This window comes from Saccharospirillum alexandrii, from assembly GCF_004000275.1.
GTDB lineage: Bacteria > Pseudomonadota > Gammaproteobacteria > Pseudomonadales > Natronospirillaceae > Saccharospirillum > Saccharospirillum alexandrii.
The window spans coordinates 1152645-1267987 of record NZ_RCIP01000002.1 but is presented as its reverse complement, the minus strand read 5'-3'; the positions used below and the strand labels follow the sequence as shown (position 1 = coordinate 1267987).

Annotated in this window: 90 protein-coding genes (2 of these 90 cut by a window edge); 49 read left to right on the top strand and 41 right to left on the bottom strand. The window is 58.0% G+C overall.

The window, feature by feature from the left end; translation table 11 throughout:
• The 4 genes from EP166_RS13400 to EP166_RS13385 form a co-directional block, all read left to right on the top strand.
• Positions 1–2379: the 3' portion of a chitobiase/beta-hexosaminidase C-terminal domain-containing protein gene (locus EP166_RS13400; protein WP_127557764.1), read on the top strand. 69 nt of this gene lie to the left of the window's left edge; the window shows 2379 of its 2448 coding nt (coding positions 70–2448); the start codon falls outside the window, past its left edge; the stop codon is at positions 2377–2379.
• A gap of 296 nt (positions 2380–2675) precedes the next feature.
• Positions 2676–3515 carry a cytochrome c oxidase assembly protein gene (locus EP166_RS13395; RefSeq protein WP_246026292.1) on the top strand — a complete coding sequence of 280 codons (840 nt, stop codon included), beginning with the start codon at positions 2676–2678 and terminating at the stop codon, positions 3513–3515.
• Positions 3516–3538: 23 nt separating this feature from the next.
• Positions 3539–4129, top strand: a complete 591-nt coding sequence (locus EP166_RS13390; protein ID WP_127557995.1) for an SCO family protein — start codon at positions 3539–3541, stop codon at positions 4127–4129.
• Between the two features lie 150 nt (positions 4130–4279).
• Positions 4280–5845, top strand: a complete 1566-nt coding sequence (locus EP166_RS13385) for a GGDEF domain-containing protein (RefSeq protein ID WP_127557762.1) — start codon at positions 4280–4282, stop codon at positions 5843–5845.
• A gap of 135 nt (positions 5846–5980) precedes the next feature.
• Here EP166_RS13385 and EP166_RS13380 read toward each other — a convergent pair whose 3' ends face one another.
• The 3 genes from EP166_RS13380 to EP166_RS13370 all read right to left on the bottom strand — a co-directional run bounded on the left by EP166_RS13380 (position 5981) and on the right by EP166_RS13370 (position 9592).
• Entirely contained in the window at positions 5981–6616 is a 636-nt protein-coding gene (locus EP166_RS13380; RefSeq protein WP_127557760.1) for a hypothetical protein, read from the bottom strand.
• Entirely contained in the window at positions 6613–6882 is a 270-nt protein-coding gene (locus EP166_RS13375) for a zinc ribbon domain-containing protein (RefSeq protein WP_127557758.1), read from the bottom strand. The genes EP166_RS13380 and EP166_RS13375 overlap by 4 nt, the downstream gene beginning before the upstream one ends.
• Before the next feature lie 337 nt (positions 6883–7219).
• Entirely contained in the window at positions 7220–9592 is a 2373-nt protein-coding gene (locus EP166_RS13370; protein WP_127557756.1) for a DUF748 domain-containing protein, read from the bottom strand.
• A gap of 453 nt (positions 9593–10045) precedes the next feature.
• On the opposite strand from EP166_RS13370, the gene EP166_RS13365 reads away from it, so the two are divergent.
• From EP166_RS13365 to EP166_RS13335, 7 genes are all read left to right on the top strand, one after another.
• A complete protein-coding gene (locus tag EP166_RS13365; protein ID WP_127557754.1) occupies positions 10046–13186 on the top strand; it encodes a DUF3427 domain-containing protein in 3141 nt (1046 codons plus the stop codon).
• Positions 13187–13352: 166 nt separating this feature from the next.
• Positions 13353–15854: an HsdM family class I SAM-dependent methyltransferase gene (locus tag EP166_RS13360; protein WP_127557752.1), complete on the top strand. Its 2502-nt coding sequence runs from the start codon at positions 13353–13355 to the stop codon at positions 15852–15854.
• Positions 15847–17127 (top strand): restriction endonuclease subunit S, encoded by a 1281-nt coding sequence (locus EP166_RS13355; protein WP_127557750.1) that lies wholly within the window; start codon positions 15847–15849, stop codon positions 17125–17127. The genes EP166_RS13360 and EP166_RS13355 overlap by 8 nt, the downstream gene beginning before the upstream one ends.
• Positions 17128–17140: 13 nt before the next feature.
• Positions 17141–20461, top strand: coding sequence for a type I restriction endonuclease subunit R (locus EP166_RS13350; RefSeq protein ID WP_127557748.1), 3321 nt, complete (start codon positions 17141–17143; stop codon positions 20459–20461).
• A complete protein-coding gene (locus EP166_RS13345; protein ID WP_127557746.1) occupies positions 20458–21150 on the top strand; it encodes a M48 family metallopeptidase in 693 nt (230 codons plus the stop codon). Before EP166_RS13350 ends, EP166_RS13345 begins: the two co-directional genes overlap by 4 nt.
• 63 nt (positions 21151–21213) lie before the next feature.
• Positions 21214–21543 (top strand): type II toxin-antitoxin system RelE/ParE family toxin, encoded by a 330-nt coding sequence (locus tag EP166_RS13340; RefSeq protein ID WP_127557744.1) that lies wholly within the window; start codon positions 21214–21216, stop codon positions 21541–21543.
• The gene (locus tag EP166_RS13335) at positions 21536–22648 is read left to right on the top strand and encodes a helix-turn-helix domain-containing protein (RefSeq protein WP_127557742.1); all 1113 of its coding nucleotides are present in this window, start codon (positions 21536–21538) and stop codon (positions 22646–22648) included. Before EP166_RS13340 ends, EP166_RS13335 begins: the two co-directional genes overlap by 8 nt.
• 116 nt (positions 22649–22764) lie before the next feature.
• Here EP166_RS13335 and recD read toward each other — a convergent pair whose 3' ends face one another.
• The 4 genes from recD to EP166_RS13315 all read right to left on the bottom strand — a co-directional run bounded on the left by recD (position 22765) and on the right by EP166_RS13315 (position 30016).
• Positions 22765–24660, bottom strand: a complete 1896-nt coding sequence (recD, locus tag EP166_RS13330; protein ID WP_127557741.1) for an exodeoxyribonuclease V subunit alpha — start codon at positions 24658–24660, stop codon at positions 22765–22767.
• Positions 24657–28148, bottom strand: coding sequence for an exodeoxyribonuclease V subunit beta (gene recB / locus EP166_RS13325; protein WP_127557739.1), 3492 nt, complete (start codon positions 28146–28148; stop codon positions 24657–24659). Before recB ends, recD begins: the two co-directional genes overlap by 4 nt.
• 78 nt (positions 28149–28226) lie before the next feature.
• Entirely contained in the window at positions 28227–28868 is a 642-nt protein-coding gene (locus EP166_RS13320; protein ID WP_127557737.1) for a response regulator, read from the bottom strand.
• Positions 28865–30016, bottom strand: coding sequence for a sensor histidine kinase (locus EP166_RS13315; protein ID WP_127557735.1), 1152 nt, complete (start codon positions 30014–30016; stop codon positions 28865–28867). Before EP166_RS13315 ends, EP166_RS13320 begins: the two co-directional genes overlap by 4 nt.
• A 200-nt stretch (positions 30017–30216) precedes the next feature.
• On the opposite strand from EP166_RS13315, the gene EP166_RS13310 reads away from it, so the two are divergent.
• From EP166_RS13310 to EP166_RS13300, 3 genes are read left to right on the top strand one after another with little or no spacing between them, the layout of a single operon-like run.
• A complete protein-coding gene (locus tag EP166_RS13310; protein WP_127557733.1) occupies positions 30217–30981 on the top strand; it encodes a MipA/OmpV family protein in 765 nt (254 codons plus the stop codon).
• A 42-nt stretch (positions 30982–31023) separates the two neighbouring features.
• On the top strand, positions 31024–32148 hold the full coding sequence (locus EP166_RS13305) for a DUF418 domain-containing protein (protein ID WP_127557731.1): 1125 nt from the start codon (positions 31024–31026) through the stop codon (positions 32146–32148).
• 24 nt (positions 32149–32172) lie between these two features.
• Positions 32173–33195 carry an alpha/beta hydrolase family protein gene (locus EP166_RS13300; RefSeq protein ID WP_127557729.1) on the top strand — a complete coding sequence of 341 codons (1023 nt, stop codon included), beginning with the start codon at positions 32173–32175 and terminating at the stop codon, positions 33193–33195.
• Positions 33196–33263: 68 nt separating this feature from the next.
• Here the strand turns inward: EP166_RS13300 and EP166_RS13295 are convergent, their stop codons facing one another.
• The 3 genes from EP166_RS13295 to recC all read right to left on the bottom strand — a co-directional run bounded on the left by EP166_RS13295 (position 33264) and on the right by recC (position 38372).
• The gene (locus tag EP166_RS13295) at positions 33264–34223 is read right to left on the bottom strand and encodes a prenyltransferase/squalene oxidase repeat-containing protein (protein WP_127557727.1); all 960 of its coding nucleotides are present in this window, start codon (positions 34221–34223) and stop codon (positions 33264–33266) included.
• 110 nt (positions 34224–34333) lie between these two features.
• On the bottom strand, positions 34334–34819 hold the full coding sequence (locus EP166_RS13290; RefSeq protein ID WP_127557725.1) for a VOC family protein: 486 nt from the start codon (positions 34817–34819) through the stop codon (positions 34334–34336).
• A 262-nt stretch (positions 34820–35081) separates the two neighbouring features.
• Positions 35082–38372 carry an exodeoxyribonuclease V subunit gamma gene (gene recC / locus EP166_RS13285; protein WP_127557723.1) on the bottom strand — a complete coding sequence of 1097 codons (3291 nt, stop codon included), beginning with the start codon at positions 38370–38372 and terminating at the stop codon, positions 35082–35084.
• A gap of 273 nt (positions 38373–38645) precedes the next feature.
• Between recC and EP166_RS13280 the strand changes: the two genes are divergently transcribed.
• The 3 genes from EP166_RS13280 (at position 38646) to EP166_RS13270 (ending at position 44235) form a co-directional block, all read left to right on the top strand.
• The gene (locus EP166_RS13280; protein WP_127557721.1) at positions 38646–39758 is read left to right on the top strand and encodes an efflux RND transporter periplasmic adaptor subunit; all 1113 of its coding nucleotides are present in this window, start codon (positions 38646–38648) and stop codon (positions 39756–39758) included.
• Between the two features lie 2 nt (positions 39759–39760).
• On the top strand, positions 39761–42886 hold the full coding sequence (locus EP166_RS13275) for an efflux RND transporter permease subunit (protein ID WP_127557719.1): 3126 nt from the start codon (positions 39761–39763) through the stop codon (positions 42884–42886).
• Positions 42887–42954: 68 nt separating this feature from the next.
• Entirely contained in the window at positions 42955–44235 is a 1281-nt protein-coding gene (locus EP166_RS13270; protein ID WP_127557717.1) for an MgtC/SapB family protein, read from the top strand.
• Positions 44236–44285: 50 nt separating this feature from the next.
• Here EP166_RS13270 and EP166_RS13265 read toward each other — a convergent pair whose 3' ends face one another.
• Together EP166_RS13265 and EP166_RS13260 are read right to left on the bottom strand one after the other, a co-directional pair.
• A complete protein-coding gene (locus EP166_RS13265) occupies positions 44286–45689 on the bottom strand; it encodes an MBL fold metallo-hydrolase RNA specificity domain-containing protein (protein WP_127557715.1) in 1404 nt (467 codons plus the stop codon).
• Positions 45690–45713: 24 nt separating this feature from the next.
• The gene (locus tag EP166_RS13260; RefSeq protein WP_127557713.1) at positions 45714–46322 is read right to left on the bottom strand and encodes an HAD family hydrolase; all 609 of its coding nucleotides are present in this window, start codon (positions 46320–46322) and stop codon (positions 45714–45716) included.
• A 165-nt stretch (positions 46323–46487) separates the two neighbouring features.
• On the opposite strand from EP166_RS13260, the gene EP166_RS13255 reads away from it, so the two are divergent.
• Positions 46488–47294 carry a TatD family hydrolase gene (locus tag EP166_RS13255; protein ID WP_127557711.1) on the top strand — a complete coding sequence of 269 codons (807 nt, stop codon included), beginning with the start codon at positions 46488–46490 and terminating at the stop codon, positions 47292–47294.
• A gap of 263 nt (positions 47295–47557) precedes the next feature.
• On the opposite strand, the gene EP166_RS13250 is transcribed toward EP166_RS13255, so the two are convergent.
• The 3 genes from EP166_RS13250 to argC all read right to left on the bottom strand — a co-directional run bounded on the left by EP166_RS13250 (position 47558) and on the right by argC (position 49539).
• The gene (locus tag EP166_RS13250) at positions 47558–47779 is read right to left on the bottom strand and encodes a hypothetical protein (protein ID WP_127557709.1); all 222 of its coding nucleotides are present in this window, start codon (positions 47777–47779) and stop codon (positions 47558–47560) included.
• A 71-nt stretch (positions 47780–47850) separates the two neighbouring features.
• Positions 47851–48579, bottom strand: a complete 729-nt coding sequence (locus EP166_RS13245; protein ID WP_127557707.1) for a 16S rRNA (uracil(1498)-N(3))-methyltransferase — start codon at positions 48577–48579, stop codon at positions 47851–47853.
• A 15-nt stretch (positions 48580–48594) separates the two neighbouring features.
• Positions 48595–49539: an N-acetyl-gamma-glutamyl-phosphate reductase gene (argC, locus tag EP166_RS13240; RefSeq protein WP_127557705.1), complete on the bottom strand. Its 945-nt coding sequence runs from the start codon at positions 49537–49539 to the stop codon at positions 48595–48597.
• Between the two features lie 179 nt (positions 49540–49718).
• Here argC and EP166_RS13235 point away from each other — a divergent pair, with 179 nt between their 5' ends.
• A complete protein-coding gene (locus tag EP166_RS13235) occupies positions 49719–51278 on the top strand; it encodes a flagellar brake protein (RefSeq protein ID WP_127557703.1) in 1560 nt (519 codons plus the stop codon).
• A 7-nt stretch (positions 51279–51285) separates the two neighbouring features.
• Here EP166_RS13235 and metF read toward each other — a convergent pair whose 3' ends face one another.
• From metF to EP166_RS13215, 4 genes are all read right to left on the bottom strand, one after another.
• Positions 51286–52116: a methylenetetrahydrofolate reductase [NAD(P)H] gene (metF, locus tag EP166_RS13230; RefSeq protein WP_127557701.1), complete on the bottom strand. Its 831-nt coding sequence runs from the start codon at positions 52114–52116 to the stop codon at positions 51286–51288.
• 375 nt (positions 52117–52491) lie between these two features.
• Positions 52492–53898, bottom strand: a complete 1407-nt coding sequence (gene ahcY / locus EP166_RS13225; RefSeq protein ID WP_425470037.1) for an adenosylhomocysteinase — start codon at positions 53896–53898, stop codon at positions 52492–52494.
• Between the two features lie 86 nt (positions 53899–53984).
• Positions 53985–55139: a methionine adenosyltransferase gene (gene metK, locus EP166_RS13220; protein ID WP_127557697.1), complete on the bottom strand. Its 1155-nt coding sequence runs from the start codon at positions 55137–55139 to the stop codon at positions 53985–53987.
• 12 nt (positions 55140–55151) lie between these two features.
• Positions 55152–56156, bottom strand: a complete 1005-nt coding sequence (locus tag EP166_RS13215) for a metalloregulator ArsR/SmtB family transcription factor (protein WP_127557695.1) — start codon at positions 56154–56156, stop codon at positions 55152–55154.
• Positions 56157–56350: 194 nt separating this feature from the next.
• Here EP166_RS13215 and tkt point away from each other — a divergent pair, with 194 nt between their 5' ends.
• The 8 genes from tkt (at position 56351) to EP166_RS13175 (ending at position 67110) form a co-directional block, all read left to right on the top strand.
• Positions 56351–58342, top strand: coding sequence for a transketolase (tkt, locus tag EP166_RS13210; RefSeq protein ID WP_127557694.1), 1992 nt, complete (start codon positions 56351–56353; stop codon positions 58340–58342).
• Positions 58343–58572: 230 nt separating this feature from the next.
• Positions 58573–59580, top strand: a complete 1008-nt coding sequence (locus tag EP166_RS13205; RefSeq protein WP_127557692.1) for a BMP family lipoprotein — start codon at positions 58573–58575, stop codon at positions 59578–59580.
• A 233-nt stretch (positions 59581–59813) separates the two neighbouring features.
• Complete coding sequence (locus EP166_RS13200; RefSeq protein ID WP_127557690.1) at positions 59814–60815, top strand: BMP family lipoprotein; 1002 nt, start codon at positions 59814–59816, stop codon at positions 60813–60815.
• Between the two features lie 273 nt (positions 60816–61088).
• Entirely contained in the window at positions 61089–62666 is a 1578-nt protein-coding gene (locus EP166_RS13195; protein WP_127557688.1) for an ABC transporter ATP-binding protein, read from the top strand.
• The gene (locus EP166_RS13190; protein WP_127557686.1) at positions 62663–63793 is read left to right on the top strand and encodes an ABC transporter permease; all 1131 of its coding nucleotides are present in this window, start codon (positions 62663–62665) and stop codon (positions 63791–63793) included. Before EP166_RS13195 ends, EP166_RS13190 begins: the two co-directional genes overlap by 4 nt.
• Before the next feature lie 2 nt (positions 63794–63795).
• Positions 63796–64782, top strand: coding sequence for an ABC transporter permease (locus tag EP166_RS13185; protein ID WP_127557684.1), 987 nt, complete (start codon positions 63796–63798; stop codon positions 64780–64782).
• Positions 64783–64958: 176 nt separating this feature from the next.
• Positions 64959–65888, top strand: coding sequence for an isopenicillin N synthase family dioxygenase (locus EP166_RS13180; RefSeq protein ID WP_127557682.1), 930 nt, complete (start codon positions 64959–64961; stop codon positions 65886–65888).
• A 322-nt stretch (positions 65889–66210) separates the two neighbouring features.
• Positions 66211–67110, top strand: a complete 900-nt coding sequence (locus tag EP166_RS13175; protein ID WP_127557680.1) for an aspartoacylase — start codon at positions 66211–66213, stop codon at positions 67108–67110.
• 267 nt (positions 67111–67377) lie between these two features.
• Here the strand turns inward: EP166_RS13175 and EP166_RS13170 are convergent, their stop codons facing one another.
• Both EP166_RS13170 and EP166_RS13165 read right to left on the bottom strand, forming a co-directional pair.
• Positions 67378–67983 (bottom strand): hypothetical protein, encoded by a 606-nt coding sequence (locus EP166_RS13170; protein ID WP_127557678.1) that lies wholly within the window; start codon positions 67981–67983, stop codon positions 67378–67380.
• A 72-nt stretch (positions 67984–68055) separates the two neighbouring features.
• The gene (locus EP166_RS13165) at positions 68056–68304 is read right to left on the bottom strand and encodes an accessory factor UbiK family protein (RefSeq protein WP_127557677.1); all 249 of its coding nucleotides are present in this window, start codon (positions 68302–68304) and stop codon (positions 68056–68058) included.
• Between the two features lie 294 nt (positions 68305–68598).
• Here EP166_RS13165 and glnK (EP166_RS13160) point away from each other — a divergent pair, with 294 nt between their 5' ends.
• The 3 genes from glnK (EP166_RS13160) (at position 68599) to glnK (EP166_RS13150) (ending at position 70701) form a co-directional block, all read left to right on the top strand.
• A complete protein-coding gene (gene glnK / locus EP166_RS13160) occupies positions 68599–68937 on the top strand; it encodes a P-II family nitrogen regulator (RefSeq protein WP_028670788.1) in 339 nt (112 codons plus the stop codon).
• A gap of 30 nt (positions 68938–68967) precedes the next feature.
• Positions 68968–70182, top strand: a complete 1215-nt coding sequence (locus EP166_RS13155; protein WP_127557675.1) for an ammonium transporter — start codon at positions 68968–68970, stop codon at positions 70180–70182.
• Between the two features lie 180 nt (positions 70183–70362).
• The gene (gene glnK, locus EP166_RS13150; protein ID WP_028670786.1) at positions 70363–70701 is read left to right on the top strand and encodes a P-II family nitrogen regulator; all 339 of its coding nucleotides are present in this window, start codon (positions 70363–70365) and stop codon (positions 70699–70701) included.
• Positions 70702–70749: 48 nt separating this feature from the next.
• On the opposite strand, the gene pspF is transcribed toward glnK (EP166_RS13150), so the two are convergent.
• Positions 70750–71748 carry a phage shock protein operon transcriptional activator gene (gene pspF, locus EP166_RS13145; protein ID WP_127557673.1) on the bottom strand — a complete coding sequence of 333 codons (999 nt, stop codon included), beginning with the start codon at positions 71746–71748 and terminating at the stop codon, positions 70750–70752.
• A gap of 213 nt (positions 71749–71961) precedes the next feature.
• On the opposite strand from pspF, the gene EP166_RS21165 reads away from it, so the two are divergent.
• The 7 genes from EP166_RS21165 (at position 71962) to EP166_RS13115 (ending at position 77865) form a co-directional block, all read left to right on the top strand.
• Complete coding sequence (locus tag EP166_RS21165; protein ID WP_164743932.1) at positions 71962–72123, top strand: hypothetical protein; 162 nt, start codon at positions 71962–71964, stop codon at positions 72121–72123.
• A gap of 65 nt (positions 72124–72188) precedes the next feature.
• Positions 72189–72863 (top strand): phage shock protein PspA, encoded by a 675-nt coding sequence (gene pspA, locus EP166_RS13140; protein WP_127557671.1) that lies wholly within the window; start codon positions 72189–72191, stop codon positions 72861–72863.
• 49 nt (positions 72864–72912) lie between these two features.
• Positions 72913–73146 carry an envelope stress response membrane protein PspB gene (gene pspB, locus EP166_RS13135; RefSeq protein ID WP_127557669.1) on the top strand — a complete coding sequence of 78 codons (234 nt, stop codon included), beginning with the start codon at positions 72913–72915 and terminating at the stop codon, positions 73144–73146.
• A gap of 18 nt (positions 73147–73164) precedes the next feature.
• Positions 73165–73602: an envelope stress response membrane protein PspC gene (gene pspC, locus EP166_RS13130; RefSeq protein ID WP_127557667.1), complete on the top strand. Its 438-nt coding sequence runs from the start codon at positions 73165–73167 to the stop codon at positions 73600–73602.
• A 305-nt stretch (positions 73603–73907) separates the two neighbouring features.
• Positions 73908–76082 (top strand): pectate lyase family protein, encoded by a 2175-nt coding sequence (locus tag EP166_RS13125; protein ID WP_164743931.1) that lies wholly within the window; start codon positions 73908–73910, stop codon positions 76080–76082.
• A 129-nt stretch (positions 76083–76211) separates the two neighbouring features.
• On the top strand, positions 76212–76766 hold the full coding sequence (locus tag EP166_RS13120) for a hypothetical protein (RefSeq protein WP_127557663.1): 555 nt from the start codon (positions 76212–76214) through the stop codon (positions 76764–76766).
• Between the two features lie 88 nt (positions 76767–76854).
• A complete protein-coding gene (locus tag EP166_RS13115; protein ID WP_127557661.1) occupies positions 76855–77865 on the top strand; it encodes a Gfo/Idh/MocA family protein in 1011 nt (336 codons plus the stop codon).
• On the opposite strand, the gene EP166_RS13110 is transcribed toward EP166_RS13115, so the two are convergent.
• Positions 77838–78671 carry a substrate-binding periplasmic protein gene (locus EP166_RS13110; protein WP_127557659.1) on the bottom strand — a complete coding sequence of 278 codons (834 nt, stop codon included), beginning with the start codon at positions 78669–78671 and terminating at the stop codon, positions 77838–77840. The genes EP166_RS13115 and EP166_RS13110 overlap by 28 nt on opposite strands.
• Positions 78672–78865: 194 nt before the next feature.
• Positions 78866–80563, bottom strand: a complete 1698-nt coding sequence (locus tag EP166_RS13105; RefSeq protein ID WP_246026291.1) for a glycoside hydrolase family 13 protein — start codon at positions 80561–80563, stop codon at positions 78866–78868.
• Positions 80564–80766: 203 nt separating this feature from the next.
• Between EP166_RS13105 and EP166_RS13100 the strand changes: the two genes are divergently transcribed.
• The gene (locus EP166_RS13100; protein WP_127557655.1) at positions 80767–81240 is read left to right on the top strand and encodes a lipocalin family protein; all 474 of its coding nucleotides are present in this window, start codon (positions 80767–80769) and stop codon (positions 81238–81240) included.
• Between the two features lie 284 nt (positions 81241–81524).
• Here EP166_RS13100 and EP166_RS13095 read toward each other — a convergent pair whose 3' ends face one another.
• From EP166_RS13095 to EP166_RS13055, 9 genes are all read right to left on the bottom strand, one after another.
• Positions 81525–83216 (bottom strand): acyl-CoA dehydrogenase family protein, encoded by a 1692-nt coding sequence (locus EP166_RS13095; protein ID WP_127557653.1) that lies wholly within the window; start codon positions 83214–83216, stop codon positions 81525–81527.
• A gap of 58 nt (positions 83217–83274) precedes the next feature.
• On the bottom strand, positions 83275–84282 hold the full coding sequence (locus tag EP166_RS13090; RefSeq protein ID WP_127557651.1) for an AAA family ATPase: 1008 nt from the start codon (positions 84280–84282) through the stop codon (positions 83275–83277).
• Positions 84258–84839: a nicotinamide riboside transporter PnuC gene (pnuC, locus tag EP166_RS13085; RefSeq protein WP_127557649.1), complete on the bottom strand. Its 582-nt coding sequence runs from the start codon at positions 84837–84839 to the stop codon at positions 84258–84260. Before pnuC ends, EP166_RS13090 begins: the two co-directional genes overlap by 25 nt.
• Positions 84836–86194 carry a phenylacetate--CoA ligase family protein gene (locus EP166_RS13080; protein WP_127557647.1) on the bottom strand — a complete coding sequence of 453 codons (1359 nt, stop codon included), beginning with the start codon at positions 86192–86194 and terminating at the stop codon, positions 84836–84838. Before EP166_RS13080 ends, pnuC begins: the two co-directional genes overlap by 4 nt.
• A complete protein-coding gene (locus EP166_RS13075) occupies positions 86191–86928 on the bottom strand; it encodes a hypothetical protein (RefSeq protein ID WP_127557645.1) in 738 nt (245 codons plus the stop codon). Before EP166_RS13075 ends, EP166_RS13080 begins: the two co-directional genes overlap by 4 nt.
• Positions 86929–86931: 3 nt before the next feature.
• Positions 86932–88692, bottom strand: coding sequence for a VWA domain-containing protein (locus tag EP166_RS13070; protein WP_127557643.1), 1761 nt, complete (start codon positions 88690–88692; stop codon positions 86932–86934).
• Positions 88689–89621 carry a hypothetical protein gene (locus EP166_RS13065; RefSeq protein WP_127557641.1) on the bottom strand — a complete coding sequence of 311 codons (933 nt, stop codon included), beginning with the start codon at positions 89619–89621 and terminating at the stop codon, positions 88689–88691. The genes EP166_RS13070 and EP166_RS13065 overlap by 4 nt, the downstream gene beginning before the upstream one ends.
• 70 nt (positions 89622–89691) lie before the next feature.
• Positions 89692–91281, bottom strand: coding sequence for an AAA family ATPase (locus tag EP166_RS13060; RefSeq protein ID WP_127557639.1), 1590 nt, complete (start codon positions 91279–91281; stop codon positions 89692–89694).
• Positions 91282–91345: 64 nt separating this feature from the next.
• Entirely contained in the window at positions 91346–91609 is a 264-nt protein-coding gene (locus EP166_RS13055; protein WP_164743930.1) for a tetratricopeptide repeat protein, read from the bottom strand.
• 337 nt (positions 91610–91946) lie between these two features.
• Between EP166_RS13055 and recQ the strand changes: the two genes are divergently transcribed.
• Entirely contained in the window at positions 91947–93755 is a 1809-nt protein-coding gene (gene recQ / locus EP166_RS13050) for a DNA helicase RecQ (RefSeq protein ID WP_127557635.1), read from the top strand.
• Positions 93756–94013: 258 nt separating this feature from the next.
• On the opposite strand, the gene EP166_RS13045 is transcribed toward recQ, so the two are convergent.
• A complete protein-coding gene (locus tag EP166_RS13045) occupies positions 94014–95225 on the bottom strand; it encodes an MFS transporter (RefSeq protein WP_246026290.1) in 1212 nt (403 codons plus the stop codon).
• A gap of 272 nt (positions 95226–95497) precedes the next feature.
• Between EP166_RS13045 and trxC the strand changes: the two genes are divergently transcribed.
• Complete coding sequence (trxC, locus tag EP166_RS13040; RefSeq protein ID WP_127557633.1) at positions 95498–95932, top strand: thioredoxin TrxC; 435 nt, start codon at positions 95498–95500, stop codon at positions 95930–95932.
• A 7-nt stretch (positions 95933–95939) separates the two neighbouring features.
• Here trxC and EP166_RS13035 read toward each other — a convergent pair whose 3' ends face one another.
• Positions 95940–96557 carry a rhomboid family intramembrane serine protease gene (locus tag EP166_RS13035; protein WP_127557631.1) on the bottom strand — a complete coding sequence of 206 codons (618 nt, stop codon included), beginning with the start codon at positions 96555–96557 and terminating at the stop codon, positions 95940–95942.
• Between the two features lie 214 nt (positions 96558–96771).
• Between EP166_RS13035 and EP166_RS13030 the strand changes: the two genes are divergently transcribed.
• A complete protein-coding gene (locus EP166_RS13030; protein ID WP_127557629.1) occupies positions 96772–98118 on the top strand; it encodes a methyltransferase domain-containing protein in 1347 nt (448 codons plus the stop codon).
• A 226-nt stretch (positions 98119–98344) separates the two neighbouring features.
• Here the strand turns inward: EP166_RS13030 and EP166_RS13025 are convergent, their stop codons facing one another.
• Together EP166_RS13025 and EP166_RS13020 are read right to left on the bottom strand one after the other, a co-directional pair.
• Positions 98345–99163, bottom strand: a complete 819-nt coding sequence (locus EP166_RS13025; protein WP_127557627.1) for an ATP-grasp domain-containing protein — start codon at positions 99161–99163, stop codon at positions 98345–98347.
• Positions 99164–99224: 61 nt separating this feature from the next.
• Entirely contained in the window at positions 99225–100865 is a 1641-nt protein-coding gene (locus tag EP166_RS13020; protein WP_127557625.1) for a methyl-accepting chemotaxis protein, read from the bottom strand.
• 259 nt (positions 100866–101124) lie between these two features.
• On the opposite strand from EP166_RS13020, the gene EP166_RS13015 reads away from it, so the two are divergent.
• Positions 101125–101652 carry a hypothetical protein gene (locus EP166_RS13015; RefSeq protein WP_127557623.1) on the top strand — a complete coding sequence of 176 codons (528 nt, stop codon included), beginning with the start codon at positions 101125–101127 and terminating at the stop codon, positions 101650–101652.
• A gap of 255 nt (positions 101653–101907) precedes the next feature.
• On the opposite strand, the gene EP166_RS13010 is transcribed toward EP166_RS13015, so the two are convergent.
• The 3 genes from EP166_RS13010 to EP166_RS13000 all read right to left on the bottom strand — a co-directional run bounded on the left by EP166_RS13010 (position 101908) and on the right by EP166_RS13000 (position 103881).
• Positions 101908–102648, bottom strand: coding sequence for a DnaJ domain-containing protein (locus EP166_RS13010; RefSeq protein ID WP_246026289.1), 741 nt, complete (start codon positions 102646–102648; stop codon positions 101908–101910).
• A 2-nt stretch (positions 102649–102650) separates the two neighbouring features.
• A complete protein-coding gene (locus EP166_RS13005; protein WP_127557621.1) occupies positions 102651–103349 on the bottom strand; it encodes a VWA domain-containing protein in 699 nt (232 codons plus the stop codon).
• Positions 103350–103440: 91 nt separating this feature from the next.
• A complete protein-coding gene (locus tag EP166_RS13000; RefSeq protein WP_127557619.1) occupies positions 103441–103881 on the bottom strand; it encodes a universal stress protein in 441 nt (146 codons plus the stop codon).
• Positions 103882–104202: 321 nt separating this feature from the next.
• Between EP166_RS13000 and EP166_RS12995 the strand changes: the two genes are divergently transcribed.
• The 5 genes from EP166_RS12995 to EP166_RS12975 all read left to right on the top strand — a co-directional run bounded on the left by EP166_RS12995 (position 104203) and on the right by EP166_RS12975 (position 109709).
• Complete coding sequence (locus EP166_RS12995; protein WP_127557617.1) at positions 104203–105222, top strand: pirin family protein; 1020 nt, start codon at positions 104203–104205, stop codon at positions 105220–105222.
• Between the two features lie 51 nt (positions 105223–105273).
• The gene (locus EP166_RS12990) at positions 105274–106242 is read left to right on the top strand and encodes a TAXI family TRAP transporter solute-binding subunit (RefSeq protein ID WP_127557615.1); all 969 of its coding nucleotides are present in this window, start codon (positions 105274–105276) and stop codon (positions 106240–106242) included.
• A 233-nt stretch (positions 106243–106475) separates the two neighbouring features.
• Positions 106476–107399, top strand: a complete 924-nt coding sequence (locus EP166_RS12985; RefSeq protein WP_127557613.1) for an ABC transporter ATP-binding protein — start codon at positions 106476–106478, stop codon at positions 107397–107399.
• Between the two features lie 14 nt (positions 107400–107413).
• A complete protein-coding gene (locus EP166_RS12980; RefSeq protein ID WP_127557611.1) occupies positions 107414–108175 on the top strand; it encodes an ABC transporter permease in 762 nt (253 codons plus the stop codon).
• 193 nt (positions 108176–108368) lie between these two features.
• Entirely contained in the window at positions 108369–109709 is a 1341-nt protein-coding gene (locus EP166_RS12975) for a cytochrome P450 (RefSeq protein ID WP_164743929.1), read from the top strand.
• Between the two features lie 189 nt (positions 109710–109898).
• On the opposite strand, the gene EP166_RS12970 is transcribed toward EP166_RS12975, so the two are convergent.
• A complete protein-coding gene (locus EP166_RS12970) occupies positions 109899–112988 on the bottom strand; it encodes a beta-galactosidase (RefSeq protein ID WP_127557607.1) in 3090 nt (1029 codons plus the stop codon).
• A 489-nt stretch (positions 112989–113477) separates the two neighbouring features.
• Here EP166_RS12970 and EP166_RS21255 point away from each other — a divergent pair, with 489 nt between their 5' ends.
• Positions 113478–114731 (top strand): fibronectin type III domain-containing protein, encoded by a 1254-nt coding sequence (locus EP166_RS21255; protein ID WP_181952721.1) that lies wholly within the window; start codon positions 113478–113480, stop codon positions 114729–114731.
• A 168-nt stretch (positions 114732–114899) separates the two neighbouring features.
• Positions 114900–115343, top strand: partial view of a hypothetical protein gene (locus EP166_RS12960; RefSeq protein ID WP_181952720.1) — the start only. The gene runs 717 nt beyond the window's last position; only the first 444 of its 1161 coding nucleotides appear in the window; the start codon lies at positions 114900–114902; its stop codon lies beyond the right edge, outside the window.

The window sequence follows — 115343 nt, the reverse complement described above, 5'->3', positions numbered from 1 at the left end:
CTTGCACTACCGGCACTCGGCTATAACTACCCACCCATATCGCAGTCGATGTCTAACGGCGGATATAATCTGCCCATCGGGAAAAGTCTCGGGCAGAGTTTCACGGCAACGGCCAGCGGCAACCTGGAGAGTCTGGGCCTGAGCACCAATGGTGCCTATTTGGACGTTGAGCTGTATAGCGGTTCAGGGCGCGATGGCACGCGCTTGTACCGGAGGTCCAATGTTTTTTTTACTAACGTGGCGCCAGGCTCCGTTAATACACACGAGCTTACACAGAATATCCTGGTTGAAGCGGGTGAGGTTTACACCTGGGTCATTAAGAACGTATCGCCTGCAGTATATGAGGCCCGGTTTATTCATTCTAATTATTTTACCGATGGCGGCACCGACATAGATGCCTACCCCGCCGGTGAGCGGTTTGTGTTTGACCCGGCTGGGCCCTACCCGGAATCAGACCTTGTTTTTCAGGTGGTTATTTCGACCGATCTCGATATCGAAGGTCAGGGTGTGTTGATACAGGATGGTGACACGACACCTGCTGTTGCCGATGGTACCGATTTTGGTGCCCAGGAAATTCGGCTCGAAACCGTGACCAAAACCTACGAAATAACCAATGTTTCAGGCAGGACGCTGACCCTTAGCGGAGCATCGATCACCAACCCGGACTATTTCAGTGTCAGCCGCCAGCCGGCAACGACACTGGCCAATAATGCCAGCACGAGCTTTGACATCACCTTTGCACCGGTGACGATTAATAACAACGCAACGGCGCAAGTTACCGTTGCAAGCACTGGCATACCCAACCCCTATACGTTTTCCGTGAAAGGCGTGGGTTTGCGAGACACAACCCGCCCGGCTCCGGTGATTACCGGTCCTGACGCTATTCTAACCGGTCCGTTTTCAGTAGAGATTGATTTTCAAGAGCCAGTTATCGGCTTGGAACCAAGCGACTTTACTGTTTCCCGGGCTCGGGCAAGCGGCATGTCGTCACTGGGTAATGGCCGCTACCGTCTTAACATCATCCCCACCGGTGGCAGCCCAATTAGTGTGTATTTAGCGTCAGAACAAGCCACTGACCTGTCTTTGAATAACAACCTGAGCTCAAATGCCTACTTTAAAACCTATGTGGAGCGGTTTGATTTTGAGGATGAGACGGGTGGCGCATTGACGTCTCCGGTGGTGAACGCGGGCGAGCGTTTTGCGTTTACCCTGGCGCTGGGCAGTGGCGACTTTGATGTCAGCCCCGTGACGAATGAGTATGGTGCTTCCGGCACCGTCAATACCGTCAACAACCGAACCTTTCAATTCGTTCCTGCAACACAAGGCGCCTTTGCAGGTACGTACGAAATTACGCTGACCGACGCGGTGTCGGGCTGGTCGGACACACTGGAAATTCGAGTACCTCTGGCACTCACGTTGTCTCGTACCGAATTGCTGGATCGGGGCGAACGTGCACAGGCGGATGTGACCGTCACAGGCGCGAGCCCAGGCACCGCGATTTCATTGGCACTGGCCAGCGCGGCGACAGAGGCTTTGCCGGTGTTGGCGCAAACGGAACTGACCTCGGCAGATGACAGCCCGGCGGGTCATCCGGCGGCCACTATCTTAACCTCTGTAGCCTTGCCGGATGTCGCCGTCGAATTCGAGATAACCGCATCCGCCTTCGGCTACGTATCGGGCGAAGCAGCGGCGGAGGTGGTGCTAACGGCCGAATATCGCGGCCGTGTGACCGACTATTTGAACGGGCTCGATGAGGTCTCAGTAAGTGTGCTTGCCAGCGAAAACGATGCGGTTCAACTCGACGAGCTTGGCGCCCCTTACCAGGCACAAACAAATGCGCTGGGTGACTTTACTCTGGCCATTCCCGACGCGCTGCGGGCAACGCCGCTGACCTTGCAATTCGTTAAAGACGGTTTGGCTGTGTTAGCGATTGATGCCGGCGACTGTCTGACAGACCCTGATGGTTGTGACGTTGAAATGGTTTATTCACAAGCCGCGATTGCGCCTGCATTCGATCAACCGACGGGCCTATATCAGGACCAGGTCATCGTGGAGCTCACCAGTGCCACCGAGGGGGCTACCATCAGCTACACACTCGACGGCAGCGTACCGACACCAGCCCATGGTCAGTTGGTCAACAGCGGTGATGTCGTCATTCTTCGAGAATCGGCCGTGATCAGTGCACTGGCGTTTGCTGAAGGCCTGGCACCCTCGGCGGTCAGTCAGTCCGGTTATTTGATTCAGAAAACACAGGCCCCTGAAGAGCCGGAAGGCGAAAACAGTGGCAGCAGCAGTGGCGGCAGTATGAGCGCCTGGTTGAGCTTGCTGGCTCTGTTGCTGCTCACCCATACCCGCTATTACCGACGTTATAGAGCCTAGTATCGGTATCGGTCGGGGTAAACTGCGTATCCGGTTTGTAAGATACGCAGTTTACCGCCGGGTTTACGTAATAGTGCAGGATGTTTCTGCACCAGATCTGACCGCTCGATTCACCCATCCAGTCCAACTTGACGGTCGTTAGTCAGAAACGTAGCCTCAGCACACCCGATGTGATGTCAGCGAACGAGCAGATTGCCAGGCACCTCTGCGTGCCATGAGTGCCATCGCCTCATCTCAACACACCTCTCAGGCGCCAACGGTTGCTGGTGCCTTGCCTAGACCAGCCGGGGAGCGTTTTGCTGGATTATCTGTCGTTACTGTTGCCCTACGAGTTCTCCTGGCTCGCTATTCTGTTTTTTGGAACAGCCAGTGTTCTGTACGCGAACGGACAACGCGTGCTGGCGCAATCGGGTGAGCCTGTGGCCCGGTGGCGCAGCGTGCTGTTCTGGCTTGGGCTGGCGCTGGCCTACATTGTGATGCACACCCGGTTCGACTATTACGCCCAGTTCATGTTTTTCATTCATCGCATTCAACACCTGGCGTTGCATCATGTAGCGGCGATACTGTTAATGGGCGCGAACCCCTGGCGTGCGCTGGCGGCCGGTTTTCCGGACGGTAGTGCGAAACGGTGGGTTGCCCGCCTGCTGCAGTCGCCCCTGGTTCAATGGCCTTACCGGTTCATTCAGTTTCCGCCGGTTGCTGTGTTGGTGTTTGCCGGACTTATCTTTTTCTGGCTGACGCCCAGCATTCACTTTACCGCCATGCTTAGCCAGCCGCTTTATCTGCTGATGAACTGGTCGATGTTCATCGATGGCTTGTTGTTCTGGTGGTTGATTCTGGACCCTCGTTCCCCGGCCCTCGCCGGTACGCTCGGTTTTGGCAAGCGAATACTGGTGATCTGGGCGGCCACGGTGCCGCAACTGGCGCTGGGCGCTTACATCGTAGGTGCGCCACACAGCCTGTATGACATTTACGAAGTGTGCGGCCGGGCCTGGCCGATCGCCCCGCACGACGACCAGGTACTGGGTGGGCTGTTCACCTGGATACCGCCCGCCATGATGGGCGTGCTGGTGATGGTGGTGGTACTGAGACGCTTGCTGCATCAGTCGGACAACGACGGTGTACAGCCCGCTTGAAGGCTAGAGAGGAATCACTTGTGATGAAAACCCTGCCACTCGCCTGCGCGGTTGCGTTGGCTCTGTTGATAACGGCTTGTACCGGTGGTGATACTGACTGGACCGGGTCAAACATTGAAGGCGTGATGCCGGACCTTGAATTCGAACTGACGTCAGATACCGGTGAAGCGGTAACCGAAGAAACCTATCAGGGCAAAGCCAGCCTGGTGTTTTTCGGCTTCATGAATTGCCCGGATATTTGCCCGGGAACGTTGCAACGTTTGTCGACCGCCATTGAAGCGTTACCCGCCGACAGCCAGAGCGACGTGCAGGTCTTGTTTATCAGTGTCGATCCCGCGCGGGACACACCCGAGAAACTCAACGAATACACCGGATTTTTCGGCCCACAGTTTATCGGTCTTACCGGCACCGAGTCACAACTGTCCGACCTGGTCAAACGCATGAGAGCCACCTACGGCTATGGCGAACCCGACGACAACGGCAACTATGCGGTGTCACACAGTTCAGCCATTTATGGCTTCGATGCGCAGGGCAATGCCCAGGTGCTGATGAAGAGTGATCAGCCAGCTTCGGATATGAGTCATGATATCGAATTGTTGTTGCAGCGCTCTTGAAAGGGCGCGACAGAGTGCCCCGGCTCAACCTCAAGGAAGTGGATTCTGACCGAATACATGGATATTTTGCACGGTGGTTTTGCGCCTAATCAACGTAAGCGTAGAACGGGCCATTTACCCATATGGGCTTTTCCCGCCGGGCATGCTTAAATGCACGCAAATCTATCGTCTCTGCTTGTCATGCATTGGTTTGCTACCCTTAATCTGATCGGAACCGCACTGCTGATTCTGCTGGCCTCCTTTACCGGGCAACGGCCAGAGAGCCGCAAGAATGTTGGTTTCATCCTGCTGCTATTGGCCATGGCCACTTACAGCCTGGCGCTGGCGTTTGAATCGCTCGCGAGCGACCTGAGCAGTGCCTGGCTCTGGAATCGCATCCAGTATCTGAGCATCCCCTTCCTGCCAGCTCTGATGTTGCTGGTGGTGGGCCGCTATGTCGGTTTGCCGTTTCAGCGCCCCTGGCTGAAAGCGCTGCTGATTGGGTCCTTCGGGTTTTCCTTGCTGATTGCCCTGCTGCACTGGTCGAGCCCCTGGCATGACCTTTATTATCGGAACATAGCGTTCACCGTGGTGGATGACATCGCCGCGGTCAGTTTTACCCCCGGTCTGTTTTACCACTTGTTCGATGCGTTCTATTTCTCGAATGCTGCGATCGTTCTTGTGTTGGTTGGGCGTCATGCCTTGCAAGTGTATGGCCTGTTCAGAACGCAGGCCGTCGCCGTTTTCATTGGCATTATCATTCCCTGGGTGTTCGCCCTGGTGGGGGATTTCGCCTCACTCCCTACTGAGCTCGATATCGTTCCGCTGGCCTTTGTGCCCAGCGCGCTGGTGTTGGGCTTTGGGGTGCTTAACTGGGGCTTGCTGGGCCTGGAGCCCATCGTCATGCGTACGGTATTTGGCGCCATTCCATCGGGTTGCATCATTGTCGATCACAACCGTCGACTGCTCGATTGTAATGCTGCTGCGCAACAGATGTTTCCGGGGTTAACCCAACTGAAAACCGGTGAGTCGATTGACGCTATTTACGACGACTTGCCCGGGTTTGGTGCCGTACTCGAGGCATTGAATGATCGGGACCACTGGCTGATATGGTCTCCCGACAACCGTACCCATTACCGCGTGCAACTGACTTGGCTGGAGCAGCACCAGATGCACCTGGGTTACCTGATTCTGATACAGGACGAAACCCAGCAAGTCATCGCCGAAGCCCTCTTGCGCGAGCGCGCTGAACTGGATGGCTTAACCGGCGTGTTGAACCGAAGCAGCTTCGATGAGCATTTGAACCGGGCGGTGAAAGACAATGCCCTGGCCGGTACCAGCCTGGCGCTGATCCTGTTCGACCTCGATCACTTCAAGGTATTAAATGATACCCAGGGGCACCAGGCTGGCGATGAGGTGCTGAAAACCGTCGCCCGCTGTGCCTACGACCTGAGCCGGCACGGAGACAGCGTCGCTCGGTACGGCGGTGAGGAGTTTGCGCTTATTTTGCCGAATACAAACCTGGCCGGCGCCCGGGCGATTGCCGAGCGGCTAAGAGACATCATCGCCACAAACACGCCGGTTACGGCCAGCCTGGGTATCGCGCTGACCGACAGCGAGAACGACCTGAGCCCGAGAGAGCTGATTCACCTGGCCGACCAGGCGCTGTATCGGGCCAAGAGCCTGGGGCGCAATTGTGTTGAGGTAGCTGAGGCTGTTGAAGAGCAAGTGACTTAACCGGTGTATTCCGACCGACCCTTTTAGCCGCCTAAATTCGGCCTTATCCAGTGACAGAACATCCTACTGCACGTCAGGTATTAACACGTCGGTGGCCGTCTTGAATGCACGGGTTCGATCGAACAGTAGTCACGATCACTTGTTGTTTTCGAGTGCCCCAAGCACTTTTTCAACGCGTTTTTGTTTGGACGCTTTCTCGAGATCGGGCAGCCTGGCACGCAATGTCGACTTCAGCGCAGAACGGTGCGGTTCGCGAACCACCGTGATCGCCTGTTCCGCATAGGCCGGGAGCTGATTGCCCGGGCAGGTTTGCAACAGGCTGATCAACGCTGCAAAGGCCCGTTCGTAATAGCGGTCGACCTGGCACAGGTGCGTCAGAACCGCCGCGGCGCCGTCTTTGGTGATGACCGACCCCTGGTCGGCAACCGCCAGCAGGTGATCGAGCGCGGCATATACCTCATCGGGGCGTTCCGGTGTTACCGCCCCCAGGGCTTTCATGGCCCCCCACTGAAGCCGGTTGTTCTTGCGGCCAAGCAGTGCGAGCAAGTTCTGAACGTAGGGCGCAAGCAGCGAGGGGGCCTGTTCTCCGACTTCATAGAGCACCTTAATGCAGTCACTTTGAACCGGCGTGCTCTTGCTATGCACAAGAAGATCGACTAGCTCGCTTACCGAATTTGCATCACCGGTATCAACGATCTCTCTGGCCAGTTCAAGGTTAGGGGCCTCGTCGGCGCGCTGCAGCGAAGACGCCAGCTTATCGATCACAGTCACTTGGTTTTCCACCGTTCCAGGTTGGGTATCGACAAAGTAAAAAAGCTCGCCAGAAAACCCGGGAAGCCCATCTCCTTCACCTTATTCTTAACCAGCAACCGCATGTCATCCACAGTCATGTCTGGCGCTGTGAAGCGGCCATCGGCGTAGCAAAAAGAGCAGAAACGCGGGCTCAGCGAGCCGTCGGCTTCAGTGCCACCGCCGTTAGGGTCTTTCGACAGTGGCATAGAACAACTCTGGCAGTATTTATAGGGTTTTTGGCTCATGGGTAGGGCCCTCCTGATTGAGGCAGAGGCGTAGGCGACCCCCAGTTTAGAGCACAGTGACCAGAATTCCCGACTTTTTGAGCGATCCGGGGGGCGTTTGTGGAGCTTAAGGCCAAGGTTAGACATGGGCATGGGCGCAGTAGGCTGGCCGCTGTTGTATGTCGGCTAGGAGTTTTCAGTAGGCATTCCTGACATCAAGCATCAAGACGGTTGTTGTTCAGATAGTGAAGTAATGTTGGTAATCTGCCTTAATACTCCAAAATTTTAGGAATAGATAAGTATGAAAGCGGCAAAACCGTCCTTGGTTCAATTTGCCCTGTGTAGACTGGCCCCATACTCATTCGCTCCCACCCGTAGTGATACCAACCTCCATAACAATGTGCTCACCCTCAACCGATTCGATCTCTTCCGGGTCCAGAATGCGCACTCGATTTCTTGTTATTCGGGTGTCCGGGTTTGAGTCGGCCAGGGCATCTCGCACAGCGATTGCGCGGGCGTTGGCGAGACCTATTAAGTCGGTGTCTGTGACGGTTTGTGCGGCGATGATCCGTTCGCCCAGGTGGCTGCGATAGGCCAGGCCGTCAAAGGTAGCCTCTTCATTAATGGAATCATCCTGAGATATCACGAAGCGCTTTTGCACGGCCTCCAGGCTTATCTCTGGGTAACGGTTGCTGAACATTGTTTCCACAATGTCCTGGTTTGACTCGGCCGTCAGGCTTGGATCTGCAGCGGCCCGGTTCGCCTCATTCAGATGTTGCCGCAAGGTCTCAATGGCTTTCTCCCGTTGCAGTGCCGGGCCATCGAAACGTCGGCTGAAGGGGCCTGCAAGTTCGAGAATCAGTGCCGGGCGCTGGTTGAGAGCCTCGCGGAGTGTGTCGATGCGCGCACGCTGGGGAGGAAGGAGTTCGGCGCGGGCTTGCGAGTATTCTATGTTGCCTAGATCTTCCGAATCAGCGCCGATGAGGTTTGCCAGAAAACTGGCTGGCGATTGGACGACAGTCATTACAGCCTCTCCCAGTGCCTGTCGGACAATATCGGCGAAGTCGAATTCAGGGTTGCCAACATCCCCGGTTATGGAGAATTCCAGGTCAATGACGCCTTCGTTGTCCTCAAGCAGGGCGATGGCGAGGTCTAACGGCAGGTCCATGGCATCGCGGGTGTCCATCTTTTCGCCGAGCCTCAGGTTGTGGAACACCAGGTTGTTGCTGCCGTCGAGTTGCTTGTCTCGGATCGTATAACCTAGATCCAGGTCCATGGTGCCGTCTGCGATTTTACGGCCGGCGAAGCGCACGGTGTAGGGGGAGTATTCGGGGATCTGAAGGTTGCGAAAGGTCAGTTGCATGTTGGTTTCTCGCGTAGGTTGCCTGGCGTGAACACTGCCTTCAACTCGCACCAGCCCATACTCTGCGATCTCGCCTTTCAGCGCCACCTCCGCCGGCACGGTTGAGGTGGAACTCAGGGTCGAAACGTCGCCACTCAAGGTGTGAATGCTCGTCGAGAAGGGCAGCGCCAGGGAATTGTCGGTAAATTGAAAGGCCCCGTCGCTGAGCTCGATGCCTTCAATGGTCGTGTTAAACGAGGCTGGTTCTTTACCCGTGTTTTCGTCTTTACTCGCGCTGTCGCCATTTTCCCCTTCGTCGACCGGAGGGGATGCCATGAGCCGCGCGAAGTTGGTGGACCGGTCTTCGTGGATGACGACCAGGCCGGACAAACCGTCGAGGGCAAGGGGGCCCGTCTCAAGCTGCCTATCTGCGAAGTTCAGGTCAAGCTGTTCAGCATGAAGGCTTTGCCAACCGATGAGCGGTTCGTCATTGGAGCCATCTTTGATGTGCAACGAAGCAATGTCGGCGGAGCCCTGAAAGGCAAAGGGTTGCTGTGCATCGGTGTTCATTTGCCCGCTCACGTTAAGCTTCCCGGTATCGATTCGCACGTTTATGAGCTGGCGCAGGTAGGGTTCGGCCTGTATCAGAGCCAGTTCATCAATGCTGGCTTTGCCATCCAATGCGACGCTTGGCAGAAGCTGAAGTGTGCCGTCGAAGGCGAGCTTGCCGCCCTGGGCAAGCGTTCCGTTCATACGTGCCGGGAATCGGGTGTCTTCCTGAAGTGTGAGCGCTTCGACGGAGAGCTCGATATCCTGCAAGGCAAGTGATACCCGGTTTGGTTCATCAGTGGTCGCATCCGGTAGGTTGTCTGCGAAGCGCAGAATACCGCCCGCTACACGCAGTTCTGCGATTCGCAACGCGTGTAGTTGCGCAGGTTCGTCTTCATCGGAGCGCTGGTCAGAGCGTGTTGCGGCCAGGCGGGAGAGGCGGGTTTCGCCCGAGTTTAAGCGCTCTTCGTGAATAACCGGTTGGTCGAGTTGGACGGTCTGGAAGGTCCAGGCTCTGTTGACGATGCTCGCCCAGGTGAGGTCCAGAAGCAGCCGGTTCCACTCGATCAATTGTCGGTTGTCTGTGTCGTCCAGCGTGAGCCCATCGACGCGGAGCGTTAAGGTGTAGGGGTTGGCGTGTACGGCCTCTATGCGAAGCGCTCGCCCAAAGTCTTCCCGGGCGATGTTCACGGCGTGGTACTGGACGAGCCAGGGTACGCCAAAAAAACCCAGGAAGGTGTACAGAATGACCAGTGCCAGCAACCAGAACCGAACCCGGCGCGGAGATACCCAGTGTGTTCGTAAATAGCCGCCGAATTGGCGGAGCGAGCCATGGCTCATCAGTCCATATCCTTCGGCGTGAGTAAGGATACGAGGGTAGACGTGTCTATGCTCAGTGTCACCACTTCCTAAGGCTAATGGGACAGGCTCCACAGTGCCCAAGCTACAGACGGGTGAGAATACTCAACTACCAGAGCGACTGTCTTCATCCAAGACGGCAAGGAAATTGAAGCTGAACACTCTGGAGTTTCTAGCCAAAGCCGAGCAGTTTGGACTGGTGATAAAAGAAGGCGATGCGTATGTCGCGATTGAGAAAGCCCAGAAACACAGCATCGAAAACAAGGTCTTTCGGAACGTCCCCTATGATTCATGGTCTGTGCCAATAATTAATAACGTTGGTGCTACGGTGACCACTGAAACGGATGTCTAATAGCAGAGTTGCAGCGCAACAGGATTGGCATCCCCCTCCAAACCATGCGAACCTGGTAGCAGCTGTAACCTAGGGATCCCAACATGGATGAACTCTACCAGGGCCTCTACGACCTTCTGGCAACCGATGACCTTCACCAGCAAGTGGACGAAACACTGCTGGAAGCCACTTACGAGAGGATCAGCGAAGCGAACCTGCCGGAGCGCCTGGCAACGGCCGTAGCCGAGCGCTTGTTGGAGCGTTTGCATAGCATCAAAGCCACAAAAACCAGCAAGAAACCCGAAGAACAACTTGCCTGGGCCAACCAACTACTCGCCTCCCTGCAACAACCCCCGTTAACCGCAGACACCATCAGCTCGCCACCCAGAGCCCTGCGCGCGGTTCACCCCAAGGGGCTTAAGCCAGAACTTCCAGCCATTGGCCTGGCCCAGCCCTGGCTATTCACCGCGGGCAAAGATTCCCCGGCGCTGCTGCACGAACTGCAGGCCGAGCTGAACAGCTGCAACCATGTCGATATTTTAGTGAGCTTCATCACCGTTTCCGGTGTGCGCAAACTGCTCGACCGCCTGAAAGCCATTACCGCGACCGATGGCCAGGGCCGCAGCCAGGCCAGTGTGCGCGTGCTCACCACCACCTACACCGGCGCGACCGACCAGAAAGCCCTGAACCAGTTGGCCGAGTTACCGAACTGTGAAGTGCGGGTCTCGCTGGATGGTCGGCGCACCCGGCTGCACGCCAAAGCCTGGCTGTTTGAGCGGGATACCGGTTTTGGGTCGGCCTATGTGGGCAGCGCCAACTTCTCCGGCGCCGCACTGATGGGCGGGCTGGAATGGACGGTGAAGTTCACCGAGCATGGCCAGCCCGATTTGTTCAGCCGGGCCAAGGCGCATTTTGAAACCCTGTGGCTGGATACCGAGTTCCAACCCTATGACCCCAACAACAGCGACCACCAGGCCGCGCTGCGCAGCGCCCTGAAACGCGAGTCGACTCAGTACGACGCCCCCATTGGCCTGCCGACTTTCTTCGACCTGGTGCCCAAGCCGTTTCAGACTGACATTCTCGAACAGCTGGATAACGAACGCGCGCACGAGCGCACCCGCAACCTTCTGGTGGCCGCCACCGGTACCGGTAAAACGGTGATGGCTGCCTTTGACTACCGGCGCATTGCCCGGCAACAGGGCGGGCAACCCCGGCTGTTGTTTGTCGCCCACCGGGAAGAGATTCTGAAGCAGGCCCGGCACACCTACCGCCAGGTACTGCACGACCCGAATTTCGGAGATCTGCTGACTGGCCACCACGACCCCGAGCAACACAACCACCTGTTCGCCACTATCCAGAGCCTGCAAAGCCAGGCTTTGCTGGCGCAGCTCGGCGCTGACTACTGGCAAGTAGTGGTGATCGACGAATGCCACCACATCGAAGCCAAAGGGTTCGAGCAGTTCGTGACCACGGTGGAGCCCGCCGTTTTACTGGGCCTGACCGCCACCCCGGAACGCCACGACGGCAAAAACATCCTGCGCCACTTCCACAACCGGCCCGACGGCACCCCCGCCGCCCAATTGCGCCTGTGGCACGCACTCGACCTGCAGTTACTGGCCCCGTTCGAATATTATGGCTGCGACGACGGCGAAGACTACCGCACAATCAGTTGGGGCCAGCCGCAACTGGAACAGCAACAGCTAAGCAACCTGCTCACCGGCAACCAGATGCGCGCCCGCACCATCATCAACAACTGGCGCAACCTGGTGGCCGATACCCGCCAGTGCAAAGCCCTGGCGTTTTGCGTGTCTGTTGAGCATGCCGAGTTCATGACCGAGCAATTCAACCAGGCAGGCATTGCCGCCCGGCTGGTGACCGGCAAAACCAACCGAGACGACCGCAACGCCGCTCCGCGCCAACTGCAAAACGGCGAGATCAACGTGATTGTCACCGTCGACCTCTACAACGAAGGCATCGACTTACCCTTCGTCGACACCCTGTTGCTGTTGCGCCCCACCCAAAGCGCCACCGTCTTCCAGCAACAGATCGGCCGCGGCCTGCGGCTGTATGAAGGCAAGGAAAGCTGTCTGGTGCTCGATTTTGTGGGCCAGTATCAAGATGGCTTCCGGTTCGACACCCTATACAGCAGCATAACCGGCCTTTCGCGCCGGGAGATTGCCGATTCCGTCGAGCACGGCTTCGCCAAACTGCCCAGCGGCTGCCACCTGCAACTGCATAAAACCGCCCGTGAACACATACTGCACAGCCTGAAACAGGCCATCACCCAAAACTGGCGACGCCTGCAAACCGAGCTCGCCCGCTATGCCGCGCTGAAAGGCAGCAACCAGGTGAGCTTGAGCAGATTCCTGACCGATCACGACCTGGAGCTGGAAGACATCTACCAGTCTCACAGCACCAACACCAACAGCGGCTGGACCAACCTACTGCGCGCCGCCGGGCTCATCGCCGGCAATGGCAGCACTGAAGAAGCTTACTTCAGCAAACGCTTCGCCGCCTTACTGCACCAGGACGACCCGGCCCAATGGGAACTGCTGGCCAAAGTCGCGGAAGACCCAGCCAACTACCGCATAACCAGCGACCAGGACCGCCTACGCCTGCAGATGCTCGCCTACCAGATCGACAGCAACACCAAAGCGACCGGCACGGCACAGAGCTTCCTGAAGCGCCTCGCGAACGAGCCCCATACCTGCCAGGAACTCAAAGCCCTGGCGGAAGTGCAGCAAAACCGGCATTACCACACCTTCAAACCCTTGCCGGGCCTGGAACACACGCCACTGCGCCTGCACGCGGCTTACCAACTCCGGGAGATCCTTTCCGCCGTCGGCCGCTGGACCGAACACAGCAGACCCGAGTTCCGGGAAGGCGTATTACGCCTGCACGACCAGAAAACCGAACTGATCTTCATCACCCTCGATAAAAGCGAAGCCCGCCACGAAGGCGTGGCCTACCATGACTACGCTATTAGTCGGGATCGCTTCCACTGGCAGACGCAGAACTCGGCGGGGCCGAAAACAGATGCGGGCAAGCGGTACCTAGAACAGAAAACCAATGGCTGGCAGTTTCAGTTGTTTGTGAGAACGCAGAAGGGGGCGCCATACCGGGCTCTTGGGCCGGCGCAGGTGTTGAGTAGTCAGGGTGGAAAACCGATGAGTATAACGCTGGGGTTGGAGGCTGCCTTGCCTGAGCGGTTGTTTGAGGGGTTTAGTGTTTTGCGGGCGGCTTAATGAAATAATGATGCATTTGGATAACAATGCCAGTCGTGTTCCAGCCGAGTGTGATTGACTAATCTCCGCAGTTGCTAATGTCAGTACTTCGAGTTCTCATAAAACCCGTTCACATTCGCACCCAGATGGTACGATTGGAAATAATTAGCATCTATCAGGACGTTACATGCCTTTAACCCTCACTCAACTCGAACGCCACCTATTCAGCGCCGCCGATATCCTGCGCGGCAAGATGGACGCCTCGGAATTTAAGGAATACATCTTCGGCATGCTGTTTCTCAAGCGTTGTTCGGATGTATTTGAAGAGCGCCGCGAGCAGGTGATTGCCGAGCAAATCAAAAAAGGCAAATCCGAAGCCGAGGCCACCGAAATCGCCGAAAACCGGCTCTGGTACAAAAATTCCTTCTATGTACCCGAAAACTCCCGCTGGAGCTATCTGGTCAAGGAAGTGCACAAAAACGTCGGAGACGCCCTTAACACCGCGCTGGGCGGTCTGGAGCAGGGCAACACCAGCCTGCAGGATGTGCTGGAGCATATCGACTTCAACCGCAAAGTGGGCCAGAGCAAACTGCCGGATATTAAGCTGCGAGGGCTGATCAACCATTTCAACAAATACCGCCTGCGCGACCGGGACTTTGAATTTCCGGACCTGCTGGGCGCCGCCTACGAATACCTGATTGGCGATTTTGCCGACTCCGCCGGTAAGAAGGGCGGCGAGTTCTATACGCCCCGCCCGGTGGTGCGCATGATGGTGCGGCTGTTAAAGCCCGAGCAGAACCACAGCGTCTACGACCCCTGCTGCGGCTCCGGCGGTATGCTGATTGCCGCCAAGGAGTGGATCGACGAGCACGGCGGCGAGGGCTATCGGATGGATTGCTACGGCCAGGAGAATGCCGGCACCGTCTGGTCCATTGCCAAAATGAACATGCTCCTGCACGGCATTACCACGGCGAACCTCGAAAACGACGACACCCTGGAAAAGCCTCGCCATACTGCGGCCGGCGAGCTACTGCGCTTTGATCGCATCCTCACCAATCCGCCATTCTCGATCAACTTCGGCAGCAAGGACGAAGACGAAACCGGCCAGCCGGTGTTCCAGCCCCTGCACCGCGAGCGCTTCCAATACGGCGAGGTGCCCCTGGGCAGCAAAAAAGCGGACCTGATGTTCCTGCAACATATGCTGGCTGTGTGCGCCCCCGGCGGCATGGTGGCCACCGTGCTGCCCCACGGCGTGCTGTTTCGCGGAGGTGACGAGCAGCGCATCCGCGCCGGCATTATTGAGCACGATCTGTTGGAGGCGGTGATTGGCCTGCCGCCCAACCTGTTTTACGGCACCGGCATCCCCGCCTGCATACTGGTGCTGCGCCAGCGCGTCAGTGAAGGCGCCCAGCAGGTGAGCAGCAAACACCCCAACAACCGGGGCAAAACCCTGTTTATCAACGCCGACCGGGAATACTTCGAGGGCCGGGCGCAAAACTATCTGATGCCCGAACACATCGAAAAAATCGCCGCCGTCTACGAGGCCTTTGCCGAAGGCAATGGGAGGAACATCCCCGGCTTTGCCAGCATCGTCAGCACCGATACCCTGCGCGAGAACGGCTACAACCTGAACATCCGCCGCTACGCGGACAACGCCCCGCCGCCGGAGCCCCACGATGTGCACGCCCACCTGGTGGGCGGCATACCCGGGGCGGAAATTGCAGCCAAGTTGCCCCAGTTCCAGGCCCAGGGCCTCAACCCCGAAGACCTGTTCCAGCCCAAACCCAATGACCCGGGCTACCAGCTCTTTCGCGAGCAGTTCACGCAAAAAGCGAACATCAAACCCGCCATCGAGCAAAACACCGGGGTGCTGGCCCAGGAGCAGGCCCTACGCGATGCCTTTAACCACTGGTGGCAAAACCACAGTCAGAGCATTACCGCCCTGGCTCGCCACCGCGAATACGCGGCACTGCGCCAAGAGCTGTTGAACAGTTTTAGCGAAAGCCTGAAACCAATTGGCCTGCTGGATGATTTTCAAATAAGCGGCATGATCGCCGGCTTCTGGCACCAGCAGAAGTACGACTTTCTAACCCTAATGGCCCGCGACAGCCGCGGTGTAGTCGACGCCTGGCGCACCAGCATCCTCACCGCCATGGAAGACAAAAACAACAAAGACGACCCGCTGGAACACAAGCTGGTGAAGTTCTTGTTGAATGGCTTTCTGGAAGAGCTGCAACAACTGGCCAACCGCAAAGCCGAGCTGGACGGCCAAATCAAAGCCGCCGAGGAACAATTGCCCAAAACCGGCGAAGATGAAGACGATAGCGATAACGAGCCACTGAGCGAAGCGGAAATCGCCGCGTTGGAAAAGCAGATCAAAACCTGGAAGCAGCAGCGCACCGCCAACGCCAAAAAACTCAAAGAAAAGCAGGCCGCGCTGCCGGAGGAGCTGAATAGCGGTGTGGCCGCCCTGGACAATGCCCAGGCCGCCGAGCTGCTACGCAATATTCTGCACAACGATATGCACAGCATCGTCGAACGCTATATCAGCGCCCAGCGCCAGCAGGTGATCGCCACCGTGGAAAACTGGTGGGATAAATATCAGGTGACGTTGACCGAGATTGAACAAGAGCGGGACCAGGCTGCGAAGCAATTGGCTGGGTATTTGGAGGGTTTGGGGTATGTTTGAGGAGAGACCGCTGGGCAGCTTAATAGATCGGCAGACAGGTGGCGGAACCCCCAGCCGCCAAGTTCCTAGCTTCTGGAAAGGGAAAATCCCTTGGGCATCCGTAAAAGATTTTAAAGATGATCAAAGTTCGATTTCCGAAACCGAGGAATATATTTCAGAAGAAGGGCTTAGAGCCAGTGCCTCAAATCTCATTCCGGAAAACACGGTCTTAATATGCAGCCGAATGGCAGTAGGTCGTGCCGCAATCTCAAAGGTTTCCATTGCCATCAACCAGGATTTAAAAGCACTGTTTCCAAAGGCGGGCGTTGACCAACGATATCTCCTTCGGGTTTTTCAGTGGGTTAAGAGACAGGCAGAAAATCTCGCGGTAGGATCGACTGTAAAAGGGATACGTATAGCCGATCTCTTGGGATTGCAGATTCCTGTTGCTCCTGAAGTCGACCAACCCGCCATCGCCAATATCCTCGACACCCTGGACACCCAAATCCGCCAAACCGAGGCCATAATCGTCAAGCTGCAGCAGGTCAAGCAGGGCATGCTGCACGATCTGCTGACGCGCGGCATCGACGCCAACGGCCAACTCCGTCCACCCCGCAACCAAGCCCCCGGGCTCTATAAAGAATCGCCGCTGGGGTGGATTCCGAGGGAGTGGGAGGTGCGAAATTTGAGTCAGTTAACAAGCTTAATAACCAGCGGTTCTCGGGGCTGGGCGTTGTATTACTCCGATACTGGCTCCCTTTTCCTACGCAGCCAAAATGTTCGAATGGGGTGTTTAGACCTTTCAGAGCGTCAATGTGTCAAACCTCCGACAGATGGAGAGGGGCTGCGTACCCGAGTCGAGGCATTAGATCTTCTGGTAACAATTACAGGTAATGGCGTGGGGAACTTAGCATATCTTCCCGATGGCTGGAGTGAGATAGCTTTTGTGAGTCAGCATGTTGCGCTTGTGCGGTTTGTTGATCCTTGGCTGGCTAAGCTGGCAAATCATTATCTTGTGCTCGGAGGGCCTGGCAGGCAGCAAATTGTCGACGCTCAGTATGGTCAAAGTAAGCCAGGGTTAAACCTCGAAAGTCTTCGTAATATTCGCATACCCGCACCCTCAAACACCGAAAGCGAAGAGATCATTGCCAGGGTCGCCTTGTTGAACAAGCGCGTCGAAGATGAAGTATCGTTAGTAGGACAGCTGCACTCTGTTAAAGCTGGCCTAATGGACGACCTCCTAACCGGCCGCGTCCGCGTCACCTCGCTTCTCGACACCGCCAAAGCCAGTTAACAGGAGTTTGTTTATGGGCCCGGAATTACATTACAGCGAACAGCCCTTAATCGACCAGTTGGTAGCCCTGGGCTGGACCTTTACTCCCGGCAGCCTGGATAACCCGGCGGCCACCGGGCGCAAGAGTTTTGCCGAAGTGCTGCAAATCGATGTGCTGCGCGCCCAGCTAAAACGCATCAATAACCGCACCTTGGCCAATGACGAGCAAGTGGAATGGCTGGATGAGGAACGCATCAGCAGTGCGGTGTCCGCCCTGACCCGCATAGCCGCGCCGGGGCTAATGGAGGCCAACCAGATTGCCACGGAATTGTTGACCGAAGGCTTTGTGGTGGGCGGCCTTGTGGATTGGGACGGCGGACGATCGCGCACCATTCACTATATCGACTGGGAGCACCCGGCCAATAATCAGTTTACAGTGATCAACCAGTTCAAGGTGCAGTGCCCGCCGGGGCACGACAGCGTCAAGCAGCATGTGATTCCGGATTTGGTGCTGCTGGTCAACGGCATTCCCCTAGTGGTGATTGAGTGCAAAAGCCCCACTGCCAGCTCCGCGCCGGTGAGCGAGGCCATCGACCAATTGCGTCGCTATTCCAACCAGCGCTTTGCCCAGGGTGAGGTAAGCGATAACGAAGGCGCACCGGCGCTATTTAATACCAACCAGTTTATGCTGGCCACCTGTTTTGATGACTGTTTGGTGGGCACCTTGGCCGCCGGCAGCGCGCATTACCTGCCCTGGAAAACCGTCGCGGGCATCGACAATCCCCAGCGCACCGAGGCCGAGGTGGCCGAAGCCCTGGGAGTCAAAAGCCTCTCGCCCCAGCAGCGCACCGTGGCGGGCATGCTGGATAAAGCCAACTTGCTGGACATAGTGCGCCACTTTACTTTGTTTATGACCACCGGCGGCCAGACCATCAAACTGGTGTGCCGCTACCAGCAATATCGCGGTGTGGTCAAAGCCATTCACCGCCTAAAAAACGGCAAAACCCGCAAACAGGACGGCGAATACGACCGCCGTGGCGGCATTGTCTGGCACACCCAGGGCTCCGGCAAAAGCCTGACCATGGTGTTCGCCCTGCGCCGCATCCGCACGGACACGGCCCTGCGCCGCTTTAAAGTGGTGGTGGTCACCGATCGCAACGACCTGCAAAAGCAGCTCTCCGGCACCGCCACCTTAAGTGGCGAGGCGGTGCAAATCGCCAAAAACAGCCAGGCCCTTAAGAACATCCTGCGCCAGGACGGGCCGGGGCTGGTGTTCGCTATGATTCAAAAATACCGGGACGAGGCCAGCAAGCTCGGTGACTTTGAGCAACTGAACAACAGCGAAGATATTCTGGTGATGGTGGACGAAGCCCACCGCACCCAGGCCGGCGACCTGCACGCCAACCTGCTGGCCTGCCTGCCCAACTGCGCACGCATCGGCTTTACCGGTACACCCATCATTATGGGCGAGAAAAAACGCACCCACGAAATCTTTGGCGAATTCATCGACAAATACACCATTCGTGAGTCGGAAGCTGACGGGGCCACTGTACCGGTACTGTACGAAGGCCGCACAGTGCAGGGTGCTGTAAAAGACGGCAGCAGCCTCGATGAACTGTTTGAAGACTTTTTTGCCGGCAAAAGCGACGAAGAACTGGAGGCCATCAAAAAGAAATACGCCACCAAAGGCAATGTGCTGGAAGCCCCCAAACTGATTGAGGAAAAAGCGCGGGACATGCTGCGCCACTACGTCACCTACATTTTGCCCAACGGCTTTAAGGCCCAGGTGGTGGCCTACAGCCGCCTGGCGGCGGTGCGCTACAAAGGCGCCTTTGAAAAAGCCCGTGACGAGCTGCTGGGTGAGGCGGGCTACCTGAGCCCGGCCATCAAAGCCCTGGACGAAGAAGAACTATGCCGCAAGTCCCCCAAAATGCAGGCGCTGGTGCAGGCCTGGCGCTATCGGGAGCTGATTGGCCGGTTGCAGTTTGCTACTGTTATCTCCGGCGATAACAACGACGGCAGCGAGTGGGCCGAACACACCGACCGCGCCGCGCAAGACTTGGCCATCGAGCGTTTCAAAAGGCCCCTATTACCGAAAGAAAAGGCACCCAAAGAAGGTGCCAGTAAAGACAATAGCGACCCGCTGGCGTTTTTGATCGTTAAATCCATGCTGCTAACTGGCTTTGATGCGCCCATTGAAGGCGTCATGTACCTGGACCGCTCTATCCGCGAGGCCGAGCTGTTGCAGACCATCGCCCGCGTCAATCGCACCGGTTTTGGAAAAACCGCGGGCATCGTGGTGGATTATTACGGTGTGGCTAACCACCTAAGAGCGGCACTTGCTGCCTACAGCGATGAAGACGTGGACGGCGCCCTGCGTAGCCTAAAAGACGAAATTCCCGCCCTGCGCGACCGTCATCTGCGGGCCGTGGATGTGCTGCGCGTCCGTGGCATTGAAGACCTGAATGATATTGAAACCTGCGTGCAGGCCCTGGATAGCGAGCGCCTGCGCCAGGAGTTCGGGGTAAAGGTCAAAGCCTTTATGCAGAGCTTGGACCTGGTGCTGCCCCGCCCAGAGGCCTTGCCCTTTACCCAGGATGCCAAGCAACTAGCGATGATCTACGCCGCCGCCCGGCGCCGCTACCGCGACGGCCCGGTGTTGGGCAAAGATGTGGGCGCCAAGGTGCGCAAGCTGATTGATGACCACGTGATCTCGCTGGGTATCGACCCGAAAATTGCCCCGGTGAACCTGACCGATGCCAACTTCAGTCAACAACTTAACCAGGTCCGGGACCACGCCGCCAGCTATAACGCCGACCCGGAAAAAGCCCAGAAAGCCGTGGCCTCGGAAATGGAGCACGCCATTCGCAGTCATGTTCAGCAAAAGCTGGATGAAGACCCGGTGTACTACGGCAAACTCAGCGAACGCTTGAAGGAAATTTTGGACGACCTGGAAGGGCGGTGGGCTGAACTGATTAGCGCACTGCAATCCATTATCGACGAGGTTAACAGCGGCAGCACCCAGCACGAGGCGGGCCTGCCCGATGTGCCGGAGCACTACCTGCCGTTTTATCGCATGCTGCGCGCCGCCAAATGCGGCGACGCCCAACCGGATATGGTGGTAGAGGCGGACTTGATCACCCTCACCGAAAGCCTGGTGGATTACATCAGCCGCGAGGTTAAGACCTCGAGCTTTTGGCAGCCCCACCGCCGCCCCATGCAAGAGGCCCTGGAGCAGGCCTTGTTTGAGCGCATCGTCGACAGCGAATTGCTGGAGTTTAACGATGTACCGCCTCTGGTTGATAAGCTGCGGGACCTGGCCAAAGCCAACAGCTACAAGCTGGAGCAGCAATGATCGTCACCGTCGACGACCTGACCATTCCGGTGCAGGAAAGCGCGCGCCGCAAAACCCTGCAACTGACCGTGGAGCGGGACAGTTCCCTGCGACTGACCGTACCACCCAACGTCAGCCAGGAAACGCTGGAAGCCTTTGTGCGCAGCAAGCAGCCGTGGGTCTATAAGAAACTCGCGGAAAAAGCGCTGATGCAGAAGACCATTCGCTACAAGCAGTTTGTGCAAGGCGAGGGCTTTTTGTACCTGGGCCGCCACCATCGCCTCAACCTGGTGGATGCGCAAACCGAGCCGCTCAAACTGGTCAGTGGCCGTTTTAACCTGCAGCGCGATGCTTTGCCCCAGGCGCGACAGCACTTTATTGGTTGGTACAGCCAGCGTGGCAAAACGTGGCTCTGGCAGCGCGTGCAGGACTTTGCTGCCCGCCTGGAAGTAAAGCCCGCCGGCCTGAAAGTGCAGGACCTAGGCTACCGCTGGGGCTCCTGCGGCAAGGGCGAAATGCTCTATTTTCACTGGAAAACCATTCTGCTCCCCGCGCGCATTGCTGAATATGTGGTGGTTCACGAGTTGGTGCACCTGCACGAACACAACCACTCGGCGGAATTTTGGCTGCGCCTTGAGCGCGCTATGCCGGATTATGACGAGCGCAAGCAGTGGTTGGCAGAGCATGGGATGGATGTTGAAGGCCTTTGATGGTGTAATAGTGAAATTCTAAATTTACCTGATAGGTAAATACCTATAGACTAAGGACTGTTTTTGGATATCCTTTTCCACGACAAAAAACTGCGTGAGTTGTGCGAAAAACAGCGCAAAGCTGAGAGAAAACTGGGGTCGGAGTGTGCTCGAAAGCTGAGGGCGAGGCTTAGCGATCTAGATGCCGCCGACCAGGTAACCGACTTGGTTGCCGGTAATCCACACCCGCTCAAAGGCGACCGCTACGGACAGTTTGCCGTCAACCTAGCCGGCGGCTGGCGCTTGGTGTTCAGCCCGGGAAATGACCCTGTCCCGCAGAGTCCGGCAGGCGGTATCGATTGGAAACAAGTCACCATCGTTTGTATTGAATATATAGGGGATTACCATGACTGAGCTGAGCGCTCCGTTCGCGCCGGACTGGGTCTCCCCGCCCGGCGAAACCATACTCGATATTGCAGAAGAGCGCGGGTGGACCCAAAAAGACCTGGCCCAACGCCTAGGCTTCACAGACAAACACGTCAGTCAATTGATTAACGGCAAGGTGCCGTTGAGCATCGAAGCTGCACAACGCCTGGAACGGGTCGTTGGCGGCACGGCAGACTTTTGGTTGACGCGCGAAGCCAACTATCAAAGCCATCGTGCTCGGCTGGACGCTGCTGAACAAAATGTTCAATGGGTCTCCTGGCTGGACGAACTGCCGGTTAAAGACTTGATGGCCTCTGGTGCGATAACCAAGTGTCGGTTGGTTGCCAGGAATAAACCGCAGGTTGTAGAGGACTGCCTGCGATTTTTCGGTGTGGCCTCCCCGGACGAATGGGAGAGCCATTATGGCGGCATGCAGATGTCTTTTCGCCGAAGCCGCGCTGATCAAAGCGATATCGGCGCTATATCCGCTTGGCTGCGCTTGGGTGAACAATATGCGGAACATGCAGAGACGCCAAAATACGATAAAGACCGATTTGTTCAAGCCTTGCACGAGATTCGCGACCTGACCTGTGACGACCCCGATCAGTTCGAACCAAAAATGCGGACTCTGTTACAGGAAGTGGGCGTAGTATTCGTGTTGGTACCGGCTATTCGTCGAACCCATGTTAGCGGTGTCGCCCGTTGGCTGGGGCCTACCCGACCTTTAATTCAACTGTCTTTATACGGCAAGACCAACGACAAGTTTTGGTTCACTTTTTTTCACGAAGCAGCACACATTTTGTTACACGCGGGCAGCCGAAAGGAAAAAAGTGCCGTATTTCTTGATGACCCGAACACCCACCCCAGTGACGACCCAAAAGAACACGAAGCTAACAAGTGGGCCGGTGATTGGCTGATTCCAAGACAGCATTCCACTAGACTGACGGAACTGCGCAGTAAAAGTGACGTAGTTGAATTCGCCCGAGAACTCGGCATTCACCCTGGTATTGTCGTTGGGCGCTTACAGCACGACGGACACATCGAGCATCACTGGATGAATGATCTTAAACAAAGCTTTCAGTTCGTAGAATAAGGATTTTTCTTGCCCTCCAAAAAGCGAAAAACCCCGGTGAAACCACCGAGGTTTGGACGCCGACCAGGAATGCCCAATCCATTTAAAAAGTAGATTGGCTGGATTGCCGATCCTTGTCAACCGCCTGCGTTGAGTTCGATGTTGTCGCGCAACCCACTAAATCGTTCAACCCGCTTCGCAACACCCTCACACCAAACCCCCTCACCCCCAGCAACAAACAACCCCTGCTTAGCCCGAGTCAACCCGGTATAAATCAACTCCCGGCTCAACAACCCCATCGCCTGCTCAGGCAACACCATCGCCACCCGCTCGAACTCAGACCCCTGGGTTTTATGTATCGTCATCGCATACACGGTTTCGAACCGGGGCAGGCGGCCGGGGGCCAGGGGGCGATAGTCGTTGTTGCCGGTCTGGAACCAGGCCATTAGGTGGCCGCTGGTGTCGTCGGGCCAGATAAGGCCAATGTCGCCGTTGTAGAGGCCGATGCCGTAGTGGTTTTCGGTGATCATGATCGGCTGGCCCTTGAAGAAGGGGGCTCGGGTTGGGTTCAGGGTTTTGAGTATCCGTTCGTTCAGGGCTTCTACGCCCATGGGGCCTACGCGGGCGGGGCAGAGTAGCCGGAACTGGAACAGGGCGTTGAATGCGTCGGCTTTGCTCGCGGCACTGGCGATGGGGCGGTACCAGTGGTCGACCCAGTGGCTGATCTGTTGCTGGGCTTTGTCGGTGGGAATCCACGCCAGGTCTTCGGCGTCACTTTGCAGGGTGGCGAGGCTGGCGTCGGCTTCTCCGTTGATGACTTGGGTGGCCAGGCGGCCGATGCCGCTGTGTTGGCCGAAGCGGCGGCTGTGTAAAAGGAAAGTTAGAAAGTTTGGAGCTGCGAGCTGCGAGTTTTTGGGCTCGAGCTTGGTGCTTTGAGTTGGGACTGTTAGGCCCAGAGTTTTGAGGGTTTTAGCCCTTTTTAGGCTGTAGCCTGGGTGGGGGCGTTGGGCGAGGTCGGCTAGTACTGAGCCTGCCGCTACGCTGGGTAATTGGTCTGCGTCGCCCAGTAGGATGACTTTGGTGTGTTCTGGTAGGGCGCGGAACAGTCTTGTCATCATGGGTAGGTCGACCATGGAGACTTCGTCTACCAGCAGTACGTCGCAGTCGAGCGGGTTGCGTTCGTTGTGGCGGAAGTCGAGCCGGTTGGGGATGACGCCAAGTAGCCGGTGCAGCGTTGTGGCTTCGTCGGGAATGCTGTTCAGGGCGAGCAGATCGATGCGGCCGGCCAGGTCGCTTTTGGCATCGCGGATGGATTCGGCGAGGCGCTGGGCGGCTTTGCCGGTGGGGGCGGCCATGCGTATTTTGAGGTCGTGCGGGCTGGTCATCGCCAGTAGGGCGAGCAGGCGGGTGACGGTGTAGGTTTTGCCGGTGCCGGGGCCGCCGGCGATGATGTTGAAGCCGTTGAACAGGGCGTTGGCGGCGGCGATGGCTTGCCAGTCTGGTTCTGCGGTGGCGTTTTGCTTGGCGAGCGCCGGGAACAGGGTGTGCAGGGCGGCTTTTGCGGCTTTGGTATCAACGGTGGTGTCGCTGGCGTCGGATTGCAGGCGCTGGCGCAGTTGGCTGGCCAGTTCCTGTTCGAATTGCCAATAGCGGCGCAGGTAGAGGCGGTCGCCGTCTAGCACGATGGGGGCGTTGTCTTCTGGGCCTATGGGCAGTTGGCTTAGCTGGGCCAGCCAGTCTTCCAAGGGTGGGAAGGTGTAGCCAGGTTTGTCGTCGCTGTGCCATTCGGTGCGGCCGGCCCAGGCGGGCAGGTAGAGGCAGCTGTGGCCCTGCTGCAGGGTGTGGCTGGCGCCGGCGATGCTGTGGAAGAGGTCGTCGGTGTGGGTGTTTAGCCAGTCGCAGAGTTGGGCGGCCAGGTGCAGGTCGATGTCGTTGATGTTGGCCAGATTTTGGCGCGCGGTGTGTAGCCGTGGTTTGTTGGTTTCCTGTTGCCCGGGTGACTGGCCAGCTGCGGTTTGAGAGTGCGTCGTCATGCTGGGGTCTCCGTGCCGGTGAACAGGGTGTCCAGGGCGTGTAGGGCGGTTAGGTCCGGGTCGCGGTGGTAGATGCCGGTGGTCTGGCCCTGGGTCATGCCGCGCAGGTACAGGTAGTGCACGCCGCCGAGGTGCTGTTCGGGGGTGTAGTCGGGCAGGCGGGTGCGCAGGTAGCGGTGCAGGGCCAGGGTGTAGAGCAGGTATTGCAGGTCGTAGAAGCTGGCGTGCACGCTCTCGGTCAGGGCGGTTGGGTGGTAGTCGCCCAGGCGCTCGCCGAGCCAGGTGGATTTGTAGTCGACCACGTAATAGCGGCCCTGCCACTGGTAAATCAAATCGATGTAGCCGTGCATCATGCCTTTCAGGCGCGGCGGTTCGGGCAGGATGACGCCAGGGGTGTTGCGGTGCCGGGCGAGGATGCGGGCCAGGCCCTGGCCTTTGCTGGCCATCGGGAAATAGAAGGCCGCTTCGCGTTGGGTGTGCGCCTGGTTTAGGTCTGCCAGGCGGGCGCCGCTGGGCAGTTCGGTGTTGAGGATGTCGCTTAGCCAGGTGGCGAGTGCCGGGCGCAGGGGGCTGACGCCGGGTGTTGTGGGTTCAGGGTTGCTGGCCTGGCTGTTGGCTTGGGCGTCTTTCGGCAGCAGCGCGGGGTAGCGTTGTTCGGCCCAGGCGAGTTCGGTGGTGAAATCCGGGTTTACGAAGTCGAGCCGTTCGAGCAGATCGTGCAGCAGGTTGCCGGCTTCGGCGCCCCTTGCCAGGCGGAAGCGCAGTGGCCGGTCTTGTGGGGCGGTGGGGGCTTGTTCGGGGTCGTCCTGGTCGCGGTCGGGCGTGGTCAGGCCGCCGTGGCGGGCGTTGCGGGTCAGCGCCGAGAAGGAGCTGAGCCACCAGTCGCGTTCGATACGGCCGTGGAATTGGGCTGCGCGGGCGGTGCGGGTGGTTGTGGCTTCGGGGGCTGCGGCGTCGGTCAGCGGGGTGTCGGGCAGGGTGAGCACGGCGCCATTGCCCTGGCTGGCGAAGGTGGTCAGTTGCTCGGTCAGGGCGTCGAAGGTTTTTGTGTTCAGGCAGCGGGCCAGGGGTGAGCGCTCCAGTTCCTTGAACTCGGCGGCCATCACATAGAGGCGGCGTTCGGCGCGGGTGGCGGCGACGTACAGCAGGCGAATGTCTTCGGCGGCCTGTTCTTCTTCATAGAGGTCGCGTTCCGGGTCGCTCGGGTTTAGGGCGAGCACGGCGTTGTAGTCTTGGCGGTCGTGGTACCGAATCAGCATCGGCGGATGCTTGGGTTTGCTGCGGCCGTAGCTGACGAACGGCAAAAAGACGATGGGGTATTCCAGCCCTTTGGCGCCGTGCTGGGTGATTACCTGTATCAGGTTGGCATCGCTTTCCAGGCGCAGCTGGGCGATGTTGGCCAGGGTGTCGTCTTGCCGGGCCTGGTCGAACCAGTGCAGCAGTTGCCAGGGTTGTCGGTGTTGCTGGCTGGCCTGTTGCAGCAGTTCGAGCAGGTGCAGGCTGTTGGTGAGCGTGCGTTCATGGCGTTGCGGATGCGGGCGCACGTGGCGCTGGAACAGTTGCAGCGCCATGCTCATCAGGCCCTGGCTGAACCAGCGTTCGCGCAGTTCGGTGAGTTCGAACAGGGCCTCGGCCCAGGCGTGTTCGTCTTGCTGCAGCTGGAACAGCCGTTCAGTGTCGTAGCCAAACCAGGGGGTGGCGAGCGCGGCGATCAGGGCGCGGTCGTTCTCGAGGTTCAGAATGCCGTTCAGGGCGCGGGCCAGGGTCTCGGCCTCGGCGCTTTGCAGCACGTTGTCGCGGGCGCTCAGGTACACCGAGGCGAGCTGGTGCGTGCGTAGGGCGTTCTGGATGACCTCGGCTTCGTGTTTGCTGCGCACTAGCAGGGCGATGTCGCCGGGTTGGACCGGTTGGCCATCGAGCTTGGCCTCGGCGAGCAGGCGGCGGATCTCGCGGGCGGTCCAGTCGGCCAGCACTTCGAGGCCAGTTCGGGTGTAGCCTTTGGGCTCGTCGTCGGTGGCGGGCAGCAGGCACCATTGCACGGCGCCGCGACCGGCCGGGTCGTCGATGTCGGGCAGGTCGTTTTTGCCGGCTTTGACCGGCAGGTAATCGATGCCGAAGCCGAACACATCGGCGCTGGCTTTTTGCGTGCGTACCTGGCCTTTAGCATCGAGTGGGTGTTCGCCGTAGAACAGCCGGTTGTAGCCTTGTACCACGGCCGGGTGGGAGCGGAAGTTGGTGTCCATGTGCCATTGCTGGTCGGCGTTGTCGCGGGCTTTCAGGTAGGCGAACACATCGCCGCCGCGAAAGCCGTAAATGGCCTGTTTCGGGTCGCCGATCATGCACAGCAGGCCGGGCTGACCTTTGGGATACAGGGCATCGAGAATGGCGTACTGGTCCGGGTCGGTGTCCTGAAATTCATCGACCAGGGCGACCGGGAATTGCTCGGCGAGTTTGGCGGCCAGCGCCGGGCCAGCGTCGGCGTCTTGCAGGCGCTGGCGCAGTTGGATGATCAGGTCGTTGAAGTCGAGCTGGTCGAGCCGGTCTTTGCTGGTCAGCAGGTGCGCCCGGGCGAAGGTGATGCCTCGCCAGGCCCACCAGGCTTTGGCTTCTTTCGCCATACCGGCCAGTTGCTGCGCCAGGGTGTGCAGGTGCGGCAGGGCGGCTTCTTTTTTGGCGGTGCTGAAGGCGTCTTTGAGGAATTTGCCGCCAAACACCTCGGGCACGGTGCCGGGCCAGGGTTGCAGGGCAAGTTCGGTCAAGTCATCGAGTTTTGCCTGCCACTCGGCGGTGCTGGCTTCGCCCCGGCGGGGTTTGACGTTCAGGGTGTAAAAGGCGTCGGCCTCGCTGGCCCAGTGCTGGCAGAAGGCGTTCCAGGCGTCGTGCGGTTCAGTCAGTTCCGGTTCGGCGACGGTCTCGCTGCCGCCGATGGTGCGGCCCCATTCGTTGGCGAAGTCATCCGGTGTGGCCCAGTAGCTTTGCAAGTGTTCGAAGTGCTCGCCGCGGGCTTCACGCCGGTACCAGTCCTGCAGGGCTTCGAGAATCAGTGCGCTGCTGTCGGCTTCCATCTCGGCATGAAAGCTGATGCCGCTGGCGAAGGCCTGCTGGGTGAGGGCGCGCTTGCAGAAGCCGTGAATGGTGTACACGGCGGCTTCGTCGAGGTTGAGCAGGGCTTGGTGCAGTAGGGCGCGGGCTTTGTTCGGTTCAATCCGCTCGGCGAGTGTGTTGAAAAAAGGTTCTTCGATTTCACCCCAGTGATCGTGGGCATCGCGAATAAGCTGACCCAGTCGGCCTTTCAGTTCGGCGGTGGCGGCCTTGGTGAAGGTCATCACCAGTATCTGTTCGACGCTGAGTTGTTGTTCGAGCAGCAGACGCAGGTACAGCCGGGTGATGTTGTAGGTTTTGCCGGTGCCGGCGCTGGCCTCAATGAGTTGGCGGCCCTGCAGGGGCAGCGTCTCGGCTTTGAGTTGCTTGGGGGCTTGGTCCAACATCAGCGTTCGGGGTACCGGTTGCGTTCAGGGCATTCTGGCAAGGTGGGGGTGGGTGTGCAAATGAAATGGTGGTTTGAATCAGATCAGCCCCAGTTCCAGGGCCTTTGTCACCGCGCGGGTTCTATCACGGGTATTGAGCTTATAGAGAATCGACGAGACCTGGTTTCGAACGGTCCCGGTTGACTTGTGCAGCGCCGTGGCTATTTCATGGTTCGAGTATCCAGCGGCGACCAGGCGAAGCACCTGCATTTCGATGTCCGTAAGCTGGCGGGCCTCTTTTGCGTCTTCCCACTCGTTAAATGGCTGGTCGGTTTCAGCGTGGCGGGTCACTGCTGGCTGGTACCATGTTTTACCGTCGGCGATGCTTCTAACGGCTTTGGTGAGGGTGTCGAAGCGAACGTCTTTGCGCAAGTAACCCCTGGCACCTAGTTGAATGCACTGAAGAACGAGATCATGGTCGTCGAAGGTGGTTAATATGAGCGTCGGTGTGGTTAACCCTTCCACCTGCATCTCTTGCAGGACTTCCAGCCCGCTCATACCTGGCATTCTGATGTCCAGCAAGAGAACATCGGGCTGGTGGCGTTTAAGCAGTTCAATAACGGGCGCTCCGCTGTTCGCTTTGGCAACAACAGACATGTCTTTGCTCATTTGAATGAGAACCTCCAGCCCTTCTTGAACCAGGCTCTGGTCGTCAACGATGATTACCCGAATCTCTTTCATGGTGACTCCACTATCGATGCTGAAAGAAAGAAACCCTGGGTCAAAGAACCATAGTCGAGCGTGCCGCCCAGGGCCTCTACCCGTTCGGCCATGCCAATCAACCCATTGCCGGGCTGGACGACGTCGCTCGACTGGCCATTATCTTCGATAGCCAGGCGCAGTTCTTCACCATGGCTCTCCAGTCTGATCCAACACTGGCTTGCATTACTGTGCTTGAGTATGTTGGTGATCGCTTCCTGGCTGATACGAATGAGAGCCTCCGCAATAGCCGGGTTCGATATCGTGAGCCCAGGCTCAATAGCCACCTGAATATCAATATGGTTGATTTCCCGAACTAACGCATCCAATGCAGCCCGAAACCCAACCGTACTGTTTTGCCGGATATCGGACACCGCCTCTCGCACGCTGTCAAGGAGACTGCTGGCTATGGTTTGTGCCTTTTTAACATGAACCTGTGCGTCATCGCCCTCAAGCAGGGAGGCTATTTCAAGTTGTAGGCCAAGCGCGGTTAGGTGATGGCCCATCGTGTCATGCAGATCCCTTGCGATACGTCGTCTTTCATCTCGCTTCGTTGTAGCACTTAGTAGAATTTGAGTGGCATTCAATTCACGGAGCAGTTTGGCGTTTTCTTCCTTCGCTTTTCTTTCGGCCATGATTCGATTGAAGGCAAATACCGCAAAGGTATTCAGGAGGCTAAACAGAATTGAATTGAACCAGTCGTCTTCACCCGGAACCTGAAAGAAATAAAAGAACGGAAGCGCTATGCCAAGGAAAAGGCACGGCAGATCTAGAGTATGTTCACGGAGATGAGCCACCAACATTATGCCCAGGACGATAACAATGCCGTCCGGGAAAAGAAAAAGAAGCACGGTCAGGGCTAAGGCCTCCAGTAGGCCGAATAGCTTGGCGTGTGAAACTGAGTATATCCTGAATAGGCTAAAAGAGAGATGACCAATAAACAGGCAGCTCACGACGACGATGTGCCTAAGTGAGAAATCGAGCCGGTATTCCGTTCCGGGGTAATCGACCTCCCACAGGTGGAGCGTAATGAGAAAAACAAAGATCCAGGTAACCAGGCTGATGAAGAGGTCGAACAATTTTATTTTCTGATTGATGGATGAAAAGCCAGTGTTAAGTATGGTCGACATTCAACCCTCCCTTAGAATGTGATTGCGTCCCACGCATCGAGTCGAACCATCTGAAGTAAAAGACGGCTTAGTATTTCATACCTTATCTTCACTGTGTATAGAACAAATGTCACTCCGTTCAATTTGCCCCCGTGACATTTGCCATATTGTGTACATCGCAGGCTCCGGTAATCTTTTATGTGAACTATCGAGGGCTTGATATGACAACTTCCATTCGAGTGTCACTGGTATTATTGCTTATATCCTCTGCAAACGCTGATCCATTTTCCCTGGCCCTGGAAACCGGTGCGGGTGTGGTTTCCGGGCAGCGCGCGTGGGAAGGGCAGTCTGCTTACTTTGCTGTTTTCCCGGTGCTGAAAGCGGTGTATGGACCCTGGGAAGTGAACAGTATCGACCAGACACTCAGATATCGGTTTGGTGAAGACTCGTCTGATTTTTCGTTCAATCTTGGCTTGGGGCTCAGAGATGAGGGATATAGCGCTTCCGGCGTGATCGCTTCGCGCCCCGAGTCCGGTGTTTATGATGGATACCAATCGCCTGAGGGTGAGTTGGTTGGGGTGGTTGGCTTTGACTATTTGTATTTTCACCTGGGGTTGTCGCAGGATCTGTCAGGCCAGTCTGAGGGGCTTAGTACTCAGGCAGCTATATATCTTCCCCTTTACCTGCGAGACGACATTGCCACTGTGTATGTAGGTGCCGGAATTGGCTGGCAAAGTGCTGCGTATGCAAACGCGCTTTATGGCGTGGCTGGGTCCAATGTCGACGCCACGGTTGGTCGACACGCTTATAGGCTGACTGCGACGACAAGTCCTTTTCTATCGGTTGATTGGTTGTATTCATTCAACGGTTCTTTTCAGGTCAATGTGTCGGCCTCGGCTCACCAGTTGGACGCACAGATCGTTCAAAGCCCATTGGTGGGTCGTGAGAATACAACGCAAATTTCAATAACGCTTGTTTATCGATAAGACATCGCTTTTAAACCAGACTATAGAAGGGTGAATGCAGTCATGAAAAGTGAACGGACCGATGAGGTTGACTTCATCAGGGCGCTGGCTCTGGTCGGTATTTGTATTGTGAATGTTCCGTTTATGGCGCTGCCGATAGAAAATGCGTTCCTGGTCCCGCAGGCAGGTATCGACAGAATGGCGGCCTTTTTTGTCGAGTCCTTCTTTCAATTGAAGTTCTTCCTGCTCTTCTCGTTCCTGTTTGGCTGGGGTTTCGGTGTACAGGAAGCGTCTGCTCATCGGCGTGGGTTGTCGTTCAGACGATTCTACTTCGGCCGAATCAGTGCACTGGCTGTTTTTGGCGGTTTGCACGCGGTGTTGGTCTTTACCGGAGATATCTTGTTGTTGTACGCGTTACTGGGGGCATTGCTGTGGCAGGTGAGACGTAAAGCGCCCTCCGAGCTTATGAAAATAGCTTACCTGATGGTGCCCGTTAGCCTACTGAGCCTCTCTACGTTAGCCATTCTCGTCGATGAGTTTGTGTTGGTGGAGAACGGCCTTGCTGGAGGCGAGGGTTATCACCTGGCCGGCGGCTTCCTTGCTGCAAGTATCGGTCGGTTGCATGAGTGGCCTGCGACGTTTTCGTTCCTGCTGTTGTTGCAAGGCCCGCTGGCGATGGGTGCTTTTTGCACTGGGCTTGTTGCCCAGCGTACCGGGTTCTTTCGTCGTGACAGCGAAGGCTTCAAGGCACTTGAGAAATACGTTCCGGTACTGCTGGTTGTGGCCGTACCAACCAATGTTCTCTATGGCGCGACAACCAGTGGGCTGTTGGCGTTCTCCAGGGAATGGCCTGACTTTATCGGCTTTATTGGGGTTGGCATTGGTGCTCCAGCGCTGGCTGCCGTGTATCTGTATTGCTTCATTCGTGCTGCGAGACGGTTTTCTATTCCGCGGTTGCTGACGCTGGCAGGAAGAAACTCATTGTCCGTTTACATCTTTCAGGGTGTTTTAACCGGGCTGGTATTTGGTGGTTACGGGCTGGGTTTGTTCAATGAGCATGGGCCCTTTAGCTTACTGTTCATTTCGGTGGCAATTGCCTTTATTTCCATCGTCTGCATTGGCGTATACGCATCCCTATTCGGTAGAGGTCCGCTAGAGCCGATACTGCGAAAAGCGTCTGGCTTCTGAACAGCATTGAAAAATTGGGAGGGAATGGCTTTGGTAAAACGAGGAACGATTTCCCGGCCTTTGGTATTCTCGGTGTTCAGCCTTCTTGGTATTGCGTACGCGAATGTGGATTATTTCTATCACGGTGGAAACCAAATTGCGGGCCGCTATATTCCGGCGGAAGGAGCGGCTTCCCGGGATGCGGTGATTGTGTTTGTGCACGGAGACGGTGCCCTGAACTACGATGCACACGGCTACTATGAGCCTATTTGGGATCGGTTAACTCAAGCGGGTTTTGCTGTCTTCAGCTGGGATAAAGCAGGTGTCGGGAAATCGACCGGCCAATGGCTGCATCAGTCGATGGACGATCGGGCAAGCGAGGTTCAGGCCGCCATAGATCACTTGCAGGCAAATTATGGGTATGAGCCGCAGCAGATAGGGTTGTTTGGTTTCAGTCAGGCCGGTTGGGTAGCTCCCAGGGTGGCGAGCGACCACCCGGCAATCTGCTTTGTCGTTGGCTTTGGGTTTGCGATGAACTGGATGGAGCAAAGTTGGTACCTAACCAAAACCCGTATGAAACTGGAAGGTAAGACCACGGCTGATATTGCTCTGGCTCATGAGGCGCATCAGGAAGAGATCGAATTTTTAAGCCGATCACCCGACTATTCGGATTATTTGGATCGATTGTCTGAAGACGATTCCGCTATGTCGCAAGACCGGTTTCAGTTTGTGCGGTTGAATTTTGACGCCGATGCCACTCAGGCGTTTCTTACCATGAGACAACCCGCTCTGGTACTGCTGGGCGAAGATGACCTGAACGTGGATGTGCAGAATACCTTCAATGCGCTGGAGCCTGTATTCGCTGAACGTCCAAACAGTGAGGTGGTCATTATAGAGGGTGCCACACACGGGTTGTTGGACAGCGATGGTTTCAATACTCAAAGCCCCGGTATTCTGTTTTTACTTCGGTTTCTGATCTATGGAGAGAGTGCGTTTGCGGATGGCGTGTTGGATCGAGTCACGGATTGGGTCTCGGAAGCAGCACAACGGTGCAAACCGCTGTCATGAGTCAATGCTGTCTTTATTAATCGTTTTATGAGATTGACCCTAACAGCTAGCACAGTCTGCATGAGTGTTTAGACCACTGGTCGTTGGTTGAAATGCTTCAACACGCGCATGGCCCGCAAGGTGTTCCAGCGGCTGGCGCTCCCGGTCCGTTCCATCGTGAAGTGAACCTTGCCGGGGTGTCTGGCCTGTACCGGCCAGGTGCCGTCTTTTCTGCGTTTTTTAATGAGAACATCCAGCGCCTCTTGCATTCGCTCGTCGTAGCCGGTGCCAGCGAGTTGGAAAAAGTCCAGAGCGCGCAGGATGTCAAAGCGCCACCGGGACGGGTGCGTTAGCATGAGCAGTTTGGGGTCAAAAATCTCGCCGGTGCGTTGGGAGCGAAACAACCGGTGCCGCAACAGGAATTCGACTGCCTGCTCTCCCGCTGATAAAAGTGTGTTCAGTTGGTACCGGTAGCCGTTGGCTCGGTACTCATGAATGCCCTCAAGAACAGACAAGGTGGAGTGCACGGAACTGTGGACCGTTGCGCGCCGGTTGGATTGGCAGTTCCAGCCACCATCCGGCATGTGTTGCTTCAGAAGAAAGTCCACCACCGACCTCAGGTCGTCTGCGTTCGATCCGAAATAGGCGGCATAGTTCAGGAACATGCCGTTGATACAGACGTCGCTTTTTTTCGCATCGGTCGCGTGGACGATGCCACCGTCGGGGCCCCGGTGTGTTTGAATCACCTGGGCAATGGTCTCCTGCACGGGTGCGAGGTTGGGCGCAATGGCCAGGTTTTTGAGGTCCAGAAGGGTGTAGTGGGTAGAGGTCCATTTCATCTGGTAGAACGCCTCACCCCAGTGCCCTTTGGGATTCCGTAGACCGAGTAACTGGGCACCCCAACCTTCCCGGGCAATGCGGGCGCGCAGATCCGGCCGATCGTCTCCGAGCAGGTCTCTATGGGTTTGGTACTGGATGGACACATCGCCATCCAATAGCCAGTCGATCACCGTCCTGTCTTGATCCGGCGTTTTGGCAGACACTGTCATGGCGCTGTTCCCTCAAGTCGAGACCGACCGCTTTGAGTATAGAGTCAGAGGCGGGGCTCTCGTTGACTTGAATCAAATGAACTTGCCTGAACAGTGCCTGCCCTTATGAGTCAGCCGCGACAAGCGGCTTCGACCATGGCGATGTCGATCTTCTTCATCTCCATCATCGCTTCGAAGGCGCGTTTGGCGACTGCAGGGTCGGGGTTGGTAAATGCTTTCGTCATCGCGACCGGAGTTATCTGCCACGACACGCCCCACTTATCCTTGCACCACCCGCACATGCTTTCCTGCCCGCCATTATCGACAATGGCGTTCCAGTAGCGATCCGTCTCGGCCTGGTCATCGGTGGCCACTTGAAACGAAAAAGCTTCACTGTGCTTGAATGTGGACCCACCGTTAAGCCCGAGGCATGGGATGCCCATTACGGTGAAGTCTACGGTAAGAACGTCCCCTTCTTTGCTCGACGGATTGTCCGCCGGGGCGCGATGCACCACTTGGACTGACGAGTCGGGAAAGGTCTCGGCGTAAAACCGGGCGGCTTCTTCGGCATCGCCGTCGTACCAGAGGCAGATTGTGTTTTTGGCTGGTGTGCTCATGGTGTATCTCCTTGATGTGACCGTTCAGGGCATTCCAGTGCAGCGTCACTGCACTTGAATGGCGATAGGGCGACAGCGGTCTAGTCCACCGCGCCTCATATCGGATAGTCGGGTCGGCAGCCGCAAAATCGACAGAGCGATAAAAAAGTTCCTTTAATCGGCGGCCGCACGTCGTTTAACTGGGCGTTAATAGACGACACCTGAGTGTTCTGAATGCTACGGAGATTAACCGGCCACTGCAGTGAGCCGCTATGATCCGTTGTTATTCCTTCTCTACTTGCAGCTTCTCTTGCGCCAGGTGCTCAAACAACGGCGCGTACAAGGCGGTTACGCCTTCAAAAATCGCATCGTGCTCGGGTTGCTCGGGCCAAAACCAGGCCATGTAAGGGTCTTCGCTGAGGCCGTTGCTGAACCAGCCGTCGCCGTACCAGACTTTGTCGAAATCGCCCGGGTTGTACTCGCGGCGTTCGCGGGGTTTGGCCATTTCCATCGCTATTTCAGTGTGCCAGGGCAGGGGTTCGCATTGGCCTTGTCGCCAGAAATCGAGCCAGTGGCTGAGTTCTGTTCTGGCTGCGTCGGTCGTCATTGGGGCGAAGTTAATCGCGTAGACTTCATCTTTTTTACGCTCGCGGAAGACACCCATCGTGATCGTTTCTGATTGAGTGTTGGCCAGTAAGTGGTGCAGCCAGAGGCGCAGATGGTCTTTGCCTTTGGCGTCGGCCAGGCGCCAGAACAGGAGTTCGCCGCCGGGCAGACGCGGAAGGTGAGCGGTTACTGTTAAGGTGTCGTTAAAGACGCGCTCGGCTGGTTCGGAGACCAGCTGGGCGGCGCCGAGCGATAGTAAATGCTCACTGAAGGCGTCGGCCTGGGCTTGCCAGTCGGCGAGGGTGTCGTCGACCAGGGGGTTATCTGGCAGTCGGCCTGAGAGGCGGGCGGCCATGAGTTGGGTGTCGGCATCCGGCAGGGTTGAGTCGAAGCGGGTGGCGATCAGGTCTTGTTGCAGCTGGTAACGGTCCAGATGGTTGGCGGCGAAGGGTTCGGCGTCGGCCAGTTCCGGGGTGTCGTTGTTGTCCAGGAATAAGCCCAAACGATGGCGGGCGAAGGCGCGGGCCGGGTGTTCGGCAAAGCGGACCAGGTCTTCAATGCTCAGTTCTTCTGGCCAGTCGGGCTCTGCCAGCAACGGCGTGTTGTTGGGTGTTGGTAGCGGGTGGCCGAGGCGTAGCCAGCGGCTGTCGAAACTGGGCCAGGGGGTGGCGTTTTCTGAGGCCGGGTCGGTGAGGTAGTTCTCTGTCGCGAAGGGCTGCAATGGCAGTGCCTTGATGCCGGTTTTGGTGCGCCAGCCGGTCGCGCCTTCGAGGTAGCTGAACAGTTCGGTCAGCACCAGGGAGGGCTGGCGTTCGGTGTTGGTGTTGACGTCCCGGCCCTGGTAGCTGAGGTACAGGCTGTTGCGGGCGGAGAGCAGGGCTTCGAGAAACAGGTAGCGGTCGTCGCCACGGCGTGAACGGTCGCCCAGGCGGGGGCGGTCGTTGGCCATTAAGTCGAAGCCGAGCGGTGGCCGCTGGCGTGGGAAGTCACCGTCGTTCAGGCCGAGAATGGCGAGCACTTTAAACGGCACCGAGCGCATCGGCACCATCGAACACACCGTGATCTGGCCGGTCATGAACTGGCGGCCGGTGCGGGCCGGGCTGGCGAACATCTGTTGCAGGGCGTGGCGCACCACCGCAAGTGGCAGGGTGCCGGTAAAGCCGGCTTGCTGGCTGTGTTCGCTGAGGTCGCGCAGGGCATCGCGCAGGTCGTCCTGGGCGGATTCGAAGCGGGCGTCGGTGGCGAACAGGGCCAGGCGCACACGTTCTTGCAAAAAGCCTTGCCAGTCGCGCGCGGTGCGCGGGGTGGGCAGGTCGGCGGCCAGGTGTTTCAGGGCATCGACGAAGCCGGCGAGTTTTCCCAGCAGTTGGGCGTCGCTGCCTTCTACGTTGGGCAGCAGCAGGCGCTGGCCCACGACGGTTTCGGTATCGCCCCAGGCGAAGCCGACGAGCAGGCGTTCCAGGCCCTGTTGCCAGCTGTAGGTATCGTTGATGGCGCTGTCGCTGGATTGGACGTACTGGCGTTTGTGGGCGTCGTCTAACCCCCAGTGCACGCAGGCGGCGTTGAGCCAGCGGGCGAGAGGGTCGAGGTCATCCTGCGTTAAACCGAACTGCTGTTGTATCGCCGGGACGCGCAGCCAGCCGATCACTTGGGTCACCTGGAAGCGGGCGTCGGGCAGGGTGAGCAGGTCGAGAAAGGCGGCGATGGTCGGGTCGGCGTCTTTTAAATTGCGGTCGGCGATCGAGCAGGGCAGAGGCGGTACGTCTTCGCCGATGTCGTCGAAGCGGCGGGCGAACACGGCTTCGACAAAGGGCGCGTAGTCTTCGACGTTGGGGCACATCACCAGCACGTCTTTCGGGGTGAGGGTTTTGTCGGCATTGAACTGGTGCAGCAGCCAGTCGTGCAGGCCTTGAACTTCGCGCAGAGCACTGTGGGCGCTGCGTACGCACAGGGAGTGATCGCTCACATCACTGGGCTGCTCATATGGATGCTCGCGGCCATCGCGCAGTTTTAGCAGGTCGCGTTGCAGTTGGTTGAGCAGGGTGTCGCCTTCGGGTTCTACGAACACCGGGGTTTCGATGTCGGCGCGGTCGCTGAGCAGGTTGACGAAGGCCTGGCCCTGTTGGCCCAGATTGCCGATCAACGGGTTGCCGACCTCGATGTTCAGGTCGTCGCTGTCGTGGCCTTGCAGCACCCAGTCGGCGCGTTTTTTAGCGGCCTGCTTTTCGCTTTGGGTTTCGCCCCAGTATTCGTCGCTGGGGTTGAGATGAAACAGGTGGATGTCCATGCCGGCCTGGTCGGAGAGGCCCTTCAGAAAATCGAGCCAGAGCGGGGCCAGGCTGTTGATGCCGAAAATGAACAGGCGTTCGGGCAGCGGCTCCGCCGGGTTGTCGAGTTGTTGCATGGCGCGCTGCAGCAGGGCGAGCGGGTGGTTCGGGTTATCCCGCACCAGGTGTCGCCAGAGTTGCGCTTGCCAGTGGTCGCCCTGGCCGGCTTCCCAGCTTTCAATCCAATCTGGCCGGTACATTACATACTGTTCGTACAGGTCGGCCAGTTGCTCGGCCAGTTGGAAACGACGCAGCGGTTGCTGGCGGTTGGACTGGTTCTGCCAGTAGCGGCTGGGTTCGGCGAAGGCGGGGTCTTCGGAAATGAATTCCTGCCCCAGCAGGTCGTGCAGGCGCCAGACCAGTACTTCGCGGCGGAAGGGGGATTGTTCTGGCACTTCGCTTGCCCCCAGAACCTGGCGGATCAGCGTCCACATTTGTTGGATGGGCAGCGGAAAGGCCAGGTTCATGCTGATCTGGCGGCTGGGGTGGTCGGCGAGCTTCATGTTGAGCCAGTGCGCCATGCCCTGGTGCTGCACCAGAATGATGTCGGGCTGCAGCGGGTTGTCGACCGGCAGGGCTAGCAGGGTGGCGAGCGGGTCGATCAGGGTGTCGAGCTGGTTGCCGGGCAGAACGTGAAACATGAAGCAGACTCGTGGTGTTTTGGGCAGTGTAGCAAGGTGGCTTTGTCCGTGGTACTAACCCGCCCCGGGCACGACTTGTGCCCGGGGCTAGCCGGCGGTGTTCACCTCTGGATAGGTAAATCTGCTAACAGCATCTGGTGGCGAATCCTGGAACAAGGCATTCTGTTGTGCTTTCAATAAATTGTACTGTCTAACAATAAGGTGTTCGGTTGGGTTGGCCTGATTTCGGGCCGGTGACGTACTTATCTCACCCGATTGCTAAGGAGTAGTGGCATGTCCTTCTGGAAACAAAGCGCGCTGACGCTGGCGTTAATTGCATTGGCCGGTGGCGGCTGGTTGGTCTGGCATCCCGCGGGTGAAAGCACGCGTGTGCAGTTGGGCCTGGCCGAGGCGTCTGAAGGCGGTGGTGGCGGCGGTCGTCCGGGTTTTGGTTTTGGTGGTGGCGCGACGCTGGTGGTGACCGATACCGTTGGCGAGGCGGTGATCAACGATCATCTGACAGCGATTGGTGATGGGGCGGCCTTGCGCTCGGTGTCCATTAATCCTGAAGTGGGCGGCCGTATCGCTGAGGTGTTGAAAGGCTCTGGCGACCGGGTGGCGGCTGGCGATGTGATCGCGCGGATGGATTCCAGCTCTGAACGCATTGCACTCGATCGCGCCCGGCTTGCGTTGCGCGATGCTGAAAACCGGGTTGAACGACTGACCCGGATGCAGCAGGGCAACAGCATTGCTCAGGTGGAACGGTCCGATGCCGAGTCAGCCCTGGAAGGGGCCCGATTACAGGTCAGAGAAGCGGAGCTTGCACTGGACCGGCGCACGATTCGAGCGCCCTTTGCCGGCGTTCTGGGCATTGTGTCGCTGGAGCCGGGTACTCTGGTGGGCACACAAAATGAAGTGGCCCGTCTCGATGACCGGTCTGATCTGTTGGTTGAATTCCGCGTGCCAGAGCGCTTTGTCGGGGCCATATCTGTTGGGCGCGACATCACCGTGACGCCGGTGTCGAACCCGGGCGCATCGCTGGCAGGGTCGATCACCGCGATAGACAGCCGGCTTGAGCCCGACAGCCGCACACTCCGGGTTCAGGCACTGGTTGATAACGAAGCCGACCAACTTAGGCCAGGCATGTCATTCGTACTGGATATGCGCTTTCCGGGCGATACCTTCCCAACCGTGAACCCGCTGGCCGTTCAATGGCGGTCTGAAGGCTCCTACGTGTGGCGAATTAACAGCGATAACAGCGCTGAGCGGGTAAACGTGCGCATCATTCAGCGCAATTCCGATGCCGTTTTGGTCGATGCGCCCTTGCAACCGGGTGATGCGGTGGTCACCGAAGGTGTGCAGTCGGTTCGGTCCGGTGCCACAGTACGCCTGGCGGATGGAGGCTGATCATGTCTGCAGAACCCAGAATGGCTCGTATGGGTGGGTTTACTGCCCTGTTTGTGCGACGGCCGGTGCTGGCCCTGGTGGTCAGTGCGCTGATCGTCGTGTCGGGCATTGCCGGCTTGTTTGGTGCTGAAATTCGAGAATTGCCCGCTGTCGACTCGCCGGTCGTCACCATCAGTACCTCATACAATGGCGCCGCACCGGAAACCATAGACCGGGAGGTCACCAGCATTCTGGAAGGCGCCGTCTCCCGAGTCTCCGGCATCGATTCCATTTCCTCCAGTTCCAGTTTTGGTCGCAGCCGCATCACACTCGAATTCCGCAGCGACGTGAATCTCGACACAGCAACGTCCGACATTCGCGATGCCATTGGCCGCGTCACAGGCCGGTTACCCGATGATGTCGATGAACCGCAAATCATTAAGGCCGATTCCGATGCCTCGCCGGTGATGCGTTTGTCGGTCACGTCGGCCACGTTTTCCATCCAGGACCTTTCGCTGCTGGTTGAAAACGAAGTGCTCGATCGGTTGGCGGCGGTTCCTGGTGTGGCCGATCTGCAGGTGTTCGGGTCACGCGAGCGCATTTTCCGGGTGGATATCGACCAGTACCGGCTGGCCAGTTTTGGCTTGACCGTCGCCGACGTGCGCCAGGCGCTGAGCAATGTGTCGTTCGATTCACCGGCAGGTGCCTTGTCGAGCAACGACCAGAGCCTGGTGGTGCGAACCTCGGCTCAAATCAGCAAGCCTGAAGATTTCATGGACCTGCGCATTCGCCAGGAAATACGCATTCGCGATGTGGCCACGGTCACCCTGGGTGAAGACCCGGGCGACAGTGTGTTGCGGGCTAACGGTGCCGCTGGGGTGGGTATTGGCATTATTCGACAGGCGCAATCGAATACCCTGGAAATATCCTCGGCGGTTCGACAGGCCGTAGATGATATTCAGGAAATATTGCCCGAAGGGGCCAACATCCGGGTGTCGAGTGACGATGCTACTTACATTGGTGGCGCGATCTCGGAAGCGGTTAAAACCCTTGTGTTTGCCGTCGCGATTGTGACGCTGATTATCTTTGTGTTTTTACGGGACTGGCGAGCCACACTGATCCCCGCTATTACCATTCCGGTTGCGCTGATCGGGACTCTGGCGGCGATTTATCTGGCCGGCTTTTCCATCAATATTCTGACGCTGCTGGCACTGGTGTTGGCCACCGGCATGGTGGTTGACGACACCATTGTGGTGCTCGAAAACATCGTGCGTAAACGCAACCAGGGCATGGGTTCCCGTGCGGCGGCCGTGTTGGGTGTTCAGCAAGTGTTCTTTGCGGTCATCACCACCACCGCCACCTTGGCGGCTGTGTTTATTCCGTTGTCATTTTTGCCAGGGCAGGCTGGCGGTTTGTTCAGAGAATTCGGTTTTACCCTGGCCATGGCGGTGGTGTTGAGTTCGGTGGTGGCGCTGACGCTGTGCCCCATGTTGTCGTCCCGGTTGCTCAAGGCGCATTCGGAATCGCCCGATGCTGCGCCCGTAAAGCGGGGCTTGTTTGATGTTCTGGGCGATGCGCTGCAACGCCTGTTCGTAACCATTTTGCATTTTTCGTTGCGGGCGCCACTGGTCATTCTGACGATCTCCGGGTTGGTGTTTGCGTTGGCGCTGAGCCTGTGGGGTCAGTTGGATCAGGAGGTCACGCCACCCGAGGATCGGTCGGTGGCGTTGTTGTCGGTATCGGCGCCGCAAGGGGTGAGTCTCGACTTCACCACACAACAAATGCGACGGGTGGAAGAGCTGGTGCAGCCGCTGATGGATTCCGGTGAAATAGAGAATACCTTTTCGATTGCAGGCATTGGTTCCGGTAACCGGGGCTTTATGGTGATGGGGTTGTCGCCACAGGATCAACGTGAGCGCAGCCAGCAGGAGATTGTCAGGCAAATCAACGGCTTAATGGCGACCATACCCGGCATCCGTGCCTTTGCCATTCAGCCAAACAGTCTGGGCATTCGCGGCGGTGGGCGCGGTTTGAATTTTGCCGTTGTCGGCAGTAATTACGACCGCCTGAGCGACACCGCCGATGCCCTGATTGCCGCACTGGAAGAGAACCCCCGGTTTGGCCGGATCAGTTCCTCCTATGAAACCACACAGCCACAGCTCTCGGTGACGATTGACCGGGATCGTGCGGCGGACCTTGGCATCAACATCAATGGGTTGGCCGAGGCCATGCAGGCGTTGCTCGAAGGGCGCGAAGTAGGCTCGGTGTTTATCGAAGACCGCAGCTTTGATGTGAAGATGCTGTCGACCACGCACCCGGTCCGCGACCCGAGCGACCTGCAAAGCATATTCCTGCGCACCGGGGATGGGCGCATGGTGCCGATGTCGACGGTTGTCTCGTTGCAGGAGCAAGCCGTGGCGCCCTCACTGGCCCGGGAATCTCAATTGCGGTCCGTTTCAATTACGGCAAGCCTGACCCCCGGGTTTGCGTTGGGTGATGCCTTACTGCAAGCCGAGCGATTGGCCGAACCCCTGCTGCAGGATGGCATGCGCATATTGCCGTTGTCGGAAGCCGCCGCGCTGGATGAAACGTCCAATGCCATGCTGCTGACCTTTGGCTTTGCTCTGTTGATTGTGTTTCTGGTGTTGGCCGCGCAATTCGAAAGTTTCGTCAGTGCGTTGATTGTGATCTTTACCGTACCGTTCGGACTCGCCTGTGCGATTTTCGCGTTGCTGATGTCGGGTGTGAGCCTGAATGTGTACAGCCAGATAGGCCTGGTGTTGCTGGTCGGTGTGATGGCCAAGAACGGTATTCTGATGGTGGAATTTGCCAATCAGTTGCGTAACCGGGGATACGAGGTTCGTGAGGCCATTGAAGAAGCCGCCATCATTCGGTTGCGCCCGGTAATGATGACGATGATGTCTACCGTGCTGGGGGCCTTGCCACTGGTGCTCTCGACCGGGCCCGGTGCCGAAGCGCGCGAGGCGCTGGGTTGGGTGATCGTGTTGGGGCTGGGCATGGCCTCAGTGGCAACGTTGTTTTTGACCCCGGTCGCTTATTTGCTACTAGCGCGTTTCAGTAAACCGCAGCAGGAAGAGCAGGATCGGCTGGATCGTGAACTGGCGGTGGCCGACGAGCAGCTGGCCTGATCGGGCTCGATGGTTTTAACCGTTGACGTTGGCTACACTCTGCACACGACTTGCAGATAAGCATCCTCATGGATCTCGCCAACCTCTCTTCACTGTCAGAAACTGACCTGGCGTTTCGGTTACTCGCCGCCCTGTTCCTCGGTGCTCTGATTGGTTTGCAACGAGGCTGGGTTGCTCGGCATCTGGCGGCGGGTGAGCGCATAGCGGGTATTCGCACTCATGCCCTGGTGGGGCTGTTGGGTGGCTTTTCGGCCTTACTGTCAGCTGTACTGACGCCCTGGGTATTTCCGGTCGCTTTTCTTGGCGTGGCCGCCATTGCGCTGGTGGCTTACCGGGCTCGCTTGCAGCACGAACGGAATTTCAGCATTACCGGCCTGATCGGCCTGTTGCTGACCTTCATGCTCGGCGCCATTGCGCTCTCAGTCAGTGTCTTCCTGGCCGCGGCGGGAGCGGTGGTGACGGCACTGATTCTGGACTACAAAGCTGAAATTCACGGGTTGCTCGCCAAACTGGAAGAGCATGAGCTGGATGCCGGGCTTAAGCTGCTGTTGATATCTGTCGTGGTCTTGCCGCTGCTTCCCAACCAGGGGTATGGGCCGGGTGAAGCCATTAACCCGTATGAGATCTGGTGGCTGGTGGTGCTGATCGCCGGTATATCGTTTGTTGGTTACTTTGCTGTACGAATGGCCGGAGCAAGAAGAGGTATATTGTTCACCAGTTTGTTTGCCGGGCTCAGTTCGACCACGGCGCTCACCCTGAACTTCGCCAAACTGTCGCGCCAGGCGCCGGAAGCCAGCCGGCTGCTGGCCGCCGGTATACTGATCGCCTGCGGCACCATGTTTCCGCGCCTGCTGGTGTATGCCTACCTGATCAATCCGGCGCTGATTGGTCTGTTGGTGATGCCGGTCATTACTATGGCGGTTGCGCTTTATGCGCCTGCTGTTTTTATCTGGCGGGGCATCGAACAGACCGTCAGTCTGGAAAAGCCTGTGCTCGAGCGCAACCCGCTCGACCTGAGTTCTGCAGTGTACTTCGCTGTGTTGATCACGGTGATCTTGTTGCTTGGTGAATGGTTGCGCAACGCCGTGGGCGATGCGGGTATTTATCTACTCGCTGCGGCCTCCGGAATCGCCGATGTGGATGCCATTACGCTGTCATTAACGCGCATGTCGTTAAGCGATACCACTCTCGAAGTCGCAGTGCTGGGCATTGTCATCGCCTCGGCGGTTAATAACCTGGTGAAAGCCGGGCTGACGGTATGGCAGGGCAGCGCTCAGTTGTGGCGTTTGGTTCTGGTGCCAATGGTGGTGTCACTGGTATTGGGGTTGCTGCTGGCGACGCTGGGGTAGTGCCCGGGGCACTTTCCTGGGAAGGCCTCTCCGGGCAGCACGCGAGCGGACTAGAAAACGATCGTCTCCCCTTGCTTTGGAATCGTGGCCGCAATTTCATGGTGCTGCCACAGTTCACTGGCCAGGGCATCCTGTGCGTTGGGTTCGCCGTGAACCAGATAGAACTCCGGCTGGGTGGTGAAGCTCGCAGCCCAGCTCAGTAATTCCTGTTGACCAGCGTGGGCGGAGAAGCCGCCTATGGTTTCTATGCGGGCGTTGACGGCGAAGGCATCGCCAAACATTTTGATCGTTTTCAGGCCGTCGACCAACAGTCGCCCCAGCGTACCCCGGGCCTGATAGCCACAAAAAACCACGGTGGTTTTGCGGTCCCAGATTCTGTTTTTGAAGTGATGCCGTATGCGGCCACCGGTGCACATGCCGCTGCCGGCGATGATCAGCGCACCGCTTTTGATTCGGTTGATGGCCATGGAATCATCGGTGCTGGACGTTACCGACAGCCTGGGCAGGAAGTCTTTCAGGAAGCGGATGTCGGTGTCGCACAGCTTTTTAACACCGCCACAATCGAGCGTATGCAACCAGTGGTCATAGACTTCTGTCACTTTGTGGGCCATGGGGCTATCGAGGTAGATTTGCCAGCCATCGAGCGTGCCGCGCTGATGCATGGCGCCCAGGTGGTACAGAACTTCCTGGGTGCGGCCAACGGCGAAGGCCGGAATCAGCACATTGCCGCCCTGTTCCCAGGTTTCCTTGAGGATCTGCTCCATCTGCACAATGGAATCGGGCAGGGAGCGGTGGTCCCGGTTGCCGTACGTGCTTTCCATTAACACAATACTGGCGTCCGTCAGGTGGGTTGGGTCGTTCATCAGCGGCGTGTCTTTCTTGCCAAGGTCACCGCTGAAAACCAGCTTTTTGGACTGGTTTCGTTCGCTGAATTCCAGCTGCACGATGGCCGAGCCCAAAATATGGCCCGCATCGAACAGGGTGACTGACAGGCCGGGCAGTAGCGAAAACGGCTCATCATAGGGCTGGCCGACGCACAGCGAGAAAACCGTTTCCAGGTCGACCTGGGTGTACAGCGGTTCGATGGGCGGCTTGCCTTTGCGCAGCAGTTTCCGGTTCTTGCGTTCGAGGTCTCGCTCGTAAAGCCCGGCGGCATCTTCGAGCATGATCGGCAACAGCTCAACGGTCTCTGCTGTGCACAGAATGGGGCCGCGAAACCCTCGTTTGGCGAGTAATGGCAACAGGCCGGAATGGTCCATATGGGCATGGGAAAGCACCAGTGCATCGATGCGGCTGGCATCAAACTCAAAGGTTTCATCCCTCAGTCGGTCGACGGCATCGCCCCCCTGGTGCATGCCGCAATCGAGCAGAACCCGGCCGATGCCGGGCATGGTCACCAGATGACAGGACCCGGTGACCTCCTGAGCGGCACCGAGAAATTGAACCGTAGCCATGACCTGTCCTTGTTAAGGTGGATGCTAACAGTCTAGCGGGTAATGGCTCAGTTGCTGGCGAATGTCCTCTGGTCCAAAGACCTGTTCCGCGTGCCAGCCCAGCGCGCGGGCCGCTTCAACGTTTTTCAGGCCATCATCAAAAAACAAAATGGTTGCCGGGTCTGCATTCAAGGCGGATTGCACCGCTTCATAGATGGCTGGGTCGGGCTTCATCACGCCCAGGGTCATGCTGGTGAAATGATGGTCGATCAGTGGCAGAAAGGTGTTGCGCTCAACCAGCATTTGCCAGTGACAGGCATTGGTGTTGCTGAGCAGGCTCAGGGTGTAGCGCTTACGCAGGCGGTGCAGTAAGTCGGTGATGCCGGGGAAGTCGTCATCGAGAATGTTGCGAAACGTTGCCTGAAACGTTGCCCGGTCGAGCGCGGGTTTGAATTCGTCGATAAAGGCATCGGTGAAGGCTTCAAAGTCGAGCTGGCCGGTCTCGAAGGCATGGGTCGAGTAGGTGTTGCCCCAGAGGGCGTGAATCTGCTCGAACGGCACGTCTTTCTGCAAAATACGGCTGACTTCCTGGTGCCAGTGAATGCGCACCAGCACGCCACCCATGTCGAAAACGAGGTGTTTGATCGGGGTCATGAGGCCTCTTTTGAACCTGAAACACGGAAATTTAACCGTCAGTGGTGCCAGTTTACGGCATACCCGTCAGGCGGTGCCATGATTCGCCGTTTATCGATTGGCGTTACAGTGTTCGGATCATTACACTGGCGGCCCTCCACCCAAGCTTCCCGATCGAGGCCTCTGATGAGCCGAAACAAGCGCGATATACCGGTGTTTGATCACCCGATCATCGAAACCCATTGTCATCTCGATTACCTGAAAGACGAGGCCCTGACCGAGGTTCTGGCCCAGGCACGCGCCGTCGGCGTTGAGCGGGTGGTGACCATAGCGGTATCGCCGGATAACCTGGCCAGAGTGCGGGAGCTGCGCGACCTCGATCCGATGATTCACGCCACTCAGGGCGTGCACCCGCACGATGCCGAGGCCTACACCGCCGAAACAGCGGCAGAGTTGCGCACCCACGGTCGTGATGAGCGCATTGTGGCCATTGGCGAAATCGGGCTCGATTATTACTACGACCATGCCGACCGGGATGTTCAGCGCCGGGTGTTTGCCGAGCAGCTGGCCATCGCCGCCGAGCTCGATCAGCCCGTGGTCATCCACACCCGCGAAGCCGATGCCGATACCCAGGCCATTCTAAAGGAGTTCGCGCCCAGTCTGGCGAAGAAGGGCGTGATTCACAGCTTTACCTCGGGCCTGGAGCTGGGGCAGTTCTGTCTGGAGCAAGGCTTTATGCTGGGGTTCAACGGCATCATCACCTTCAACAAGGCAGAAAACGTGCGCGAAGTGCTGGCGGCGACGCCAATGGACCAATTGGTCGTTGAAACCGATGCACCCTTTCTGACACCCGCACCCTACCGGGGCCGCGAGAATGCGCCCAAATATTTGCCGTTTATTATTGAGAAAATCGCGGATGTGAAGCAGGTGCCGGTAGCTGAAGTACTGCGCCAGAGCTATGCCAACGCGCGCCGGTTGTTTGCTTTTCAGTAATATCTAGGTGCGGAGTTGGAAATAGACTAGCGACGGGTGGCAGGGTTGCTTTTGCGGGGGTATCTGAGGCATGGACTAAAACGCCGGGAGCGTTTTAGCATGAGCGAAGCGAGCCCGGAGGGTGGATCCCATGGATGGGATTCATATCCCGAAGCTAAGCCTACAGGGAGCTATTCACGGCGCCCCCGCGGGAGCAGCCCTGCCATCCGGCGCGGGTTCCGCCACCAAATGAAATTTAAGCTAAGTACCAGGCCCGAATGGCGTTAGCCATGACGCAGGGCGTCGATGTCCTGGCGCAGCTGGGATTTGTCGTCGGTCAGAATGCGCTCCAGCGTGGCGACGCGGGCTTCCAGTTTGTCGATGCGCGCTTGTTGGTCGACACCCATAGCGTTATCGGCCTTGCGCCGCTGTTTCATCTGTTCTTTGATCAGCCCGCCAATGGTGGTTATGGCGATGATGGCGAGTATAAATACAAAAACATCCATGCGGGTGCCTCCCTGTTAGTCAATAACCGACAGTTTAACCAAGCAACGCTAACCCGGCCAGACGCCATAGGTCACGACAAGTCGCCCCAGCGGTGCTGCAAGATGGCCAGCATGGCCAATGGGGCCGTCTCGGTTCTGAGAATGCGTTGCCCCAGTTGCCAGCTTTGAAAGCCCTGTTGTTGGGCGTAGGCCACTTCGTCGTCGGTTAACCCGCCTTCGGGGCCGACCAGAAACGCAACGGATTGCGGGGCTACATTTGGCCAGTCTGGCCGTTGGGCGGCGGTATGCAGCACCAGTTTGAGTGGTTGTTGCCGGCTGCTGGCCCAGTCGTGCAGTGAGGTAATGGGGTGCAGAACCGGCAGGGTATCCTGGCCACATTGTTCGCAGGCGCTGGTGATGACGCCCTGCCAGTGTTGCTGTTTTTTATCTTGTCTGTCGGCCTTCAGGCGCAGGTCGCAACGCTCGCTGGTCAGCGGGGTGATCTCGCTGACACCGAGTTCGGTGGCTTTCTGCAAGGCGATGTCCATCCGGTCGCCCTTCGACATCACCAGGCCCAAATGCGTTGCCAGTGACGAGGGTGCAACGGGCTCAAGCCGTTGCACCAGGCTGACCGACGCACTGCGTTTGGAGACGTCAGTCAGCGTTGCCGAAAAGCGCCCACCACGGCCATTGAACACCTCAACCGGCGCGCCATCGCCCAGGCGCAGCACGCGCACCAGATGGCCATGAGCGCCCTCGGGCAAGGGCAGTTGGGTGCCCGGGCCGTCGGCATCGGGCAGGTAGATTCGGGAAATTCTCATCAGATGGCCGACGCGTTACAGCAGGCCCGTGGTTTCATCGAGCCCCAGGCGCAGGTTCATGTTTTGAACCGCCGCACCGGATGCGCCCTTGCCCAGGTTGTCGAGCCGCGCCATCAGCATGATCAGGCCGTTATCGGCCGCATAGACGAACAGTTCAATCCGGTTGGTGCCGTTGCAGGCGGTGGGCTTCAGGAAGCCGTCTTCAAGCTGGGACTGATCGTTCAGCGGGAACAGGTGCACGAAGGGCTCACCGCCGTAAGTGGCGGCCAGGCGCTCATGCAGGGCTGTTGCCGGGCCACCGAGCAGGCGCGCGTGCAACGGTACCTGAACGATCATGCCCTGTTCGAAATTACCGACGGTTGGCACGAACACGGGCGGGAACTGAAAGCCCGGTATGCGCTGCATTTCGGGCAGATGCTTGTGCATCAGGTCGAGGTTTTTGGGCCGGGCGGCGACGTCGTCCTGCTCGGCCTCGCTGTAGCCTTTATAGTCGGCGATCATGCCTTTGCCACCGCCGCTGTAGCCGGTAATGGCATGAACCGCGAGCGGGTAGTCTTTGGGAATCAGATCGGCATCGACCAGCGGCTTGGTCAGCAGCGTCATGCCGGTCGGGTAGCAGCCCGGGTTGGCGATGCGGTTGCTGTTGAGCAGCAGTTCGCGCTGACCGGGCAGCTCCGGCACGCCGTATACCCAGTCCGGTGAGACCCGGTGGGCGCTGGAGGCATCGATGATGACGGTTTTTGGGTTAGTGACCAGGCCGACGGCTTCGCGTGCGGCATCGTCCGGCAGGCACAGAAACACGACATCGGCTTCGTTCAGGCATTCATCGCGCAGCAAGGCATCGCGGCGTTTATCCTGCGGGACGGTCAGCAGGTCGACGTCGGGGTGGGCCTCCAGACGCTGTTGGATTTGCAGGCCGGTGGTGCCGTACTGTCCGTCGATGAATACCTTGTGTGCCATGCGAGAATTCCGTGCCAGTTAACCAGACGCCAAGGGTACTATTGATTGGCCTGCGGCGGTAGACGGGCATCGTGAATGGAGCGTGCAAATCCGGGCTGAGGTTGCCTGTTCGTTGCTTGTTCAGCCACCCCGCAGACAGTGGTAGACTGACGCGACAGTGATAAAACCAAGAGGCTTCGGTGACAACCGATACAGAGGGCGAGTTCGTAACCAAAGAGGCCGATATTCTGCGCATGTTTCGTCAGGCGAAGCAGCAGATGGCCCCGGTTACGCTGGTGTTCCCCGAAAGGCATCGCAGCCTGACGACCTACCTCGTGGAAATCAAACCCCGAGAACGTGTGCTTGTGCTCGACGAGCCCATGCCCAAAGTCATGGCACGGTATCTGGTGGTAGGCGAGTCGTTTACGCTGGAAACCTATTTCGACGGCGTGCGGATTCGTGCCCGCCAGTTACAGGCAAAATCGATCGGTACCGAGTCCGACCCGCGCTACCAATGCCCACTGCCAACCGAACTCTATTATCTGCAACGCCGCAAAAGCTTCCGCGCGCTGGCCCGGCGCAGCCTGATCATTGATGCCCGGGTGCTCAGTGAAAACGGTGAGGTACGCTTTGGCGTGCTGCGCGATATGTCGGTAGAGGGCTGCAGGCTGGAGTTTGAGGGCGACCTGACTGAGCTTTTTGACACGCAGGGCGAACCGCTGTCGGTTGAGTTGACCTTTCCCAACGAAACTCAGCTGAGTTTCCAGGCGGATATGCTGCGCTCAGACTACGACGAATCGACCGGCGTGACGGGCATTGGCTGTAAGTACACTGCGCTGTTGCCACAAACCGAGGTGCAATTTTCAGCGGTTGTTACCGACCTGCAGCGCGATCACATCAACTTCGTTAAAAACGGTGGTAACCGGGATGAAATACCCGCCCGGTTTCTGTTGCCCAATGGCGAGGTGCCGGTACGCTTTAAGCCGCGCAGTAATAAGGCGACGCCTGCGCCCAGAGCAACCTCAAAGTCACCGGAGCTGACGGTAACGCTCGACATCGCCGCGACCTGGCGCAACGCCCTGGCGGCCGTGCGCAAACAGCAGGCGCTTAACAAGGCCGAGGCCAGTACCGAGCTGGTTGAATCATTGCGAACGCTCAGCCAGGTCTGGCTCCAGGACCGCTTCGGTTTGCTGGTTCATAGCCGAATTCGCAGCGAAGACAATTCCGACATTGAACAGCGCCTGGCGATCAGCCTGGTGCAGGCCGACCATCAGGTGCGGTCGCCTTCCTCAAAAAACGCCTATGCCGATGCGGGCATCACCCCCTGGATGACGCATGCATTGCTGCGACGGCTGGGTGCCAAAGAGCAGCCCATGGCAAAGCTGATCGCAGCGGTGGACCGCCTGGCCTACAAGGTGGTGGATGAGCAAGTATTTTACCGGCCGACGGCGGCGCTCGGTGCGCTGCACAAACAGTCGGCTTTTGATGCACGGCTGATTCAACAGTTGATCGCGACTCAGGGTCTCTACCCGCTTGGTTCCTGCGTTCGGCTGAGCAATGGCTGCGCCGGTCTGGTGTTGCGACACAATGATAAAAACCAGCCTAATCGGGTGCGACAGTTGTACAAGCTGAGCGAACAGTCGCCTCTGCCACCCAGAGACATCGATATCGAAGCCGACGGTATTACCGTGGAAGGGCCGGCAGACCCGGTTAAGCTGGGGCTGCCGGTCGAACTTTTGCGACCGGCGGTAAGGGCTTGAGAGCCGGTTACAGCTGGTCAATAATCGCCAGTGATGGCTCTGACCGGTTCATGGTGTAAAAGTGCAGGGCCGGCGCGCCTGCATTGATCAGTTCGCGGCACAAACTGCTCACCACTTCCAAACCAATCGACTGAATGCGGGCGCTGTCATCACCGCAGGCTTCCAGTTGCTTGCGCAACCAGCGCGGAATATCGGCACCGCAAGCATCGGAAAAACGGATCAGGTTTGATACCTGTGTGATCGGCATGATGCCGGGCACGATATCGATCTCGCAACCGCGCTTGCGCACTTCGCTAACGAAGTGAACATAGGCATCCACGCTGTAAAAATATTGCGTAATGGCGGTATTGGCACCGGCATTGGCCTTTGCCACGAAGTTGTCGACATCGCGATCAAAATTGGGCGCCTGCGGATGCATTTCCGGGTAGGCCGCCACTTCCAGCTTGAACGTATCGTCGTAGCGTTCACGAATAAACCGCACCAGATCAGCGGCGTAGCGGAAATCACCGCCGGTACCGCCCATACCTGAAGGCAAGTCGCCGCGCAGTGCAACAATACGGCGAATGCCGGCGTCTTTGTAACGGTCGAGCAGGTTGGTGAGCGTCGCTTCAGTTGCACCAATGCACGATAAATGCGGAGCCGTTTGCACACCGCGCTGGTTCAGTTCGATCACCGTGCTGATGGTACGCTCCTGAGTGGAGCCACCGGCACCATAGGTGACCGAAAAAAATTCGGGATCGGCAGCCTTCAGTTCGCTGTGAACGTTCAGCAGTTTTTCGTAGCCAGCGTCTGTCTTCGGTGGAAAAAACTCGAAGCTGACAGGAACGGAATTGGGCATGAGTGTCTTCTCTGGTCATTCCTGCTTAGGAGTCAGGAGTCCGTGGCAGCCACCGGGTGTACCTATCCGGGGTCGGCGTGAACCCGTCCGTGGGGCCTAGGCCGCAGCATCCTTGCTGCGGACTTCCCCGGATAGGTACACCCGGCAACTGCCACTCTGCTCGGTGCTAGCATTAAATACTAGCGTGGGTTTTCAGGTTTCAAGGTACCGCCCGGAAGATTAGCAGCGGGTGCCGGGTGTGTCCCTGTGGGGTAGTCCGCAACATGGATGTTGCGGCCTAGGCCCCAAGGATGGGTTCACGCCGACCCCACAGGGGCATACCTGGTGGCCGTTGCGGGCCAACACCTCCCAGGCAGCCCAAACGCCAACCTCGACTCAGTATTTGTAGTCGTTTGGTTTGAATGGGCCTTCAACCGGTACCCGGATGTATTTGGCCTGGGTTTCGGTCAGGGTGGTGATGACACCGCCAAAGCCGCGCACCATTTCTGCTGCTACTTCTTCGTCGAGCTTCTTCGGCAAAATTTTCACGTACAGTGCTTCGGCTTTCTGGTCGGCCGGCAGGTCAGCGAACTTTTGCTCGTACAGGTACATCTGAGCCAGTACCTGGTTGGCGAACGAACCATCCATGATGCGGCTCGGGTGACCCGTGGCGTTGCCGAGGTTCACCAGACGGCCTTCGGACAGCAGAATCAGATAATCATCGGCGTCGTCGGAGCGGAAGATCTGATGGACCTGGGGTTTGATTTCATCCCAGCGCCAGTTCTTGCGCATGTAGGCGGTATCGATCTCGTTGTCGAAGTGACCGATGTTGCTGACCACAGCACCGTTCTTCAATGCTTTGAGCATGTTGGCGTCGCAGACATTGGTGTTGCCGGTGGTGGTGACGATCAGATCGGTGGTGCCGAGAACCTCAGTGTTGATGCTGGCTTCGGTGCCATCGTTGATGCCGTTTTTGTACGGCGATACCACTTCGAAACCGTCCATGCAGGCCTGCATCGCACAGATCGGGTCGATCTCGGTGACTTTTACGATCATGCCTTCCTGACGCAGTGACGCGGCAGAGCCTTTGCCCACGTCACCGTAGCCGATGACCAGGGCTTTCTTGCCGGCCAGCAGGTGGTCTGTCGCGCGCTTGATCGCATCGTTCAGCGAGTGACGGCAGCCGTATTTGTTGTCGTTCTTTGATTTGGTTACGGCGTCGTTCACGTTGATCGCCGGTACTTTCAGTGTGCCTGCTTCCAGCATTTCCAGCAGACGGTGCACGCCGGTGGTGGTTTCTTCCGAAATGCCGTGAATGTCGTTCAGCAATTGCGGGTATTTGCTGTGAACCATCTCGGTCAGGTCGCCGCCGTCGTCGAGAATCAGGTTGGCGTTCCAGACGTCGTTGCTTTCTTTTTCAGCGAGAATGGTTTGCTCGATGCACCACAGGAACTCTTCTTCGGTTTCGCCTTTCCAGGCAAAGACCGGGATGCCGGCAGCGGCAATGGCGGCAGCGGCGTGATCCTGAGTCGAGAAAATGTTGCAGGATGACCAGCGCACTTCCGCACCGAGTTCGACCAGGGTTTCGATCAGTACGGCGGTCTGAATGGTCATGTGAATGCAGCCCATGATGCGAGCATCCTTGAGCGGCTGGTCGGCCTTGTACTTGTTGCGCAGGGCCATCAGCGCCGGCATTTCACGCTCGGCGATGTTGATTTCTTTGCGGCCATAGGCGGCCAGGGAAATATCAGCGACTTTGTAGTCGGTGAAGGTATCCAGATTCACGGCAGTGGTCATAGTCATCTCCTGAAAAGAAAGTATTGAGCGGCGAGCTACGAGTTTTGAGCTAACACCTCGACGCTCGCAGCTAACAGCTCATAGCTAACAGCTTATAACTTCGCCCCGGCTTTCAGCGCGTCGGCCTTGTCGGTGGCTTCCCAGCTGAAGCCTTCGCGGCCAAAGTGGCCGTAGGCGGCAGTGGGTCGATAAATCGGGCGCAGCAGGTCGAGCATTTCGATGATGCCGCGCGGGCGCAGGTCGAAGTGCTCGCGCACCAGGTCGGCGATCAGTGCTTCGTCGACCTTGTTGGTGCCAAAGGTATTGATTGAGATCGAAGTCGGCTCGGATACACCGATCGCGTAGGACACCTGAATCTCGCACTTGTCGGCCAGGCCGGCAGCAACGATGTTCTTGGCGACATAGCGGCCGGCGTAGGCTGCTGAGCGGTCGACTTTTGACGGGTCTTTGCCGGAGAACGCACCGCCACCGTGGCGGGCCATGCCGCCATAGGTGTCGACAATGATCTTGCGGCCGGTGAGGCCACAGTCGCCCACCGGGCCACCGATCACGAAGTTACCGGTCGGGTTGATGTGGTAGCGGGTGTCGCTGTGCAGCCACTCAACCGGCAATACGGGCTTGATGATGTGTTCCATCACCGCTTCGCGCAGATCAGACAAGCTGATTTCCGGGTTGTGCTGGGTCGACAGTACGACGGCGTCGACGGCGACCGGCAGGCCGTTTTCGTAACGCAGTGTGACCTGTGATTTGGCATCCGGACGCAACCAGGGCAGCACGCCGTTTTTGCGCAGCTTGGCCTGGTGTTCAACCAGACGGTGGCTGTAGTAAATAGGGGCGGGCATGTAGGAGTCGGTTTCGTTGGTGGCGTAACCGAACATCAGGCCCTGGTCGCCGGCGCCGAGGTCTTTGTTGTCGGCTTCGTCAACGCCCTGGGCGATGTCGGACGACTGCTTGCCGATGGCGTTCAATACCGCACAGGAAGCACCGTCGAAACCGACGTCGGAGCTGTCGTAACCAATGTCGAGAATCACATCGCGGACGATGTCTTCCAGATCGACGTAGGTATCGGTGCGGACTTCACCGGCGATGATCGCCATGCCGGTCTTGACCATCGTCTCGACGGCAACGCGGGCGTTTTTGTCTTCAGTCAGAATGGCGTCCAGGACGGCGTCGGATATCTGGTCGGCCATTTTGTCCGGATGGCCTTCAGAGACCGATTCGGAAGTAAAGAGGCTGTACTCGCTCATGGGCTGTGTTCCTCAGTTCAGCGACGTGAGTGGGTGTCCAGCAGCGGCGTTTGCCTCGCTGGTATCAGTAAAAAGCGGTGTTTGCGGCGGCTTGCGGTAGACCTGGGTCTGCACCTGAAAGCCGTTGCGCAGGGCCAGGAAGCGCCCCTGTTCGTGATCCAGCCCGGCCGATTCGGCCCACTGGTGCAATTCATCCGGCTCGAAACCGAGCCACTGGTCGCCGCACTGATGATGCGCCCACTCCTGATCGTGGCGGCACAGGTCGGTAATCACCAGCAAGGCGCCCGGCGCCATCAGGTGTGCGCAATTGACCACTTCCTGGCCGGGTGCGGGTACGTGATGCAGCACCATGTTATAGACCACGACATCGAATTGCTCATCCTCGGCCATCAGGCTTTCGGTATCGCCTTCGCGCAACTTAACGTGGCTTAACTGTTGTGCCGGAATGCGTGCTTGCTCCAGCATGGCGGCGGAAATATCAATGCCGACTACCTGGCGAAACCGGTCGTTCAACGCGGTCAGAAATTCCCCTTTGCCGGGTCCGACCTCCAGTGCACGCTGATGCGACTGCTGGCGGCAGCTGTCCAGCAGTTGCAGCGTCTCCGGGCCGTACTGATGAAACAGGGCAATGCGCTCCTGGTGCAATTCAAACTCGTCGGCGTGGTTGGCAAAGAACGCCTGGGCCGCGTTCAGGCGGGCCGCGCGTATGTCGGCGAGTTTACGTTGCAAATCGTCAGGCAGTTCATACTGATCGAGCTCGCGGAACAGTTGCTGCTGAATCGAGAGCGCATCGCCGAGCGACCGGCGGTAATAAATGCTGTTGCCTTCACGGCGGCTTTCCACCCAGCCGGCCTTGCTCAATATCTTCAGATGGTGGCTCATACCGGACTGGCGAACGTCGAGCAAATCGCTCAGTTCAAGCACGCCAAAAGCCCCGTGGCCCAGCGCCTGCAGCACGGTCAGGCGGGTCGGGTCACCGATGGCTTTAAAGAAAGTCGGTACGAGGTCAAGTTTCATGGCGGCAAGACTAGCAGTGCCCCCCGGCTTTCTCAATAACTATATCAATATATTTTGATATAGATTTGTGCGATTAATCTGCACGGATGCGTCAGACGCTTTGCCCCCACCGGTTATTTTTGGGACAATTCACGCCCTTTCCCGCTTACCCGGGTGTTTGCCGCTCCCGAAAACCAACAGCCGAGGACTTTTCGATGCCGTCACGTAGTGAACTTGCCAATGCCATCCGTGCCCTGAGTATGGATGCCGTGCAGAAAGCCAAATCCGGTCATCCGGGCATGCCAATGGGCATGGCCGATATTGCTCAGGTGCTGTGGTGCGACCACCTCAAGCACAACCCGACCAACCCGAAGTGGGTTGATCGCGACCGCTTTATTCTGTCCAACGGCCATGGCTCCATGCTGCAATATTCACTGCTGCACCTGGCAGGCTACGACCTGGGCATTGACGATCTGAAACAGTTCCGCCAGTTGCATTCTCGCACCCCGGGCCACCCCGAATACGGTTATACGCCGGGCGTAGAGACCACCACCGGCCCCCTGGGTCAGGGCCTGGCCAATGCGGTTGGCTTTGCCATGGCAGAGAAAACCCTGGCGGCTCAGTTCAACCGCAAGGGGCACACCATTGTTGACCACAACACCTACGTCTTCCTCGGTGACGGCTGTCTGATGGAGGGGGTGTCTCATGAGGTGTCTTCACTGGCGGGGACTCTGGGACTGGGCAAACTGATTGCGTTTTATGACGACAATGGCATTTCGATCGACGGCGAAGTCGCCGGCTGGTTTACTGATGATACCGTCAAGCGGTTTGAGGCATACGGCTGGCAAGTGATTCCGCGGGTAAACGGTCACGACCCGGAAGAGATTCAACAGGCCATTGAAACCGCCCGGGAAAACACCGACCAGCCAACGCTGATCTGCTGCAAGACCATCATCGGTTTCGGTTCACCCAATAAAGAAGGCAAGGAATCCAGCCACGGTGCGCCCCTGGGTGATGATGAAATTGAGCTGGCCCGCAAGAAGCTGGGCTGGACTCACGGTGCCTTCGAAGTCCCGCAAGACATCTACGACGCCTGGGATGCCCGTGGCAAGGGCCGCAAGGCCGAGTCGGAGTGGGATGATCGATTCGCCGAATACAAAGCCGCCTATCCTGACCTGGCGGCTGAATTTGAGCGCCGCATGAAAGGTGACCTGCCGGCCGATTTCGACAAGATCGCCAGCGACTACATCGCCAGTGTTAACGACAAGGCGGAAACCATCGCCAGCCGCAAGGCATCGCAAAACGCCATTGAAGCACTGGCGCCCAATCTGCCTGAACTGCTGGGCGGGTCGGCCGATTTGGCTGGGTCGAACCTGACGCTGTGGAGCGGCGCGCGTGGCATCAGCCAGGCCGAGCCAGACGGCAACTACTGCTTCTATGGTGTGCGTGAATTCGGCATGACCGCCATTATGAACGGCCTGGCCTTACATGGCGGCTTCCGCCCCTATGGCGCCACCTTCCTGATCTTCATGGAATACGCCCGCAACGCGGTGCGCATGTCGGCATTGATGAAGCAGCCGCTGATTCACGTCTACACCCACGACTCCATTGGCCTGGGCGAAGATGGCCCGACGCACCAGCCGGTAGAGCAGCTGTCGTCACTGCGCCTGACACCGAATCTGGATACCTGGCGTCCGGCCGATGCGGTGGAAAGTGCCGTTGCCTGGAAGTCGGCGATTCAAAGCAGCGACCGGCCAAGCGCCCTGGTGTTCTCCCGTCAGGGTCTGACGCACCAAAAACGCTCAGCGCAGCAACTGGCTGACATCGAACGGGGCGGTTACGTGCTCAAAGACAGCAACGGCACGCCGGCTGCGGTTCTGATCGCCACCGGTTCCGAAGTGGGTTTGGCGGTTGAAGCCGCTGAAGCGCTGGAAGCGAAGGGTGTGGCGACGCGCGTGGTTTCAATGCCCTGCACCGAGCGTTTCGACGCCCAGGACGCCGCCTACCGCGATGCCGTCCTGCCACGCGGTATCAAGCGCTTCGCCGTGGAAGCCGGCATTGCCGACTACTGGTACAAGTACGTGGGTCTCGATGGTGCGGTGCTGGGCATGACCAGCTTCGGTGAATCGGCTCCCGCCGGTGACCTGTATGCCCATTTTGGCATAACATCTGACTCATTGGTCAACTTGGTACAATCCTCGCTTTAAAATTCCCGCCCAACGGAAAGGGCCAGCCAACCGGCTGGCCCTTTCTTATTGAAAACCGACTGAACCTGAGTGATAGACCCGGATTCCTGCGTCGGGGGTGCGGGTGATGTGAGTACGCCCTTTATCTGCCGGAGGTACTGCTGCTGATTGTTGTCAACAAGGCTCGATCAGGCAGGCAAGAGTCCTTATACTGTGTAAAAACTAACCGCTAGGTCAAATATGAGGTTTGCATGAAATTGGTTCGTATGTTCAGTGTTGTTCTGGCTGTAAGCGTTAGTTGGGCAAGTGCCGAGGTGCTGCCCGCCGTGGCCTACTCCGACGGTGTTAAATTTGATAACTCCTTTAATGAAGCGGTGTTCCGTGAAGGCGTAACCCGGTTTCAGTCCACCTACGATATTGATGTTGTGGAGGTAAACCCCTCCACCGCCGACGCGTTTGAATCGGCTCTGCGGGACCTGGCCAGTCAGGGGCGCAGCCCGATCGTCGCGGTAGGCTTCTCCTACGCCCCCGCGCTGACCACCGTGGCGCCGGAATTTCCGGATATCCAGTTCACCATTATCGACTCTGTGGTTGATCTGCCAAACGTTCAGTCCCTGATCTTTAAAGAGTGGGAAGGGTCGTTCCTGGTAGGGGCGCTGTCGGCGATGAGAACCGACGGTTCGCCGCTGGGGTTTGTCGGTGGCATGGATCTGCCTTTTATTCGCGGCTTCGCCTGCGGTTATGCCCAGGGTGCGCATTACGTCGACGATGATTCTCAGGTCATGGTGCGCATGATCGGCGACACCCCCCAGGCCTGGTCGAGCCCCGAGCGTGGTAACGAGTTGGCACTGGAACTGTTTGAGCGGGGCGCCGAGGTGATTTACGCCGCTGCCGGTGGCAGTGGCGTTGGTGTTTACCGGGCGGCCAAAGACAGTGGTACGCTGGCCATTGCGGTCGACTCCAGCCAGAACTACCTGCACCTGGGCACCATGCTGACTTCCATGGTCAAGCGGGTGGGTGTCGCGGCTTACACCAGTTGGGAGCAGGCCGTGAACGGTCAGTGGCAGCCCGGAGTGCAGCAGCTGGGCCTGGCCGAAAATGGCGTGGACTGGTCGCTGGATATTTTCAATCGTCAGCTGGTCACGCTGGATATGGAAAAAGAGATGACCCAGTTGCGTGATCGCATCATTGACGGTCGTATTCGGGTGCACGACTACTCCTCGAACAATCAGTGCCCGGTGCCCTTACTGGAAGGCTGAACAGGCCAGTAATGCCGGGCCCGCTCGCGATAGATGAATCCAGGATGAATCAGCTGTGATTCTAGCGATGTAACGACGAAGTGGCTGTGTATAATGCAACAGTTTGTTGCAAACGAGCTTTGCGGGGTTGACCAGATGGTCAGCTTTGCCTAGAGTGCTTCCAATGGCCCCTTGAGGGGCTCGTTGGGCGTATGCAAAACAACCATAACATTAACGCTGAAAGGGGATTCACCATGAAACCAATGCTGAAAGCGGCTGCTGCAGCTGTGCTGTCCTTTTCTGCTGCCATCGCCGCAGCGGAAGATTTTCAACCTGCGGTCGTCTATGACACAGCAGGCAAGTTCGACAAATCCTTTAACGAAGCGGTCTATCGCAACGGTGCCGAGCAGTTCACCATGGACAAAGGCATTGCCGTCCGTGAATTTGAACCGCAAAACGAAGAGCAGCGTGAGCAGGGCCTGCGCCGTCTGGCCGATCGTGGTTTCAGCCCGATCGTCGCGGTAGGCTTCAACTACTCATCCTCGGTTGAGAAAGTAGCGTCTGAGTATCCGGATGTTCAGTTCTCCATCATCGACTCTGTGGTTGACCTGCCGAACGTTCAGTCCATTGTCTTCGCCGAGCATCAGGGTTCTTTCCTGGTCGGCGCGCTGGCTGCCATGGCCTCTGAAACCGATGCGGTTGGTTTTGTCGGTGGCATGGACATTCCGCTGATTCGCAAGTTTGCCTGCGGTTACCAGCAGGGTGCCAAGTATGTGAACAGCGACATCGAGTACTTCGAGAACATGACGGGTTCAACCCCGGCGGCGTTTAACGACCCGGCTCGTGGTTCTGAACTGGCCAAGTCACAGATTTCCCAGGGTGCAGACGTGATCTTCGCTGCTGCCGGTGGAACCGGTATCGGTGTTTACCAGGCTGCGGCTGACGAAGGCGTTTATGCCATCGGCGTCGATTCCAACCAAAACTACCTGCAGCCAGGCACCATGCTGACCTCCATGGTCAAGCGTGTGGGTGTTGCGGCTTACGCCTCCTGGGAAGAAGCTCAGGCCGGTGAGTGGGAAGGCGGCATCAAGGTGCTGGACCTGGGCGCCAACGGCGTCGATTGGGCTCTGGACGAGTTCAACGAAGACCTGATCACCGAGGAAATGCAGACTCGTATGGCTGAAATCCGGGCCGGTATCGTGGACGGTTCCATCAACGTTCACGACTACACTGCCACCAGCAGCTGCGATATCTGATCACAGCTCGATGCTGTTAAAAGCACCTGCCTGGCGGCAAGTGCTTTTTTATTGGGGTGATGATTCTTGACGGTCACATCCTATCCGGCCGGTTCCCGGGCCTGCCCCGGTTCCGGCCGATGTATTATTAACGCCCTTCCGCGTTGTCTGTCAGACTCCGGGGGAGGGCGACGTACGGTCCGGACGATTTCCGAACCGAGTGAGACCCGACGCATGTTCGGCTACTCTCAGAGCATACAGCGTTTCCATTAACCTCTACTGACCGGGTGACCCATGACTGCCCAGACCCACTCTGCTGCAGAATACGCCCTCGAGCTGCGCGGCATCGACAAGCACTTTGGTGCGGTACATGCCAATAAGAACATCGATCTGAAGGTCGAAAAAGGCACCATTCACGGCATCGTCGGCGAAAACGGTGCTGGCAAGTCCACGCTGATGAGCATCATCTACGGCTTTTACGAAGCCGACCAGGGTGACATTGCCATCGATGGCCAGGTGCTGAAGATCAGGGATTCCAAAACCGCCATTGCGTCCGGCATTGGCATGGTCCATCAGCATTTCATGCTGATTCAGAACTTTACTGCGCTGGAGAACGTCGTTCTGGGCGCCGAGAGCGGTGAACTGATTGATGACAGCCTCGATAAAGCCCGAACTGAACTGAACCGGTTATCGGATGAATTCGGCCTGTCGGTACCGCTGGACCAGCCCGTTGAAGAATTGTCGGTAGGGTTTCAGCAACGCATCGAAATTCTTAAGGCCCTGTATCGCGGCGCCCGGATTCTGATTTTGGACGAACCCACCGGCGTGCTGACCCCGCAGGAAACCGAGCATCTGTTCAAAGTACTCGACTCGCTGAAGGCTCAGGGCACCACGGTTATTCTGATTACCCATAAATTACGCGAGATTCTGGCGGCGACCGACAACGTATCGGTGATGCGGCGCGGCGAGATGGTCGCCCATGTCAAAACGGCCGAGACCAACCAGGAAGAACTGGCGGAGCTGATGGTCGGTCGCAAGGTATTGTTGCAAGTCGACAAAGGCGATTCAGCCCCGGGTGATGTGAAGCTGTCGGTTCGCAATCTGAGCATGACCGACAGCGCCGGGGTTAAACGCCTCGATAACGTCTCTTTGGATGTGCGTGCCGGCGAGATCGTTGGTATTGCCGGGGTTTCCGGCAATGGCCAGTCCGAACTGCTGGAAACGCTGGCGGGCATTACCCCGGTCGACAGTGGTACCATCGATTTGAACGGCCACACCCTCGATGTCCAGCACCCGATGAACCCGTCGCAAGTACGCAAGGCTGGCATCGGGCACATTCCGGAAGACCGGCATCGCATGGGCCTGATTAACACGTTTTCGGCTTACGAAGCCTTTGTTCTTGGCTACCACCGCAACCACGAATACAACGGTGCCTTGCAAATGAAGCAAGGCGCTATTATTGAAGACTGTAAGGAAAAGATGGAACGCTGGGACGTTCGCCCGCAGGATCCCTATCTCAAAACGGCCAACTTCTCCGGGGGTAATCAGCAAAAGCTGGTGATTGCCCGCGAAATCGAACAAAACCCGGATGTCCTGCTGATTGGACAGCCAACACGGGGCGTCGACATTGGCGCGATCGAATCCATTCACAAACGTATCCTGGAAATGCGCGACGCTGGCAAGGCCATTTTGCTGGTCTCGGTTGAGCTGGATGAAATCCGCTCTTTGTCAGACCGCATTCTGGTGATGTTCGACGGCACCATCGTCGGCGAAGTACCAGCCGACAAAGCCGACGAACGGACCCTTGGCCTGATGATGGCCAACATTGTTCCCGATGACATCAAGGCGTTGCAGGCGGAGGAACCAGCATGAGTCAACACCGAATACCCGCCTGGATCACCGTAGGGGTCATCCCTCTGGCCAACGTGGCCATGGCGGCCCTGGCAGCGGCTCTGGTCTTCTGGTATCTGAACATTAATCCGCTCGATGCGTTACAGGCCATGGTTTATGGCGCCTTTGGCAGCTCCTATGGCTGGGGCTACACCCTTTATTACATGACCAGTTACATCTTTACCGGGCTGGCCGTGGCGGTGGTGTTTCAGGCCGGTATGTTCAACATCGGTGGTGAAGGCCAGGCCTATATCGGCGCACTGGGCGTCGGCCTGGTCTGTCTGGGGCTGGGCGGCCATGTGCCGTTTATTGTGTTGCTGCCGATCAGCATTATTGCGGCCTTTGTGTTCGGTGGCCTCTGGGCGCTGATTCCCGCCTGGCTGCAGGCCAAGCGCGGCTCGCACATCGTTATTACCACCATCATGTTCAACTTCATCGCCGCCTCGCTGATGAACTACCTGTTGATCAACTTCATGAAGCCGGCCGGCACCATGTCGGTGGAAAGTGCGGTCTTTGATCCGTCTTCCTGGATCCCGAAAATGCATGAAGCGCTGGCGCTGATTGGTATTTCAATTGATCGCTCACCGCTTAACCTGTCGATGTTCTGGGCGCTGTTTGTTGCCTTTGCCGTCTGGTTCTTCCTCTGGCGGACCCGCTGGGGCTATGAAGTACGGGCCATGGGCAGCAACGCCTCCGGTGCCCAGTACGGTGGCATCAGCATTCCGGGTACCGTCATCATGATCATGATCATTGGCGGTGGTCTGGCCGGCTTTATGGCGCTGAACGTGGTGCAGGGTGAAGCCCACCAGATCAAGCTGAATCTGGTCAACCAGATGGGTTTCACCGGTATTGCGGTTGCTCTGATGGGGCGCAATCACCCTTTCGGCATCGTGATCGCCAGTTTGCTGTTCGGCTTCCTCACCCAGGGCGGCAGTGAATTGCAGTTCGAATACTCGGTAGACGCACGCATTGTCGTGGTGTTGCAGGGGCTGGTTATCCTGTTCTCGGGCGCCTTGCAAAACATGATGAAGCATCCGATTGAACGGCTCTATTTGCGGGTAACCAGCAACCGCAGAAAGGCCTCTGAAGAACTCGCGGCGGAGGCCTGATCATGGAACTATTCGACAGCATAATTCTGATTCTGGACGCCACGCTGCGCAATGCCACGCCGCTGATTTTTGCCGCTCTGGCCGGCATGTTCTCCGAGCGTTCGGGCATTGTGAACATAGCACTGGAAGGCAAGATTCTGATCAGCGCCTTCGCCGGTGCTTCGGCGGCCTATTACACCGGCTCGCCGTGGATGGGCCTGCTCGCGGGCATCATGGCCTCGGTTGTCTTTGCCCAACTGCACGCCTTTGCCACCGTCACCCACAACGGTGACCATGTGGTCTCGGGTCTGGCGATTAATATTCTGGCCGCGGGCCTGACGGCGGCGGTGGGGAACTACTGGTTCAGCCAGGGCGGCAACACGCCCAACCTGGTCAGCCGGGCCGAGGAACTGAACGCCCGCTTCGAGCCGATCGTCTTCCCCTTTGCCGATGCTCTGGCCGATGTGCCGATTATCGGTGGCATCTACTCCGAATTGCTCAGTGGTCACTATATTCTGGTGTATCTGGCCTTTCTGGCGGTGCCGCTTTGCTGGTTTGTGCTGTTCCGTACCCGTTTCGGTTTGCGGCTGCGGGCCACGGGTGAAAACCCCCAGGCTGTTGATACGGCCGGTATTTCCGTAACCCAGGTGCGCTACCTGGCGTTGCTGGTGTGTGGCGTTCTGGCCGGCTTTGCCGGGGTGTACCTGGCCGTGGCACTGACCGCTCAGTTCTCGCCGAACATGAGTGCGGGTAAAGGCTATATGGCGCTGGCCGCCCTGATTTTCGGCAAGTGGCGGCCCAAAACCACCATGCTGGCCTGTTTGCTGTTCGGGGCCTTGCAAGCCATTGCCGACCGCAGTCAGGGTGCCATTATTTTCGGCTTTGAAGTGCCGGTTCAGTTGGTAGAGGCATTGCCGTACATTCTGACCGTTGTGTTGCTGGGTGGCTTTATCGGCCGCGCTGTGGCGCCCAAGGCCATTGGTAAGCCCTATGTGAAAGAACGTGCCTGATCCTTGGGCCAGGTGATCCCTGGCCGGACCAGTCACACACTTGAGATCAGAAGGCGCATTAACGCCTCACCCGACACGATTCGGGATCTCACTGAGACCATTCCCCGCTGCGGCATTGCGACCGTGGCGGGGGATAACCGTATTATCAGGCATCGCCTGAACGAGAGACTGCCGATATGAACACCATTCCTACGCTCGATTTACGCCGTTTCAAAACCGACCCCGAAGGCTTTGTTCAGGAAATGGGCGCGGCCTATCAGGCCTGGGGCTTTGCCGGCATAACCGGCCATGGCATCGATTCGTCGGTGGCCATTAATGCCCTGCGCGCGGCCGAGAAAGTCTTCGCGCTGCCCGATGACACCAAGAAAGCCTATTTCAAGAATAATGGTGGCACCCGGGGTTATACTCCCTTCGGTACCGAGATTGCCAAGAACGCCGAACACGTCGACCTGAAGGAGTTCTGGCATGTGGGCCGCGAGATCGAAGGCGAAGCGCCACACAAAGACCTGACTCCGAACGTCTGGCCGGAAGAAGTGCCCGAGTTCAAGGACGCCATGTTGCGGCTCTACTACGAGCTGGATGCGCTGTCTCAGGAACTGCTGCAAGCGTTTGCCTTGTTTATCGGCGAAGACCGGCACTATTTCGACGAAAAGGTGAACTACGGCAACAGCATTCTCCGGCCACTGCATTACCCGCCGATCACCGATCCGAATCTGCCCAATGTGCGCGCCGGGGCACACGAAGACATCAACCTGATCACGCTGCTGGTCGGTTCCGAGCAGGAAGGTCTGGAAGTGAAGAACATGCGCGGCGAGTGGGTCGGCATTTCGATGATTGAAGGCACCATCATCTGCAACGTCGGCGACATGCTGCAGCGCCTGACCAACCATGTGTTGCCTTCAACCACGCACCGTGTGGTTAACCCCAAAGGCGAGGCCGGCAAGGTATCGCGGTTCTCCATTCCGTTCTTTGTCCACCCAAACCCGGGCACCTCGCTGGATGCACTGCCGCAGTGCGTCACCGAAGACAACCCGAAACGCTACCCACCGATCACCAGCGATGAATACCTGATGGAACGGTTGCGCGAGATTGGGCTGGTTAAGTAACTGAACCTTCGGCGTTTGGGTTGCCTCGGTACCAGTCGTCCGTGTCAGGCACCGGGTATATATATATCTGGGGTCGGCGTGGACCCATCCATGGGGCCTAGACCGCAGCATCCCTGCTGCGGACTACCCCAGATAGATATACCCGGCACCTGACACTCAATTGGTCGCTGCCTTTCAATCTTAAGTCGAGTAATAACCGCCATCGCCTTGTTGACCCCTCTCATCAGTCACCTTGGGTAGACTGAATGTGGTGAGGGATTGGCTTTTTCTCCAACTACCTCATACTGGGTAGAAGAATACAGCTAAGCCAAGCAGGTGCCCCATGTCGACATCCCCGATCAAACACGTTGCCATCACTGGCGGTACTCACGGTAATGAACTTACCGGGGTGCATTTGCTCAAACACTGGCGCAATAACCCCGAAGAAATCTGCCGGGACGGCCTGGTGACCGAGCTGCATCTGGCCAACCCCAAGGCCAATGGCTGCAACCGGCGTTACCTCGATCAGGATCTGAACCGGCAGTTCAGCTGGGATGACCTCTCCGACCACAGCCTCTGCGGCTACGAGCAGAACCGAGCCAAATCACTGAACACTCTGCTAGGCCCAAAAGACGCCCCCCGCGTCGATTTCATCATCGATCTGCACACCACCACTGCCAATATGGGCACTACCCTGGTGATCAAATCAGACGATGCGCTGGTGGTGGGCATGGCGTTCTACATCAAGCAGCAGATGCCTGAGGTTACGTTGTTTTATGAGCCGGAAGATCGCCTGGGCGATAATTTCCTGATCTCACTGGCGAAACATCATGGCTTGCTGGTGGAGGTGGGGCCCGTGCCTCAGGGCATGTTGCGCTGGGATGTGTTTGACAAAACGCGCCAGGCTACCCGCCTTGGGCTGGATTATCTGGCGGCCGTGCGCGCGGGTAATCAGCCAGAATTGCCAGCGTCTTTGCCAGGGTTCCAGTTTGTCGAAAAGCTAAAACTGCCGGAAAATGAACGTGGTGAACTGACGGCGATGATTCATCCCGATCGGCAAGACACCGATTACCAGCCCATTCAACCGGGCGACCCGCTGTTCATTACGCTGGAAGGTGAAACCCTGAATTATGAAGGCACTGAAACCTTATACGGGGCATTCATCAATGAAGCGGCGTACTATGATCAGCACATCGGGCTGAGCCTGATGCGGAAGATTGATATCCAATTCTCCGGCTATTAGGGCTTTTAGGCTCAAATTTCAAATTCCGCACTGGGTTAGCGTCGGCTGGCAGGGCTGCTTCTGTGGGGGTATCTGAGGCATGGACTAAAACGCCGGGAGCGTTTTAGCATGAGCGAAGCGAGCCCGTAGGGTGAATCCCATGGATGGGATTCATATCCCGAAGTTAAGCCTACACGGATGTATCCACGGCGCCCCCTCAGTAGCAGCCCTGCCATCCGTCGCGGGCTCAAGGCGATGTGAATAACCTTAACTCCGAAACTCGAGTTACTAGATCTGCCCGAACTGGAAGCTGATGAATACGCTGGGGCCGGAGATGTCGCTGGCATCCAGGTTGTCGATCAGTGGTTCGCTGGTCAGCCGATAGGCACCGCCGATGCCGATTTCCAGAAAGTCGGTCACATTGACCTCGCCGGAGAGGCTGAATTCGCTGACCAGGAAGTTGGCATCTTCATCGTCGCTGCCGCCGCTGTCGACGATGGATACATTCCCCGCCCCCAGCAATACCTTGCTTTCCCAGTGCACCACCCGATCGGGCTGGTGGGTATAGCCCATCAGCAAGCCTGCATAGCCCATCTCCAGCTTGCGCCCGGTGTCGTCCCATTCCAGTTCATTGACCAGGCCGTAACCGGCACCGCCGATGATCAGCGAATGGGAGCCCGAAGTGAAGGTTGCGCCACCCTCGCCACCGATCATGACGGCATTGTCACCGTTGACCGGTCCCAGCTTAACCAGTGGCCCGCCAAAGCCCCCTGACCGCGCATCCTCCATATCGATCAGCGCTGTTTTTGTGTGGTCAGATGCCTGGGCAGGCACGCATAGCAACAGTAAAGCAGTGCCGGCCAGTGCCGGGGTGATCAACGGGTTGGTGCGCATCGTGTGTCTCTCCGCTAGGAACCAGATGTCAGTGAGTGTAGGCGAGTGCCTGGCCCGGGCCAGTGGCGGAAGTCATGGCTTTAGCCGGCTTTCCAGATCGGCCAGTTGTTGCTCAAGGTCGGCCAGTTGCTCGCGCGTGCGCTGCAGCACGGCCTGTTGCGCTTCGAACTCCTCGCGGCTGACGACATCGAGTTTGCTCAGTTGCGCTTGCATCAGGCTGCGCAAGTTCTGGCGCACCTCGCTGCGGGCCTGCTGGCCCTGGCTGAACAGTTCGCTCGCCTGACGGCTGATCTGGTCGAGTAGGTCTTCGGGCAGTTTCATGGCTGTGCTCCATCGGGGTGCTTTCATGCCGCACACTTATTGTGCAGCGCTCCAAATCGGTGCGTCACAACGTGGTTTGTGACGCAGTTCAATGGCTAACTGCTTGATATTAAAGGGTTAGTCGAGTTGGCACGGGCTTCGCTATAGACCCTCCACGGATGAAACCAATCGCAGCCAACCGTTGCATTGGACATTGTAACTCGGGTGACCGGCTGCCGCACTGATGGTGGCGGCCAAACCCTCGGGCCGGTGCTGATTCTCAGCGCAACGGTGGAATCAACAGGAGTGAACGACATGAAACTCGTATCAGCCATTATCAAGCCCTTTAAGTTGGACGACGTCCGCGAAGCGCTGTCAGAAATAGGCGTGCAGGGCATTACCGTGACTGAAGTGAAAGGCTTTGGTCGTCAGAAAGGCCACACTGAACTCTATCGCGGCGCAGAGTACGTGGTGGATTTTCTGCCCAAGGTGAAGGTTGAGGTCGGTATTTCAGACGAACTGCTCGACCGCGCCATCGAATCGATTACCAAGGCCGCCAACACCGGAAAAATCGGTGACGGCAAGATCTTTGTGACCCCGCTGGAACAGGCGATTCGCATTCGTACCGGCGAAACTGGCAACGACGCGATCTGAGCCGGGTTGACTAACGGGAGAGACTGAACAATGAACGAATTGACGCAAGTACAATACGCACTCGATACATTTTACTTTCTGATCTGTGGCGCTCTGGTGATGTGGATGGCCGCGGGCTTCTCCATGCTCGAAGCCGGCCTGGTCCGCGCCAAGAACACCACAGAAATCCTGACCAAGAACGTAGCGCTGTATTCCATTTCCTGCACCATGTACCTGATCTGCGGTTACGCCATCATGTACGACGGTGGCCTGTTCCTGACCGGCATTACTGAAATCGGCGACGGCTACTACTCACCGTCTTCCGACTTCTTCTTCCAGGTGGTGTTTGTTGCCACGGCCATGTCGATCATCTCCGGTGCGGTTGCCGAGCGGATGAAGCTGTGGGCCTTCCTGGTGTTTGCCGTTGTGATGACCGGCGTGATCTACCCGCTGGAAGGTTCCTGGACCTGGGGTGGTCAGGCTGTGTTTGGCATGTACACCCTGGGCGACCTGGGCTTCAGTGACTTCGCAGGCTCTGGCATTGTGCACATGGCAGGTGCGTCTGCTGCACTGGCTGGTGTTCTGTTGCTGGGTGCTCGTAAGGGCAAGTATGGCAAGAACGGCGAAATCAACGCCATTCCAGGCTCCAACTTGCCGCTGGCGACCCTGGGTACCTTCATCCTGTGGATGGGCTGGTTCGGCTTCAACGGCGGTTCCGTACTGAAAGTCGCGGATGCCGAAAGCGCCAACGCCGTCGCCCTGGTGTTCCTGAACACCAACGCTGCTGCCGCTGGTGGTTCTATTGCCGCTCTGATCCTGGCACGCCTGTGGTTCAAGAAAGCTGACCTGACCATGGCCCTGAACGGTGCCCTGGCTGGCCTGGTGGCCATTACCGCTGAACCGTCAACACCAACCCCGCTGCTCGCCACGCTGTTCGGTGCCCTGGGTGGCCTGGTTGTGGTCTTCAGCATCGTGACGCTCGACAAAATGAAGATTGATGACCCCGTTGGTGCCATCTCGGTGCACGGTGTCGTCGGTCTGCTGGGTCTGTTGCTGGTGCCGTTCACTAACGATGGCGCAACCTTCTCTGGCCAGATCATCGGTGCGCTGACCATCTTCGTCTGGGTATTCGTCGCCTCACTGGTTGTCTGGGGCATCCTCAAGGCGGTTATGGGCATTCGTGTCACCGAGGAAGAAGAGTACGAAGGCGTCGACATTGCCGAGTGCGGCATGGACGCTTACCCGGAATTCACTGGCTCCAAGTGATCTCCGGCAAGTTGATCTAACCTCCAAAAGGGCCTTCGGGCCCTTTTTTGTTGCCTGGGTGACCAGAGCTTCCATTTTGACAGGTGTTTGAAATCTCCTATACTCGAATTGTTAACGGCCAGACCAGTAGGGTATGCTCATCGCATCTATCGGCTATTCCGTTACTCTGAGGAGTTCAGCATGAAGCTTGTAACTGCCATTATTAAACCGTTCAAACTCGACGATGTTCGCGAATCCCTCTCTGAAGTGGGTGTTCAGGGCATTACCGTCACCGAGGTAAAGGGCTTTGGTCGCCAGAAGGGCCATACCGAGCTGTATCGCGGCGCCGAGTATGTGGTCGATTTCCTGCCCAAGATCAAACTCGAAGTCGCCATCGACGATGCCAAGGTGGAGTCCGTTATCGAAGCGATCTCCAAAGCCGCCAACACCGGCAAGATCGGCGACGGCAAAATCTTTGTCTCATCACTGGAGCAAGTCATCCGCATCCGTACCGGCGAGACCGGCGAAGACGCGGTGTAACCCGACTGCTCTCCCAGCAGACCGGGGTGTGCCCGGTCTGGCACCCTATTAACGTTGTCTCTTCTGCTCAATTAACCCATGTTTTCTCAGCTGGCTGCGAAACTGATGGTAACTCAGCCCCAGCGCTTCAGCCGCCCGCCCCTGGTGACGGCCATTGGCATCCAGTGCGCCTTCCAGTAACGCCACTTCATAACGACTGACCTGTTCGCTGAAACTCTCGCCTGGGTTGGCTGCAAAGCCGTTTTCTGTGGTTTCCGGTGCGGGTTGCCAGGGTGAGTGAAAGGGGTCGAGCACCAGGTCGTCAATTGGTTCGGCTTCATTGCCCCAGCGGTAGACGCTGCGTTCGATGGCGTTCTTGAGTTCGCGGACATTGCCGTAGAAGGGGTGTCTGGTTAGCTGCTCCAGTGCCCGGTCGGTAAACCCCGGAAACACCTCCCAGCCCAGTTCACTGCTCATCTGAATGCCGAATTGATCGGCAAGCAGGGTGATGTCGTCGTGTCGGTGGCGCAGGGGCGGCAGGGTGAGTACGTCGAACGCCAGGCGGTCGAGCAAGTCGGCGCGGAAGCGGCCTTCTGCGGCCAGGCCCGGCAGGTGTTCGTTGGTGGCGGCGATGATGCGCACGTCGACGGTGAGGGTTTGCTGGCCGCCGAGGCGTTCAAATTCACCGTACTCGATCAGGCGCAGCAGTTTTTCCTGTAACGCCTGCGACATGTTGCCTACTTCATCCAGAAACAGCGTGCCTTCGTGTGCTCGTTCGAAGCGGCCTTTGTGCAGCCGGGTAGCGCCGGTAAAAGCGCCGGGTTCATAGCCGAATAGGTCAGCATCGAGCAGGGATTCGCTGATGGCGCCGCAGTTGATTTTCAGAAACGGTTGTTGCCAGCGCTGCGACAGAAAATGCAGCCGTTCGGCGATCAGTTCCTTACCGGTGCCCCGCTCGCCGATGACCAGTACAGGGCGAGTGAGCGGGGCGACCTGGGATACCCGGTCTAGGAGGTCAGACAAGGCCGGGCTTTCACCAAGGATTCGCTGTGGGCTGCGCTCGGTCATGTCTGTTCTCTATGCATTGGTTTGAATGGCTAAATAAATTAGCTTTTAAAGCTAATAAAGTCTAGCTCTATGTGAGGTGAAATCCATAAAGTTCTTATAAATCAATGGATTAGCGACTTGGCACAGTATCTGTAATAGCAAAGGCGTAACGCAACCAATCACTGACGATTTGCTGTAGCCAGGGATTATCAGACAGAGGGACAGGCTATGTTTATGTTGAACCCGCGCGCACCGCTGTACATGGGCATGATTACGCTGAGCAGCGCCCTGGCGGTGGTGACGCACCTGGGCATCGGATTATTGACCTTCGTTTGGATGACCATGCTCTACGAGAGCATTACACATCTGTTCGCGCGGTCTCCCAACGAACGTTAGAACACCGCTGAACGATTGTTTCAGCAGGCTTATTAACCACTATTTGGCAATCAGGAGTGTGAGCTATGGGTATATTTTCGAGACTGACCGACATCATCAATTCCAATCTGACCGCCTTGCTGGACCGGGCTGAAGATCCGCAGAAGATGATTCGGCTGATCATTCAGGAAATGGAAGAAACGCTGGTGGAAGTGCGCAGCAGTTCGGCGCGCATCATTGCCGACAAGAAAGACGCTCAGCGCCGACTGGACCGCTTGCATGCGGAAGTGGCCGAATGGGAAGCCAAGGCTACCCTGGCACTGGAGAAAAACCGGGAAGATTTGGCCCGCGCTGCGCTGGCGGAAAAACAGGTCCTGCAGGAAGAAGAAGCTATCATTGAGCAGGAGTTTGCGGCGTTGGATGAACACCTGAAACAGTTGTCCGGTGAGATCGGGCAGTTGCAGCAAAAGCTGACCGATGCCAAGGCCAAGCAGAAGTCCATGGTCATGCGGCATCAAACGGTGTCGAGCCGGCGCCGGGCGAAAGAGCAGCTGTCGCGTGAGTCGCTGCAGGATGCTTTTGAGAAGTTCGAACGCTACGAGCGCCGCATGGATTCAATGGAAAGCGAGATCGAGGCGATGGATCTTGGCAAGAACGAGCGCACGGATCTGGCCGGGGAGATCGACAACCTGGTTCGGGACGACAGCATCAATCTTGAGCTGGAACGCCTGAAAGCAAAAATGAAAAACCGTCCGGAATAATATTGAGCCACGGGCTGGTCTGATTGGCTGGCCCGCAAGGAGTTAAGGCATGCATTTCTTTGAATTTTTGTTTGTCCCAACCATTCTGTTTTTGGTGGTGGTGATGCCAATCTGGCTGGTGCTGGACTATCGCCACAAGGGGCGAACCCGGCAGGGGTTGTCTGAGGATGACCAGGTGAAGTTGGATGACCTGCTGCGCACCCTCGACAAGGTTGTCGACCGGGTCGATGCCCTGGAAGGTATTTTGGATGAACGCAGCCCCCGCTGGAAGCGGGAACGCTGATACGTCGGAGAGACTCTAATGACTAAGAAAGAATTCTGGCAGCGTCGCCGCGAAGGCTTCGGCATGAACCTGTACCGGAACAAGAAAGACGGCTGGCTCGGCGGTGTCTGTGCGGGTCTGGCCGACCACTTTAACATTGAACCCTGGATTGCCCGATTGATCGTGGTGGCGGGATTTATGTTTTTTGGCTTCCTGACCATGCTGGCCTACATCGGCGCCTGTGTCGCCATGGCACCTCGTCCCAAAGGCCCGGTGCAGCAGGAATACCAGTACGACGAGAACAGCCATCAGGACCGGCCGCGCAATCTTTTTCGCTACGGTGAAAGCCCCAGCGAGCGGCTCAGTACGGCTCAGGAACGCCTGAACCGCGTCCTGAGCCGGGTCGAACGAATGGAGCAGTACGTGACCTCCAAGCGCTATGAACTGGACCGGGAATTCTCCAAGATTCAGGACTAACCGGCACCCTCCGCCACACCACTGGGACGCAATGGCACCGAAGAACATGATCGGCTCGTACGTTGCGCCTGGTGAGCCTCCTGCTGGGTTTACACGCCACCCGTCAACAATCGGAATAACCAGAAATGATCGCGGTTAAAACGTTAACTCTGTCTCAATGATTGCAGAACTTGCGCACAATTCGAGACAACACTGCTCCTATTAATGGTATTACGCCACAATTCCAATGTGTTCCGAGTGACCCTTCCTGACCGATGTTTTATTGTCATACATTAACATTCCACAGGGATCAGGTGACACTCATCATGAAAAGAACACTCTTATTGTTAACCTCACTGGGACTGCTCAGCGCATGCCTGGACGAGGACGTTTCCATTGTTGTTTCCAAACCAGACAAAGGCGAAGCAACTGAAGAGGTAACATCGCCCGACGAGTCAGATGCAGAGGACGTACCCGCCGACCAGGATGAGGATGAGAGCCCGGCCGGGCCTTTGGTATTACAGGAAAATGAAAGCGGTTTTTGCGGTGTTGAAGGCGACATCGAGACAGAACATCTGGGCTTTACCGGCACCGGCTACGTCAACAGTGAAAACGTTAGCGGTGCGACCCTAACCTGGGCCGTTCAGGCGCCGCAGGCCGGTTCGTATTCACTGAGTGTCCGGCACGCCAATGGCGGTAACGCCGCACGGCCAGGCACGTTCAGTGTGAACGCTGTTGAATCCAGTTTGGTGGATTTGTTACCCACCCAGGGCTGGACTGACTATCAGCTCACTGACGGGATGCCGGTGTATTTGAACGAAGGCCATAACGACATCACGTTGGTGGCTACCAGTGATTCCGGCCTCTCCAACATCGATTATCTGACGTTCGACAGCAATGAGCTGACCCCCAGTGAATGCGGTGATGGCCAGAGCGACGACACGCCGCCACCCGACGATTCAACACCGCCAGACGATTCGACGCCACCCGATGATTCAACACCGCCGGACGATTCGACGCCACCCGATGATCCAACACCACCGGATAATCCAACGCCACCAGATACCGATCAGGCCTGGCGAGATGCGTGCCGGGAGCTGGTGGACAACCCGGCCGTAAACTGGCGTTCATCACCGGTGCTGACGACCGACCAGGAGATTGTCAGCTGTCTGCATCAAAGCCTTGGTCAGCCGATCGGTTTTGGTGAGCACAGTACCGGCGGATACGATGCATCCGGCAATAGCACCCTGGTCGTTATTCGTCGCGATGCTGAAACCTCGGTTGAGCAGCAGTTGTTTGATGCCATCAGCACGGATGACCCACAATGGGTGGTATTCGACAAGCAGGGTTTCACCGAGCCGACGGATATCTCCTTTCATCGCCTGTATTGCGCAGATCCGAACGTCAGATCGGCATTGGGTAATGCCTCCGTCGGCGAGTGTATGGAGCCGCCGTTGTGGTGTTCGGTGAATGCCATATCATCGGAAGACTGCCTGAATGAGTTTTATAATGTGCGGCTGAACGATTCCAGCCTGCCCATTCGCAACCGGATGATTCATTCCAACACCACCGTGGATGGCCGCGGCAGCCAGGCTTACATGCTGTTTAATGGCTTCGCCATCGGGTCGGACTCCGGAGGCAAGTCAACCCACGCCAGTCGCAATGTCATCATTACCAATATGGAGTTTCGTGGGGCGGGCCATGTCGAAGACCATGATCTCGATCCGGATATGATTCGCTCAACCGGGGAGTCTCACGATATCTGGATTCACCAGAATACCTTTGATAATACCGGCGATTCGGCCTGGGATATTAAAGTGGGCGCTTATGATGTGACCTTGTCGTTTAACAAGCTGATTAACGTCAAGCGTACTGGCTTGATGGGCTCCAGCGACAGCAGAACCATCAATGAGCAGATTACCGCGACACTGCACAATAATCTCTTCGTCACGCACGACGAATACTACAGCGACAAGCGGTATGAGACGCTACGCCGTATACCCTTGTTGCGGCGTGGTCAGGCCCATTTGTTCAATAACGTATTCTATGGCTATCGCAAGGATATCCTGAGCATTCGCGTGGGCGGCCGCTTGCTGTTTGAAGACAACATGGTGCTCAACAACAGTCAGCAGGCAGAGGAGCGAGGCGATTCAATGTCTTATTTTCAGGAAAACCTGCTGCGCGATTTCCGTGAAGGTGGCCTGAACGTGGTTGGCAGTCTGGTTTGGCTGGCCAATGAAGATTGCCGGGCAACCGGTGAGCCGGTTGATCTGACCTCGAATCAGGGCTCCACGCCCGACATGCTTGCCCAGTACGACGAACGCTCGCAATCGGTGTTTTCAGGGCACCGGATGAACGCAGGCAACGACCTGGCGGACTATGTGTTTGCGACGGCAGGTAAAGGCGGGTTAACTCCCTATGTATCCGACTTCGCCGACACCACCTTCGATGTGATTCAGCAGGCACCTGAAACCTGCCAGTCACCGAGTTTCGCCAACTAGTCAGTTGGCCGTGCTGTTGTGCTTCAACTGGCAGCGCGGCCACCTAGATGCGACTGACTGGCCCGCGCCGGTGCATTGCGGTACAGTGCGGCCAGTTTATTTATTTCAGCTCACAAAAGAGAACCTGCCGTGTCGCATCGCCCGGATGATCCGTCAGCCGACCGCACTCCGGTTACTGGCTGGCGAGACGCCATACGCCGCCCCACCTTCTGGATAGTCATTGTATTACTGATTGGCTTTGTCTATCTGCAATGGCCAACCCGCCTGAAACCGGTTGATCAGCCCGACTACGTAACAACAACGATCGACGACGCCATTGCCGTGGAGTGGGAGGCCGAACCCAGTGCCCAGCCGAATGCGGACACCGACGCCTGGTTCTTGCGACGTCGGGGTATGGATTTTCTGGTACAAACCGGCGACTTGACGCAGCCATTGCCCGAACTGGCCGCCCGCATGCTGGAGACCGATCGCGAGCAGGTGGCCGGGAGCGTTTACGAGCCCATGCAAAGCACTGGATCGACTGCTCGATACGCCTTGTACGATGCCGAAAACCGGATACAGCGCCACCGGCTCTATGCGGTCGACTCAGGGTGGGTAAAAATATCCGTCTTGTACAAAGGCCAGAATGAAGAACGTGAAGCCCGGGCTCAACGATTTATGAACCGGGTTACGCCCCTGCAGTGATCGCCTGGCTGGCGTTGGCATCTGAGCAACCGCGCGCATTCGAACCAACAACAAGAACGGTCCCGAGTGACCCAAAGGAGTGTCCCGCATGACTTCTGAACTTTCATCCGCACCCTATCGCTGGGCCGTTGTTGGCACCGGTGGTATGGCCGACCAGTTTGTCGCCGATGCCCGGCACGGAAACGGCGGTGAGTTTGTCGCCGTATGCTCGCGCTCCCAGGCCAGCGCACAGACCTTTGCCGACCGCCATGGGCTTGCACTGGCGTTCGACGATCTCGACACCCTGCTGGCGCGGGATGACATCGATGTGGTTTATATCGCCAGCCCCCACACCCAGCATCGCCAGCAGGCCCTGGCAGCTATGGAGGCGGGCAAGGCCGTCTTGGTCGAGAAACCGGCCACCCTGAACGCAGCCCAGACCAAAAGCCTGTATGAGACGGCTGAACGGTGCCAGGTGCTGTGTGTTGAGGCTCTGTGGACGCGCTTCAGCCCGGTTTACCGGTCGGTTCTGGCGGATCTGAAATCCGGCCGTATCGGCCAGGTGCGCCATTGCCAGGCCAGCTTCGGTTTCGCGGCACCGGCTGACCCGGATCATCGACTGAACGCCCCTGAACTCGCCGGTGGCTCATTGCTGGATATCGGCATTTACCCCCTGTTGTTGCCACTGGATCTGTTCGGCGCGCCTGTGGATATTGAGGGTGATGTGACGCTCGGCGTTCGCGGCGTCGACCGGTCGGCCGATCTGGTGTTGCGGTATGCGGACGGGGCACGTGCATCGCTGTCGTACAGCCTGGATTTTCCGTTGCCGACGCAGGCGGCCATCAGCGGCGAAGACGGCTGGGTGGAGATTAAAGCGCCCTGGTTCGCCAGCCAGGCGGCCCGCTGGCAAGTAGGTAAGGCACCGGTCAGCCAGCAGCAATACCCATTGCTGGGGCGTGGCTATCACTATGAATTCAGTGCCGTGAACCGCAGTCTGGCAGCCGGCTTGCTGCAATGTGAAGAGCACAGCTGGGCCGATTCGCTCGCCCTGGCCGAGGTAATGGACCGCATTCGCAAGCGCTGGGGGCCAGATTACGGGGCCGAGCTGGAAGGCATCTGACGAGGGTAGATGATCGTCAGGTAGTCGTCGACGAAGCGGGCGTATTCGTTGTCCTGCTGCAGGTCCGCCAGGGCCTGGTTTACGCTGGCAATCAGGGCGGGCGAACCGCTCTGGTTGCGCGGAGCAATAAAGTGCATCGATACGGTTTCTACCGGAAACGGCAGCGCCCGGATGGCCGAATGCGGAACGCCAGCATTGCGCAGTAATTCGCGTGCCACATAGCGGTTGATCTTGACGAAATCGGCCTCGCCAGACTGCAGCATGGCAAAGCAGCTTGGCATATCCGTAGGGGTAAGGCGGGTGATAGAGCCGCTTTCCACCAGAGGGTTCAGGGCGGGTCCGTGCGCAAAGCCTTCAGGCAGACATAAGGTCAAGCCGGCCAGATCTTCCGGGCTGCTGGCGTTGATGGTGCTCGACTGATCAACGTAGGCGTAGGAACTGACGGTAAACAGCGGGTCTGAAAACAGATAGTCTTCAAGACGTTGTTCCGATTCGATGTAGGGAAAAGTGCCGGCATAGTCGCCGTCCAACGCAGCCTGATAGCCGGTGGCCCACCCGGTAATGTCAATCTCAACCGGCTGAACGATTTGCTCGAACAGATAGCGCACCAGGTGCGTGGCCAGGCCACCTTCGGGCAGGGTCTGGTCGGAAAACGGCGCATAATTGTCACCGGTGACCAGCCGAACCGTCGAGGCGCTTTCCGCCCATACAGCCGCCGGAAAAAACCCCAGCAGAATGCCAACCGCCAGTCCCCTCAGTGCGGGAGGGGGCGGGTGTTTGCGGCGAGGTTTCCGGTTGTCTGACATGGCGCTCACTTCGGTCCGTAGTCGGATCAACGGTCAGTATACCGTCATTTTCAACGACGAACGCAACTATTATCAGGGCGTTGAAAATGGCCTCCTGCCTTTTCCAAGCCACGAGAACCAGACAGCGCGAAATTACCGGGACGGCCGTGTTCCGGTAGCAGGTTGATGGATTACGATGCGTGTTTACCAGCCTGCTAAGCGGTGTTTGCGCTGCGAATCCGGTACACCCGTGCCTCGAAAGGTGCCAATGTTAATGAATGGCGTGCCGCGTCGGCTGGCTGATTTCCAAGCACCAGGGCCGCGTTGTCCAGATCAACCGGTGCCGGATCGACCGCTGCGGGTTGACCGCTCAGGTTGCACAGCACAATAAACCGATCATCTCCGCTGCGGCGGTAGGCAAAAATCTGCGGGTGCTCTTCCAGCATCAGATCGTATTGGCCGTAAATGAGCGTCGGGTGTTCGCGACGCAGGCGAATCAGTTGCTGGTAATAAGCCAATACCGAATTCGAATCCTGTTGTTGGCTGGCGACGTTGATATTACGGGTGTTGGGGTTTACGGCGAGCCAGGGGGTGCCGGTGGTAAAGCCACCGTGTTCGCTGCTGTCCCATTGCATGGGAGTACGTGAATTGTCGCGGGCGTTGTCGCGAATGCTGGTGAGAATATCCTCTTCCCCCCAGCCCTGTTCGCGGCGCTGTCGGGCCAGGTTGTGGATGGCCACGTCGTCGAATTGCTGCAGCTCAGTGAAGGGGTAGTTGGTCATGCCCAGTTCCTGGCCCTGGTAAATAAAGGGCGTGCCCTGCATCAGGAAATAGAGGGTGGCGATGGCGGTGGCGCTCTCTCGCCAGTAATGGTCGTCATCCCCCCAGGTTGAAACAATGCGGGGTATGTCGTGGTTTTCGACAAACAAGGCATTCCAGCCCTGGCCTTCCAGCCCTTTTTGCCAGCGCGTCAGCACCTGTTTCAGGTGCGGCAGATCGAGCCCGGCAGCGCCGTCGGTTTGCCAGAGTTTGAGCTGTTCGAACTGAAACAGCATGTTGAAGTTGCGTTGTTCGGGCGCGACCCACTCGGGCGCCTGATCGACGGTGACGCCATTGGCCTCGCCGACGGTCATGATGTCGTAGTGGGCAAAGGTGTTGGCGCACAGGTCACTGATGTAATCCATCACGCCATCGACGTTCATGTGGCCGGCGGCGGAGGGCACGGTCGGCAGCCCCTTGGGGTTCGGCATGTCTGGCAAACCCGGTAGCTTGCGAATGTGGGAGATGGCATCAATGCGAAACCCGTCGACGCCTTTGTCGAGCCACCAGCGCACCATGTCGTACAGGGCGGCGCGCATCTCGGTGTTTTCCCAGTTCAGGTCGGGCTGTTTGCGTGAAAAGACGTGCATGAAATATTCATCGGTCGCCGCATCGTATTCCCACACCGACTCGTTAAAAATGCTTTCCCAGTTATTGGGTGGCTGGCCACTCTTGCCCTCGCGCCAGATGTACCAGTCCCGTTTCGGGTTGGTTTTCGATGAGCGTGATTCAAGAAACCAGGGGTGTTCATCACTGCTGTGGTTCAACACCAGGTCGAGCAAGATGCGCAAGCCGCGCTTGTGGGCTTCCTCCAACAAGCGATCAAAATCGGCAAGCGTACCGAAGTCGGCCATGATGTTCTGATAGTCACTGATGTCATACCCATTGTCGTCGTTCGGCGACGAGAAAATAGGGCACAACCAGAGCACCGTTACCCCAAGTTCCTGCAAGTAGTCGAGCTTGCGGATAATACCGTTCAGATCTCCAATGCCGTCGCCATTGCTGTCCATAAAGCTGCGCGGATAAATCTGGTACACCACGGCTTCTTTCCACCAGGCGCGATCGTATGTGTGAGTAGTGAAAGTTGTAGTCAAGTGGTGTTCCTGTGAGGTTTGAGCGCAGAGTAATGAAGCAGCTCCGGAAAATGAAGCCTCCATCGCTCAACCTTGTGCAGAATCAACCCCGTTCAGAGTGATATAACCCAACGGATTCGAAGGCGACTATTGTGAGGCGGGTCCTGAACAAATCACAGTTGAATGGGTATACTCCGGGTTCATTTATCCGTTAAGGAAGACCCATGAAACCGATTGCAAAGCTCACCGCAGGCCTGTTCATCGCCTCCCTGGCCCCTCTGGCGCTGGCTGAGCCCGACCCTGATCTGCTGGTGGGCACCTGGAACTGCGATTATTCGGAAACCACTGATGGTGTGGAGCTCGATATGCAGTTGAAGGTCAACTATCGCGCTGACCGAACCGCTGTCTATGATATGACCATGAACATGGAAGTGCCGTCGATGGCCCCGATGAATCTGGGTGTTGCTGGCAGCGGCAACTGGTCACTTGAGGGCGATCAGCTCACAACGACCACGACTGAAGTCAGCGCCGAAAATCTGGGTGAACCCAACCCCATGGTGGATATGATGATCCCGCAGATGGAAGCCGGCATGATGCAGGAATCCGAGTCTGTCAGCACCATTGTTGAGCTGACCCGGAATCGTCTTGTAGAACGGACTAATGAAGCCGATGCGACGACGGTGACCTGTACTCGTTAGTTGTACGTGCCAATAAATTTAGCTGTCCGTACACCTAAATTACCCGCCAAACCAAGTGCTGGCTGCCGGGTAGACCTGACCGGGGAAGTCTGAGGCATGGACTAAAACGCCGGGAGCGTTTTAGCATGAGCGTAGCGAGCCCGGAGGGTGAATCCCATGGAGGGGATTCATATCCCGAAGTCTAGGCCCCATGGATGGGTTCATGCCGGCCCCGGTCAGGTCTACCCGGTGGTCAGCACGAACTCCAGCCACTCAATAGAACCGTGCCGCAACGAAGGCAGCCACTAGCCTACCAGAGGCACCGCCCGGTCAATGATTCCCTTGCAATGGATTCCCGTGGGTAGCCCGCCCAGGTTGACCTGGGTGCCTGGCGTTAGCCGTGAGGCGATGAAGGCGTCGGCGATGTTGGCGTCGCCGTGGCGGAGCAGGATGCTGGCCTGGAGGGCCAGGGCCATGGGGTCGACCAGGGCGCGCGCGCGGTATTCAAGGTCAGACGTGTTGGCCCAGTCCCGTTTTAGTTGATCCAGATAAGCGTCGTAGCGGGGAGATTCGGTGCGGGCCTGATCGAGTTCTTTGAACAGGGCGGTCAGGGCGTCCGGGGTCTTCTGGACCGCGCGCAGCACATCGAGGCACTGAATGTTGCCCGAGCCTTCCCAGATGGCGTTGACAGGGGCCTCCCGGTAGAGACGCGGCAAGACGTTCTCTTCAACATAGCCCACGCCACCAATGCATTCCATGGCCTCGTAGGTCAGGTGCGGGGTGCGTTTGCAGACCCAGTATTTGCCGATCGGGTTGGTCAGTCTGGCCAGCAGGCCTTCGTGTTCCGAGTCGGCCGCCTGGTCCAGTGAGTGGCCGATGCGCAGGGCCAGTGCCAGCGCCGCTTCGGATTCGATGGCCAGATCCGCCAGAACGTTTTGCATCAGTGGCTGGTCATGCAGGGCTTTGCCGAAAGCTGACCGGCCCGAGGTGTGGTGCAGAGCCTGGGCGGTGGCGGCGCGGATCAGGGCGGCGGAGCCGACAGTGCAATCAAAGCGGGTCATCGCGACCATTTCGATGATGGTCGGTACGCCCCTGCCTTCCTCGCCCAGCAGCCAGGCTTCGGCACCGCGGAATTCGATTTCCGAGGAGGCGTTGGAGCGGTTGCCTAGCTTGTCCTTCAGGCGTTGAATAAACAGAGCGTTCTTGGTGCCATCGGGCCGCCAGCGCGGCAGCAGGAAACAGGACAAACCGGCCTCGGTTTGCGCGAGGGTCAGGAAGGCGTCGCACATGGGGGCAGAGCAGAACCATTTATGGCCGATCAGTTCGTAGCGCTCGCCCGGACCTCGTGTGCTAATTGGGTAGGCCCTGGTGGTGTTGGCGCGCACGTCGGAGCCACCCTGTTTCTCGGTCATCGCCATGCCGATGGTTAACCCTGCTTTCTCAAAAAACGGAACGTTTCTCGGGTCGTAGTGGCGGGCGGTTATTTTCGGCAGCCAGTCTTTGGCGACCGATTCTGTGCCGGCGATGGCCGGTACCGCCGCAAAGGTCATGGTCAGTGGGCAGGCAGAACCGGCGTCGGCGTGCATGTGCAGGTATTCGAGCCCAGCCCGGGCAACGTGAGCCCCCGCTTTGCGCTCGCGCCAGGGCAGGGATGGAACGCCCGCTTCAACGGCGGTTTTCATCAATTCATGGTAGGCCGGGTGAAAGCGAACCTCGTCGATGCGCTCGCCGAAGCGATCGTGCGAGTGAAAGGTCGGTTCGACGATGTTGGCGGCAAAACCGGCGTCGATCAGATCACCACCGCAGCGAGCGCCGTAGGCGGATAAGTCCGCCTCGGACCAGTGGCCGCCAAAGACGCCAATCCAGTGCTGCAGGGCGCGGTCGCTATGGTACAGGTTGTAGTCAGCCAGAGGCGCAGGCTGATTGAACACCTCGTGCGTATTCGGTTGAGCCAGGTGGTGGTCGCGGTCGAAGGGCTGGGGATCTGGGTGTTTCATCGTCGGCCTCGTTGATCGGCTCGGGTCTGTTCATCCTAACGCCGGGGCGTGTCCTGTGTCACGACAGCAAGTGGCGCTGGCGCTCGGACAACGAGCCGGTCAGATGATGAGGGTTCAAACCGCGCTCCGCCAGCTCCCTGTGGTATTGGGCTTGCTGTTGCTGACGGAAGGCTTCCGGGCTGCGGGTGCCGTCCTGCACCATCGGAAAATCGGCGGCGCAGAGCCACAACTGGTGGTAGGGGCGTTCGGCCAGAGCCACCAGCTCAGCCGGTGGGGGCACGTCGAACATCAGTTGATGGTAAATCAACGTCGTCAATGGGGTGGTGTCACAGACGATGCCGGTCTTTCCCATGGCCAGGGCCTGTTGTACGGCCTGGTTTTCCCGGTCTACCTGAGTGCGGGCGATGGTCAGCAGGTCATCTGATGTTAGAGCACCGCCACGCTCATGCCAGAACTCGCGCCCGAATTCAGCGACCCAGGGCCAATTGCGTTGCTCGGCCAACCATTGGCTTAAGCACGTTTTCCCGGTCGATTCAGCGCCGAGCACAGCGATGCGCTGGCAGGTCTGGGCCGCGTAGACGGGCGGCTCGACCCACTCAGTATTGGGTTGACTGCGCAATGACGTGCCACTGACCGGAAATCGGATCCGGTCCCGGTCAACCACCACAGACTCGACCGGCTGCTGCCAGTGGGCCGAAAGAAAATCAGCGAACCCCGGGCCGTAGTCTTCACTGCTGAACACCGCATCCACCGTCGTTTGCAGCCGGAGATCGATCAGGTCAGCGCAGAATTGGCGCTGGTGCTCATCGCTCGCGTCGTTCCGGGGCATCGACAGCCCAAGGCGAACCGCATCGATGGCATCCAGGACCTGGTGTTCAACAGTGGGCATTGCTTGCGCCAGCCAGAGGCGTCGCAAGTCAGCGGTACAACCGGCGAATTCGGGCCGCGAATAGCTAAGCACGATCAGCCGGTCACAAGCCGATTCCGCGCATTCGAGCAGATAGCGATGACCGGCGTGCAGGGGCGAGAACTTGCCGACGACTAGGCCGGTTCGGAAGCGAGACATTCAGCCCTCAGTTCCCGGTGCCAGCGCCAGAGGCCGTAGCAGGCGTTAAGCCAGAAGCCTACATAAACAATCGCCGTCAAGCTCAGGCCGCGCGAGGCGTAGAGCGGAACGGCAACGGTGTTGACGATCAGCCAGAACCACCAGGTCTCAAGGCGGCGTTTCATTAACAGCAGCTGCGCCAGCACGCTGAAGGTCAGCACTGCTGAATCGGCGAAGGGTGCATAGGCATCGGTGTTCAGGTACAGGATGTAGCCATAGACCAGCAAGGTTCCCGTGGCGATCAGGCTGAACAGCCCGAGCATAGGCCAGGGCGTGCGCTGAATCTCTGCGGCGGCACCGCCGCGTTGCCATTGTTGCCAGCCAATGACACTGGTGCCGATGTAGAACACCATCAGGGTGGCATCGGCGTAGAGTTGCACCTGATAGAACAACACGCCAAACAGCACACAACCGATGATGCCGAGTGTCCAGGTGTGGCGATGGTTGCGAGCGGCGAGAAACACACTGCTCAGAAAAAAGGCGTTGGCGCTGTATTCCAGCAGGGTCAGGCTGGTCATCCGTTGTGGGCTCCGGGGTAGTGGCTGGTGTATTGAATGAGTTTGTCGGCTTTGGTTTGGAGGTGATTGATGCGAATTGGGAACCCGGCACCAAAGGCGTTGCCCAGTGCGCGCTCCAGAGCGGCGTGATTGGCGTTTCCCAGCACGCCGAGTGTCAGCCCGCCGCGTTGATCCTGATGCAATTGATACTGAGCCAGGCCAAAGGGCTGCAAGATATGGGTGATGTCGACGTTGTTGAGCCAGCCTGTAGCGGTTTTATACCGGACCGGCGGGCGACCATCCAGTTGTTGCAGATAGCGTCGGCCCCGTGTGTCTTCGATCAGGCAGGCGTAATCGCCGGTACGGTAGCGTAGCAGGGGCAGGCAGGGGTTAAAGCCGCCGGTCAGGGTGATTTCGCCGCGCTCGGCGGGCGTTGTTACTGGCTTGCCCTGGCGATCCAGAATCTCTACCTGAAGCGTCGACTGAACCAGGCGCAGGCCGTTGCCGCTGCCGTCGTCGGCCGCGATGGGGCCAGCTTCGTTCATCGAATACAGGTTAATAACCGGGCACCGAAACCGGTGCACCAGCCGATCTTTCAGGCCCTGCAGCAGCGTCATGGAGGTCGATAGTATTGCCGCCGGGCGATGGCTGAACGCCAGACTCAACAGCGTGCTCAGGCTGCGCGGGTCGCCGGTGATCAGCAGGGGTTTGCAGGCATCGATGTAGCGGCCCCGGGCGTCCGGCTCGGGCCAGTCGGCCGGGTTCAGGTTCGTTTTCAGCAGGACTTTATCGTCCCAGTAGGGCAACACCGAGGCATAGGTAAAGCAGCGTTGCTGGTCGCCGACCAGCATCACGCCTGTATTGCCCGAAAGCGATTGCAGGTCAATGCCGTGCCAACTGAGGATGCGTTCGTGAAAGCAGTGATAACGCGCTGCGACCAGGGGCAATGACGGTACTGTAAGCGGGTGCCCGGTGGTGCCACTGGTTTCATAGGCGATCAGCTGTGCCGGGTCGATGTCATCCGGTACGAAGGCGGGGAGGTTGCGGCTCAGGTCATGGCGGCTGGTGGTTGGCAAGGCCGACACGTCATTGTGCCAGGGGTAGTGCCGGTAGTACGGCACCTGTTGCCGGCAACGGGCCAGAAAAGCCGGCATCCAGCGCGGATCAGGCTGCTGCATGGCGGCTTTGTCGGCGTGTAATTGCCTGACCGCCTGGGCCGTGAGCCGATGACCACTGCGCCCGGTATACCGCGGTGCATCCGGGTGCTCCAGGCACTGGCGCAAGCGAGTTGCCGCCCGAGGGGTTAGCCCGGGCAGGCGCTCGGTGTCTACCCAGGGGTCGGCTTCTACTGGTCGTTGGGCCGGTTTCATCGTCATTCGCGGGTGTACTTATCGGCGGCTTCACGCGCCCGCTGCTCTGCCAGTGCCTGGCGGATGGCTTCGGCGCGTTCCTCGGCGGCGCGCGAAGCGGCCACCACGCGGGCGCGTTCGGTTGAGCTGACCATCAACAGCCGGTCCCGGGCTTCGCGATCGGTTTCACCCTGAGGTTTTAACCGCAGGCCATTGAGTGCCAGTCGAATCAGTTCCTCGCGCTGGTCTTCATCGTGCCGGTTGGGGTGGGTTTGCGCCATCAGGGTGTCGGCCGAGCGCATCAGGCTCACCAGATCGGAAGCGAACAGGGTGGCTTCGATAAAGGCGTCGTCGGCCAGGAGCCAGACCATTTGCAACAGCGCGCTGGGAGGCTCGGCTGTTACTGCTTGCAGCTGGTGCGCTGCATCTGTGTTTGCCAGGTCGTGCTGAGCCAGTGCTGTCCGGGTCTCCCGTTCAACGGCGTCGAGTACAGCGGCATCGAGATTCTCGTATTGCTGATAGAGCCGGGCGAACTCGGCTTCATCCAGTTCGACGACGGTGCTTTCAACCGTGCCTGACTGGCACAGCGGCAGATTTGCCAGCGGGGCCAGTGCATCTGGGGTGGCCTCAGAATCAAGCCGCCGCACCAAATCGTGCAACACGGCGAGCAGGTCCAGTCCTCGTGGGCCGGGGGATTCGGGGTAAGCCAGCAGACGCTGGTGCAGGCGATGCATCGATGGCCCGCTTTGCAGTTCAGACATGCCTCAGCGCTCTCCCTGTGATGTGGCGTCGGCGCCATAGTATTGTCTGGAAAACTCGCGGGCGAACTGGAGCATGGGTTCCAGCCCGTTAACCCGGTAAACCTGCCAGCCTTGTTGCTGGCCCAGTTGAATGCGTTCCATGGCCGATTTCAGCCAGGATGATTGCTGCAACCGGGGATCATCCAGGTCGTAGGGCAAGTCCAGCACCCAGTGTCCGGCGCCCTGGCAGTGCTGCAAGGTCCGGGCGCTGATCTGTTCGCCGGGCGTGCCGGCTTCGTCGTCCTGGAACATCGAACTGATGCCATCGTCGGATAACATCACCACCTGGGTCGGGGTTTGCCGGGGCTGGGCGTAGGTGGTGCGCAGCTGTTTCAGCGGAAAGCTGGTGCCACCGCCAAAGAAACCCGTCAGCACCTGCAAGGCAGCGGTTTCGTTGCGAATAAACCCCTCGGTGGCCAGGCACTGATGCGCGCCGCTCCACAGGGTTACCTGCACCGCTGCTCCGGCTCTCAGGGCCGATACACAGAGCAGGGCGCCGGCCAGCGCCGGGTAGGATATGCGCCGCTGGGGGTTGGGCATGGAGCCCGAACTGTCGACGTAGAGGTCGAGATCACAGGGTTGATGGTGCTGCGCATCCGGGTTGTCTTGTCCGTACACGGCTTTCTGGGTGGTAAACCCCGGAATGGGCGGGTTACCTGCCAGCAAGGTGGCGAACCAGTCGATATCGGCGGGGTCGCCACCGGCCTGCCAGACCTCGACGCCTTCGCGCAGAAACTCCCCCGGGCTGGGCGTGACCCGGGCGGGAAACGGCAGCAAATAAGGGCGGACCGCATCGCGATAGTAGCGCACGGCTGCATCGTGCCGGGTGATGTCGACACCGGCGGCTTTGAGGATCTCGAACGCATCCTGGGGTTCCAGTGCCTGGCCCCGGGCGCTCACGCCCTGTTCGCCATTTTGCGCCGGGTCTTTCCCGTCTGTTGTCGCTGGCAGGTCGGTCAGTTCGGTGTCGCGGCTCGGGTGCAGGCTATCGATGTGTGGCACCTGAAGCACGCCGGTGCCCTGATACCCTTGCCCCGCTTCGGCGGTATCCTGCAGGGTGGCAAAGGTCTCAGCGGCAGATTCCGCTTCGTCGATCAGATAACTGAGCAGCAGGCTGGCGAAGCGGCTGGCGCCGGTCAGCCAATCCTTGCTGTAGACCTTGATGATTCTGCTGCCCAGCCAGGCGTCCCCTTCCTTTTCGGGGCTGATGTCAGCGGGGGTCAGCGTGCCGGGGGCCAGTTGCCAGAGGCGCTCATAAATACGCATATACAGCGCCCAGAGCGGGCTGCCCTGGCCGGTATTCAGCCGTTGGTACAGTTGGTCCATCCGGCATTGGGTGTGGCGCTGCAGGCGGTGATTGATCAGCAAGTCGGTGTACAGATTGGCCACCAGTGGCGCCTGGTGTTCGACACTGGGCAACGCCTGGCGGATGACAGCGAGTAACTGCAAATGCCGGGTCATGTTGGCCGGGGCATACACATGGTGCCCGATTTCGTGCGCCAGAATTTCCAGTGCGAAGTCGGTCAGGTCACGTTCGATCACCATGGGCAGGTTGACCATAACGCGTTGCGAGGCCAGACGAATGGCGGCAATGTTATCGGTCAGCCCGGCTGATTGTGTTGCTTCAACATCAAACAGCCAGAGCGGCTCCTGCAATTGAAGATGCTCGCTCCACAACTGCAACGCCGGGTGCCAGTGGTGTTGCCAGGTGTCCAGTTCGCTCATGGCTGTTCCCCGGTTTTCGGGATCACCCGCAGGGCGTAGCTGTCGTGAAAACTGACGATCCATTCATGGCGGCGTTCCAGGCATTGGCGTGGTGTTTCAATGCCCTGGGACAAGTGGGCGAGAGCGGTCGGAAGTCGCTTGCACTCCGGGACGGGAAGCAGCATTGGGTGATGGCTCGCTGTGGGCAGCAATGTCTGGCCGAAGGCGTCTATGTACAGGTGCCAGCACTCCTGCCCAGCCTGAACCAGCGTCTGCCCCGGGGCGATCAGCAATCGGGGCCTGGCGGTAAAGTCACCACCCAGCCAGTGGGAAGCACCGAGGTGGACCGGGGCGCTGTGCCAACCCAGTGTCGACCCTTGCCACCAGGGGTGTTCGAACGCCTCTGGGTCGCCCAGTGCCAGAGTTTTCAGCCAGTCGGGGTGTCGGTGTAAGGCGTGCAGGGCGGCGTCACGATACTGCGGCAACCCGGCCATCCAGCTGAACATCAGCAGGGCATCGGGGGTGGCGTCGGGCGCAGGCAAACAGCGTTGCCAGTGGTCGAGCAGCCCGGTTCGCTGACCGGCATCAGGTAGATGGGACAATGCATTTAACAGCTGGGTCAGCAGCCGGGGTGCTGCATCCGGGTAGGGCGCCAGCCAGGTTGGCAACAGCTGTTGAAACAGCCGGTCGGTGACCGGTTGGTGTTCGGCTCTTAGCCAGCCGTGGCGAGTCAGGGTCAGGCCGCACTGGTAGGCGGTTTCGCACAAGGCGGCTTTGTTTGAAGGCGACCACTGATCCAGGCTTGTTAGCAACGAATCGAGATTGTGCTGTACAAAGCGGCCAAAGGCACTGGCAAACTGCACCGGATCACCCTGGCGCGCGAGCCGGTAAGCCTGATTGAGCGAGTCGGCCTGACGCGTCAGGTAGTGTGCCAGCCACTCAGATTTCATGGCATCTATCCGGTGCCCGTGACCTGGAAGCGCGACCTTTCCAGTCTAATTCCGGGTTCTGCATCAGCCATTAACCCTGACTGCTCAGCCAGCGCTGATAATTGCTGTAGCGCTGGTGCAGGTATTTAAGCGTCATCGCATCATCGTGCACCGCTCCCGAGAGTTTGTTGCCAGCCGCCAACTGATGCAGGGTGCGTTCAATCTGTTCCAGCCGTTTGCGGCATTGCTTGTCGGAAACGCCTTCCAGCCCTGCGTCGAGTTCGGCTTTCAGCTCGGCCACCTCATCTTTCCGGTGCCGGCCCTGGCGTTCAAACTCGGCGCAGCTGAGCTGGAACAGATGGCGCAACCAACCGATTTTATCGCTGAGCAACGCGGCGTTTTCCGGTTGTTGAAAAAAAGGTGCATCGGCATCGGCGAACAGGCGCGAATGCAACACAAAAGGCAGCATCTGCGTCAGGTCGTTGAGTTCAACTTCGGTGTTGCCCCGGAAAAACGCCATGGCTTTGGCGTAGACAATCAGCGACATCAGGCTGCGCACCGACAGGCCATTGCGCGTCTGACAGCCCAGGTCAGCGAGGCGGTCGCGGCCGTCTTCAAGCATGGCCAACTGGTGTCTGGGTACACCGGCCAGCCGGGAGGTATCTTTGCTTTTGTATTCGAACTGCTGCCCGGAATACTCACTGAATTCGAACTGACTGGCGAAGAATTCCAGCCGCTGGCGCAAGTCTGCGGGCAGGGTGACAGCGCGGATGGATCGCTCCATCTGGTCCATTTCCGCCTCGGAAAACTGCAGGGCATCGGGCAGGCAATCGGCCGGGTCGACGCCTTCTTCAATACGCAACAGCAAATCATCCAGAAACCTCGGGTTGAATGGCAGTGCCTGCACGACAACGTCGATACGATCTTTCAGTGCCTCGATCACCGGGTAAGTACCACCGCCCTGGTCGTCGTTGGCGGTCAGGTACCAGGCCGCGGGCGGGCACTCGTGAATCTGGTTGAACATTTCCGCGTAGTTGTCGCCCATCACGGTCAGCAAGGCACTTTGGGTACGGGTTGGAATGCGGTTGTATTCATCGACGATCTTGACGCGCATGTTCAGCCAGCGGCGCCAGCTGATGCGGATATCGGATTCCTGCTCGGCCTGCATCAGATCCATCGGCATGGGGTTGCCCAGCAAGTCAGCGACGGTCATTTGCGGGTGCCCGTGCTGCATGGCACGGCGGACTTCCTTGGGGCTGTAGCCGCCAAGCAACCCCATCAACAAGGCAGAGGCCGTTTTGCCGCGACCCGGGCCGCCAATAAACAGGCATTTTCTGCGTGCGGCGAAGGTCAGCAGTGGGAGCAGGATAAAGCTGGAGTAGCTCTGGTCCGTTGGCAGGAAAAGCGGCGTCTGGCTGTCACCGAATTGAATGGGCTGGGGCGCAGACACATTATATTCAACGTCGTAATGCGGGCTGATGACGGCGTGATTAACGATCCAGAAGTACGCCTGGCGCAGTTTTTCATCAAGCGGGGCGGTACTACTCTCTTCGGCATCGTCAGCCTCGCCGAAGGGGCCATTGACCAGAGAGGTCACATCAAAGGCCACCTCCTTTGGCTTGCCTGTAGCGGGGCGCGTTGGAGAGGCTGAAATACGGGAAAACGGATTGAGTCCTTTCATGGCTACCCACGAGGTGATGGCTTTGAAAGGCGGCAGTATGCCAGAAATCGTTCATTTGGCGAATTCAGGAATGGCTGTTTGAATCGCTTTCAAGCAATGCCAGCCGGGCTTTGAGTACGGTGTTGTCCGGATCAGACTCCAGAGCTCTTTCCAGCAATTTGATGGCATCCTGATGACGGCCAAAACCCTCAAACGCATCGACCTGATCCAGCAACCAGCGATCATTCTGCTGCGCCCGGTCTTTCCTGCTCGGTCCCTTGCTGATCGATCGAAGATACACGAACAGCACCAGGACCAGCATGATGGCGCCTACGCCTGCGATGCCCATGGTATGACCCTTCTCGTCTGTGTTCGGTGGCTGTGGTCCGCGTCGGCTACCGGTGGTGCCTCTGCAGGGTCGGCGTGAATCCATCCATGGAGCCTAGGCCGCATGATATGAATCCCATCCGTGGGATTCACCCTTTGGGCTCGCTGCGCTCATGCTAAAACGCTCCCCGCGTTTTAGTCCATGCTGCGGACTACCCCGCAGAGGCACCACCGGCACCCGACGCTCGCAATGTGCGACCTCCGCAAATCTAATTTTAAGTATAGTCCTGTGATCGAATTGACACGAATACCCGGGTTGCGGCCCTGTTGGCGACCCCTGCTTTCGGTATACTGCCCTGATGACACAGACTCCTCTCTCCGTTCTCAACCACGTCTTTGGCTTCGATGCCTTCCGTGGCCCGCAACAAGCCGTAATCGATGCGCTGGTCTCGGGGCAGGATGCGCTGGTGCTGATGCCCACCGGGGGTGGCAAGTCCCTGTGTTATCAGATTCCAGCCCTGGTTCGGCCGGGCACCGGCGTGGTGATCTCCCCGCTGATTGCCCTGATGCAGGATCAGGTAAACGCCTTACGTACCCTAGGCGTTCGCGCCGGCTTTCTCAATTCGACGCTCTCGTTCGATGCGGTGCAGCAAACCGAAACCGCCTTGCTCGCCGGTGAGATGGATTTGCTCTATATCGCGCCGGAGCGTCTGTTGCAGCTGCGAACGCTTGAGTTGTTGAAGGCCGCCAACATCAGCCTGTTTGCCATTGACGAAGCGCATTGTGTATCGCAATGGGGGCATGATTTCCGGGCCGATTATTTAAAACTGGATGTGTTGCAGCGTGAATTTCCTTCGGTGCCGCGCATCGCGCTGACCGCAACCGCCGATCAGCGTACGCGGCAAGACATTCAGCAGCGATTGGGCTTGCTGAATGCGCCGGCCTTTATCAGCGGCTTTGACCGGCCCAATATTTTTTACCGGATTCAGCCCAAGCAAACACCGCGGAAGCAATTACTGGCGTTTTTGAAGCAAACGCCCGAAGAGCAGGCGGGCATTGTCTATTGCTTGTCGCGCAAGAAGGTTGAGCAAACCGCCGACTGGTTGCGCACCCAGGGCTATAACGCCTTGCCTTACCACGCGGGGTTATCGGCCGATGTTCGCCAGGATCATCAGTCCCGATTTCTGCGTGAAGACGGCATTATTATGGTGGCGACCATCGCCTTTGGCATGGGCATCGATAAACCGGATGTGCGCTTCGTGGTGCATCTGGATTTGCCGAAAAGCATCGAAGCCTACTACCAGGAGACCGGTCGTGCCGGTCGCGACGGCGAACCGTCAACGGCTTTGTTGCTCTATGGGTTTGAAGATGTGGTCAAACTGCGCCAGATGATGGCCCAGTCAACCGGCAGCGATGAACATCAGCGCTACGAGCAACAGCGGCTGAATGCCATGTTGGGGTTGTGTGAAGTCACAACGTGTCGCCGCCAAGTGCTGTTGCGTTATTTCGATGAACACCTTGAGCAGCCCTGCGGGCATTGCGACACCTGTATCGAACCGGTTGAAACCTGGGATGCTACGGATGCCGCGCGCAAGGCGTTGTCTTGTGTTTACCGGACCGGTCAGCGCTTCGGTGCCAATCACATCATCGATGTGCTGCGCGGCAGTGAAAATGAAAAACTGCGTCGCTTCGGTCACGACCAACTCTCAACCTATGGCATTGGCAAAGATCTCAGCGCCAATGACTGGCGATCGGTCATGCGCCAGTTGGTAGCACTGGGCTATTTGAATGTTGACCCGGAAGGCTTCGGTGGGCTGCAACTGACCGATGCGTGCAGGCCAGTCCTGAAGGGCGAGCAAAGCCTGGCACTGAGACGAGATGCCACCCCGGTCAAATCCAGTGGTGAACGCAAGCCCCGGGTCAGTGACGATATTGCCGATCAGGACCAGCCACTCTGGGAAGCCTTGCGGGAAGTGCGTCGCCAGTTGGCTCTGGAACACAACCTGGCTCCCTTCATGGTCTTCCACGATAAAACCCTGAAAGACATGCTGGCGTTGCGACCCCAAAGCCTCGATGAGTTGCGGGCGGTTTCCGGTGTGGGTGATAGTAAACTGGAGCGTTATGGGGAGGCGTTTTTGGCTGTGTTTACGGAGCGGTTGCCTGCTTGAGAGGTTGCTTCTTCTACCCCTAAGGTTGGCCTGGATGCCTGGCGTTCGTGCCAGTAACCGGGTAGGCCTATCCGGGGTCGGCGTAAACCCGTCCATGGGGCCTAGACCACAGGATATGAATCCCCTCCATGGGATTCACCCTTCGGGCTCGCTACGCTCATGCTAAAACACTCCCGGCGTTTTAGTCCATGCTGCAGACTTCCCCGGATAGGCCTACCCGGTCACCGTCACTTGGACAGTGGTTGCAAAATCCACTGTTTAGACCCGAAAAGACTGCCGCGCCAGAATCAAACCGACCAACACATAAGCTGCCATCGTCCAGAGCAGTGCAGAAGCACTGATGCCAGCATCAATCATAAGGCCGAATAACGCCGGGGAAGCAGCTGTACTCATCACCCCAAGTGCGGTGACCAGTGAGCGGATGGCGCCGAGGTGAGTGGTGCCGTAAATTTCAGCCCAGAGTGCGTTCATGATCGTACCCGTCATGCCAATGCCGGTGCCGAGCATGGTCATCATGATGAAGACGACCCAGATGCCTTCAAAGGTGCCGGCAAACGCCAAGCCAGCAAACAGCGGAACGCCGAGAAATACCAATAGGCGAGCGGCCGAGAAACGGTCGACCAGAGTGCCAGTTATCAGCGACGCTACCCAGTGAACGCCGCCGTAAACAATGAAACTGGTGGCGAACAGGCCTGTGCTCCAGCCTTTTTCACTCAGAATAAACGCCTGTTGAATGAAGATGCCGGTCACGATAAAACCGGGTGCCAATAGCAGTGGCAAGGCCAGCCAGAAACGTTTGTCTCTTAGAACGGTGCGACGGGAGCCATCGGGAACATCATCCGGACGGAGTCGTTTTTCCATGCCCAGTCGTTCGACTTCGCTCGGGCCTGCCCGATGCAGCAGCCAGTGGGCTGTGGGCAGGTAGACGCCAATAATCACGATCGCCACCACCAGCCAGCTGTTCTGCCAGCCAACCAGGGCGATGATCAGTACCAGCAGACTGGGTAGAATCATTTCACCCAGCGGCACGCCGTTACCGGCAATGCTGATCGACTTGCCCCGGTTCACCGAGAAGTAGCGCCCCATGACGGTCATGGCGGTGTGTGGCATCAGTCCCTGGCCGAAAAAGCGGAGCATGAACAGGGCGATGACCAGGCTGAACAGCGAGTTCATTTGCCACATCAGCAGGCTGGCGGTAAACAAGCCCAGTGCGATCAGGGTGACAAAGAGCCGCAAGGCCAGTTTGTCGACCAGACCGCCGATGGCCATGATGGTCAGGCCACTGACCAGGGTTGCCACTGAATACGCCGACCCGTAGGCCGATGCCGACAGGCCGAGTTTTTCCTGAATCGGCGCGCCGAACCAGCTGATAAAGAACGACTGACCAAAGTTGCCAAAGAAGACCGTCAGCAAACCGAACACCAGCATCGGCCAGTACGACCGAAGCACGTCAACATATCCACGTATCACGAGAAAATTCCTGGAATAATGAGTGCCACAGAGGGCGAAAACAGCGGTTAACCGCTAAACGATGAGACACATCGTCGGGAGAGCGGTCAACGTTAGCACAGGTTAAGCTATGCTGACAAAGCGCGGTGACGGGACAGGCCGTTCAGTTGATCAGCGTCTGGATTGACCTGGGTCACTGTGGTGGACAGAGATGTTGAGATATTAAGTGAGAGCTGAGAGCTGCGAGTTTGGAACGTGGTGTTTTTTAGTTGAATGAGTCGGGAGGAGTTAAGATGAGTGACGCTGTCCATGTCGTCTGCCCTAGTTGCGATGCGGTGAATCGCATTCCGGCGGCGCGTCTGGCCGATGGGCCCAAGTGCGGTCAATGCAAGTCGGCGCTGTTTACCGGCAAGCCGCTGGCACTGACGGCCGCCAATTTTGAAAAACACATCGGGCGCAGTGACATTCCCGTAGTGGTGGATTTCTGGGCACCCTGGTGCGGGCCCTGCAAGATGATGGCGCCGCAATATGAGCAGGCGGCCCAGTCACTGGAGCCTGCTGTGCGGCTGGCCAAGCTGGATACGGAAGCCCATCAGGCGCTGGGTGCCCGCTATAACATTCGCAGCATTCCAACACTGGCCGTTTTTAAAGGCGGGCGTGAGGTTGCGCGCCAGGCCGGTGCGATGGGAATGAACGACATCATCCGTTGGGTGCGCAGCCAACTTTAGCCACCCTCTAGACTCGCGCCGTCTTCAGGATCCGCTTGCGTACAAAGGGAAGCCAGACATAGCCCAGAATGAAACCGCTGACCAGCCCGCCCATATGAGCGGCATTGTCGATTGGTCCAAAAAAACCGATGGCGATGTTAAGCGCAATAAAACCCAGGGTGTTTTTCAGGAAGGTAGTGCGAAACTCCGGTTTGAACAGTTTGGTGGTCAGCAGAGCCAGAAAGAAGCCGTACATGCCGAAAATGGCACCGGAAGCACCGACCGAGACAACGCCATAGTTGAACATCAGGCTGGTCAGGCTCGCCAGTACGCCGGTAATCAGATAGACAATGGCAAAGGAAACACGGCCAAGCAGCGGTTCGAGAAAAATGCCGATGTTGGCCAGCACCACAGCGTTGAAGATGAGGTGCAACAGGCCCCCGTGCAGAAACACGCTGGTCAGCAAGCGCCACCACTGACCATCGACCGTCAGCGGCCCGAAATTCCCGCCCAGCACCACCAGCTCCCGGGCGGGAAACCACAGGATGCTTTGGGTGTAGAGGGCAACCAATGCGAACAAGGCCGTGTTGATGTAGATAATGGCCGGGGTAAGCCAATACCCCTTGGTGGGGGTTAATAGGTTCATTCAGCGGTCTCTTTAGTCAGGTTGAGTAGGCTATTGGGGTCATTCGCGTTTGCTGCAAGGGTGTTTGCGTTGCGCTTACCCACAAAATCTGTGGATAAGGCTGTGTGCAAACTGGTAGCCAAACCGGTTCAGGCGATGCTTGTGCTTGTAACGAAAAGACGTTAAAAAACAAACAGTTAAATGTGTCTCTCACCGATTGCCAGAGCCGTTACCTATGCTTGATCGATCTGCCGAAATCCTGACTCTGATACAACAGGGGCGTTTAAGCCCGGCGCTGGCCCGTTTGAAGCTGTGGCTCAAAAAAGACCCCGGCAGTGCACCCGCCTGGCATTTACTCGGTGTTGTTCAATTGCACCGTCACGACTATAACGCGGCTGAAGCCGCGCTGCAGCAAGCGCTCCAAATAAGGCCGGAGGATGCCTACGCACGCAATAACCGGTCGCTGGTATTACTGCGCCTGGGCCGGGCCGAAGAGAGTCGACGGGAGGCGCAAGCGGCGATTGCCCGACAGGCAAACGAACCGGGTTTCCTGGCCAATCTTGGCTACGCCTGTGAAGCTCTGCGGGATTATGTCGCTATGGCAGACGCGTTCGAGCGGGCGCTGGCGCTGGGAGCAGACCTCAAGGAGTGCGGTCTGGCGATCGCCAAAGCGCGTCGCCAGTTGCAGCACTGGGCTGAAGCACGCGCCGCGCTGGCGCTTTTGTCGCTGACCGATCCGGATGTGCTAACGGAAACACTGGTTCTCGCTCATAGCAGCGGTGACCGGGCCACCATAGCCCGCACCGAAGCGCGGTGCGAGGGCGGCTGGGACACCATCGCAGGTGCTTTGGTCAAAGCGGGGCAGTTCGAGCCCGCAGAAGACTACTACCAGCGGCATCTGCAGTGCCACCCAGGCGATGCCAGTGCTCGCTACCTGCTGGAAGCGCTGACGGGGCGAGTGGCCAGAGAGGCGAATGCGGCCTACGTTTCAGCCGTGTTTGACGACGCAGCGGAGCAGTTTGACCAGCATTTGCTGGGGCCATTGGACTACCAGGCGCCCGCCTGGCTCACCCGTCATCTACCGAAATGGGCACCAGTGAACCGGGTGTGGGACTTTGGCTGTGGCACGGGCCTGGCTGCCGGTCCAATAAAACAGTTTTATCCCGAGGCAGACCTGATTGGCTTTGACCTCAGTGCGGCCATGCTGGAGCAGGCCAGGCAAAAAGGGCAATACCGGGCGCTGCACCAGTTGGATATCCGGGACCCTCATCTGTTTGATGTCCTGCCGGCCGATCAGCAAGCACCGGACCTGGTGTTGTTGATGGATGTGCTGATCTATGTGCCGGATGCCAGCCGGTGGCTGGCCAACGCCATGACAAAAATGCCAAAAGGCTGCCGCTGGGTGATAACGCTGGAGCAGGGCCATCATGAACGAATCCACAAACAGGGGCGAATTCAACACGATGGCGACGAACTGATGGCAGCGCTGCCACCGCACCGCTGCCTGTACGATGAGACCGCACCGTTAAGAGTAGAGGCTGGCAAGACGGTAACTGGCCGGTGGCTGGTGTTGGTGTCATGAGTCAGAAATTCGGCGGGTAATTTGTTTCGGTGGTTTTTCTGAATGTGGTGCCAGTCGGACTGCCGGGTACTCCTACTGGAGGCACGCCGTGAACCCTTCCCTGGGGGCTCGAAGACAACATCCATGTTGTCTAACGGCCTCCAGTAGAAGCACCCGGCAGTCCTTCGATCAATTTGTGGTTAAATTAGCGCGAATTTCTGACTCATGTCACTGAGTACCTGGCCGGTTAAACCGCCACCGGGAAAGTCCGCGGTGGGGTGGTCGGCCCATCCGGGGTTCTGGGAGCATGCGCATCGCGCAGATAACCGAGAATGGCATCCTGTAGCTCGGAGCCTTTGTTCAGGCCCTGATTGCCGAACAGCCGGTTGAATTCCAGCAGGTAGGGGTGGTCGCCGACCATGGCGATGTCGAAGCCAGCGTGGTTGACGCCCAGGTCGCGCGCGACGGTTAGCGCGAGCTCAATGGCTGATTCCGGGACCTCGCCGTATTCAACCCAGCCGCCACGAGCAACGTTGTTGTAGAAACCCTGGTCGGCCTGGTGACGCCAGTAGGCGGTCAGCACCCGGTCACCGATGACAACGATGCGCAGGTCTTTTTCAATCGGCAGGTATTCCTGAACATAAAGCACGCTGGCCTGGTCGCAATAGCGGCGCCAGTCGGCCCGGTCTTTGATCAGCCAGACGCCCTCGCCCATGCTGGCTTTGGGGTTTTTGGCGACGAACGGCAGGGTCATCAGGTCCCACAGCTGCTCCTGTTGCAGCGGGCCGTTGGGTTCGATCAGGGTATAGGGCGTGTTCGCCGGGGCCACGGTTTCGAAGGCGCGGGTCATCTCCACCTTGTCGTGGCCAATGCGATAGCTGGCCTCGCTCGGGAACACCCGGGCGTTCAGGCCATAGATCAGCGCATTGAGCTGCCAGTATTGAGGGAACAGCACCCAGTCGGCGCTGCGGATGGCGTCTTTATGCTGAAAGAAGTGCTCGGGCTTGATGACCTGAATATCCGGTAATCCGAGGGTACGAAACACATCAAAGGAGATCAGGTTCATGGTGGCTCATCGCGTGAAGTGGCGAAATAATAGCCAGAACCGGTCGTAACACAAGCAGTTTTTACGACCGGGTGATCATGACCTCGTTATCACTCTCTCCGGTTCTGAAACGACCGCAAATGCGCTGCAATTGTTGCGACTCGTCGCGCAGTTTCTGGCTGATGCGGCTGGTGTCGCCAACAGTCTGGCGCAAGCCTTCAGCGCTGCGGGTTAGCAGGCTCGACTGGGCGGCGACGCGGTCGGTTTCATCGCGCTGCTCGCTCAGCGCCAGCTCGATATCCTGACTGGTCTGTTGCAGGCCTTCAAAGGTGTTTTTCAGTCCATCGAGGTGGGCTTTCAGGGCATTCAGGGTGATTTCGCTGTCTTCGCCGGCCCGGGCTGTTTCGGTCAGTAGGTTGTCGACGTTGTCTACCTCGCCGGTTAATTCGGCGACCAGGGTGCGGATGGAGGTGGTTGATTCGGACGTGCGTTGCGCAAGATTGCGAACTTCCCCGGCGACCACGGCAAAGCCCCGCCCCTGATCTCCGGCCCGGGCCGCCTCGATAGCGGCATTCAGTGCCAGCAGATTGGTCTGATCGGCGATCTCCGTGATCACACTGACCACCTGGCCAATGTTGTCACTGGCCCCGCGCAACGACTGCAACGCGCTGCGGGCGTCGCGAATAATCGCTACAGTGCGTTTTGTCTGACGCTCATTTTCGGCCAGTTGAATCTCTATGGCCTGATTGCTGTCAACCGCAGCCATAATGCGTTCGGACGATGCCCGGGATGACAGCTCAATGTGCTGTGTCCGTTCACGAATGATGTCCAGCGATTCAGCCATGACGCCAATTTTCTCGCCGGTGTCGTGGCTGGCCCGGTCGACGGCGCCAGCTTGCTGGTCCAACTGCTCGGACTGGCGGTGCAGCACGGCCGAAGTGTTGCGAACATCCCCGGCGAAGTCGCCAAATTGACGGATCAGGCCATTAAAAGCACTGGCGACCTGGCTGACTTCATCGTTACCGGTGACCGGCAACGCCTGGCTCAGGTCGCTCGTCTGTTCAATAGCGGCCAGGCGAGATGACATGCGTTGCAGCCGGAAACTGACTGAGCGGGCAAGCCACACCGTCATAAGAATGACCAGCAGACCAAAGCCGACAACGCCCAGTATGACCCGGCGTTGCTGCTGATCAAGGAAGCGGATCAGGGCGACAGCACCGGCTTCGGTGCGGGCGCCGTCGGCGTCCCGCCGGTCGAGAATGGCTGACAGAATGGGATCCATCGCCGGGTACAGGGCGCGGTCAACGACTTGCCCCACCGTATAGTAGCTGCGCTGTTCGATGCCGGAGTGAATGTCATCACTCAGGGCGAGTACGCCCTGATAGGCTTCCTGATGATTGGCTGCCCAGCCGGCCAGTCTGGGGTTGGCTTCGATGTTGGCCCAGTCATTGGCCAGCCCCCGGGTAACCAGGTCGAAACGCTCGTCGACTTCATCCCAGAATACCAGCTGGGCTTTTATCCGGTACGCAAGGTCTTGCAGATCACGCAGGTGCTGATCGAAGGTTGCCAGCAAGACCACGTCGGCCAGTTGTTCGCGCACTAGAGACTGGGTCTCCTGCTCGGTGCGCTGCACGATGGTCAACGCCAGCCAGGACACACTCGCGACAGCGGCCAGACACAAACCGGAAAACAGCAACAGACGAACTCGAACGGTTAAGCGCACTTCAGACTCCCGGACAGGTTGAAGCCGGAGCCTATGATTTTTTCATGACATTTTTGTTTCAGTGGCCGGAGGCTGTTGCTATATCAAAAAATATTGATATAGTTTTCACCCAGATGACCCGCTGATTTAATGTGTAACTTGCGAGCGGTATACAAATGCAGCTAAAGCGCCTCCGCTCCGAGCCTTTCTGCACCTGTATCCTCTCCCGATCAGCCCTGGTCCCACTTTTACGACATTGCCGACGCGACCGAGGTGCTTCATGACAACGCTGTTTTCCCACTTTCTGGCTCAGGTGCTGGGTTGTGCCAGCCTGGACAACGTCCACAACGTGGTGCGCAGCCGGCTGATGTTCTCACCCGATCACGGTTTTTCCCGGGAAGACGTGGATGACTTCATTCTCAATGGCAGTGTGGATTCGAATGTCATTGCCCGCTGGGCAGCCCTGTTAAAGCTTGATGCAACTCTGCTGGCCGATGCCGCCCGGGTAGCGGCCGGTGCCAGAGCGCTTCAGCAGAAGGCGCTGCCGCGTCTGGAGGTGAACTGGATAGGGCGTTCTGCCGTGACACGGCCGGAACAGCGGGTCGAGGTCAGGGCGACCGTGCAGTCTGACGGCCTCGATCCGGAGCGGCCTTATTTGACCCGAAAGACGGGCTACACCCTGGCGGATCTAAACCGGGAAGGCGGATTCCAGCAGGTGCTCAGCTTTGCCAGCAGCCACTGGCACGATGTTGAACAGGTTACCGGGCAGTCGGCTTCGGCGCTGTCGTTGAGTTTTGAGGTGATCTGATAAATTCACGTTTTGGAGTATTCAGGCACAGGTTGAGCACCGGGTGCCAGGTAGACCCATCGGGGGTGGTCCGCAGCATGGACTAAAACGCCAGGAGCGTTTTAGCATGAGCGTAGCGAGCCTGAAGGGTGAATCCCATGGAGGGGATTCATATCCTGCGGTCCAGGCCCCATGGACGGGTTCACGCCGACCCCCGATGGGTCTGCCTGGTGGCCGGTGCGGGCCAATGCCACCAGTCCGGTGCAACCTGAGTCACTAATCCCCCAGCAAGTGACTGCGCGCCGCGTTGATTCTGGCGGCGAGCCAGTCGCTGCCGCCTCGGTCGGGGTGGGCCTTTTGCATCAGTCGGCGGTGTGCCTGGATGATCGCATCGCGATCTGCGCCGGGTTCCAGGCCGAGGATGTTGTAGGCATCGGCGTCGGTCATGGCGCCTGAATCGTGCTCCGGGGGCGGCTGCGCATCGTCTTGCCGGGCGCCCGGGTCATCCTGACGCCAGCGGTCGCCAAAGCGTTTGTCGAGGTAGGTTTCCAGCAGGCGGGCCGAATCGGCATCGTTTTGGCGGCAATAGGCGAGCAGGTCAATAAACTCCTTTTCCTCCAGATCGGCCAGGGTTTTACCTTCAAAGGGCCCCGCCAGCACCGTGCCGTGCATAATGCCGCTGTCGTGCTCCAGCTCCATGTCAAGCAATGCCGATTGAACGCGCGAGGTCTGGCCCTTGGCGCCGGTCGTCTTGCCGGACTGGCGGCGAGACAGGATCGAGGGTAGAAAACGAATCAGCAGCGGCAGCAACCGCCTGGCCCAGGGCAGCAGGGCGGCCAGCAACACGCCCAGCAGATACAGTCGCTGGGTAGCCGCCAGAAACAGCAAACCCGCTATCAACAACGTGATCAGCCCCACGATGATGGGTCGCTTGCGCTGTGCCGGCGACATGCGTTTTAACGCAATGCCGAAGACCAGCACAATAACAAAGAGAAAGAGTATGGATATAGGTGTCACGGTCAGCGCTTCAACTGTTGAGTCAAACGTTTCACATCGGCGGAGCCAGAGCGGGCCAGGTCGTCCAGAGCGCGTTGGCCGCCACTGGCGTACACCGCAACGGCACCGAGCAGGTCTTTGAGTTGTGCCGCGGCGCGGTTATCAAATGGCATCCAGGCACCGCCTGAAAGCTTGGCCATCTGTTGAAAGGCGTTACGCGCCTGGGCATCGTTGCCTTCCTGAAAGATAAACAGTGGGGTGTTGAGCAGGCCCAATTCACCGGCGTGCTGACAGAGCGGGTCAACGGCTTCCTCGCAACAGTCGACAATGAGTATGACCGCCTTAATGGCTTTTACCCGGGTTTCTTTCAGGGCATGCTGAAGCACACGCCCGATTTGGGTCTGACCACCGAGGCACTGAACGCGATTCATGGCATTAAGCAGACGTTCGGGCCGGGTGACCCAGTCGGTCGCCTTGAATTCCCGAAACCCGCAGTAATAGCATAATTGAATGGCAATTCCATCGACCGATTCGGTGGCCAGAAACAGTTCACTGTGAAGATTGCAGGCCATATCCCAGGTGGGCTGGCGACTGGCCGTGGCGTCGAGCGCAAAGAGTATGCGGCCCTGTTGCTGGCTGGCAACCGGGAGTTTGGCGGCCTGATCAATGAATTGATCTATCGCCTGGGTGTTGGAGCGTGTCGTCAGTTTCCGGTCGGACAAGGGGCAACCCCGCCTGAATAGTGTCCCCTAAGGATACAAAGCCCGGGCGGGATTGACCATGCAAGCGACCGTAAAAGCCGCTTGCGGCTGATCAGCGCACCGTCACGCAGGTGCATTCAGCCAGGTTGGTCACCTTGTGTGAGACGCTGCCCAGCAGCAGGCTCTTCCAGTCACCCAGGCCGCGCGTACCCATCACAATCATGTCTACGTTGCGGTCCTGTGCGACAGAGACGATCTTGCGGGCCGGGTCGCCGATCTCGACGGTGGTCTCCACCGTTTTGCAACCGAGTTCATTGGCCAGCTTGACCCCTGCCTCAACGATGGACTCGCCCACTTTCTTCAGTTCGTCAGGCGTCGCATGCATGTAAATGGACGCACCGCCCATCACCATGACCTCATCGCCAACCGGTGGCTCGGGCACGTGTAAGAGCAGCAGGCCGGCATCGTGGTGCTTGGCCCAGTCGGCCGCGAATTCAATGGCTTTTTTCGCTGGGTCTGAACCGTCAACGGGAACCAGTATCAGTTTGCTCATGATGGTCTCTCCTGTTTGGCAGACGTCATCCGGTGGTGGTTGACGCCCGTAGAGTCGAGTCGATGAAACTACTTTGGCACTGTTGGGTGGTGCAGGTCTTGATCTGCATCAAGACTGACGACGACCTCACCTTGGTAGACAGTTCAACTATTGTCAAAGTTAGGCCACCGCTACCCGGGAGGACACCCTGATTCGGGTAGTGAAATACGGCTTGGGTGCCCCCATAGTGACTGTCGTAAACAGGGTTGAGGTAGCAGCCCGAACAAACTCGGGGCCGGGCCGCCAAAGGCGCGGCACCCAGCCGATCAAGTGAGGTGTCAGATGAGTAACGCGGTTAAAGAAGTACTGTCGCTGGGGTTTCCCTGGCAGACGGCCGATCCCTTTTTGTTTTGTGTTCATCACAACGATGCGTTCCCCAAGGGCAACGCCGAGATGGGCCCCCAGGCGTCACTGGCGGGTCGGCAGATCGGGCAGGATTTCGACTGGAGCCAGGACTGGCGCATGTACCATGGCGACCGGATTCCCGGTTTTCCGGCGCATCCGCATCGTGGTTTCGAAACCATAACGGTCGTCACTAAAGGCATGGTTGACCATGCCGACTCCCTGGGGGCTGCCGGACGCTATGGCGGCGGCGACACTCAGTGGATGACGGCCGGTAACGGCGTGCAGCATTCCGAGATGTTTCCGCTGTTGAGCGAAGCCGAGGAGAACCCGATGGAGTTGTTCCAGATCTGGATCAACCTGCCGGCCAAGAACAAGGCAGTGCCGCCGCACTTTTCGATGCTCTGGCGCGAAGAGACGCCGGTGGTAACCACCGAGGATGCACAGGGTCACCGTACCTCGGTGACCGTGGTAGCGGGCGAGCTCGAGGGTCATAAAGCCCCGCCGCCACCACCGGACTCCTGGGCGTCGGACCCGGCCAACGACGTTGCGGTGTGGATCATCGACGTTGACGCGGGTGCCGAATGGACCTTGCCCGCGACCCGTGCCGGCGTCAACCGGACACTCTACTGTTTTGAAGGGGGCGCGATTCAGGTAGACGACACCGAATTGTCACCCAAGCAGGGCGCGCGCCTGGTTCCGGAGCAGTCGGTCACCTTGCGAGCCGGCGAGCAGAAAGTGCGACTGCTGCTGTTGCAGGGCAAGCCCATTAATGAGCCAGTCGTTCAATACGGTCCCTTTGTGATGAATACCGAAGCCGAAATTCGTCAGACCTTTGCGGACTTCCGCAAAGACGAGTTCGGTGGCTGGCCCTGGCCGCGTCATGATCAGGTGCACGACCGGGCGCGCGGGCGTTTCGCGCGGCATGCCGACGGTCGAGAAGAGCACAAAACTGGATAATGCCGGTAATACACTACACTGACGGTGTGGATTGAACGCTGAGGTAACAGGGTGATTCGAAATGCGTTAAAGAAGGCGGGCCTGCTGGCCGTGCTGAGCACTCTCGGCGCTTTGGCTACGGTTCAGGCTGAGTCGAATCTGGTGATTGGCACGGGTTCGATTGCCGGGGTCTATTACCCGACCGGTGGCGCTATTTGCCGCTTTTATGAACGTGAGGCCAGTGCGGATGAACGCTGTGACGTTGTGGTGACCGGTGGGTCGATCGATAACCTGACTGGGTTGCGTGAAGGCCGCTACAGTCTCGTCGTGGTTCAGTCCGACTGGCATCATTACGCCTACACCGGGCAGCCTGAATACGATGAAGCCGAAGCGTTTGATTCGTTGCGTTCCCTGTTTTCGCTGCACAGCGAACCCTTTACCGTACTGGCACGAGTTGACTCCGGTATTGCCACCTTCAGTGACCTGAAAGGCCGACGGGTGAATCTGGGCGAGGCAGGTTCTGGTCAGCGCGGCACGCTGGATGTGTTGATGGCCAGTTACGGCTGGACCTATGACGATTTCCAGCGCACTGCCGAGTTACCGCCGCTGCGTCAGGGCGAAGCCTTGTGCGACTATCGCCTCGATGCGATCACCTTCGCGGCAGGTCACCCCAACCCGGCGATTCTGGAAGCTACAGAGCGCTGCGAGACGGTTCTGGTACCAGTGACGGGTGAGGCCGTCGAACAACTGCTGGATCAGAAACCCTATTACCGCATGGCGAGCATTCCCGGTGGCTTGTATCCGGGTAACCCGGATCCGGTGCAAACACTGGGCATGGCGGCAACGGTAGTGACCACCGCTAACATGCCCGAAGACGTTGCCTACCGGATCGTTAAGGCCGTTTTTGAAAATTTCGACACCCTGACCCGGCTGCACCCGGCCTTTGCCGGCCTGGATCCGGCCACAATGATTCAGGACGGTTTATCAGCGCCCTTGCATCCGGGTGCAAGGCGTTATTACGAAGAAGCCGGATTACTGTAAAGTGACCGGCACCCTTTTTTAGCTCAAGTTTCGAAGTTGGAATCTGTGGCTGTGGTCCGCGTCGGCTGCCGGTGATGCCTCTGAGGGGTCGGCGTAAACCCGTCCATGGGGCCTAGACCGTAACATCCATGTTGCGGACTTCCCCGCAGAGGCGCTACCGGTAGCCGACGCGGACCAGTGCCACCAAGCTAACCCGAACTCCGAAACTTGAGTGCTAACCACTAGGAGCACTCATGCCCCCTATTATTTCTGTGCAGGGTCTCAACAAGACCTACGCATCAGGATTTGAAGCCCTCAAGAACCTCGATCTGGATATCAATACCGGTGAGATTTTCGCGTTGCTTGGCCCCAATGGCGCCGGTAAAACAACCCTGATCAGTATTATTTGCGGCATTGCCAACCCTACCCGGGGAACGGTAACCGCCGATGGCCACGATATTCTGACCGACTTCCGTCAGGCCCGTGCCAAAATCGGGCTGGTTCCGCAGGAACTGGCGACCGATGCGTTTGAAACGGTCTGGGCCACGGTGAACTTTTCCAGAGGCCTGTTCGGCAAAGCGCCGAACCCGGAGCACCTGGAAAAAATACTGCGGCAACTGTCGCTGTGGGATAAGCGCGACTCGAAAATCAAGGCGCTGTCGGGCGGCATGAAGCGCCGGGTGATGATCGCCAAGGCATTGTCGCACGAACCGAAAATCCTGTTTCTGGATGAGCCAACGGCAGGTGTCGATGTCGAGTTGCGGCGCGACATGTGGGAAATGGTGCGTGGCTTGCGCGAGCAGGGTGTGACCATCATTCTGACGACCCACTACATTGAAGAAGCCGAAGAAATGGCCGATCGGATCGGTGTGATCAGCCAGGGTGAAATCATTCTGGTTGAGGAAAAAACCGCTTTGATGCGCAAGCTGGGTAAAAAGCAGCTGACGCTGTCGCTGCGTGACCCGTTGTCGAAAGTACCGGAGTCATTGGCGTCCATGCCACTGACACTGAGTGAGGATGGCCGCGAGCTGAATTACAACTTTGATTCGCAGCAGGAACACAGTGGCATTTCCGAATTGCTGAAAGAGCTCGACAGTCAGGGCGTTGAGTTCCGGGACCTACGCACCCGGGAAAGCTCGCTGGAAGATATTTTCGTGGGTTTGGTCCACGGTCAATAAAGGATACTGCTTACATGAATTTCTATTCTGTTCGCGCCATTTATATGTTTGAAATGGCACGCACCTGGCGCACGCTGTTGCAAAGCGTTGCTACGCCGGTGATTTCAACGTCTCTGTACTTTGTTGTCTTTGGTTCCGCCATTGGCTCGCGCATGGTCGACATCGACGGGGTCAGTTACGGCGCTTTTATTATTCCCGGGCTGATCATGCTGACGCTGCTGATGCAGAGCATTTCCAATGCCTCCTTTGGCATCTACATGCCCAAGTTCTCCGGCACTATTTATGAGGTGCTGTCGGCACCGATTTCCTACGTTGAGATTGTGCTGGGTTATGTGGGCGCCGCTGCAACCAAATCAGTCATCCTCGGCCTGATCATTCTGGTCACCGCGACCTTCTTTGTAGACTACCGGATTGAGCATCCGATCTGGATGTTCAGCTTTCTGGTTTTAACCTCCATCACCTTTAGTTTTCTTGGGTTTGTGATTGGTATCTGGGCCGATGGTTTCGAAAAGCTGCAGATTGTGCCGATGATGATCGTAACGCCGCTGGTGTTTCTGGGAGGCACCTTTTATTCCATCGACATGCTGCCTTCCTTCTGGCAAGGGGTGACTCTGTTGAACCCGGTGGTGTATCTGGTCAGCGGGTTTCGCTGGAGTTTTTATGGTGTGTCGGATGTGCACATTGCCGTTAGTACGGGCATGACCTTTGGCTTTCTGGTGCTCTTTGTTGGCCTGGTCTGGTGGATCTTCAAAACAGGTTACAAGCTCAAGAGTTAACCAACTGGCGGATTGCCGCCATTATTGACGATAACCAGTTCACACTCCTGTTGCGTAGGCCTTTACCTTGGTCGCAGGACGACTCACTCTGAGTGAGTCGTCACTGTTACCGGTGACAGGTTGTGGATGCCTTTGCCGGAGACCGAGCATGAAGGCGCAGTCGTCAATACCCCGCACAATGAGGGAGGCCTCCTTGGCTGTTGATCCGATCAATATCAACGAAGAGGTGCCTCTGATCGAAATACCCGGAGACAAGGGCTTGCCCCTGGTCGGCCACACCCTTGAAGTCCTACAGGATATTCAGGCCTTCTTCGATCGAAAAACCCGACGCTATGGTCCCGTGTTTTCAACACAGTTTCTGGGCGAAACCTGGATCCGGCTGACCGGCCCGGAGGGGTGCCGGTTCTTGCTGCAGGATAGCGGTAACCACTTCTCCACTGCCCAGGGCTGGGCCAGTTTTGTCGGTGAACTTTTCCCGCGCGGATTGATGCTTAAGGATGGCGAGGAGCACCGCTATCATCGCCGCATCATGCAGGCCGCCTTCAAGAAAGACGCCATGGTGGCGTACCAGGCGCTGATGTCCTGTGCCTTGCCCGATATTGTCAAACGCTGGCCGCTGGATAGTCCGGTCGATCTGGCGCAACTGGCCCGGCAAACGGTGCTGGATATGGCCTCCCGGGTGTTTATCGGCGAGACCGATCATCAACAGCTGCAACAACTGCAACAGGCGTTTCGCAACAACGTCGAAGCCACGATGGCGCTGGTGCGCAAACCCTGGCCAGGCACCAAGTACAATCGCGGCTTGCAGGGGCGGGCCTTTCTGGAACGGTATTTTTTGAACAAGGTCAGCGAGGTAAGAGCCCGGGGTGGCGATACCCTGTTCGCGCAGTTGTGCCGCGCCAAAGATGAAGACGGCCACAATTTCACCGACCAGAACATAGCCGACCACATGATTTTTCTGATGATGGCCGCACAGGATACCACCAGCAGTGCCCTGACCAGCCTGCTCTATGCTCTGACCGAATACCCGCAATGGCAGGAGCGATTGCGGGAAGAGCACGCCGCCTTTAAACCCCTAACCTATGAAGACCTTGGGCAGCTGACCGATACCGCTAATGTGTTTAAAGAGGTGTTGCGCCTCTTTACTCCGGGTGCTGTTATTCCCCGCCGCGCCCTGCACGATGTGGCGTACGAAGGCTATCGGATTCCGGCCGGCACCATCGTCTCGGTATCACCGGTGCACAATCACTACCTGCCTGAGTATTGGCGCGAGCCGGAACGCTTTGATCCGGAGCGTTTTTCGCCCCAACGCCAGGAAGACAAACAGCATCCGTTTCTGTTCGCCCCCTTCAGCGGTGGCGCCCACAAATGCATCGGCATGCATTTCTCGGAGATGGAGATCAAATGCATTCTGCATGAAATACTGGCCCGGGTGCGCATTGAGCGCGACCCGAAACCCGCCGTGCGCTGGCAAAAGGCACCGGTCTGGCACCCCAAAGGCAAACTGATGGGGCGCCTGGTTGCGCTAACCTAATCGTCTTAAAAGTCCGGTGGTTGTTCATTGGTGCCATGAGTCCGTGTCAGGCACCGGGGGTACTGATCCGGGTGGTGCGACACATCGCTCGGCGTAAACCCATCCATGGGGCCTAGACTTCGGCATCCATGCCTCAGACTACCCCGGATAGGTACCCCCGGCACCTGACACTCCGCTGCGGTTGCAAACTTAACCCGCCTTAAGCGTAACCTCATACCGATACAGTCGTTTGGTCTGGCGATGCTGCGTTATCTGGTATTCAGGGTGCACGCTCGGGCTCCAGGAATCATCCCCGCCAACGCCCATGTGCTCGGTATCGATGTGCAAATAGACGCCATCTTCCTCTGAGAGTTCGTACTGGTGCCTGGCGGCTGCCAGCGCGACCTGGGAATACCGGCTCAGGCTGAAGTGGAAGTCACCGCTGACGCTCAGGCTGCCCACTTGCAGTGACCGGGTATCGCAGCGCAGGCCGTTATCGCTTGGGAAAATATAGGGCGTGTGAGCGGCGCTTAGCGGCAGCGAATAGCGACCTATGTCGGCTGCCAGTTTCCGGTCCGGGTAATTCTCATGCGGGCCGCGTCCCCACCAGGTGAAGGTCTCGGGTATGTCGGTTAACGCCCATTCAAGGCCGATACGGGCCAGCGGCGGCAAGCCTGCGGCGGCATCGACCTCGACCTGCAGCGTCAGTGAACCGTCCTGATAGCAACCGTAACGCCAGTGGCTGCGCAGCCGGGTTTCGTCGTCTGCCCGGTGCTGATGAGCAACGCAAATTTCAACACGATCGGCCCGTGGGGTAACCGCCAGCAATGTGCTGGTCGTCGCCAGGCGATCCAGGCCGGCCGCAGCCCACCGCGCTGCCCAGGCATTGGGATCAACCCGGTCGGCTTCGCTGATGCCGATGTCGTTGTCGAGCGGGGCGCGCCAGACGCAGTCGCGCGGTGCGGCTCGCAATAATGCCCGATCTCCATGTTGCCAGTTGGTTAACTGGCCGGTGGCGCGATCAAACTGCCACTGGCCACCCTCATGCTCAACGATGATCCGGTCGTCTGTTTCTGTGTAAGCCGGCGCCGGGGCTGCCGTTGTTACCGCATCAGCCAGCTGTGCGCTGACCGGCAGGCTGAGTTGCTGGCGCGCACTTTCATGGCCGGGTTCAGACCAGGGGGTTGCCTCGGGCTGGGTAATCCAGATGTCGAGGTGGTAGTCGCAGCCGGGTTGTGCTGCAGGAAGCGCGGCGTCGATGGTATATTGGGCCTGGCTCATGGGCGCAACGCTCAATGGCATCTGCCCCTGGCTGATGATGTGGCCGTCTTCCAGTATCGCCCAGTTAAGCTGCTCGTTGTCAGTGTGGCGGAACAGGTATTCGCTGCTCACCTGAACCGTCAGCGGGTCGGTGCTGATCAGTTTGATCTGCAGAAACTGCTGGGCCCGTTTTGCCTCGTACAGCGTCGGGTGCACGCTGCGATCGGGGAAGACCAGGCCGTTGATGCAGAACTGTCGGTCGTTGGGCTGGTCGCCAAAGTCGCCGCCGTAGGCCCAGTAGCGTTGGCCGTCCGGGCTGGTGTGGCTCAGGCCCTGGTCGACCCAGTCCCAGATAAAGCCGCCCTGAAGGCGCGGGTACTGGCGAAAGGCGCGCCAGTATTCATCAAAACTGCCCAGGCTGTTGCCCATGGCATGGGCGTATTCGCACAGAATCAGCGGTCGGTTTTCACCAGGCAGGCCAATCCATTTCTGAATCGCCCATTTGGGGACCGATTCTGGCAGTGGCATGTCGGTGTTAACCCGGGCATACATCGGGCAAATGATGTCGGTGGCGGCCGAATCGGCACCGCCGCCTTCGTACTGAGCCGGGCGACTGGAGTCGGTCTGTTTCACCCACTGGTAGGCGGCGTGATGGTTGGCGCCTAAGCCGGATTCGTTGCCGAGCGACCAGATAATCACCGAGGCATGGTTGCGGTCGCGCTGCACCAGGCGGGTCACCCGTTCCATATAGGCCGACAGCCAGCGACTGTCGTCCGACAGCTGGCTCGACGGATTCATGCCGTGCGTTTCGATATTGGCCTCGTCGACTACATAGAGCCCGTACTGGTCGCACAGCTCATAGAATTCCGGGTGGTTGGGGTAATGGGCGGTGCGCACGGCGTTGAAGTTGAACTGCTTCATCAGCCGGATGTCGGCTTCCATATCGGCCCGGTTAACGGCGTGGCCACGTTCGGGGTGATGTTCATGCCGGTTCGCTCCGCGAATCAGCACGGGCTGGCCGTTGACCTTTAACAAGCCGTCGCTGATCTCCACGCTGCGAAAACCAACCCAGTACGCCTCATGATCCAGTTCCTGGCCGTGTGCATCGCTCAGGCTGACCACCAGCCGGTACAGGTAAGGCGTTTCTGCCGACCACAGGTGAGGCGCGGTCACGGCCAGTTTGGCATAGGCACGGCAACGGAATCCGCCGCGTTCGTCAACCTCACGCTGGCCCGGAGCGATGTCACTGACGTCGGCCACCAACTGGTCGCCGTCGTAGAGACAGGCACGGATGTGGGTTTCCGGGTCAGACACGTCAGCGCATAGGTTCAGTGTGGCGTCGCGGTAGCAGGCATCCAGTTTGGTGTCGAAATGCACATCAGTGATCTGGCGGTGGGGCTTGGTGACCAGGGTGACGTCGCGGAAGATGCCACTCAGCCACCACATGTCCTGGTCTTCGAGGTAACTGCCATCCGACCACCGCAGCACCATGACCGCCAGGCGGTTATCACCGGCGTGAACGAAGTCGGACAGGTCAAATTCAGCCGGCAACCGGCTGTCCTGGCTGTAGCCCACCCAGCGGCCGTTGCACCAGAGGTGAAAGGCGGAATTTACCCCGTCGAACACCACCCGGGTTTGGCCCTCAATCGCTTCAGCCGGGAGTGCGAAGGTGCGAGCGTAGCCCCCGGTCGGGTTATCCGCAGGCACAAAGGGCGGGTTGACCGCGAACGGGTATTGAACATTGGTGTAGATGGGCCGGTCGTACCCCTGGCATTGCCAGTTGCCCGGAACGCGCACACTGTGGCCGGTGGGCACGGCGGTCGGTGATTCGAAGAAGGTGGCGTCAGCCAGTTCAGGGCGGTCGTACAGCACGAAATCCCAGTCGCCATTGAGCGACTGCCGGGCCGACGTCAGGTCGTTTCGGGCGTCGTCGTGGCTCGCATAGGCGCGCAGCGGGCTGTGGCCCGGTAGCCGGTTTTGTCCGGTGACCAGTGGGTTTTCCCAGTCGCGGCGAGACATCAGGTCGGTGAACGTACTCATTGAGCCTTCTCCTTCAGGGGTTATGCCGGTACTCAGCGTCTTCGTCTTGGTCATCCGACTGGGTACCCTGAGCTTTGATAACGTTTTCAAGGATTGTCAGTGATCGCCCTGGCAAGGTCAATCGTCGTTGATTGGGCTGGCGCAGTGTAAAGATGCCGTGGATTGGTGATCTCCATCACAGTCTGCCTGGGCACTCTGCAAGAGCTGAACGCGGTACGAAGGCTTGTTCGGGTTAAAAACCGTCAAAACTTTGAAGAGGCTGCCTTATTCGTGTGACAGGGTCGAGATGAATTCTGTGACAGAGATTTTTATGAGGGAGCTTTAGCAAAAATGCTGCAACGAATTGACGGTTTTTTTATCGCAAACCGTCAAATCATGCGGTAACTGTAATAAAAAATTCGGTCGGAACTTGCTCACATTTATTCGTTAGCTGTCTCGTTACCATGCGCTCACTTTCATCCATGACCGCAAAAGGTAACTGAAACGCTTATGACGAAGTTCACTCTTTCATGTTCGGTCGTCGCCTCGATGGTGCTGGCAGGATGCCAACTAGAAGAAGGAACTTCTAAATTCACCGGCGATGACTCAGATACAAATTCCCGCTCGTTCGATCTGATGTACTCGGTTCGTGCGGACCGCGCATCCGGTGCCAGCTTGCAAAATGCAGAGCTGAATGAGGCGGGCAGCTATTACGTCTATTTGACCTCGAACGACGCGGCGCTGGGCGTAGTTCAGTTTTACGTCAACGACGTTTTGATGAATGCGGATTCAAGCTATCCGTATGATTTGAACGGTGGCAATAATATTGCTGCTAATGTTCAGAATATGGAATGGTTTGAACCCGGAGAGAATACCGTGCAGGCTCGCGTCGATGGGGAAATTGTGGCGACTTCTCGCTTTGTGGTAGAGAACGACGAGCCAACGCCGGAACCAGAACCGACGCCTGAGCCAGAACCGACTCCGGAACCAGAGCCAACTCCAGAGCCAGAGCCGACCCCGGAACCAGAACCGACCCCGGAACCAGAACCGACCCCGGAACCAGAGCCGACTCCGGAACCAGAGCCGACCCCGGAACCAGAGCCGACTCCGGAACCAGAGCCAACTCCGGAACCAGAGCCGACTCCAGAACCGGAACCGGAGCCAATCAGCTACTCACTGGACTATTCGCTGGAGGCGTCACGCAGTGACGGTCAGGAAGTTGAAGGGCTGACGCTGACGGAAGGCGAAGCCTACTACCTGACGCTGACGACTAATGATATCGACGCAGGCCATGTAGAGTTCTATATCAACGGTGGCTGGTTCGGTGAAGACATGGTTTACCCCTACGATTTCGCCGGTGGTAATTACGACTCGGCTAATGCCTTGCCCCTGAGCGAGTTGCAGGAGGGAACCAACACCCTGACGGTTCGTGTCAATGGCACGGTGGTTGCCCAGTCAACGGTAACCCTGGTAATGAACGATCCAGCGCCCGAGCCGGAACCAGAGCCGGATACTGTGTCGGTCACCTTGTACTGGAGTGTACCGATGGAGCGCGCCAATGGTGACCCGCTGAGTCTTGACGAAATCGGTGGTTATGAAATTCGCTACCGCGAAACCGGTACGGAAGACTACGTCACACTGGTCATCGACGACGCGGGGACCGACCAGTACCTGATTGAAGATTTACCCGGTGCTGACTATGAGTTTCAGGTGGCCACGTTCGACAGCAACGGCATCTACAGCGATTTCGTGACAGCCCAGTGAGTGAGTAAGGATGTACACTCGATTGACCCCGGCCTGTGCCGGGGTTTTTTTTGCGAGACCAGAATAGGTTTACACGAGACATCGCTGTGCTACCCGGGTGCTGATAGTCGCTGGCAACCGTTGCCGTCTTAAGTAGACTGGTCACTCTGCCTGGTTTGAGAGCGAGTTATGCGTGACGGTTTTTTGGGGGGGTTAAGGCGGTGGCTGATCGGTTTCATGATGGTGCCTGCCGCCGGTATTCTGCACGCCGAATCGAATGCCGTTCAACCGCCTGCGCCCTGGTTACAGGTGATTCGCGATACACCTTACGTATTCAGCGATGGTTTTTACCGGAACATATCCATCATCCGGCGCTGGGTATTGCTCGAACAAAGCTATTGCGAACAGCCCGGCCGCCACATCCTGTTTGACCAGCGCGGCCGCTTCCTGACCTGGTTTGAGAACGAAGATACGGTCGTTGAAAATCAGGAGCGCCTGAACCGCATTCGCGAGACCCTGTATCGTGACGAGCGGGTACACCGGTGGATCGGAGGGTCGGCCTCGGAAACGGGTTACCCCTTTGCACTGCGCTGTGACCAGCCTCACGTTGATTTGAAGGCCGCCATTGATCGC

Bases quoted from the DNA above. Each gene is read 5' to 3' on its own strand.
- EP166_RS13390 (WP_127557995.1), top strand. From the start codon at position 3,539: ATGAAAACCCTGCCACTCGCCTGCGCGGTTGCGTTGGCTCTGTTGATA.
- EP166_RS13385 (WP_127557762.1), top strand. From the start codon at position 4,280: ATGCACGCAAATCTATCGTCTCTGCTTGTCATGCATTGGTTTGCTACC.
- EP166_RS13375 (WP_127557758.1), bottom strand. From the start codon at position 6,882: ATGAGCCAAAAACCCTATAAATACTGCCAGAGTTGTTCTATGCCACTG.
- EP166_RS13370 (WP_127557756.1), bottom strand. From the start codon at position 9,592: ATGAGCCATGGCTCGCTCCGCCAATTCGGCGGCTATTTACGAACACAC.
- EP166_RS13365 (WP_127557754.1), top strand. From the start codon at position 10,046: ATGGATGAACTCTACCAGGGCCTCTACGACCTTCTGGCAACCGATGAC.
- EP166_RS13360 (WP_127557752.1), top strand. From the start codon at position 13,353: ATGCCTTTAACCCTCACTCAACTCGAACGCCACCTATTCAGCGCCGCC.
- EP166_RS13355 (WP_127557750.1), top strand. From the start codon at position 15,847: ATGTTTGAGGAGAGACCGCTGGGCAGCTTAATAGATCGGCAGACAGGT.
- EP166_RS13350 (WP_127557748.1), top strand. From the start codon at position 17,141: ATGGGCCCGGAATTACATTACAGCGAACAGCCCTTAATCGACCAGTTG.
- EP166_RS13345 (WP_127557746.1), top strand. From the start codon at position 20,458: ATGATCGTCACCGTCGACGACCTGACCATTCCGGTGCAGGAAAGCGCG.
- EP166_RS13335 (WP_127557742.1), top strand. From the start codon at position 21,536: ATGACTGAGCTGAGCGCTCCGTTCGCGCCGGACTGGGTCTCCCCGCCC.
- recD (WP_127557741.1), bottom strand. From the start codon at position 24,660: ATGACGACGCACTCTCAAACCGCAGCTGGCCAGTCACCCGGGCAACAG.
- recB (WP_127557739.1), bottom strand. From the start codon at position 28,148: ATGTTGGACCAAGCCCCCAAGCAACTCAAAGCCGAGACGCTGCCCCTG.
- EP166_RS13320 (WP_127557737.1), bottom strand. From the start codon at position 28,868: ATGAAAGAGATTCGGGTAATCATCGTTGACGACCAGAGCCTGGTTCAA.
- EP166_RS13315 (WP_127557735.1), bottom strand. From the start codon at position 30,016: ATGTCGACCATACTTAACACTGGCTTTTCATCCATCAATCAGAAAATA.
- EP166_RS13310 (WP_127557733.1), top strand. From the start codon at position 30,217: ATGACAACTTCCATTCGAGTGTCACTGGTATTATTGCTTATATCCTCT.
- EP166_RS13305 (WP_127557731.1), top strand. From the start codon at position 31,024: ATGAAAAGTGAACGGACCGATGAGGTTGACTTCATCAGGGCGCTGGCT.
- EP166_RS13300 (WP_127557729.1), top strand. From the start codon at position 32,173: ATGGCTTTGGTAAAACGAGGAACGATTTCCCGGCCTTTGGTATTCTCG.
- EP166_RS13295 (WP_127557727.1), bottom strand. From the start codon at position 34,223: ATGACAGTGTCTGCCAAAACGCCGGATCAAGACAGGACGGTGATCGAC.
- EP166_RS13290 (WP_127557725.1), bottom strand. From the start codon at position 34,819: ATGAGCACACCAGCCAAAAACACAATCTGCCTCTGGTACGACGGCGAT.
- recC (WP_127557723.1), bottom strand. From the start codon at position 38,372: ATGTTTCACGTTCTGCCCGGCAACCAGCTCGACACCCTGATCGACCCG.
- EP166_RS13280 (WP_127557721.1), top strand. From the start codon at position 38,646: ATGTCCTTCTGGAAACAAAGCGCGCTGACGCTGGCGTTAATTGCATTG.
- EP166_RS13275 (WP_127557719.1), top strand. From the start codon at position 39,761: ATGTCTGCAGAACCCAGAATGGCTCGTATGGGTGGGTTTACTGCCCTG.
- EP166_RS13270 (WP_127557717.1), top strand. From the start codon at position 42,955: ATGGATCTCGCCAACCTCTCTTCACTGTCAGAAACTGACCTGGCGTTT.
- EP166_RS13265 (WP_127557715.1), bottom strand. From the start codon at position 45,689: ATGGCTACGGTTCAATTTCTCGGTGCCGCTCAGGAGGTCACCGGGTCC.
- EP166_RS13260 (WP_127557713.1), bottom strand. From the start codon at position 46,322: ATGACCCCGATCAAACACCTCGTTTTCGACATGGGTGGCGTGCTGGTG.
- EP166_RS13255 (WP_127557711.1), top strand. From the start codon at position 46,488: ATGAGCCGAAACAAGCGCGATATACCGGTGTTTGATCACCCGATCATC.
- EP166_RS13250 (WP_127557709.1), bottom strand. From the start codon at position 47,779: ATGGATGTTTTTGTATTTATACTCGCCATCATCGCCATAACCACCATT.
- EP166_RS13245 (WP_127557707.1), bottom strand. From the start codon at position 48,579: ATGAGAATTTCCCGAATCTACCTGCCCGATGCCGACGGCCCGGGCACC.
- argC (WP_127557705.1), bottom strand. From the start codon at position 49,539: ATGGCACACAAGGTATTCATCGACGGACAGTACGGCACCACCGGCCTG.
- metF (WP_127557701.1), bottom strand. From the start codon at position 52,116: ATGCCCAATTCCGTTCCTGTCAGCTTCGAGTTTTTTCCACCGAAGACA.
- ahcY (WP_425470037.1), bottom strand. From the start codon at position 53,898: ATGACTATGACCACTGCCGTGAATCTGGATACCTTCACCGACTACAAA.
- metK (WP_127557697.1), bottom strand. From the start codon at position 55,139: ATGAGCGAGTACAGCCTCTTTACTTCCGAATCGGTCTCTGAAGGCCAT.
- EP166_RS13215 (WP_127557695.1), bottom strand. From the start codon at position 56,156: ATGAAACTTGACCTCGTACCGACTTTCTTTAAAGCCATCGGTGACCCG.
- tkt (WP_127557694.1), top strand. From the start codon at position 56,351: ATGCCGTCACGTAGTGAACTTGCCAATGCCATCCGTGCCCTGAGTATG.
- EP166_RS13205 (WP_127557692.1), top strand. From the start codon at position 58,573: ATGAAATTGGTTCGTATGTTCAGTGTTGTTCTGGCTGTAAGCGTTAGT.
- EP166_RS13200 (WP_127557690.1), top strand. From the start codon at position 59,814: ATGAAACCAATGCTGAAAGCGGCTGCTGCAGCTGTGCTGTCCTTTTCT.
- EP166_RS13195 (WP_127557688.1), top strand. From the start codon at position 61,089: ATGACTGCCCAGACCCACTCTGCTGCAGAATACGCCCTCGAGCTGCGC.
- EP166_RS13190 (WP_127557686.1), top strand. From the start codon at position 62,663: ATGAGTCAACACCGAATACCCGCCTGGATCACCGTAGGGGTCATCCCT.
- EP166_RS13185 (WP_127557684.1), top strand. From the start codon at position 63,796: ATGGAACTATTCGACAGCATAATTCTGATTCTGGACGCCACGCTGCGC.
- EP166_RS13180 (WP_127557682.1), top strand. From the start codon at position 64,959: ATGAACACCATTCCTACGCTCGATTTACGCCGTTTCAAAACCGACCCC.
- EP166_RS13175 (WP_127557680.1), top strand. From the start codon at position 66,211: ATGTCGACATCCCCGATCAAACACGTTGCCATCACTGGCGGTACTCAC.
- EP166_RS13170 (WP_127557678.1), bottom strand. From the start codon at position 67,983: ATGCGCACCAACCCGTTGATCACCCCGGCACTGGCCGGCACTGCTTTA.
- EP166_RS13165 (WP_127557677.1), bottom strand. From the start codon at position 68,304: ATGAAACTGCCCGAAGACCTACTCGACCAGATCAGCCGTCAGGCGAGC.
- glnK (WP_028670788.1), top strand. From the start codon at position 68,599: ATGAAACTCGTATCAGCCATTATCAAGCCCTTTAAGTTGGACGACGTC.
- EP166_RS13155 (WP_127557675.1), top strand. From the start codon at position 68,968: ATGAACGAATTGACGCAAGTACAATACGCACTCGATACATTTTACTTT.
- glnK (WP_028670786.1), top strand. From the start codon at position 70,363: ATGAAGCTTGTAACTGCCATTATTAAACCGTTCAAACTCGACGATGTT.
- pspF (WP_127557673.1), bottom strand. From the start codon at position 71,748: ATGACCGAGCGCAGCCCACAGCGAATCCTTGGTGAAAGCCCGGCCTTG.
- EP166_RS21165 (WP_164743932.1), top strand. From the start codon at position 71,962: ATGTTGAACCCGCGCGCACCGCTGTACATGGGCATGATTACGCTGAGC.
- pspA (WP_127557671.1), top strand. From the start codon at position 72,189: ATGGGTATATTTTCGAGACTGACCGACATCATCAATTCCAATCTGACC.
- pspB (WP_127557669.1), top strand. From the start codon at position 72,913: ATGCATTTCTTTGAATTTTTGTTTGTCCCAACCATTCTGTTTTTGGTG.
- pspC (WP_127557667.1), top strand. From the start codon at position 73,165: ATGACTAAGAAAGAATTCTGGCAGCGTCGCCGCGAAGGCTTCGGCATG.
- EP166_RS13125 (WP_164743931.1), top strand. From the start codon at position 73,908: ATGAAAAGAACACTCTTATTGTTAACCTCACTGGGACTGCTCAGCGCA.
- EP166_RS13115 (WP_127557661.1), top strand. From the start codon at position 76,855: ATGACTTCTGAACTTTCATCCGCACCCTATCGCTGGGCCGTTGTTGGC.
- EP166_RS13110 (WP_127557659.1), bottom strand. From the start codon at position 78,671: ATGTCAGACAACCGGAAACCTCGCCGCAAACACCCGCCCCCTCCCGCA.
- EP166_RS13100 (WP_127557655.1), top strand. From the start codon at position 80,767: ATGAAACCGATTGCAAAGCTCACCGCAGGCCTGTTCATCGCCTCCCTG.
- EP166_RS13095 (WP_127557653.1), bottom strand. From the start codon at position 83,216: ATGAAACACCCAGATCCCCAGCCCTTCGACCGCGACCACCACCTGGCT.
- EP166_RS13090 (WP_127557651.1), bottom strand. From the start codon at position 84,282: ATGTCTCGCTTCCGAACCGGCCTAGTCGTCGGCAAGTTCTCGCCCCTG.
- pnuC (WP_127557649.1), bottom strand. From the start codon at position 84,839: ATGACCAGCCTGACCCTGCTGGAATACAGCGCCAACGCCTTTTTTCTG.
- EP166_RS13080 (WP_127557647.1), bottom strand. From the start codon at position 86,194: ATGACGATGAAACCGGCCCAACGACCAGTAGAAGCCGACCCCTGGGTA.
- EP166_RS13075 (WP_127557645.1), bottom strand. From the start codon at position 86,928: ATGTCTGAACTGCAAAGCGGGCCATCGATGCATCGCCTGCACCAGCGT.
- EP166_RS13070 (WP_127557643.1), bottom strand. From the start codon at position 88,692: ATGAGCGAACTGGACACCTGGCAACACCACTGGCACCCGGCGTTGCAG.
- EP166_RS13065 (WP_127557641.1), bottom strand. From the start codon at position 89,621: ATGAAATCTGAGTGGCTGGCACACTACCTGACGCGTCAGGCCGACTCG.
- EP166_RS13060 (WP_127557639.1), bottom strand. From the start codon at position 91,281: ATGAAAGGACTCAATCCGTTTTCCCGTATTTCAGCCTCTCCAACGCGC.
- EP166_RS13055 (WP_164743930.1), bottom strand. From the start codon at position 91,609: ATGGGCATCGCAGGCGTAGGCGCCATCATGCTGGTCCTGGTGCTGTTC.
- recQ (WP_127557635.1), top strand. From the start codon at position 91,947: ATGACACAGACTCCTCTCTCCGTTCTCAACCACGTCTTTGGCTTCGAT.
- trxC (WP_127557633.1), top strand. From the start codon at position 95,498: ATGAGTGACGCTGTCCATGTCGTCTGCCCTAGTTGCGATGCGGTGAAT.
- EP166_RS13035 (WP_127557631.1), bottom strand. From the start codon at position 96,557: ATGAACCTATTAACCCCCACCAAGGGGTATTGGCTTACCCCGGCCATT.
- EP166_RS13030 (WP_127557629.1), top strand. From the start codon at position 96,772: ATGCTTGATCGATCTGCCGAAATCCTGACTCTGATACAACAGGGGCGT.
- EP166_RS13025 (WP_127557627.1), bottom strand. From the start codon at position 99,163: ATGAACCTGATCTCCTTTGATGTGTTTCGTACCCTCGGATTACCGGAT.
- EP166_RS13015 (WP_127557623.1), top strand. From the start codon at position 101,125: ATGACAACGCTGTTTTCCCACTTTCTGGCTCAGGTGCTGGGTTGTGCC.
- EP166_RS13000 (WP_127557619.1), bottom strand. From the start codon at position 103,881: ATGAGCAAACTGATACTGGTTCCCGTTGACGGTTCAGACCCAGCGAAA.
- EP166_RS12995 (WP_127557617.1), top strand. From the start codon at position 104,203: ATGAGTAACGCGGTTAAAGAAGTACTGTCGCTGGGGTTTCCCTGGCAG.
- EP166_RS12985 (WP_127557613.1), top strand. From the start codon at position 106,476: ATGCCCCCTATTATTTCTGTGCAGGGTCTCAACAAGACCTACGCATCA.
- EP166_RS12980 (WP_127557611.1), top strand. From the start codon at position 107,414: ATGAATTTCTATTCTGTTCGCGCCATTTATATGTTTGAAATGGCACGC.
- EP166_RS12970 (WP_127557607.1), bottom strand. From the start codon at position 112,988: ATGAGTACGTTCACCGACCTGATGTCTCGCCGCGACTGGGAAAACCCA.
- EP166_RS21255 (WP_181952721.1), top strand. From the start codon at position 113,478: ATGACGAAGTTCACTCTTTCATGTTCGGTCGTCGCCTCGATGGTGCTG.